Raw genomic sequence first — 80,783 nt, forward strand, 5'->3', positions numbered from 1 at the left:
CCTCCCCGTCCGAGCGCCGCTGGGATGACCCTAGGAAAGCCCTTTCCGAGCTGTCTGGCAGCTACAGAGCAGGCTCCCGGGGTTTCGCCTTCGGAACCGCTCGGCTTCCCCTCCGAACGGCCCCGGAGGCGGTCCGGGAGCCTGCTGACCCTGACGCTAGGAGGCGCGCGCGGCGCAGGCAAGGGCCGGTTGTCCACCCCTGTGGATAACCCTGTGTGCAACCTGTGGGACGCGCCGCCGTGCACTGTGGACGGGCAGGGGAACAGGATGTGAACAACCGGGATCGGCCGGCTCAAGATCTGGCGTCTGACCTGCGGAAACGTCGATTCACAGGATGTGGACGCAAGAAAGTTGTCGGATTCGGGGGGTACATTTCTGAGCCATGGCCGACTCTCCACCGCGCCCGATCCCGCCGTACGTGGATATCCGCCGCAGCAAGCGGCGCAAGCGGACCGTCAGCGCGTACCGGGACGGGGAGCGGGTGGTCGTGCTGATGCCCGACCGGCTGTCCGCCGCCGAGGAGGCGCGCTGGGTCGAGACCATGCTGGCGCGGCTGGACAAGCAGCGCAGCCGATCCCGCGTGTCGGACGAAAAATTGTTGGCCAGAGCACACGAACTCGCGTGTCGTCATCTGCCGGAAGTGCCCGAACCTGCGTCTGTGAGGTGGGTTTCGAACCAAAACAGACGGTGGGGCTCCTGCACTCCGGCGGACCGGTCGATCCGGTTGTCGACCCGGCTGCAGGCGATGCCGGGCTGGGTCGTGGACTACGTCCTGATCCACGAGCTGGCCCACCTGGTCGAGCCGGCCCACAACGCCGCCTTCTGGGCGCTGGTCCACCGCTACCCCAAGGCCGAGCGCGCCGAGGGCTACCTGGAAGGCGTCTCGGCCGCCTCCTCCCTGAACCTCGACGACTTCTGAGCACCACCCTGCGCACCCGGCTCCTCACGGCGTGGTTTCCTGCAGGGTGCTCCCCCTACGGCGGTGTGGTTTCCCGCAGGGGAGGGGTGGGGTTTCCCTCAGGGTGAACTCGGTGGCTTCCTGCATGGTGGCGACCACCCTCCTGCGACCAGGCTTTTGACCTGTAGCCAGCGCCACGCCAGGTGCGCTGAGTGGGGCGCCGGAGGGGGCGCAGAGGGGCAGGGAATGTATGGCCAGGGGACAGATCACGGTGCGGATGGCGCGCTGGAGTGCCACCCATCCGTGGCGGGCGATCGCGATGTGGGTGGTCGTGGTGATCGCCTGTTTCGCCGTCGGCTCGGTGACCGGAACCAAGGAGTCCGACGGCGACGGTGACATCGGCGAGGTGACCCGCGCGGACAACATCGTGAAGTCCGGCAACTTCGCCGACCCGGACGTGGAGAGCGTGCTGATCACCTCGCCGTCCGGGACGCTAGACCAGGCCGAGGCGGCCAAGGCGGCGGGTGTGGTGATCCAGCGGATGCGCGCCCTCGGTGGGGTCGCGGAGGTCGCTCAGCCGATGCCGTCGCCGAACAAGGACGCCCTGATCGTCAGGGTCACCCTGAAGGACGGAACCGATGACAACCGTGTGCAGCCGCTGCTCGACACCACCGCCCAGGTCCAGCAGCAGTATCCGAACCTCCGGATCGAGGAGGTCGGCGGCCTGTCCATCGGCAAGGCTCTGGACGAGACGCTCGGCAAGGACTTCAAGCGTGCGGAGATGTTCAGCCTGCCGGTGACACTGGCAATTCTCTTAGTCGCGTTCGGCGCGCTGATCGCGGCGAGTGTGCCGCTGGTGCTCGCGCTGTCCGCCGTCGCTGCCGCGATCGGTCTCTCCGCGGCTGCGTCCCAACTCGTCCCAGCCGTCGACGCGGTGAACAGCGTCATCCTGCTGATCGGTATGGCGGTCGGCGTCGACTACTCGCTCTTCTACCTACGCCGCGAACGTGAGGAACGTGCCAAGGGCCGAGGTCACGTCGACGCGGTCGAGATCGCCGCAGCCACCTCGGGGCACGCGGTCGTGGTCTCCGGGATGGCAGTCATCATCTCGATGGCCGGGTTGTTCCTGGCCCGTGACGCGGTGTTCTCGTCCTTCGCGGTCGGCTCGATCCTGGTCGTCGCCGTAGCCGTCGTCGGTTCGCTGACCGTGCTCCCCGCCGTCCTGGCGAAGCTCGGTCGCTGGGTGGACCGGCCGCGGATCCCGTTCCTGTGGCGGCTGACTGCGAGCAAGGGGACGCCGAAGTTCTGGCCGGCCGTGCTGAAGCCGGCGCTGAAGCACCCGGTGGCCACGCTACTGGTGTCGGTGACCGCGCTGCTCGCGGTTGCGTCGCCGGCGTTGGGGATGACACTGAAGTTCCCGGGCACCGAGGACCTGCCGCGCGACACCGCGGTAATGAAGGCGTACGACCGGCTGACCGCGGCCTTCCCGAGCACGGGCACCAGCCACGAGGTCGCCGTCCGTGCTCCGGCCAACCAACAGCCGGCCGTGGCGGCCGCGCTGGCCGAGCTGAGCAAGCGCACGCAGAACGACAAGCTCTACGCCCAGGACGGGCTCGAGGAGCCGCGGGTCTCCAAGGACGGCACGGTCACGGTGGTCGAGGTGGCCACGCCGTACGAGGGTGGAAGCCAGGAGGCGCGCGACTCGCTGACCAAGCTGCGCAAGGAGCTGATGCCGGAGACGGTCGGCAAGGTGCCGGGTGTCGAGTACGCCGTCGGCGGCTTCGTGGCCGCGGACGTCGACTACGCGGCGCACACGAAGTCGAAGCTCCCGCTGGTGATCGGGTTCGTGCTGCTGCTGACGATGATCGTGATGATGGTGACGTTCCGGTCGGTGGTGGTCGCGCTGACCGCGATCTTCCTGAACGTGCTGAGCGCGGGCGCGGCGTACGGGGTAGTGACGGCGGTGTTCCAGAACACCTGGGCCGAAGGGATCCTCGACTTCCGCTCGAACGGGGCGGTGGTCTCGTGGCTGCCACTGTTCCTCTTCGTGGTGCTGTTCGGCCTGTCGATGGACTACCACGTGTTCGTCGTCAGCCGGATCCGTGAGGCGGTGCTGCGCGGGGTGCCGACCAGGCAGGCCGTTGCCGAAGGCATCACCAGCTCCGCGGGTGTGGTCACCAGCGCGGCGGCGGTCATGATCGGTGTCTTCGCGGTGTTCGCGACGCTGAGCACGCTGGACATGAAGCAGCTGGGCGTCGGCCTGGCCGTCGCGATCCTGATCGACGCGACGATCATCCGCGCGGTCGTCCTGCCGAGCATCATGACCCTGCTGGGCAACGCGAACTGGTGGGCTCCGAAGTGGCTCCGCGGCCGCGAACCCAAGCACGCCGCCCCGGCGGCTCCGACCGAGGACGAGCGCGAGCTCACCCCAGTCGGCTGACAATTCCGCTACGACGCGAGCGCCCCACCAGACTATGGTGGGGCGCTCGCCTGTCGGACGAGGAGGCAGCGTGACGCAGCGGGCCGAGACGTTGGGGAAGTTGGCGGACCTGGTGCTGTCGGTGGAGCGTCCGCATCCGGTGCGGGTCGCGATCGACGGGTGTTCGGCGGCGGGCAAGACGACCCTTGCCGACGAGTTGGCCGAGGTACTGCGGGATCGCACCGAACGCGAGGTGATCCGCGTGGGGATCGACTACTTCAAGCGTGCGGTCGAGCTGCGGACGTCGTACCCGGTGGACTCGCCGGAGGGGTACTACCTCGAGACCTGGGACAACGAGGCGATCCGCGACCGGCTGCTGACTCCGCTCGGGCCGCGGGGCGATCGCCGGTACACGACCGGCCTGATGGACCCCTCCGCTCAGATCGTGCTCGACCGGCCGGCAGCGGTCGCGGCCGAGGATGCCGTGCTGCTGGTCGACGGAGCATTCCTGCAGCGGCCAGAGCTCGATGCTCATTGGGATCTGCGGATCTACGTGGACGTCACGTTCGACGAAGTGCTTCGTCGCGGCATCGCCCGGGATCAGGCCTGGATGCCGTCGGCCGAGGCGGCTGAGCATCGGTACCGCACCAAGTACATTCCGGGCGAGAAGCTCTACGTTGCGCAGGTGCAACCTCAGGCCCGGGCCGAAATCTTGCTCGACAACCAGGATCCGGCCGAGGTCAGGTTTGTCGGCGGGCTCGGTGGGTTGCGGCTTTGACTCTGCTTTGGCATTGGGGGGAGCAGAAGCGGCGCTGGGCGTTGCGCGAGACGTCGACGAAGACGCGGTCGCACTGAGGCGCCGCGCAGACGCCGAGGCGGCCGCCGAGGTCGCTGCCGATGGCGATCGCGAGACCGGCCGCGCATCCGGCCGCCCAGCCGTTGGCGAGTTCGTCGTTCGGTCCGTGGAAGTGCAGGCTCCAGGGCCGCTCCCGGCCGCGGTCCAACTGCGGGCGCGCGTTGGTGTCGAGCAGCAGCGCGTTGACCTCCGTGGCCGCCTGGTCGAAGTCGTCTGACTGCGCCGCCTCGAAGACAATCCGCATCCGGCCGGCCAGCTCGACGAGTCGCTCCGCGTCGGCCCGAGGTACGTCGGGACGCGGATACCCGATCGCGGTCAGCGCATCCCCGACAGCCTGCGCTGCATCGGTGGGCGCGGCGAAGGGCGAGCCGCCGGAATAGCCGGGCGTCAACCGGTTCACGTACTCCACCGCAGCAGCCAGCACGCTGCGCGTGTGACTATCAAAAGACACTTGACCGGTCACATGCATTCTCCGTACAGTCGATCTCGCGTGACTAACCATACCGCTTTAGATAGTCACGCAGGAGGAGATCGCCCATGAGCATCGCAGCCCAAGTGGTTCGTCCACGGCTGCCGGGAGCGGTGTGGGTGCTCGTGGTGGCCCGGGCCGTGAACCGGATCGGCGCGTTCACGTTGCCGTTCCTCGGAGTGGTGCTGACGGTCGAGTTCGGCGCCTCGCTGAGTGAGACAGGGCTGATTCTGGCGCTGTTCGGAGCGGCGACGATCCCGTCCCGGCTGCTCGGCGGCCAACTGGCCGACCGGCTGGGACGTCGCCGTACGATCGTCCTCGGCCTGACCGGCTGCGCCGTCGCGCAGACCTGGATCGCGGTCTCCCACCAGCTCTGGTCCGCGATCCTCGCCACTCTCCTGCTCGGTCTGGTCTTCGAGATCTACGAACCGCCCAGCCAGGCAACGATCGCCGACGTCACCGATCCTGCTGACCGGCCGGCGGCGTACGGCTTGCTCAGCGCCGCGATGGCGGCCGCCGGAGTGCTCGCCGGTCTCCTCGCCGCGGCTTTGAGTCACTGGGACCTGCGGTGGTTGTTCGTCGCCGACGCCGCCACCTGCGCAGCCTGCGCGATCCTCGTCGCCCGCGCACTGCCGGCCGACGTACGACGAGACAGCGAGCGGGCGACCGTCACGGCGGTGTGGCGCGATCGCCGGTTGCTGCTCCTGCTCGCCGGCGGCACGGTGTTCGCCACCATCTACATGCAACTGGTGATCGGGATCCCGCTCACCCTGCTCGAACAGGGCCTGCCGAAGTCCGGCACCGGCTTCATCCTCGCCGTCTCGGCAGTCACCCTGATCGTTGCCCAACGCCTCCTCCGTGTGCAGCACCTGGACGATTTCCGCGCGCTGACGATCGGCTACGTCCTGGTCGCCATCGGTCTGGTGATCAGCGCGTTCGCGCACAGCCTGTCCGTCTTCCTGGCGGCCACGGTGCTGTGGAGCCTAGGCGAACTGTTCCTCCTGACCCGCTACCTCACGCTGGCCTCCGGGCTCGCGCCGGACCACGCTCGCGGCCGCTACCTCGCCGTCTTTGGGCTCAGCTGGGGTATCGCGACCGCGATCGCGCCGCTCACCGTGACGCGCCTGCTGGAGTCCTTCGGCCCCGAAGGACTCTGGCTGGTCAGCGCGGCGACGGCCGTCGTACTGGCCGTGCTGCAGCCGTGGTTCAGGAAGAGACTGGCTCCAGCCTGACTGTCAGCCCCTTGGCGACCGGGGTGTTGCTGCCCTTGGCCAGGTCGTCGGCGGACATCAGGACGTTGGTCTCCGGGTAGTACGCCGCCACGCATCCCCGCGCGGTCGGGTACGAGACCAGCCGGAACCCGGCGGCCCGTCGCTCGACACCCTCGAACTCGCTGACGATGTCGACGTACGCACCGTCCTTCAAGCCCAGCTCGGCCAGGTCGTCCGGGTTCACGAAGACCACCTCGCGGGTCCCGTGCACGCCGCGGTAGCGATCCTCCAGCCCGTAGATCGTGGTGTTGAACTGGTCGTGGCTGCGCATCGTCTGCAGCAACAGCCGGCCCGGCTCGGTCGGCAGCCAGCTCAGGTCGTTCGCGGTGAACTGCGCCTTCGCGTCGGACGTCCGGAACTCGCGCCGGTCCCGCGCCGCGTGCGCCAGCAGGAACCCGCCCTCGTTCGCCCGCAGCCGGTCCTCGAAGTCCTCGTACCCGTCGGCCACCCGCCCGATCCGCTGGCGGACCAGGCTGTAGTCGTCGGCGAAGTCCGCCCACGGGATCTCGCCGACGGCCGGTACGACGGCCTGCGCGAGCCCGCAGATGATCCCGATCTCCGACTTCATCTCCGGCGCCGGCGGGATCAGGTTGCCGGTGGACAGGTGGACCGCGCCTTGGGAGTCCTCGACCGTCACCGACTGCGGACCGGCAGGCGTGTGGTCGTGGTCGGTCCGTCCGAGCGTCGGCAGGATCAACGCCTCGCGGCCGGTGACGGTGTGCGAGCGGTTCAGCTTGGTCGCGACGTGCACGGTCAGGTCACACTCCCGCAGCCCGCGGTGCACCACCTCGGTGTCCGGCGTCGCGGAGGCGAAGTTCCCGCCCATCGCGACGAACACCCGGACCGTCCCGTCCCGCAGCCGCTTGACCGTGCCGGCTGCGTCCACGCCGTGCTCGCGCGGCGAAGCGAACGTGAACTCCCGGTCGAGCCGGTCCAGGAAGGCATCCGGCATCTTCTCCCAGATCCCCATGCTGCGGTCGCCCTGAACGTTCGAATGCCCGCGCACCGGGCACGGGCCCGCGCCGGGCTTGCCGATGTTGCCCTGCAGGAGCAGCACGTTGACGATCTCGCTGATCGTCGCGACCGCCTCCCGGTGCTGGGTCAGGCCCATCGCCCAGCAGATCACCGTCGCCTTGGACGCGATGAACCGCTGCACCAACTCCTCGATCTCGGTACGGCGAAGTCCCGTGGCCAGCTCGACTGCGGCCCAGTCGAGCTCGGTGTTGTGCTTGGCGTAGAGCTCGAAGCCACTGGTGTGCGAGTCGATGAACGCCTTGTCCAGCACGGTGCCCGGGTTCTCAGCCTCGGCCTCGAGCAGAAGGTGGCCGACGGCAAGGAACAGCGCCTGGTCGCCGCCGATCCGGATCTGCAGGTGCTGGTCGGCCAGGGGGGTGCCCTTGCCGACCCAGCCGCCCGGGCGCTGCGGGTTCTTGAAGTTCATCAGGCCCGGCTCGGGCAGCGGGTTGACCGAGACGATGTCCGCGCCGTTGCGCTTGGCGATCTCCAGGTGGCTGAGCATCCGGGGCGCGTTGGTGCCCGGGTTCTGGCCGACGACCACGATCAGCTCGGCCTGCTCGAGCATCTCCAGCGTCACCGCGCCCTTGCCGCTGCCGATCACCCGGGTCAGCGCCGTACCGGAGGACTCGTGGCACATGTTCGAGCAGTCCGGCAGGTTGTTCGTGCCGTAGGCGCGGACGAAGAGCTGGTAGAGGAACGCGGCCTCGTTGCTGGTCCGGCCCGAGGTGTAGAAGACGGCGTCGTTCGGGTCGTCGAGGCCCTTCAGGTGCCGCGCGACCACCTGGAACGCCTCGTCCCAGCCGACCGGCTCGTAGTGCGTGGCGCCGGCCCGGAGCAGCAGCGGTTCGGTGATCCGGCCGAGCTTCCCGAGCTCGAACTCGGAGATCTGGTTCAGCTGGTCGACCGAGTGGCTCGCGAAGAAGTCCCGTGGCACCCGTTTGCGGGTGGCCTCCCAGGCGACCGCCTTCGCTCCGTTCTCGCAGAACTCGGCAGCGTGCTTGCGCTTGTGGTCCGGGTCCGGCCAGGCGCAGGACGGGCAGTCGAAGCCGCCGTCCTGGTTCATCTTCAGGAAGACCTTGCCGGTCCGGACCGGGCCCATCTCGCGGAAACCGAACTTGAACGACGAAAGCACCGCGGGGACGCCGGCGGCCTTCTTCTTCGGCTGTTCGATATCGACCATGTTTCAACCATAAGGTCCAGCTATCAGCCGCGCCGGTTTCGATAGATGTCGTCAGTGAGCTCAGTCGTCGCGACACCCGCTGCGGCCGGTTGTGGACAGATTCCTCGACAGTGTGTTCCGGCCGTCCTACGGTATCCGGAAAGCGTTTGCCGTAATCGTCACGTGAGTCGCGGCGGCCTCGAGACGTGGGCGATGCGACTGCGCTCCGCGGACGGCGATGCACTCGGTACGGCGCAGCCCGGCACCAACCAGAGCATCCGTTGGGCCGCGGACGGAACGACGCAGATCGTCGACGGCTCGGGGACCGTCACCCCGACGATCAAGGACTGGCAACGCGGCACGCTCCTCACTGCGGACGGCACGCTGACGAACAACGGGACCAAGGGCAATCCGTCCCTGGTCGCCGACATCCTCGGCGACTGGCGCGAGGAGCTGCTGGTCCGTACGGCGGACAGCACCGCGATCCGCATCTACCTGAGCACCGAGCTCACGGACCGCAAGATGTACACGCTGATGCACGACCCGCAGTACCGGGTCGAGGTCGCCCGGCAGAACACGGCGTACAACCAGCCGTCGTACCCGGGCTTCTACCTGGCCTCGGACACCGACTGGTCGAAGGTCCCGCTGGTGCGCTAGCACATATCACATGCGGCACTTATGTGGTCGCATCCCATGGCTGGGGTAGCACCGGATTCCTAAAGTCTCCGGCATGGCTACCCCACGTCGTGCTCTTGTCACCGGAGCTGCGTCCGGCATCGGGGCCGCGTGCGCCCGGCGCCTGGCGGCTGACGGCGTACAGGTCGTCGCAGTGGACTACGACGCTGCCGGACTCGAGGCGCTCGAGGGTGTGCAGACGGTCGTAGCCGACCTGGCCGACCTGGAGCGGCTGCCGGAGCTGCCGGCGGACGTGGACATCCTGGTGAACAACGTGGGTGTCCAGCAGGTCGCACCGATCGAGCAGTTCCCACCGGAGCGGTTCAGCTACATCGTGCGGCTCATGCTCGAGTCGCCGTTCCGCCTGATCCGTCAGTCGCTGCCGCACATGTACGGTGCCGGCTGGGGCCGGGTAGTCAACATCAGCTCGGTGCACGGGCTGAGAGCGAGTCCGTTCAAGGCGGCGTACGTCGCGGCCAAGCACGGGCTGGAAGGGCTCAGCAAGGTGGTCGCCCTGGAGGGGGCGGCCCATGGAGTGACCAGCAACTGCGTGAACCCGGCCTACGTGCGTACGCCGCTGGTCACCGCCCAGCTCGCGGACCAGGCCGCCACGCACGGCCTGACCGAGACCGAGGTGCTGGAGAAGGTCATGCTCGAACCGGTCGCGGTGAAGCGGCTGATCGAGCCGGACGAAGTGGCGGAGCTGGTCGCGATGCTCTGCGGCCCGGCCTCCGCCTCCATCACGGGGAGCTCGTTCGTACTCGACGGCGGCTGGACCGCCCACTAGCTCAGGAGAGCCCGTCATGACAGCAACACAACCGGTCCGAACCCGGACGCCGATCGTGCGGGTGGTCGGCGCGAGTCTCGTCGGCACGACCGTCGAGTGGTACGACTTCTTCCTGTACGGCGTGGCCGCGTCGGTCGTGTTCGGCGACCTGTTCTTCCCCAAGGGCGAGGAGCTCACCGGGACGCTGCTGAGCTTCGCCACCTTCGCGGTCGGGTTCTTCGCCCGCCCGATCGGTGGCGTGGTGTTCGGCCACTTCGGTGACCGGCTGGGCCGTAAGAACCTGCTGGTGCTGTCGCTGCTGATGATGGGTGTCGCGACGTTCGCCATCGGCCTGCTGCCGACGTACGCGCAGGTCGGCGCGCTCGCTCCGATCCTGCTGACCGTGCTGCGGCTCATCCAGGGCTTCGCACTCGGTGGTGAGTGGGGTGGCGCCGTACTGATCGTGTCGGAGCATGGTGATCCGGCACGGCGTGGCTTCTGGGCGTCCTGGCCGCAGGCCGGCGCTCCTGCGGGTCAGCTGCTCGCCAACGGCGTACTGGCCGGGCTGGCTGCGTTCCAGTCGGACGCGGCGTTCGACTCGTGGGGCTGGCGCATCCCGTTCCTGCTGTCCGCCGTACTGGTGCTGGTCGGGCTGTGGGTGCGGCTGCGGATCGAGGAGTCGCCGGTGTTCAAGGAGGCGCGGGCCAAGCAGCAGCCGACCGACAAGCTGCCGCTGCTCGAGGTGATCACCCGCTACCCGCGGGAGATTCTGACCGCGATGGGCGCGCGGATGGCGGAGAACGTCAGCTACTACATCTTCACCATCGTCATCGCGACGTACGCGAAGGAACAGCTCGGTCTGGGCAAGTCGTTCGCGCTGAACGCCGTCCTGATCGGCGCGGCCATCCACTTCTGCGCCATCCCGATGTGGGGCGCGCTGTCGGACCGGATCGGCCGGAAGCCCGTCTACCTGATCGGTGCGGTCGGTGTGGGGGTGTGGGCCTTCATCTTCGTCGCACTCGTGGACACGAAGAACTTCGCCCTGGCCACCCTGGCCGTGACGGTCGGACTGGTGCTGCACGGCGCCATGTACGGGCCGCAGGCATCGTTCTTCACCGAGCTGTTCGGCACCCGGGTCCGGTACTCCGGTGTCTCGGTCGGCTACCAGCTCGCGTCGATCATCGCGGGTGGCCTGGCGCCGTTCATCGCGGTCGCCCTGCTCAAGGCGTACGACTCCGGCTACGCGATCGCCGTGTACGTCGCCGTCTGCGCAGTCATCTCGGTCATCGCGGTGACGTCGTACTCCGAAACCCACAAGCGGGACCTGACCACCGTCTAGGTGGCATCATCGCCCACGTGGAGGAGCTTCTACGGCTGCTGGCCGAGGATGCGCCAGGGAGCGAGCTGGCCCGGGCGGCGGGGGAGGACTCCGTCGCCCGGGACCTCGCGCTGCGGATCCGGGCCGGCATCGACGCCAGCAAGAAGCGCGAGGCCGAGCTGTCCGCCCTGGTCGACGTCGCGCGCGAGCTCGCCTCCACCCGCGACCCGGGCCGGGTCCTCGACACCATCGTCCACCGAGCCCGCACCCTGCTCGGCGCGGACGTGGCCTACCTGACCCTGTACGACGACGCGCGCGGCGACACGTACATGCGCGCAACCGACGGGTCCGTGTCAGCGGCCTTCCAGCAGGTCCGCCTCCCGCTGGGCGCCGGACTCGGCGGTCTGGTCGCTGAGACCTACAAGCCCTACTGGACCGCGGACTACCCCTCCGACCGGCGCTTCCGGCACACCACGCACATCGACGACGCGGTCGGCGAGGAGGGCCTGGTCGCCATCCTCGGTACGCCGCTCATCGTCGACGGAGCGTTCGTCGGCGTGCTGTTCGCGTCCAACCGGACCCGCCGGCCATTCAGCCGCGAGGAGGTGTCGCTGCTCGGATCACTCGCGGCCCTCGCGGCCGTGACGATCGTTCAGGTCCGAGCGGCGGCCGAGACTGCGGCCGCGCTCGACCAGCTGTCCGAAGCGCACGCTGGGACCGAGCACGCGGCCGCTGCACACGACCGGTTCGCCGAGATCGTGCTGTCCGGCGGTGACGTCGACGCGATCGCCGCCGCGCTGGCCGAGCTGCTCGATGTGTGGGTCGTCGTGGTCGATGCGGTCGGCAACGAACTGGCGGTCGCCGGGTTGCCGGACCGGTCCGCCGTACCGTGGCAAGAGTCCGAGTCCGGCCGGTTGACTCGCGTCGGTGACTGCTGGGTGGTGGCCGCGACTGCCAAGCGCGAGCGCCTCGGTGCACTGGTGATCGGCGGTGTCGACGACCTGTCCGGCGCGGACCGGCGGATCGTCGAGCGCGCCGCCGTGGTGACTGCCTTGGTGCTGCTGTTCCGTCGCCAGGCCGCCGAGCAGTCCCAACGTGCCCAGGCCGACCTGTTGGCCGACGTGCTGAGTGGCAGTGCCGACCCCAGGACACTGACCGACCGCCTCCGTTTGCTGGCCCCGAACCGTCGCCACGACCGCCTCGTCGTAGCGGTCTGCCGTGGGGACCACTCCGCCGTACGGGCTCGGCTGTCCGCACCGCTCGAGGACAAGCTGGTCCTATCCGGTCCGTACGGCGGTGACCTGGTGCTCCTGGTCGCTCGGACCGACGCTCCGACCGCTGCACGCGAGCTGGCCGAGGCCGCGAAGCGCACCGGCGTCACGATCGGCGTCGCCGGCCCGGCAGCGTGGGGAGACCCAGTCGTCGAGGCACACCGGCAGGCAGTCCACCTCGTCACCACCATGCAGCGACTCGGCCGCACCGGCGAGTCCGCGACCCCGGACGACCTCGGTGTGGCCGGTCTGATCGGTGCCGCCGAGGTCGACGTACGGGCCCATGTCCAGCACGTGCTCGGCGCAGTGATCGAGTACGACGAGCAGCGCGGGACGGACCTGGTCGGGACGCTCCGGGCGTACTTCGCCGCCGGTCAAAGCCCAACCAGAGCCGCCACCGCACTCCACATCCACCCCAACACCGTCCAGCAACGCCTCGACCGGATCACTGCCCTGCTGGGCGACGGATGGCAACAACCGGACCGTGCCCTGGACCTCCAGGTAGCCCTCCGCCTCCGCACTGCCCTCGGCTGAGGCCTACTTGCCGAACAGGACCTCGGCGATGGTGATCACGCCCGGGCCGATGATGACGATGAACATCGACGGGAACAGGCAGAACACGAGCGGGAAGAGGATCTTGACGGGTACCTTCTGTGCCTTCTCCTCCGCCCGCGCCTTGCGCCGCAACCGCATCTCCTTGGCCTGCTCGCGCAGTACGTCCGCGATGGTGATACCCAGCTCGCCGGCCTGGATGAGCGCGGACACGAAGGCTCGCAGCTCGGGCACGGTCGTGCGGTTGGTCATCGCGCGCAGGGCCTGTGGACGCGTTGTGCCGATCTGGGTCTCCTGCAGGACCCTGGCGAACTCGGCAGCCAGCGGACCGCGGGTGTTGCGGGCGACCTGCGACATCGCCGCGTCGAAGCCGAGCCCGGCCTCGACGCAGACCGTCAGCAGGTCCAGAGCATCCGGCAGCGCCTTCTGGATCTTCTGCTGGCGCTTCTGGCCGGCGTTGTAGAGCAGGACGTCGGGCAGGAAGAACCCCGCGGTTGCCCCGACAGCGGTTGCGACGATGAGCATGCCGACGCTGCGCAGCCCGTAGACGGCGCCGAGGCCGCCGAGGATGAACAAACCAAGGCCTTTCGCGGCCAGGATCCGGTCGGGTGTCCACCCGGAAGGGTTGCCCGCGAGGTCGAGCCGGCGCTGGAGCTTGGCGGCGACCCCCGACGGCGACAGGCGTACTGCGAGGCCCCGGAGCCATCCCGGCAGCGAAGCGAACGGATCGCGCACCGCCTCGCCCTGGGTCGGCGCATGCCGTGTGTAGTGGTTGTCGATCGTGGCGAGTGCGGTGGCGACACCGCCCTCTGCGGGCCGTGCGGCGATGCTGATCACGGCCAGCACGATGGCGAGGCCGAGGGCGGCGAGTCCGCCGATCAGGAAGACGGTTGTGGTCATCTCAGGCCTCCACCTTGACCAGTGCGCGGATCCAGAAGGCGCCGACGACGATCAGTGCGGCCCCGCCGGCCACCATCATCAGACCGACCGGTGTGTTGAACAGCGGACTCATGTACTGCGGCTTCGTCATCGTCATCCAGACGCCGAGCACGATCGGCAGGCAGACGATGATGTAGCCGGACAACCGGCCCTCGGCACTCAGGGCGCGGACGTGGCGCCGGGTCTGTGCGCGTTCGCGCATGGTGTCGACCGTGTTCCGCAGTACCTCGGCCAGGTTGCCGCCGACCTCCCGCTGGATCCGGGTCGCCATCACCACCCAGCGCAGGTCCTCGCACTGCATCCGCCCGGCGACGCGGTTGAGCCCGTCCTCGAGCTCGACCCCGATCCGGGTCTCCGCCAGCGCCCGGGAGAACTCGGCTGCGGCGGGTTGCGTGCCGTCGCGGACGACGGCATCGACGGCCTGCGCCAGCGAGAACCCGGAGCGAAGCGATCCGACGATCAGCTGCAGGACGTCGGGGAGCTGTTCGCTGAACGCGGCGCGGCGGCGTGCGATGCGGACACTGAGAAACACGTGCTGAGCGAGCCAGCCCGCGACGAGCCCGATCGGCACACTCAGCAGTGGGTGCAGGCCGACGAGCATGACCGCGACTGCCAATGCTGCGCTACCGCACAGGGTCAGCACTGCCCACTCGGCCGGCGTACGTTTCACGTCGGCGAGATCGAGCCGGTTGGCGAGTCCTTGCTCGGCTCCGCTGGAACGCAGAGCCTGGCCGACGACTCCGATCGCAGTCTGGGCGGCAGCGCCCTCGGACGCGTCCTGTTGGTGAGCATCCTGCCGCGGCCCGTAGTGACTGACCTGCTGGACCAGGCGCCGCGCGGTGTCGTCGCGTGCGCCCTGCCAACGCAGGAGGATCACGGCGAGCAGCACCACGAGGAAGACGCCGCCGAGCAGGGCCAGGCGCTGCCAGGACCAGACGATCCGTGGAGCTGGCTGAGCAGCGGTGGACGGCGCGGGCGTGGCCTTGGCGGGCGGCGGCGTGACGGCGGCAAAGGTCACTGAGCTCTTCGCGCTGACCGAGCCGATGGTGACCCGCAGCATCACCTGACGACCGGCGAGCTCACTGGGTACGTCGAAGTCGACCTTCGCGCGAGCGGTGAAGTTGCGCGCCACGGCAGCGAAGGCGGCCGTCAGCTCACCGGCGTTCTGAGCCGTGAAGGTGCGCCCACCAGCGGCCGAAGCGATCTGCTGGGCAGCTGACGCGTCACCACTGCCGTATCGGAAGGCGACCACATCAGCGGGGATGCGGTTGGCCCGCAGCTGACCGGTGACCTCGTTCAGCGCCGCCTTGCTGGACGTGTCCACGCCGTCGGACAGTACGACGAGCCGGCGCTGAGCCGACGAGCCGAGCCGGGCGGCATCGAGTGCAGCGATCCCTGCGCGGACCGCGTCGTACAGAGCGGTGTCCCCGACGGCTTGGACTCGCGCCAGTGCGTTCCGAACCGAGTTGCGGCTCGTCGTGGGCGGGACGACCAACCGCGGTTCGTCGGAGAACGTCAGCAAGCCGGCCTGTACGTCGGACGGCAGGCTGGCGAGGTAGCTCAGTGCAGCCTGACGTGCTGCGACTAGTCCGGTGCCGGCCATCGAGCCGCTGGTGTCCAGCACGATCATCACCGCGCGCGGCGGCGCCGTGGCCGCCTTCGTGCTGCTGAGCGGAGTCACGCGCACCGGCAGTGCGGTGCGGTCGGCGTGGACCCGGACTGTGGACGAGTCCAGCCTTCCGGAGACGTTGGCGGTGGTGAGAACGAAGCCGGCCTTCCCGGGACTGACCTGGACGGAGTCGATGCGAGCCGACGGATCGCCGTCCGCGTGTGCGCTGGCCGGCAGCACGGCCGCGAGACCGACGCCCACGACCGCCAGCAAGGAATGCAGTGCTCTGGTCATCGCGCGACCTCTTCCAGGCCGAACAGCCGCGGTGGCAGGTAGATGCCCTGGTCGGCGAGCCGGTCGAGGAACCCCGGGCGCAGGCCGGTGCCGCGCAGCGCGCCCCGGAACCGGCCGTGCTCGTCGACGCCGGCGTGGAAGTCGAACAGGAACAGGTCCTGCAGCGTGACGACCTCGCCTTCCATGCCGTTCACCTCGGTGATGTGGGTGATCCGGCGCGACCCGTCCTTGAGCCGGGCCTGGTGCACGATGAGGTCGATCGCGGACGCCATCTGCTCGCGGATCGCGCGCTGCGGCAGGTCGACGCCCGCCATCAGCACCATCGTCTCCAGCCGGGAGAGCGAGTCCCGCGGGGCGTTGGAGTGCACGGTGGTGATGGAGCCGTCGTGACCGGTGTTCATGGCCTGCAACATGTCCAGCGCGGCGCCGTCGCGGACCTCGCCGATGATGATGCGGTCCGGGCGCATCCGCAGCGAGTTGCGGACCAGGTCGCGGATCGCGATCTCACCGCGGGCCTCCACGTTGGACGGCCGGGACTCCAGGCGCAGGACGTGGTCCTGCCGCAGTTGCAGCTCGGCAGCGTCCTCGATCGTGACGATGCGCTCGTCGTCGGGCAGGAACGACGACAGCACGTTCAGCGTGGTCGTCTTCCCGGAGCCGGTGCCGCCGCCGATCAGGATGTTCAGCCGGCCCCGCACGCAGGCCTCGAGCAGGTCGGCGACCGGACCGGTCAGCGTGCCGAACGAGATCAGGTCGTTGACGGTGAACGGGTCGTTCGAGAACTTCCGGATCGTGAGCAGCGAACCGTCCAGCGCGATCGGCGGTACGACGGCGTTCACCCGGCTGCCGTCGGGCAGTCGGGCGTCCACCATCGGACTGGCCTCGTCCACGCGGCGGCCGATCCGGGCGACGATCTTGTCGATGGTGCGGCGCAGATGGCTCTCGTCCGTGAACGCAGCGTCGACCGGGACCAGCCGCCCGTCGCGCTCGACGTAGATCTGGTCGTGGCCGTTGACCATGATCTCGGAGACCCCGGCATCGCGCAGGTAGGGCTCGAGCGGGCCGTGGCCGAGGATCTCGTCGGCGACCTCCTGCGCCACCCGGGCGCGGTCGGAAACGGTCATCGGGGTGTCGTCGCGTTGCAGCACGGCCTGCAGGGTCTGCGTGACCTTCTGCTCGAGCTCGTGCTGATCGAGGTGGGCGTCGTACAACTTGGGGCCCAGGGTCTCGAGCAGTCCCTGGTGCACGCTGCGCTTCACGCCGGCGAACGGGTCCGCGTTCCGTGCAGCGCGACGCGGCACCTCAGGAGCTGGGGCAGGGACAGGCCGGACTGCGGGGCCCTGCCGCTGGGCCAGCCGTTCGGACAGGTTCATCATCGCCTCCCCGCGCCACGCCGCGCTGCGAAGGCCTTGTGCCGTGCCGGCGCAGTCAGGCTCAGCAGACGCTCGCGAGCGAACCGGGTGATCGCCTGGCTGACCGGATGGGCCGGCGTCGCGATCACGATCGGCGTGCCCTTGTTGATCGAGATCGGGACGTTGCGGCTCGACGGCACCTGCGCGCTGATCGTGCTGCGCACCACGCGCTCGACGTCGCCCGCGGAGAGCCCGACCTTCGCGTCAGAGCGGTTGAACACGATCGACCGGATGTCGCGTGAGTAGGACAGCAGATCGAGCATGTCCAGCGTGATCCGCATGTTCTTCAGCGCCGGTGTGTCCGGCGTGGTCAGCAAGACATGGTGGTCGGAGGCGTCCATCGCGGTCAGCACGTGCTCGCTGAACTGGGCCGGCGTGTCGACCACGACGAAGTCGAACATCCCGCGCAGTACGGCGAGCAGTTCGCCAACCAGCGCGGCCGGGACCTTCTCCGCATCGCCCGGCGTGACCGGCGCCAGCAGCATGTCCAGCCCAGGCCGGTACGGCGTCAGCAGCGAGGCGGCCCCGGTCGTGTCGAGGTGGCCGCCCATCGGCAACGCATCGCTGATCGTGCGCAGCGGCTCGACCTGGACATTGATCGCCACATCGCCGAACGCCAGATCGAGGTCCAGCACACACACCCGCTGGTCGGCGGCGGCCAACGCAGCGGCGATGTTGATCGCGAAGGTCGTCTTGCCGCAACCGCCTTTGGCCGCGAACACGGTGACGACCTTGCCCTGCGGCGTTTGCATCGGTTCGTCGACCGCACGCACATGACCCGACAGCGCCCGGGATCGGTCGCAGGCCGCGAGCAACGCGGCGTCATCTCCGGCGGTGACGACCTCACGGACGCCGGCTCGCAGCGCCTCGGTGAGCAGGTCGACGTCGACGTGCCGCCGTACCAGGATCACGCCCACCGCCGGGCGGTCGATCCGCAGGTGCGCGGTGAACCTGAGCGACTCGTCCTTCTCGGTGTCCGGGCCGACCACGACCAGGTCCTCGGCGGGGTCGTCGATCAGGGCGCGCAGCGCGGTGTCGAGATCGTCGACGGTGCTTGCTGTCGTCTCGCCGGGCCAGGTGGCCAGCTGGCAGAGAATGGTCATCTCGATCGCCTCACTTCTTCTTGGCCGCGGGCGGGAACAGCGGTACGACGTGGTCGTCGGGCGTGACCTTGGCCGACGGGCCGAGCAGCGCCAGGTACGGCAGCGAGGTCTGGGTCAGCAGGATCAGGCGCTCGGCGTCGTCCTGGTTGACGGCGAACGTCACCAGCGTCTGGTCGTTCTGAGCAGCTGCGGAAGATCGCTGCGACACGCTGCTGTTCTTGGAGTCGTCCGGCTGCGTCGACGCCGCCGGACCCATCGCGATCACTCGCACCTTGGGCACCACGACGCGGGTGTTGCCGACGCCCTTGCCGGTCTGCTGCTTGTGCGGGCCGGTGCAGTTCGGCTGCGCGCTGACCTCGCCGGTGGAACCGGTGACCACGGTGCCGAACACCGCGACGTCGGACCCGACCCGGACGTTGCCGGCGACGAGCTCCGGCGTGCAGAGGGTGATGGTGACCGCCACCTTGCCTTCCGGGATCACCAGCCCGCCCGGGGCCTGCGCGGTGGACACCAGCATCGACTTCAGGATCACCTCACCGGGGTTGAGGTCGGTCGAGGTGACCAGCTCCTCCTGCGCGGCGGTGATCTCGGCGACGGCCTCGGTGGACACCGAGGACGCCGGCAGCGTCTCCTTGCGCAGCGACGGCTTCGCGTCACTCACCTTGGTCCCGGACGGAATCGCCTTGTCCGCAACGAGAACGGTGACTGCCTGCTGTCCCGCCACTGCGCGGGCGTCTGCGTTGTTGACGTAGACGAGGACGGCGAGCGTTCCGAGCACGGCCAGCGCCACCGCCATCACGATGGTCAAAACCCGACGTTTCATAGCTTTCTCTCTTCTGCTGGCGGTACTAGCCGGCGAGCTTGATGGCGGTGGCGCCGAAGTACGTGCCGCCGCCGATGGTCGTGGACATCGGCACGAGTGCCTGGGTGAAGTGCCCGAAGATGCAGGACGGTGTGGTCTTCCCGTTCGGGCAGTCGGCCTTCGTGAACGGCGACGGGATCTCGTCCGTGAGCGGGTTCATGTTCGCGTAGCCGGTCAGCACGAACGCGGCGAGCCCGACCAGGTGGTACGTCGCGCCGCTGCCGGATCCCGTCGTCGTGTCGAAGATCGGGATGAAGATCGGCGCGCCACTCGCGAGGTACGACGTCAACGTGTCCTGGCACGCCTTGGAGATGTTCTTGCCCGGGTCGCTCCCGGTGACGTAGCCGCTCTGCGTGAGGTCGACCTCCGCCGTACAGTCGCCATTGTCGGCCAGCCACCCGAACTCACCGGGCCGGCTCAGACCGTCACACGTCGGCGCGTTGGGTGCGTCGCGGACGAAGATCCGCACGTCGGTGCCGAAGGTCGGCGGAGTGCCGCCGGTGGCCTGGGTCCAGGCGCACAGCGACAGCGTCATCGCCAGCGACTTCGAGGCTGCCATCGCGGGTCCCCAGCTCGCGCGGGCACAGGCCAGAACCGTGTCGCCCTGGTAGCCGGCGTTGCCGGTGATTGCCCTTGCGAACACCGGTGGCAGCAGCGACGAGCCGCCGGTGGTTCTGGTGGCGGTGTGGACGTCGACGTAGTTCGTGCCTGCCGCTGGTGCGGTCGGGCAGTCGACGATGGTGCCGGAAGACCCTGGGCAGCCGGACAGACTGTTGTTGACGCTGTCGTTGCCGCAGACGAGTGTCACGGCCGAGGTGCCGTCCTTGGCGTTGAGGTTCGCGTAGGTGGCTGCCGTACCAGGTACGCACGCGGATTCGACGATGCAGCTCTTCGCGACGGCGAGTGAGCCGGCGTCGGCGCCGTTCTGCAGGCCGGCGCGCTCGTGGTAGACCATGCCGACATCGATGACGAGAGCGGCCATGCCGAGCAGTACGCCGCCCCCGAACAGCACGCTGACCACGATGCCGATCGCACCTCGGTCCTCGGCGCCGAGCAGTCGCTTCATCGGCTGGACGAGCCGTTCCATCAGGTCTCGCATGGCATGACTCCGTTCGCGGTCAACGTGAGCTGGCCGCTCAGGCCGTTGCCGCCGACAAGGCTGACGATGTTTCCGAACCCGGGCGTGAACGAGAAGCTGTAGCTGGTCTGCACACTTCCGCTGCTCGTAGGCCCGGCACCGACCGGACAGGCCGATTGGATCGCCACGCCCACTGGGCTCAGCCCGGTGGCGGCGGCTTGCGTGCGGCTCGCCACATTCGGCTGGCCGAGTGCGACGAGCCGGGCGCCCTCACGGGCTGCCTGGGTGAGAGTGATCTGTGCGTTGAGCATCCTGCCGAAGTCGACGATGCCCAGCACCACCAGCAACAGCAGGGGAAGCAGCAGCGCGAACTCGACGACAGTGGCGCCGCGGTCCCCTCGTGTAGGCCTCATGAGTTCTCCCGGTTGGATCAGAAGCTGCCGATGACGGCGGTGTACAGGTCGGCGATGGCCGGGCCGAACATGATCAGCGCGGGTACGACGACGATCGCGATCAGCATCAGCAGCAGGCCGTACTCGACCATGGCCGCGCCGCGGTCGCCGCGGGCAACGTCCTTGCCGAAGTGCACGAGCTGGCGCATCGGAACTCCTCGCTGGGTGGGGTGGTTGCGGCCCGATGATTCGGCCGGGCCGCACCACCCACAGTGGATCGGCAGACCGCTCAGAGGCTGTTGGTGACGTCCGTGAACAGCTGGGCGATGGCCGTGCCCAGCGGGCCCGCGGCGGCGGCCACGATGACGGCGATCAGGGCGACCAGCAGGCCGTACTCGACCATGGACGCGCCGCGGTCGTCGCGACGGAGCTGCTTGGTGTAGGTCTGCACGAAGGTGACCAGGTTCTGACGCATGTGGAACTCCTCCTTGAAATGGCGGGCGTTGAGTCCCACCGTCTGATCGAGCGACTCGGTGCCGCTCGCTACCGGAACAGTGCTGGATCGTTGCCTCGTCGCGGCATCGGGCGATCGGCCAGAACGCGATGGACGATGGGACGACAGCAGGCGACGCGGCTGTCCTCCGATCGGCCGACACCGTCGGCCGGACGGCCGGGCAACGTCGCCGGTCGGCCAGTTCTGCCGGCAGCTGGTTCTGCGGCGGCATGCGCGCGGTTAGCTTCGCCGGTATGAACCTCACCTGGACAGTCGCCGGCGCTGTGCTCGGCTTCGCCGCAGGTATGGGCCTGCGCGCCACCGTCTACCGGCTGTCCGTGGCAGTCGGCGAACGCGCTGCCTGCGCCGGCTGCGGCGTACCCATCAGCGGACGTGCTCGCTGCACAGGCTGTCGTAGCTGGTATGGCGTACCCCTCGTGCTCGAGCTGGTCACGGCCGCCGTGCTCGCGTTGCTGTTATCGCGATTCGCCGGTCTGCCGGATGCGGCCGCGTTCGCGTTCATCGGGGCTGTCGGCGTGGCGTTGGCGGCTGTCGACATCGCCGTACAGCGGCTGCCTGATCGACTGACGCTGCCGCTGTACCCAGGTCTCGTTGCACTCTTCGGACTGGCAGCGCTGATCAACGGTCAGCCGGCTCAGCTGCTCAGTGCACTGCTCGGAGGGTTGGTGCTCGGTGGCGGCTACCTGGTGCTCGGGATGTTGAGCCGCGGCCAGCTCGGCGGCGGCGACATCAAGCTCGCCGGCGGTCTCGGCATCGCGCTCGGCTGGCTGGGGTGGTCCACCCTGCTCACCGGAGCCGCACTGGGCTTCGTGCTGATGGGCGTGGTCAGCGTGGTGCTGCTGGCCGCTCGCCGGGTCACGTTGCAGCACGCTCTGAGCTTCGGTCCGTTCATGCTCGGCGGGGCGCTGGTCGCCGTACTGACGAGTGCTTGAAAGTCCCGCCGACTAGGGTCCAAAGTACCTAGCCGACCCGTGGCACGTTACCTACTGTGACGATGACACGGGGAGGTTGAATGCCGGACGCGAACGGGCTGACCATCGCCCGTGAGCTCCGGGACCGGTACGCCGGGCTCGGCATCGTGCTGCTGACGTCCAACGGCGAGGACGACGTGCTGTTCCGGGCACTCGAGATCGGGGTCTCGGCGTTCGTCCCGAAGACTGCTCCGGCGGCTGAGGCAGTCGCCGCGATGTACGTCAGCCACTCGACGGCCAAGACGTACGTCGCCCGAGTGTACGAGAAGCTCGGCGCGTCCAACCGTGCGCAGGCGCTAATGACCGCCCTCCAGCTCGGCCTGCTCCGGCAGGATCTACCGGCTCCGGCCTGAGGTCCGCGAGGAACTTGGTAACCAAGTGTTCAACTAACCGGGTGGAAAGCACCCGCGCGGATTCCGTAACGGGCTGTAGGTGTCTCCCGATCACAGTTACAGCAGGTGACAAACAGAGCTTCTCCAGCTGGGGGCCGAGGAGAGATTCCATGGGGGACCGACCATGCAGAGCTCGATCAAGGTCGTCGTCATCGACGGCCACACGCTGACGAGATACGGGCTGATCCGGCTCGTCGGCGCCGACGCCGACATCACGATCGTCGGTGAGTGCGCCCTCGCCGCCGAGGCGCCGGTTCTGGTCGAGTCCACACGCCCGGACGTCGTCGTACTCGACGTCGCGCTCCCGGACGCAGACGGGCTCCAGTTGGCCCGTGAGCTCCGCGACCGGCATGCCGAGCTCGGCATCGTCGTACTCACGGCCCAGGCCGAGGACGACGTGCTCTTCCGGGCCCTGGAGACCGGCGTCTCCGCCTTCGTCGGCAAGACCGCCCCGAACACTGAAGTCCTCGGAGCGATCCGGCACGCCGCCGTGGCCGCCGCCTCCTTCACCGCAACCGGCCTAGCCCACGCCCTCGCCCGCCGCGGGAACGTCGCCGCCGCGCCGGGGGTCGTGCTGAGTCCACGCGAGTGCGAGGTCCTCGCGCTGCTGGCCACGGGACTGTCCGTGCCGGCGATCGCGGCCACGATGTTCGTCAGCCTCTCGACGGCGAAGACCTACGTGTCCCGCGTCTACGACAAACTCGGCGCGACGAACCGTGCCAACGCGATCATGACCGCCCTCCGCCTCGGCCTGATCAAACCGGAGCTCACGGCCTCGACCGTTGCCTAGGGCACTCAGCGCCTCCTGCTCGCTGGAGAGTTACTCTCTGCGGGGAAGTATGCACTGCGGAGTGCGTACCGCACCGTGAGGAGAGCCATGCCCCAGCGCCAGGAGTACGACGCCTTCCTGGCCGCCTGCCCGGCCCGGCAACTGCTCGACCGGATCAACGACAAGTGGGTGACCCTCATCATCACCGCCCTGGCCGACGGCCCGCAGCGGTACTCCGACCTGTCCCGCCGGATCGCCGGCGTCAGCCAGAAGATGCTCACCCAGACCCTGCGCTCCCTCGAGCGCGACGGCCTCCTGACCCGCTCGGTGACCCCGTCGATCCCGGTCCGCGTCGACTACGAGCTGACCCCACTCGGCCAGACCCTGCTACCCCTCGCCGCCGCCACCAAAGCCTGGTCCGAGTCCCACCTCCGTGAGGTAGCCGCCGCCCGCACCCAACACGACCTGGACCTCCCAGCATGACCAACCAACGCCCTCAAGACGGCGCGCAGGACGGCGCGCGGGACCGCGCTCAGGATGGCGCGCAGGACCGCGCAGCCGATCGGCGGGTGGTTGTGCTGGTCGTGCCGGCAGCAGGCACCTGGGCGCCGCCTGGCCGCGACCCGGAGGCGTGGCGCCTCGCGCTCGCCGAGGACACCTACGAGGTACTGGCCGCGCTCGACCGCGTCGACGTCGCAGTAGCCGTGCTGGGCGGCGGCGACGCCGCGGTGGCCGAGGTGGCCGCCCTCACCTGGCCGGGCACACCCGTCTACGCCGCGAACACCGTCCTCGACGCAGTAGCCCTCGCCGGCCCGGCCGCAGCAGTGGTCGCCGTCAGCCACGACGTACCCGACCTCCCAGGCCTCCTCATCGGCAAGCTCTTCCGCGCCCTCAGTACCGCCGACATCGCGGTCACCCCCTCCGAGGACGGCACCCTCGCCGCGATCGGAGTCAACATCCCCACCGCCGACTGGGTCACCACCACCGCCCCCACCTTCAACACCCCCCTCGCGGACCTCGAGTCCCGCAAACCCCGCCGCCACGCCGTCGCCATCGGCCCCGGCTGGCACCGTCTGCAATCACCTGCTGACATAGCGCGACTGGATCCCGGCCTCGAAGGCTGGGACGCCACAAGATCCATACTTCGTCACCCGTAACCCGTCACCTTCCTCCTCCCCGCTCGTTCACCAGGCAGCGGGACTTCTGGGGGAAGCCCCCGCCAAGGTGTCGATGCCGTTCAGGGGCGGTACCCGACACCTGGGGGATTCCCACCAGGAGCCGCACCGCGCGCCCCCGGTGGGAGCTGGAGTACGACGGGAATCGCAGTACAAGAGCACGGGGGCAACACCACGTCGGCACGGGGACCGACAAGCACCACGGTGAAGTCGAACACCACAGCACGACGGGGATCGAATAACGAAGTCCGCTCACGGGGACCGCAGTACGGCGGGGACACACGGGGGCCCGCAGTACAAGGGGGATCACGGGGGAATCGCAGTGCCCGGGGGGACGGGGAAACCGCAGGCCAGCGGGGGAAGCAGCAACGTGCGCGTCGGCACGGGGGGCCGACAAGCACGCACGGGGACATGGACACCACAGCACTACTGGGATCGCGGTACGAAGACCGCTCACGGGGAAGCGCAGTAGTCCAGGGGACTCACGGGGCGCAGTACAAGGGGAACACGGGGAGATCGCAGTAAGAGGGGGCGCGGGGAACAGCAGGTCAACGGGGAGCAACAACGTGCGCGTCGGCACGGGGGCCGACAACACGCACGGGGATGTGGGCACCACAGCACGATCACGTGGGAGCCAGGGGAATCGCCGTACGACAGGTGCCTACGGGGGAGCGCCGTACAGCGGGGGATGACGGGGGAATCGAAGTACCAGGGGCCACGGGGGAAGCAGCAACGTGCGCGTTGACGTGGAGATCGACAAGCACACACGGGAAACCATGGGCATCGCCGGATGACGAGCTCCTACGGGAGCGCAGTACGGCGGGCTCATCCGGGGGAAGGCAATACGACGGGGTTCGCGGGGGACTCAGTGGGCGGGGGCCGGGGAACCCAGTACGTCGGGGGACGCGGTACGACAGTGGTCGCGGGGGGAAGTGCAGTGCGACGGGGGTCGGGGGATGCACAGCATCACAGGGTTCACGGGGGACTCAGTGCGCGCGGCACGGGGGATCGCAGTTGGACGCATCACGGGGGAATGCAGCACGTTGGGGGACGCGGTGCGACGTGGGGCATCCGGGGGAGTCAGCGCGACGGGAGTCACCGGGAAGCAGTACGAAGGGGGAACGCAACGCACGGGTGTCACGGGGGACGCAGTGCGTGAGGCAGGAAGCCGCAAAGCACGGGGGCTCGGGAGAACGCAGTACGGGATCTCGAGGGGACGCGCGGAACGAAGGTTGCGGGGCACGGAGATAGCGGTGCCGCGGGGATAGCGGTGCAACGGGGATGCGGGGGAAGGTAAGCGGCGGGTGCTGAGGGGGTGCCTGTCTGGTGGCGTGCGGGTCGGCTTGAACCGGCCGACCCGCAGCTGCGATGCAGACTCGCGGGGTGCACAGGTAGTTGCTGTTAGCTACTAAGCGTGCGTGGTGTGAGGGTGAGGCGGTGGCGGGTCCTGGTGACTAGGTCCTGGACGCTGTGGTCTAGGTCCGGCAGGGCGTCCATCGGGAACCAGGCGAGGTCGTGCGACTCCTCGCTCACCACGTACTCAGTACCAGCGGTTGCCGTAACGAGGAACTGGACGTCCAGGTGGTACGCGCCTGCGCATCCACCAGCCAGAAGTTGGTGGCGGGAAAGCTGTACCGGGCTCGGGTCGATGGACAGACCCGTCAGCCTCGACTCCTCAGTCGCCTCGCGCAGGGCGGCACCGGCGAGCGTCGTGTCGCCAGCCTCGCAGTGCCCGCCGAGCTGCAGCCACTGCCCAACCGTCTTGTGCAACGTCAACAGCACCCGGCTGCCATACGCATCCACGACCAGCGCACTGGACGTCACATGCTCCGGCCGGCAACTCCGCCACATCCCATCCGGCCGCTCCCTCAAATGCCGCAGATAATGCGCCCGCAACTCCCCCTGCTCCTCATCCGGCGCACTCCACCCCTCCAACGTCTCCACCGCATCCCCATGCAACACCCCGCCAGTCTCCCCCATCCCGACACCACTCCCCACCACACCCGCGCCAGACACCGCGCCCCACGGCGAGACCGCACCTGCGCCGCCGCATCACGCCCGAGCCGGGCGCCGGGGCACTGGCCGCGCTGAGATGCCGTGCCTGCGCCGAGACATCGCGGTGGCATCGAGGCCTCGTACCACACTGCGTCGGATCACCAGCCCGCGTCGAGGTAGCGCGCTGGTGCCGGACGCTGGATGCGTCGGGACATCGCGCCGCACCGGCGTCGGCCGCAGGACTGCGCGGGACGCTCGCATCGGGTTGAGATGTCGTACGGCGCCCGAGTCCTGTGGATCGGGCGCCGTCTGAGTGGGGCGACTACTTGGGGGTGTCGGGGTTGTCGTCTTCGTTGGGGAGGAAGTCGGTGATGTCGATGTCGGCTAGTTCGCCGGCGTGTTGGGCGAAGCCGATGGGGTCGTCCAGGTCGGAGGCGCTGGGGAGGAGGTCGGGGTGGGACCAGAGCTCGTCGCGGCCTTCGATTCCGCGGGCGTCGCGTACGGCGGCCCACAGGTTGGCGGCGTCGCGGAGGCGGCGCGGGCGGAGCTGGAGTCCGACCAGGGTCGCGAACGTCTGCTCGGCCGGACCGCCGGCCGCGCGGCGACGGCGCACCGTCTCCGCCAGTTGCACTGCGGCGGGCATCCGGTCCTTGGTCGACTCCCGTACGACGTCGTCCACCCAGCCCTCGACCAGGGCGAGTGCGGTCTCCAGGCGGACCAGGGCCGCCTTCTGCTGCTCGGAGTCCTCCGGCTCGAACAGGCCGCCGGCGAGCGCCTCCTGCATGGCCTCCGGGTTCTGCGGGTCGATGTCGGCCATCGCGCGTTCGATCTTGCCGGTGTCGACCTCGATCCCGGAGGCGTAGTCCGCTACGGCCGCGAGTACGTGCTGGCGCAGCCACGGCACGCCTGCGTACAGCCGCTGGTGAGCGACCTCACGCAGCGCCAGGTACAGCCGGACGTCCTCGTCGGCCAGCCCCAGGCCTTCCGCGAACTTCGCGACGTTGTCCGGCAGCAGAACAGCCTGGCCGGTCGGACCGAGCGGCAGTCCGATGTCAGACGAGCTCACGACCTCGCCGGCGAGCTCGCCGAGCGCCTGACCAACCTGCGCACCGAAGATCGAGCCGCCCAGCTGCCGCAGCATTCCCGCCATCGGCCCGGCCAGCTGCTGAGCCTCGGCCGGCAGCGCGTTGCCCATGGCACCGGCCACGTGCTCGGCGACCGGGTCGACGATCGTCTGCCAGACCGACAGCGTGTTCTCGACCCACTCCGCCCGGCTCCAGGCAGCCGTCGTCGTGGACGCCTCTGGCAGCGTGGTCGCCTCGTCCAGCCAGTGCTCGGCCAGCCGTACGGCGTCGGCCACGCGGTCCGAGTCCGTAGGCGTGATCGAGCGATCCCCGCCTGCCGAGACGGTCTTGCGGGCGATGTCCTTGGCCAGGTCCCAGTTCACCGGCTTCCCGTCGCCGGAGCCGCTGAGCAGCTGCTGGACCTGCGCGAAGATCGCGTTCAGGTCGGGAGCGCCGCCCGCGCCGGCCGCACCGGAGAACTGCTGGAACATGGCCTCGAACGGAGTTCCCTTGAATGGGTTGTCCGGTTCGTCGCTCATCGGAGTGGGCCTTCCTGTGCGGGTGGGGCGTACAACTCCAACGTACTGGTTCCACCCGCCGGTTCCTCCCCCGGCGAACGCATTACTCCTCTACTTCGCCCCTGGCAGACCCCTGACTTTCCCCCGACTCCCCGGCTGACGAGGTCGAGGCATGGCCGGCGTACTGCGTGCAGACCGCGGTGGGGGAGAATTGTGGGAGTTGGGGGCGGATTGTGGTTGGGTGGGGACTCTGGTGGGAGGAGGGACGGATGGGCGGCGCGATCAGGTTGCTGGACGTGCGGGACGGGGTGCTGTCCAGCGATGAGGTGCTGGCTGCTGTCGCGGATCCGACCGCCGGCGGCACTGTTCTCTTCATCGGCACTGTGCGCAACCACGACCAGGAGAAGCCGGTGGACCGGCTGAGCTACGAGGCGCACCCGGACGCGCTGAAGCACCTGCAGACGGTTGCGGAGCGTGTTTGTGAGGACACCGCGGTGACCGCGCTGGCCGCCGTACACCGGACCGGGGATCTGAAGATCGGGGACGCCGCGGTGATCGTCGCTGTGGCCGCCTCGCACCGGGATGCCGCGTTCGCCGCCTGCCGGCGGCTGATCGACGATCTCAAGGCCGAGGTCCCGATTTGGAAACACCAGCACTTCAGCGACGGTACCAGCGAGTGGGTCGGCGCTCACTGACACGTACTCTGGGCGCATGAAGGTGGCCGGATGAGGGTTTTGGCGTGGCTGGCGTTCCCGCTGGTCGCCACGCTCCTGGCGATGTGCTGGGCCGCGTGGCGCGGGCGGAGCCGTGGTCCGCGCCGGTCCGGCGCCGCCTTCGCATCGGTCGAGGACTTCCGTCGGTTCAACGAGACCCTCGCTGCGCCCGGCCCGCGAGCCACTCCGGAGCGTCGTCGCGGCCCGTTCCGCCGTACCTCCAAGGACTCGGGCGGCGGGGCTGTGCAGCGATCCGTCGTGACCGGCTTCGGTGGAGCCGGGACGGTTGGGCCGGCCGGAGCGTTGGACTCATCAGGGACGCTTGCCGTTACCAGGAAGCTCGGTTCGGCCGAGACGTTCGGTTCCACCAAGATCGCAGGGCAGGGTTCGTGACACGTCGTACCGCCACGCTGGTCGCTTCGATCGTCGTGCTCGTCATCTCGCTCGGGCTGGTCACCGCCTTTCCGGTGCCGTTCGTCTCGTTCAGCCCGGGTCCGGTGAAGGACACCCTCGGCGAGTCCAAGGGCAAGCCGGTGATCGAGATCACCGGGCACCAGACGTTCCCGACCTCCGGCCGGCTCGACCTGACCACGGTCTCGGTCACCTCGCCCGAGCGCGAGCTCACCCTGCCGCAGGCGATGCGCAACTGGCTCGACCCGCACCACGACCTGTTCCCGCGCGACATCATCTACCCGCCGGAGCAGAGCGCCGACGAGGTCGAGGAGCAGAACACCGCGGAGATGACCGGCTCGCAGGACAGCGCGATCGCGGCCGCTCTGCAGGCGGCGAGGGTCCCGTTCCACCCGAAGGTCTCCACGGTGGCCAAGGACACCCCGGCGGACGGCAAGCTCAAGCCGGGCGACGTCGTACTCGCGGTCGACGGGAAGACGGTGTCGCAGGTCGCGCAGGTGGGCGAGCTCGTCCGCGAGCACAAGGTCGGCGACGACGTGATCTTCCTGATCCGCCGCGGCACCGCCGAGCAGACCGTGCTGCTGAAGACCGCGGCCACGCCAGGAGAGGCGACCCGCCCGATGGTCGGCATCACGATCGGCATCGACTCGCAGGTGAAGGTGACGGTCAACCTCGGCCAGGACATCGGCGGCCCCAGCGCCGGTACGGCGTTCGCGCTCGCCATCTACGACAAGCTGACCCCGGGCCCGCTGCTCGACGGCAAGCACGTGGCCGGCACCGGGACCATCGACGCCCTCGGCCAGGTCGGGGCGATCGGCGGCATCCAGCAGAAGATCGCCGGCGCCAAGGAGGACGGCGCGACCGTGTTCCTGGTCCCGGGCCCGAACTGCGAGGCCGCGCTGCACGCTGACGTGAAGGACATCCAGCTGGTGAAGATCACCACGCTGAACGAGGCGATCGGCGCCCTCAAGGCGCTGTCCACCGGAAGTGGATCGGTCCCGACATGTACGCCGTGAGCCACCAGAACGTACCGGCCAGCCGAAGGGAAGATCAGGCGGCATGGATTCCGTAGGCACTCTGCCTCCCGACGCGCTGAGCCGCGCGGTGATCGAGATCGAGAAGCACGTGAGCAGCGCGGGCTGGGACCAGCCCGCGCAACTGTTCGCCCTGGTCCCGACCGATGAACTGCTGCGCGCCGAGCCGCAACTGGCCGCCGAGCTCGGCGCCGAGGACGCGTCCCAGCCGCTGACCCCGGTCGCGCAGGGCGAGCTGCCCGGCGGCCTCGAGGACGAACACCTGGCCGATGCGCTGGGCCGCATCGAGTGGCCGGACGGCGTCAGCGGCTGCGCGCTCGCGATCGAGCGGGTCGTGCTGCCGGCCTCGGCCGAAGCCGGCCTGTCCGGCGTCGAGTCCGACGCGGAGCTCGCCCGGATGGCGGGCAGCGACCCACGCCGCCACGAGGTCCGGATGGTCGCCGCGGTGCTGCGCGAAGGCGCCCGCTTCGGGGCCGTTCGGCTACGTTCACATGACGAGGACAGTGCGGTGCTGACCGGCACCGACTTGGTCCCCACGCTGTGCGAAGTACTGTCTTTGACATTCGAACCTTCGGCCGACAGCCGGCCGGGCGAAGGTCCTGGGGTCGACGGCATGAGTGACGACGAGGAGAACCGACCATGAGCGACGGCGTCTATGACATGCCGGAGGAGCCGCGGCGGACGCGGCGAACATCTGGCGGACGGCCCCGGGCACTGCTGCCGACGATCGCGACGCTGATCGTCCTGCTCATCCTGTTCAGCGTCTTCACCGACGTCTGGACACAGCGGCTGTGGTACCGGTCGGTGGACCTGGGCTCGGTCTTCAGCACCGTGCTGGGGACCCGGGTGCTGCTGTTCGTGGTGATCGGCCTGCTGATGGCGGCGGCCGTGGTCGCGAACATCATCATCGCGTACCGCACCCGGCCACGGGTCGCCCTCGCACCGTCGCCGAGCCCCGGGTTCGAGCGGTACGGCGACCTGCTGCAGCAGCGCGGCAAGATCGCCATCGGCGTGATCGCGACGCTGATGCTGGTGTTCGGCGGATCGGCCGCGTCGGGGGAGTGGAAGGTCTTCCTGGCCTGGCGGAACCGGACCCCGTTCGGCGTCACCGACAAGCACTTCAACAAGGACATCGCGTTCTTCGTCTTCGACTACCCGTGGCTGCGCGTGCTGCTCGGCTTCGGCTACTCGATCGTGCTGCTGTCGCTGGTCGCGGCCGTCATCACGCACTACCTGTACGGCGGCTTCCGCCCGTCCGCGAAGGGACAGAAGGCCTCCGGTGCGGCGCAGGTGCAGTTCTCCGTGCTGCTCGGCCTGCTGGTCCTCCTCAAGGCCTTCAGCTACTGGCTGGACCGCTACGGGCTGACGACGTCGGAGAGCCGGTTGTTCACCGGTATCTCCTACACAGGTGACAATGCGGTCTTGCCCAGCAAGGAGATCCTTGCGGTCATTGCTGTGCTGTGCGCGGGCTTGTTCTTTGCCAACGTGGTCCGCCGGACCTGGCTGCTGCCAGGTGTGGGGACCGTAGTGCTGATCCTGTCGGCGATCCTGCTCGGTGCCTTGTGGCCGGCGGCTCTGCAGCAGCTGCGGGTGCGGCCGAGCGAGCCGGTGCGTGAGGCGCCGTACATCACGAAGAACATCCAGGCGACGCGTCAGGCATACGGCCTGGAGGACAGCCAGGTGATCAACTACCAGGCCAACACGACGGCGACCCCGGCCGAGCTCGCGCGTGACGCCGAGGTCCTGCCGGGTATCCGGCTGATCGACCCGAGCGTGGTCGGGCCGACCTTCGAGCAGCTGCAGCAGGTCCGCGGCTTCTACTCGTTCCCGACGGACCTCGACGTCGACCGGTACAAGATCGGCAACGAGGTCAAGGACACCGTGATCGCGGTCCGCGAGGTGCAGATCGACCGGTTGCCGGCCGGTCAGCGCAACTGGAACAACGACCACACCGTCTACACCCACGGATACGGCGTCGTCGCCGCGAACGGCAACCAGCGCGCCGCGGACGGTACGCCGGTCTGGTCGGAGAGGGACCTGCCGCCGAGAGGTGACCTCGGTGACTACGAGCCGCGGATCTACTTCGGCGAGCAGTCCCCGGACTACTCGATCGTCGGCGGCCCGAAGGGCGGGCAAGCGGTCGAGCTCGACACGCCGGAGGGCAAGAACGGTGGCGACCCGACGCTGAACACCTACGCCGGCAAGGGCGGCGTGCCGGTCGGAACGTTCTTCAACCGGTTGCTCTACGCCACGAAGTTCCGGGACGCGAACGTCCTGCTGTCCAGCCGGGTGAACACCGACTCGAAGATCCTCTACGACCGCAATCCGCGCGAGCGCGTCGAGAAGGCCGCGCCGTGGCTGACTCCGGACGGCGACCCGTACCCGGCCATCGTGGACGGTCAGGTCGTCTGGATCGTCGACGGCTACACCACGTCGGCGAACTACCCGTACTCCGAGAAGGTCGCCCTGGACGACAGCACCCGGGACACCACCACCGGCCGCGGCACCATCGCGCAGCAGCCGAGTGAGGAGATCAACTACATCCGCAACTCGGTCAAGGCTGTCGTCAACGCGTACGACGGTTCGGTCGAGCTGTACGCCTGGGACGAGGAAGACCCGATCCTGAAGACCTGGATGAAGGCCTTCCCGGACACGGTCAAACCGCGCTCGGACATCTCGCCTCAGCTGATGGCCCACCTGCGCTACCCGGAGGACATGTTCAAGGTCCAGCGCGACCTGCTGGCCAAGTACCACGTGCAGGACTCGACCACCTGGTACCAGAACAGCGACCTGTGGCGCGTCCCGGCGGACCCGACCGCGGTCTCGTCCGGTGCGGACTCGTCTGCTCAAGTGAAACAGCCTCCGTTCTACCTCTCGCTGCGGATGCCCGATCAGGACGCTCCGAAGTTCTCGCTCACCTCGGTGTACGTGCCGAACGCGGAACGCGAGAACCTGACCGCGTTCATGGCCGTCGACGCCGAGGCGACCTCGCCGGACTACGGCAAGTTCCGGATCCTCCGACTACCTGGGAACGTGCAGATCCCGGGTCCTGGACAGGTGTTCAACAAGTTCCAGACCGATGACGGGATCAGATCGGCGCTGCTCCCGATCAACCAGCCGACCAGCGGCGCCAGAGCACAGTTCGGCAACCTGCTGACACTTCCGCTCGGCGGTGGTCTGCTGTACGTCCAGCCCGTCTACTCGGTCCGGACCAGCGGACCTGGTAGCTATCCGGTGCTCCGGTACGTGCTGGTGTCCTTCGGTGACCGCGTCGCCTACGGCAGCACGCTGCAGGAGGCGCTGAACAAGGTGTTCGACACCAACATCAGCACCGGTGAGCAACCACCGAACCAGAACCCGAACCAGAACCCGCCGACCACGAACCAGACGGTCAAGCAGGCGCTGGCCCAGGCCCAGGCGGCCTACGCGGCGGCCCAGGCAGCCTTGCAGAAGGGCAACCTCGGGGAGTACCAGAAGCAGGTCGAACTGATGAAGGCAGCGCTCGACCGTGCCGTGGCGGCGGGAGCCACACCGACGCCGGGCACACCGGCGCCGAGTGGTGCGCCGACCGCGACACCGTCAGCCACTCCGGCTCCGTCGACTCCGCCGTCGTCGCCGACAGGCTGATTCGAGGCTGCTCATCCGGGGCGGCGACACCGACATGCAGTCGGGGTCACCGCCCCGTGCCGTTGCCTGCAGCATCAGTTGCCTCAGGCACCGGCTGGGATCAGTCCTCCGGGCGGAAGCCCGTCGCCGTGTCGAGCAGATCCTGCTCGGAGAAGCGCCCGCGATCGAGCGACACCTCGGCCGCGACTCCCGGTGCGACGAAGTAGAACACCTCGTCGCCGTCCGCGATCAGGCCGTCGTACGCACCGATCTTGACCGCGCGGAGCTCCCAGGTGTCCGGGTCCTTCCCCTCGTACTCGATCAGGAACGCCTTCAGCGCCTCGAGATCGGTCAGCTTCTCGCCGCGCAGCGTCTTCATCGTCAGGTCGACCTTGTAGGCGCCCTCGGGATCCGGTCCGGTCTCCCAGACCCGGCTGTGGAAGCGGATGTCCTCCCACTCGTACTCGAAGTCGGTCGGCGTGCCGACGCCGGCCGGAAGGTGCTCGATGACGAAGCCGTCCAAGTTGTCAGCCCTCTGCTCGGTCGATGGGGGAGCCACGACGTACCCAGGACGCGGCTCGGCGGCGGCCGGGGCGGTCGTCCAGGCGCCGAGTGCGGCGAGGACGACCGCGCTCCCGATCACGATACGACGGGCCTGCGGTACGACTCGGGAACCAAGGGAAGAACGCGTCATGGCTGTCTCCTGAGCAACGTCGACGCCCTACCCGCTGCAGAGCGTCTTCTTGCCTTGGAAGATGCACCGATCGCAGCCCCACCCGGACGGCGATTTCGAAGCTGTGGAAAAGCTTCGTCAGTAGCCGATCAACCGGTGCAGCCGGTGGAAGGTCTGCTGGAAACCGAGCCGTGGCCACGTCCGTGACGACAACAGGTTCGTCACCCGCCAGTCGGTGACCACCGACGTGTAGCCGGTGTCAGCCGCCCACTGCACCACCGCCTCGCCCAGCGCACGCCCGGCACCGTGACCCCGCGCCTCCGGCAGTACGGCGGCGAAGCCCAGGAACCCCGCGTTGTCCGGCCGGGCAAGTCCGTTGTGCGCACTCGATTTCTCCAGCGAGCACCCGATCGACGAGCCGATCACGCGACCGTCGTACTCGGCGACGAAGGTCGCGTAGTCGTGGTCGTCGATCGACTCCTCCCAATCCGCCAGCGCCTCCTCGAGTGTGGGAATCTCCCCGGAGTTGAACACCGGCGACCGTCCCTGGTGCTGCGGCAGGATCAGGTCCAGCTCAGCCAGTACGGCGATGTCGTCGCGCGTGCCACGCCGTACCGTCAGATCAGGTGGTGCGACCAGCGGTGTGGTCGGCGCCGGCCGGATGGCGTGTGCGTGCTGCGAGCCGAACCCCAGGCGGAACCACGCGTCCACCAGCTCCGCGTCGTCGGGCACCAGCGCATAGTGCGCGATGCGGCCCTCGTCCACCCACTTGGCGGCGGCAACGGCGTACAGGTCGCGGATGTGTTCTGGCTCACGTACAGCGTGGCCGGCGGCCTCGACCCAGACGTTGGGGCCCCAGGACGAGGCCTTCGGCACCCCCAGCACATAGCCGATCAGCTCGCCGCCCTCTGTCAGCGCGGCGCCAGAGGCGCTCTCGCTCTCCCAGAGGGCTGTGACCTCGACCACTGCGAGCTGCTCGTCCTCGTAGTCCGCCGGCAGCAGAGGGTGCCGCTTCCGGTGCTCTTTGTGCCGCTCTGCGAGCAGTCGGGCCGCCGCGGGCAGGTCCGCCTCCTCGAACGGGCGGATGACGTGTCGGGACATACCCGGAAGGTACGCCGTCCCACCCGCAGCTGGCACGGGGTTTGAGTCACCCACCGCCACCCCGGGAGCCGATTTGGTTGCTCAGCCCCGATCCACTAAACTAAAACCACAACGACGCGGGGTGGAGCAGCTCGGTAGCTCGCTGGGCTCATAACCCAGAGGTCGCAGGTTCAAATCCTGCCCCCGCTACGGAAGAAGGCCCGGACCATCAGGTCCGGGCCTTCGTTTGTCCGGGGGACATGTGGTTGGGCTCTCACGTCGGCCTTCTACCGCGTTGCGACGAGCAGGTCTGGGCCCTAGGGGTGCTGATTGCGGCCGGTTGCAGAGCTATACGTACGGGAGCCGTTTCTCGGCCCACACCCAGTCGATTCGCTCCTGTTCGAGCCTGACCCGCAGGCCCAGCCGGTCGGTCACCAGATCGGAGTACAGGGCTGCCTCATCTGTTGTCAGGCGCTCGAGGGCAGCTGCCGTTGGCGAGCTCTCCTGGACCCAACGCCCACGATGGTCCAGCAGCGTCTCCCGATCCATGAGGAAGGATCGTGTCTGCGGCAGCCAGGCTCTCAGCTGACTGAGGATGGCGAACCCGTGCGTGTCAAGATCCCCCCAGTAGTGCACCTCTGTGCCTCGCAGCCACGGTAGCGATCCCGGCCGGTTGACTTCGAATCCCTTTCCCCAGATGGCGACTCCACCAGCGGGCACAGGCACGCTGAGGAACGTGATCTCGTTCTCTACGATGACTGCACGGCGGGCCTCAAGATCGAGTTGGGCCAGCTCCTCGACCCGGACGGTTGCGTCGCTGAACTGCCCAGCCAGTCTGAGTGCGGGATCGGAGCGTACGCGGATCAGTTCTGGCTTTGCTCGCAGGCCGAGGGCGGCGATGAAGCTCGTCGACGATGCCGGGACGCCGAGTAACCGGGAAAGCACAGCTCGATGCTGTTCCACGAACTTCGTGTCGACACCGGGAGCGCTGATCTCGCGAAGGTACTTCCCAGAGTCGCGCTCGTTGCTGAGCCAGCGGTACGCAGCGAGCAGTGCAGGCCAGGCCGGGTCGAGTGCGAGTGCTCGCAACGGCTGGCTGGCGATCCACGATCGGACGGCGGGTTCGGCGGCGGCCAGCGCCAGGATTTCGCGGTATCGACTCACCTCGCGGCCGACGCCGAGCAGTGCCCACACTTGGTCGTACGTCGCCACCTTGGCGCGACTCGGGATGCGGTTACGGCCGAACACCCGGCCACCGACCGGCGCGAACTCGAGCGAGTAGTGCCTGTCATCGCGCCGTCCGGAGTCGAGGGCTGCGATCCACGACTGCACTGCGGCGAGATCGTCGCCGATCTGAGCGGGCCGCGGGCCGCTCAACGGTATCTCGATGACAGGAAATGGATCGCCCGCTGACAGCGCGCGCAGCAGCGTGCCATCGTCCCAGCGGCGCCTGATACGCGCGTGGATATCGGCAACCGTTGTCCATCCCGTCATGCCTGGTGCCCTGCCCTGCGTTCCCGGAACTCCTCGATCGTCAAGGTCTGCAGGCGGGAGTAGCTCCCGCCTGGGTTGTCGACGAACCCGATCGACCGGACATATGGCTCGATCACGTGCACCTTCTGTAGCGGGGTGACGATGAGCAGTTGCAGCCCGAGCTTCGCGAACAGTTCGAGTGCGTACCGGGTCGACGCGTCCGAACCTCGGCCGAAGGCCTCGTCGATGACGGCAAACCGGAAGTCACGCGACTTTGCTGCGCCCCACTCGAGGCCGAACTGATAGGCAAGCGAGGCCGCCAGGATCGTGTAGGCGAGTTTCTCCTTCTGCCCGCCGGACTTGCCGTCGGAGTCACGGTAATGCTCCCACTCGTCGTCGGTGAGCCGCTCGCGCTCGGAGGCGGAGAATGTGAACCAGTTGCGCACATCTGTGACCCTGCGGGTCCAGGCCTTGTCGCTGTCGCTGTGTCCCTCCCGGCCCCTGAACCGCTCGATGATGCGCTGGACGTCGAGAAACCGTTGCTCGGAGTAGTGATCGTCCTCCGGTGCCAAAGTGTCGTCCGTTGCGGCCCGTAGATCGGTGCGGAAGTTCTGGATCTCCTGGTTGACTGTGCGCTCGGTGTCCAGACGGATGTAGCGTCCGGGACTGTAGTCGATCGCGCCGAGTGCCTCGTTGATCCGGTCCACTCGGCTGCGGATCTCCTCCGACTGACGCCGCAGCCAGTTGTTGAACTGCGCCAGCTCCCTGATCGTGTTGGTGTTCAGCTGGCGCTTGAAGTCCTCTTCGAAACGAGGCAGGTCGTCATTGGTGACCCGGTCGTGGAACTCTCGGAACTCGCTGCGCGCCTCGATGCTTGCATCCATCTCGGTCGTTGCCTCCGGCCAACGGCGGCGTACGTCGCTCATGTACTGCAGGATGCTCTGCGTGTAGCCGCCCAGCTCCTTTGCCATGCGGTCGATCGCTGCCTGCAGTTCTGTGGTCAGCGATTCCGCGACAGGCCTGCACGAGGCCGCTGTGCGAGGCATGGCCTTGCCGAGCCGGCTGGTCAGATCCGGGTACGACAGGCGCGCGGTCTCAAGGGTCGTGGCCTGCTGTGCAGCGACGAGTGCTTCGTCCGTCCCACGGTCGGCGGTATCGCGTTCGATGCGGTCCTCAAGCTTGCCGATCTCGCGGGTCAGGCCAGACAGCTCGTCGGCGAGTCGCTCCGCCTGCCCCGCGTTTTCGGCCAGGCGCCGCTCGATCTCTGCCAGCTCCGTCGATCCACTGATCAGCCGGGCACGCTCATCTTCGGCCCTGGCCGCACGACTCTCGGCGTCCTCCCAATCGACGTCGATCCAAGACGTGTACTCCGCCAGCCGTGCCAGTGCGGTCCCGCGCGTCGAAAGTGACTCACGCTCTGTCTGCGCATCGCGTAACTGATCCTCGGCAGCGAGCAGCGAGTCCTGCTGCTCCTTGAGGTGTTCAGTGAGCGCATCGATCTTCCGCTCGTTGACCCAACCGAGCACCCAGGAACGGGGATCATCGACCCTCGACCGATCGTCCTTCTCATGCCGCTCGCCCGCCCGGATCTGCCCCTCGCGGGTCACCGCACGATGCTCGGACCGAAACTCCTGAATCGTCTCGACGCAGCGGTAATCCGCGCGTTTGATGAGCTCGTCAGCCAGGTAATCGCGGAACTCACCGTCCCGCACTTCGATGCAATCGGCCAACAGGAGACCTGAACCTGTGCGGCGAGGCCGCAGCGGTACGCGGCGGGCCGGAACTCGCTCGTAGACAAGTTTGGTTCCAGTCACGCGGCCGTCGTTGCGCCGGTAGGTCAGCCGATGCTCGTTGACCCACCGGGCGACCCTGTCGTAGTGCGCGGGTCGAACAAGAAGCGACAGAGCGAATCCGCGCAGGACTCGTTCGGCGGCTCCCCTCCAGTCACCGAACTCTTCCGCCACATCGAGAAGCTCGCCGGCGAAGGGCACGTCGTCGTCAGACAGGTCGAGGTCGTGACAGAGTTGCCGTCGTACGGCGAGTTGGCTGCTCGGCAGATTGCTCGTGCGGCTCGCCAGGCTCGCAAGTTCGGCGCGGGTTTCCTCGCCGAGACGACGCCGTTCCTGCCTCCGACCGGTCAGCTCAGCCACCTTCTCGTCCAGCCCGGCCTGCGTTGCCGCGACGATGGTCGACTGCTCTCGCACGACTGCCGCCAGGGCGGAGAAACCGATGCTGTCCGACACCGCGGTGAGCCCGGCGTCAGACACGCGCGAATCGAATCTCGAACGGCGTTCCCTTCGATGCGCCGCCTGCGTAGTCGCGTCAGCTGCCAGCCGCTCCAACTCGGCCACCCGATTCCCGCCGGCGCCGGCTCGCGCTGTGATCAAGTCCTCGCGTTCGCGCGCCAGTCCCTCCGTGACCTCACGCCTCACCTTGATCTGGTTCGCGCGCTCGTCGCGTAGCTGTGTGTTGGCCTCGATCTCCGAGCTGAGCAGACCGATCCGCAACTCGGCGAAATACATCCGTGCGGCGTCCCGTTGCAGTTCCAGGTCGCCACGACGTGCGAGGGCCTCGTCGTAGCGATCACTGGTAGCGACCAGGGGGCGCAATGCCTCGAGTTGCTCCCGTGCTCGGGTGACGGTGTCGTGCGCCTTCGTCAGGTCCTCGAAATGGGCGACGATGCCCTTGACCTTCTCTGTTGCGTCCACCGGCTCGAGCATGTGGTTGCGTACGAACTCGTTGAGGTTGCCCACCGACTTCATCGAGACGGTCTGATGGAAAAGCTCCATCGCCTGCTCCGACTTGATGCCGAGCAGCCGCCGCACCCGGCGGCCGTAGTCGGGGAACACCTTGTGAATATCGGCGCCGGACGCGCGCAGCCGCCGGCGCAGATCGTTCAGGTCCGTGCCGAATGCTGTGAAGTCGCTCTCGATCGACAATTCTTTGGGTGATGTGACGAAGAACCGGTCCGGCTGGCCGGCCTTGTCTTTCTGATGGAACACCTGTGCGAGGCTGACCGTCTCGCCGTACCCCTCGTTGACGAAGACACCCAGGAGCACGGAGTACGACGTGTGGTTTCGCAGGCCGATCGCGCGCGACGTCCCGGACGACTCGATACGCTCGGACTTGTAGTGGCCCTCGACGTAACTGCGCAGTGTTCGTTCTTTGGCGTCGGCGCCCGCGGCCTTGTTGTAGGAGATCTTGTTGGCCGGGAGAAGCAATGTTGTCATCGCATCGACGAGCGTGGACTTGCCGCTGCCGATGTCGCCGGTCAGCAGCGCAGTCTCGCTACCAGGGATCAACCGCCAGACGCGCTTGTCGAAAGTGCCCCAGTTGAAGACCTCGAGTCGTTGTAGCCGGTAGCCGGCGTGGCTGCTCGGCTCGAGTTCGACCGAAGAGAACAATCCGTCAGGCATCGTCGCCTCCTCCGGCCGTCCTCGCGTACTCCTGCAGTTTGCCTGCGAAGTCGGACAGGGTCTGCGCATCGACGTACGCCTTCAGGATGCGCCGAACCTCCCAGTGGTCTGGTTGGCCTCGGAGTTGCCGCAGGAAGCCGAGTTCTGCGGCCTTCCTGATGGTCGTGTCCACCTGGTCGATCACTCGGGCTTCATTCGTCGAGTCGGCGAGAAACAGCCTGAGCATCTCGACGGTCTGGTCACGGGTGAGCACGAGCTTGCCTTCGCCGCCCGTCGTTTCGAACTCCACCAGGCGCTTTCGCAGCAGGACAAGCAGCAAGCTGAGGTTGTAAGTGAGGCTTCGGCGGTTCACCAGCCGCGGCAACGCTTCCTCGCCTTCGTCCTCGTCGCGGCTCTTGAGGTAGGCGTAGCCCTCACTGTGGTCCACGACCAGGTCCACCCCGATCGCAGCGAAGTGATCGCGTACCGGGCCTGCATGGCGGTCGAGCGCGGACCAGGTGTCCTCGTCAGTCTCGCGATAGACCACGCCTCGCATCAGGCGGATGATCGCGGTCGCAACCGCATGTTCCTCCGGCGTTCTCATCGTCGGGTCACCGTGACCCGCGGCAGCCGTGCTCGCCGTAAGACGCCACCCTGGTCGTACTCGACAAGTGTCTCGTCGTCCTCGTCCATGGTGACCTCGATGTCGTCGTCCGATAGGGCGAGATAGCCGATGATCTCGGCCGCACCGTGCTCGAGTGGGTAGAGGCCGATGATGTCCTCGAGCAGGGCGGAGCTGCGCTCCGGGACGAGGGATCGGATGTTGTCGGCCAGCCGAACCGGATCGACGAACGATTGCCCGAGCAGTGCAGCCACATCCACGACCTCATCGTCAGCAGGCCCCAGCAGGCTGTCGAGCTGCGCTGTCGGACGGGCGTCGTAAAGGGGCCTCTCGAACGGCAGAGCAACCGCGATTCCCGGTACGTCGACCTGCAGTCCGACATCCGGCGGTTGCTCCCGGCAGGCCAATGCCGCAGCCTCGACCGACCTGACGAGATCGAGCACTCGCCGGTTCTCCAGCCAGATCTGGTCGTCCAAGAACCGTCGCAATTGCTCCGAGATCAGCCGGACCGTTCGTTGGGTGCGTTCGGCCGCCTCCGACCAGTCGTGGTGAATCGTCCGCAGACGAAGGTCGGCGTCGAGTTGGTCGAGCGACTGCACCCGTGCCAGGAGCCCGGCAAGCTCGTCCTGGCGTGACTCGGAGAGCAGGAAGTCGTAGAACGCTTGGAAGGTGCGCCCCTGATCGGATCCGGTGATGTCCGAGCGGCTCCCAATCAGGTCGGCGAGCAGATCGGCCTTGCTTCCGTCCCACGCTGCGATCTGTTCGCGAGCGGCTCGGTCCAGCGCGCGGAAGTTGTCCTCCACTTCCCGGAAGTCCGACAGTAACTCCCGGGCGATGCCGGCGAACTGCTGGTAGCGGTCGAGTAGCGCGGTCCGCTCGAGTGTCGTCACGATGCCGGCCTCGACATCGGCGATCTCCTGGTCGATACCTGCGCGTCGCCGCCGGAGCTCGGTCAGCCGGACGCCCGGATCGGTCTCGGTGCCGTGGACGATCTGACGGAGCAGATCGACGATCGTCTGCAGCCGCGATTCGGTACCGACGAACGGCCTGGTCTGAAGGCCGGTTACCCACGCGTACGCCTTCTCGAACGCTGGTGTGGCATCGTAGTGGACCTCGTCGGAGCCGAGCGGATAGAAGCGACGTAGCCAGCCCGCCTCCGCCGCTGCCCAGTCCTCGAGATAGTCGAGGGCGGGACGGGGATAGCGGGGGTCCTCAGATGCACCTGAGTTGAGCGTGTAGAGAACGTCGTCAAGTGCTGCTTCGAGGGCGGCCGCTGGGGTCGGTCCGTGGTTGTCCTCCACGAAGAACCGGCCGAGGAACGACAGCACGAGCGGTGCGTTCGTTGCCCGCAGGAGTCGCCACGCGGGATGCCGGTCGCGCAACCGCTCGATACCGTCGTACTCCATATGGCGCCCTTTCGGCTCGACCAAGCGTAGATAGGTCCGCCGACACTTTGGGTAGAGCGCGTGCCGTGCGAAGCTCACCCTCCCTGCTGCTGCGTGCTCATTCCGCTTCACCCGGAAACGCTCAGCCTGACGGACAACCCGAGGTGGTCGGAGATGTCGGGGCGGTCGGTGAACATCAGGTCGGCGGACTCGACGTTGACGGCTCCGGTGACCAGGACGAAGTCGATGCACTGCGAGGTCCGGCCCGGCGGGAGGTACTCGGCCCGGAAGGTCGGGGGACACGCGCCGGCGAAGGCGTCCATCAGGAAGGCCTTGGCGATGAAGGAACGGAAGAGGTCGCTGTCGCGTGGCACGTTGAAGTCGCCGCACACGATCGCCGGCCCTGGCAGCGCGTCGACGACATCGGCGAGTACGGCGAGCTGCGCGCGATGCGTGTCGTAGAAGCGGTTGGACTCCGACCAGTCTCCGTCGACGTTCGCGGTCGGATGTGTGTTGACGACGTACCCGACCGGCAGGCGCGTGACCAGAGTGCCCTTGAACCGCGAGGGAAAGCGGACATAGTCCGTGGCTTCGACCGGTCGGCGAGAGAACGTCACCAACCCGCCGGCGGGTCCGACCAGGGAGCGCCGGTAGCTGATCCATCGGTACGACGGCATCCACCGGACCAGCTGCCTCAAGTGGTAGTACGTCAACACCTCCTGGACGTTGACGACGTCCAGGTCCGACCCCTCGAACTCGCGCCCGATCACGCCGTACCGCCCCCGCAGCCGTGATCTCAGCACCGGGATCCCCCGGGTGTTGAAAGTTGCAACCGACAACTTGTCCATACGCCTCCAGTCGTAGCTCGGGTCAGGGTAGATCCCGGCGGAAACCCCGATGTGGGTGCGGTGGGAAATCAGTAGTTTGCGGGGTGTGATGACTTATGAGGTGTTGATCCGAGGTGGGGAGCTCAGTCTGCAGGAGCCGGTGGCGCGCGTCTTGTGTCCGGTGGAGGGGCATGACGGGCCGTGTGAGGTGCCGTGGGGGTTCTCGGTGAGCGGGGAGGACGACCTGGTGCTGGGGATCTACGCGTCGCCGGCGAAGGCGGCTGAGGTGGTCGAGCGAGTGCAGGAAGTCGTCGGTGCAAGCGAGGTCGTGCTGAGCCCGGCGCCGGCGGACCACTTCGAAGAGCTGGCAGAGCAGCACCGGATCGAGCACGGCGGCTGATACTGGGCTCGTGGACGCTATTGCCGAGGCTCGGAGCGCGTACGACGTACGCCGCTGGGCGCGCGCGTACGAGCTGTTCGCCGCGGCCGACGGCCTCAGCGCCGACGACCTGGATCGCTACGCCGTCGCAGCGATGCTGGTGGGCCGGATGGACGACTACCACGCCATCCGTGAGCGCGCCTACGAGCAACTGCTCGCCCAAGGCGACTTGCTAGGGGCGGGTGGCGCAGCGCTCTGGACCGGGATGCAGCGCATGGTCGAGGGCGACGTCGTGGCCGGCGGCGGCTGGCTGGCGCGTGCGGCCCGGTTGATCGAGGAGGACGGCACCGACTCGGTGCCGGCCGCTGTGCTGGGGATGAGCCAGGCCTTCCAGGTCACCGATCTCGACCAAGCGATCGCGATTGTCGGCGAGGCGGTCGCAGCCGGTCGCCGACTCGGCAGCCGCGACCTGGTGGGGCTCGCGCTGCACCAGCAAGGGCTGCTCCTGCTGCAGGCTGGCCGCTCGAGTGAAGGCCTATCCAGGCTGGACGAAGCCATGGTCGAGTTGTCGTCCGGTGAGCTGTCGCCGATGGTGACCGGCATCGTCTACTGCGGTGCGATCACCGGCTGCTGGACGGTGTACGAGCTGGGTCGCGCAGAGCAGTGGACCGCCGCGATGACTCGCTGGTGCGACAGCCAGCCCGAGCTGGGCAACTTCACCGGCGAGTGCAAGGTACGACGCGCCGAGCTCAAGCAACTGCGCGGCGACTGGACCGATGCTCGCGAGGACCTTGCCCGTGTGAACCAGGTCGACCTGTGGGCCGTCGGGGTCGCGGCGTACGTCCGGGGGAACCTCGACCGGCTCCAGGGCCACTTCACGGATGCCGAGGAGTGCTTCACCGAGGCGAGCCGGCTCGGCACCGACCCGCAGCCCGGGCTGGCCCTGCTGCGGCTCCAGCAGGGCAGTGTGCAGGCAGCCGCGGCGATGATCCGCCGCTGTCTGTCCGAGGAGCAGGACGACGCGAAACGCATCGAGGTCCTCTTCGCCGCGACCGAGATCCTCCTCGCGGCCGGGGACGCCAAGGCAGCCGCGACAGCGGTCGAGGGCCTGAGCATCTTCGCTAAAAAGTGCCGTACAGCAGTGGTCGGCGCACTGTGCGACCAGGCCCAGGCGATGATCCAGCTCGCCGGCGACCACCCGGAGGCTGCGCTCACCCCGGCCCGTGCCGCGCTCCGGCGGTGGGTCGAACTGCGAGCGCCGTACCAGGAGGCTCGCACGCGGTTGCTGATCGCGGACGCCTGCCGAGCGCTCGGCGACGGCGAGTCGGCGGACCGGGAGACGGTGACGGCGCGCGCGACGCTGGAGAAGCTCGGCGCGAAGACCGACTTGCAGCGCCAGGACGGTCAGCTGACACAGCGCGAGATCGAGGTACTACGCCTGGTCGCCACCGGAGCCACCAACCGGGCGATCGCGGCACAGCTCGTGCTCAGCGAACGGACCGTCGACCGGCACGTGAGCAACATCTTCATCAAGCTCGGCGTCTCGTCGCGGTCGGCGGCCACTGCCTACGGCTTCGAACACAAACTCGTCTGAGCAGGTACCCATTCGACCCGTTGGGTACTTTCGCCGACGCACCGCCACAGCCCGGATTCCTACCTTCGAAACACCATCGAAGGAGGGACCATGAGGTACGAGACAGTAGTGATCGGAGCAGGGCAGGCCGGGCTGTCGGCGGGCTACCACCTGGCGCAGCGCGGCAAGCCGTTCGTCATCCTGGACGGGGCCGACCGGGTCGGCGGGTCGTGGCTGAACCGCTGGGATTCGCTCGCCTTGTTCACTCCGTCCAACCGCAACAACCTGCCCGGCGAGAAGTTCGGCGGCGGCTTCAGCTTCGCGTCGAAGGACGAGATGGCCGCCTATCTGCAGCGGTACGCCGAGCAGCAGCAGCTGCCGATCCGCCTCGGCACGAGAGTGGACGGCTTGTTCCGCGAGGGCGACGGCTTCCGCGTCACCGCCGGCACCGAGTCGTTCGAGACCGACAACGTGATCCTGGCGACCGGCGTGCACCGGGTGCCGAAGATCCCGGACTTCGCCGGTGAGCTGTCGCCGGACATCGTCCAGCTGCACTCGGCCGACTACCGCAACCCCGGACAGCTGCAGCCGGGCACGGTGCTGATCGTCGGAGCGGGAAACTCCGGCGCCGAGATCGGGGTCGAGGTCGGCAAGACGCACAAGGTGCTGCTGGCCGGCCGGAACGTCGGCTACATCCCGATCGAGGTGCGCGGCTGGCAGGGAAGGGTGGCGTTCCCGCTGATCTGGTGGGTCTGGGAGCACATCCTCACCGAGGACAAGAAGCCCGGCCGCAAGGTGCAGGCCGAGGCGCTCGAGGGGCACGGCGAGTTCCTGATCCGGCAGAAGGAGAAGGACCTCCTTGCCGTCGGCATCGAACGCGTCGCGCGCATCGGCGCGGTCGTCGACGGCCGGCCGCAGACCGAGGACGGCGACCTGCTCGACGTCGCGAACGTCATCTGGGCCACCGGCTTCCTGCCCGACTTCGGCTGGATCGACCTGCCCGGCCTGGACTCGTCCGGACGGCTCGCGAACCAGCGCGGCACGGTGGTCGGACAGCCGGGGCTGTACGTGCTGGGGCAGGAGTTCCAGTACATGTTCAACTCGCACACCGTCGGCGGAGTCGGCAAGGACGCGGCGTACGTCGTCCGGCAGATCGCCGGCCGGAGCGTCTTGACCTCAAGCATGGTTTAACTACCACGATCGGGGTCATGAAGATCGAAGGAGAGATCCCGAGCCAGGCCGACGTCGACGCGATCGTGGCGCTGGTCGACGCCGTACAGGATGCTCAGAGCACCGAGGATGTGGACGGGTTCATCGCGTTGTTCCGCAAGGACGCGCTGTGGGTGACCGGGCACGGCAAGCGGCTGTACGGGCGGGACACCATCGCCGAGTTCACCAGCCGGGTGCTGCCCGGGGCGACGAAGGACTCGTACGCCACCTACGTCCCGGACCACCTGCTGTTCGTCCGGCCGGACATCGCGGTCGTCAACGTCAACCAGACCTACCAGCGCCGCGACGGCTCCACCGGCGAACTGCCGGTGGAGCACGGCAGCCCGGTCTACTTCCTGGCCAAGGACGAGGGCAGGTGGCAGATCGCGGCCGCGCAGAACACGGTGGTCGTGACTACTTGACCGCGAGCTCGCCGAGCTCGGACCACTCGTTCTGGGGGAGCTTGAAGTTGACGATCCGCGGCGTCTCGACCAGGTACTGCGGGAGGTGCTGCTGAGCCGCCTTGAAGTGGTCCGAGGTGACGTGCGCGCTGGCCGCGTCGTCGTCGGCGAACGCCTCGACCAGGACGTACTCGTCGGTGTCGTCGATCGAGCGGGACCAGTCGAACCACAGGCACCCCGGCTCGGACCGGGTCGCCTGGGTGAACTCAGCCGTGATCGAGGGCCAGTCCGAGGCGTGCTCGGGCTGGACACGGAACTTCGCGGTGATGAAGATCATGCGCCCGATGCTAGTGCTTAGCGCAGCGTGAAACCCGTGCCGAGCGGGTCGCGGGGGTCGAGGCTGAAGGTGGCGGTGCCGGTCCGGTACGCCTCACCTTCGACCTCCGTGATCACGCCGCCGTCGGCCTCCGCCACAACCCGGCCGTGGAACGTGCTGCCGACGATCGACTCGTGCCGCAGCACCTGGCCGTCCGCCAGCCGGCCCTCGTCGTACAGGAGGGCCAGGCGGGCCGACGTACCCGAGCCGCATGGCGACCGGTCCACCTCACCGTCGGCGAAGATCGCCACGTTCCGCTGACGCGGTCCGCTGTCCCAGGAGCCGAGGTCGTCGTAGAAGATCGTCCCGTACATCCCGCTCAACCGCGGGTCGGTCGGGTGCACGGCCTGCGAGTCCAGCGCCCATTTGATCTCCCGCCCGACCGCGATCAGGTCGGCGTAGCAGTCGGGTGTGACCGACAGCCCGACTGACGACGCCGCGACGGAGGCGTAGAACGCACCCCCGAAGCTGACGTCGGCCACCGTCTCCCCACGCGAGGTCGACACCGCCCAACCACGAGCGAAGACGTACGACGGAACGTTGCGAAAGGCGACGCTGGACACCACGCCACCAGAGCACGTGACCCGCGCGACCACCCGTCCGGACGGTACGTCGATGACCACATCCGTCACCCCGTCCGGCGAGGCGGCCACCAGGCCCGTCTCCACCGCCCAGGCGCCGAGCGCGATCGTCCCGTGCCCACACGCCGTCGAGTACCCGTCCTTGTGCCAGAACAGCACGCCGAAGTGCGCGGCGGAGTCATCGCCCGGCACCACGAAGCCGCCGTACATGTCCGCATGCCCGCGCGGTTCGTTGACCAGCAACTGCCGGACCCTGTCGACGTCCGCCGAGGTCTGCGCAAACTCTCGCCGGGAGAGCACCGAGGCGCCGGGGACCTCCACCGATGACACGATCCGGAACGGCTCGCCACCGGTGTGGTAGTCGACGACATCCACCGAGAGCATCAGAACCCCAACTGCTGCCGAAGCGACTCGAGCGTGTGCGCCGACTCCAGCGTCAGCTCGGTGTCCGCGGCCGCGACGGCCTGGGCCAGCGCGTCGGTGGTGACGATCGTGGTCAGCACCTCCGCGGTGATCCCGGTGACCGTGTTCGGGACGTGGATCGCCACGGTCACGTCGCCGGCCAGCCGCTCGGCGATGAGCTGCTCGCTGAGCAGGATGATGCCGGCGCCGACCGCCCGGGCCCGGTCGATCACGACCTCGGCGTCGATGACCAGGCGGCCGGGGGCGATCACGATCACCACGTCGTCGGGCCCGATCGCCAGCAGGTCGTCGGCCAGCCGGAACCCGGCGGTCTGGATGCACCGGCTGCGGCGGCCGAACCGGCGCAGCTTCAGCGTGAGGTGCTCCGCCGCGACGTAGTTGGCGCCGAACCCGTACGTCGTGATCTCGCGCGCGTCGAGCAGCAGCCGGACCGCCTCCTGGAAGGCGTCCACCGACATGTGCTGGTTGAGGAACTCGATCCGCTCCAGCGCCTCGGTGATCACCCGGTCCCAGACGTGCTTCGGGTCGCCGCCGGTCGCCTCCATCCGGCTCCGCAGCCGCTCCTCGCGCCGGCTCGGGTGCTGGAACGGTGACGCGACCATGTCCTTCAGCTCGGCCAACCCGGCGTACCCGAGCGACTGCAGGGTGCGCACGACGGTGGCGTTGCTGGTCTTGCTCAGCTGCCCGAGCTCGGCCGCGGACAGGTAGAGCAGCCGCTCCGGCGAGATCTCCGAGAGCGACCGGCAGACCGCCCGGGACGCGGGGGTGAACTCGTCCCAGTGGTCCCGGATCCGGCTCCGGAGTTCGGCGATCGCCGGATTTCTCGTAACCCCTGTTACATCATCGGCCATCTGTGTATCATCCCGTCCCATCGCAGTTGTAACAACTCATCCAAGCACACCCAGTTCTGTAACACATCGTCTAAGGAAGCTGATGCGGATCATCGAAGTGTCCAGTCCCTCCGCTCATGATCGCGGACGGCAGTACGGTCGCGCCGCAGCGGACCTGATCGGTGCGGCGATCGAGTACTACGGCCAGGCGTTCGAGCTGCAGACCGGCCGGACCTGGGCGCAGATCCTCGAGCAGTCCGCCCCCTGGGAGCGCCTGATCAGCAGCGACTTCCCCGACCTGTACGACGAGATCCGCGGCATCGCGGACGGCGCCGGCGTCTCCACCCGGGAGATCGTGGTGCTGAACTGCCGCGGCGAGATCGTGTACGACGCCCCGCTGCCGGCCGAGGTGGACGAGGTCCCCGACGGCTGCACGTCGTACTCGCTGACGGCGACCGACGGGCACGTCTACGTCGGCCAGAACTGGGACTGGCGGCACGCGGTCCGCGACACCGTCGTCATCCTGCGGATCGTCCAGCCGCCGAAACCGACCGTGGTCATGCAGGTCGAGGCCGGCCAGATCGGCAGGCACGGCGCGAACGACCGCGGAATCGCGCTGAACGCCAACGGGCTCGGCGGCCGGTTCGACGACACCGTTGGTGTACCGCAGACCGTCATCCGCCGGCTCGTCCTCGACTCGGCCTCGATCTCCGACGCCCTCAAGGTCCTGGTCAAGACTCGCGCGCACATCGCGAGCAACGCGCTGCTGACCGACCGATCCGGTTACAGCATCGACCTCGAGACCACCCCCGGCGCCCACGGCTGGGAATACCCCACCGACGGGCTGCTGGTGCACGGCAACCACTACCAGGCGTTCGTCCCGCCGCAGCTGGCGGCCGACCACCGCCCGATGTCGCCGGACTCGCTGCTCCGCGTCCCGCGCGCCCAACAGGGTCTGCGCGACGCCCAGACGTCGACCGACGTCCGCAAGGCGATCCGCACCGCCATGTCCGACCACCTGGGTCACCCCGACTCGCTCTGCGCCCACCCGGACGATCGGCTGCACCCGTTGCGCCAGTGGTCGACGTTGCTGTCCAGCTGCGTCGATCTGACCACCGGCGAGTACTACGTGACGCCCGGAACACCCTGCGAGCACGAATACGAGCTCGTCCCCTTCAATCTTTACGACTAGGAGTCCCCATGTCCGCCAAGCCAGTGAGTGCGGTGCTCTGTGCCTCCGCCGTACTCCTCCTCGCAGGGTGTGGTGGTGGCCAGAACGCCGCACAGTCGCCCGTCAAGGACCAGGTCAAGCTCGTCGACAGCACGCCGGCCGCGGCCGGTCAGCTCGACCAGGCGACCTGGTTCATGACCAAGGAACCGCGGTCGCTCGATCTCGACGCGGACGCGGCGAACTCGCAGAGCGACCTGATCATGGCGAACGTCTGCGACCGCCTGCTGCAGCTCCAGCCCGACCTGACGCTCAAGCCCGGGCTGGCGGAGAAGTACGAGTGGAAGGACAAGACCAGCCTGGTCTTCACGATCCGCCAGGGCGTGAAGTTCCACGACGGCAGCCCGATGACCGCCGACGACGTGCTGTGGAGCCTGCAGCGGCACTCGGCCGAAGGCGCCTCGGAGTCCGACGAGTACGTCAACGTGACCGGTGTCGCGAAGACCGGGCCGAACGAGATCACCGTCAAGTTCAAGCAGCCGGACGCCGTCTTCGTCGAGGCGATCGCGGGTGACGCGGGCGTGGTCTGGAGCCGCAAGCTGGTCGAGTCCCAGGGCAAGAGGTTCGGTGGCCCGGACGGCAAGGACGCCTGCACCGGCCCGTTCCAGCTCAGCGAGTGGTCGCCGGGCAAGCAGATCACGCTGACCAAGGCCGCGACGTACTGGAACCCGGAGAAGGCGGCCAAGACGGACAAGATCACCTTCAAGTGGGGCAGTGACGACGTGATCGTCAACTCGCTCGTCACCGGCGCCGCGACCGGCTCGTACCTGGAGAACCTGTCCTCGGCGACTCAGCTCGCCGCCGGCAGCGTCACCACGGTCAGCCAGGGCCCCGACACCCGGGTCTGGAACCTGATGGCCACCGAGAAGGGCGCCCTGAAGGACGTCCGGCTCCGCAAGGCGCTCGCGCTGGCGATCGACCGCGAAGGCGTCTCCAAGGCGGCGCTCTCGGGTCTCGGCCAGCCCTGGAAGGAACCGGTCGGCTCCGGCGCGTGGGGCTACGAGAAGGCCAAGTTCCAGGCGGCGTACGACGCCCTCGGCGGACTGCCCGCCTCGCCGCAGCAGGCCGATCTGGACGCGGCGAAGAAGCTGGTGCAGGACGTCGGCCAGACCCAGCCGATCGTGGTCGCCAGCGACGGCAGCCCGGTCCGCAACGTGATCGCGAACGCCGTCGTCGACGCCGCCCAGAAGATCGGGCTGCAGGCGACGATCACGCAGATCCCGACCCAGGGCTACGACATGACCGACGAGTCGGTGCGCAAGACCGCCGACCTGTTCAGCGACGACTACTTCATCTCCAAGAACGACCCGGTCGGCTTCTACAAGAACGGCGCCACCAACTCCTCGGTGCAGTGGCTGCTGCGCGACCCGGCGTACGACGAGCTGGTCAGCAAGGGCCGCGCCGCGCTCGAGGACGCGGAGCGGGCGACGATCGCGATCGACCTGGCCAAGCGCTGGAACGACGCGATGCCGTGGATCCCGGTGGTGCAGAGCCCGAGCACGGTCGCGCTGTCCAGCAAGGTGACCGGGGTGCCGGCGAGCGGCTGCTACCGCTACTACCCGTGGGCCGCCGACCTGGGGACCAAGGGGGCCTGAGTGGGGGTCGGAATGCCTGCAATGATCGCACTGCGGCGCTTCGGCGCGATGGTGCTCACCCTGGTGATCAGCTCGTTCGTGATCTTCGCCGGCATGTACGCGGCGCCCGGGGACCCGGTGTCGTTCCTGATCGGGAACCCGGAGAACATGACACCGGAGCGGATCGCCGCGGTGCGGGCCGAGTACCACCTCGACGACCCGTTCGTCACCCAGTACCTGACCTGGGCGAAGGACCTGCTGCACGGCGACTTCGGGACCTCGATGGTCTACCAGCAACCGGTCACGACGCTGCTCGGCAGCCGGTTGCCGGTGACGCTGTCCCTGGTCGTGTACGCGTCGGTGCTGTTCATCGTGATCGGCGTGCTGCTCGGGATCTGGTCGGCGCTGCGCCGCGGGACCGCCGTGGACGCGCTGATCACCGGCGTGACGACGTTCGCCACCTCGATCCCGAACTTCGTCGTCGCAGTGGTGCTGATCTCGGTGTTCGCGGTGAAGCTGCGCTGGTTCGCGGTGTCGGGTCCGGGCGAGGGGTTCCTCGGCCGGATCCACCACCTGACCCTGCCCGCGATCGCGCTGTCCCTCGGCGCGGTCGCGGTGGTCAGCCGCGTCACCCGGCAGACGATGGTCGAGCAGCAGAGCCTCGACCACGTCGAGGCCGCCCGCAGCTACGGCCTGGCCCAGCGCAGGACAGTGGTCCGGCACGTACTGCGGAACTCGCTCGGCCCGATCGTCACGATGTGCGGCCTGATCGTGGCCGGCATGCTGGCCGGCACCGTCGTGGTCGAAGGCGTCTTCGGCCTGAACGGCATCGGCAGCCTGCTGGTCGAGGCGATCAACACGCACGACTTCCCGGTGGTGCAGGCGATCCTGCTCTACATGGTGATCGCGTACATGGCGGTCACGGTCATCGTCGACCTGCTCTACCCGTTGCTCGACGCCCGCGTTCTGGCCAGGAGTGCCGCATGACTGCCACCGCCGTACTGACCGATGTGACCGGCGTACGCCGCAAGCACGAGTGGCCGTTCTACCTGAGCGCCGGCGTGCTCGTGGTCGCCGTGCTCGCGGCCGCGTTCGCTCCGTGGGTGGCGCCGTACGACCCGGCGAAGACCGACTTCGGCGCGATCTGGCAGCCGGCCAGTGCCGAGCACTGGCTCGGGACCGACCAGCTCGGCCGGGACCTGCTGTCCCGGATCATCCACGGCGCCCGGCCGAGCCTGCTCGGGGCGATCGCGCTGCTGGCCGTCGCGACCGTGCTCGGCGTGCTGATCGGTGTGACCGCCGCGTGGAAACGTGGGTGGGTCGACACCGCGCTGAGCCGGATCACGGACGTGATGTTCGCGTTCCCGGGCCTGCTGTTCGTCGTGCTGTGCATCGCGGTGTTCGACCGCGGTGAGCTGACCTCGGTGCTCGGTTTGGCGCTCGCCTACGCACCGGCGATCGCCAAGTTCACCCGGTCGATCGCGCTCGAGGAGATCGCCCGGCCGTACGTCGACGCGTACCGGCTGCAGGGGGTCGGCGGGTTCTTCCTGTGCCTGCGCTACCTGCTGCCGAACCTGTTGCCGACGCTGGTCGGGTACCTCGTGGTGCTGTTCGGGGAGGGACTGATGAGTCTCGCGTCGCTGAACTTCCTCGGCTTCGGCTCCCAGCCGCCGAGCTCGGAGTGGGGCCTGATGGTCCAGGAAGGCCGGACCGGAGTCATCCAGGGCATCGTCGGCCCAGCGCTGGTCCCCGGTCTGACGATCGCGATCGTGGTCGTCGCGACCAACGTGGTCGGCGTCCGGCTCTCCGACAAGCTGGCGGTGCGCCGATGAGCCTCCTGCAGATCGATGACCTGAAGGTCGGCGTCCGCACGACCGAGATCCTGCGTGGCATCTCGCTGTCCGTCGACGCCGGCGAAACCGTCGGGCTGGTGGGGGAGTCGGGCTCCGGCAAGTCCACCACGGCCCGGGCGGCGTTGAAGCTCTTCCCGGACCGGGCCGTCACCTCCGGTTCGGTCGTGGTCGGCGACACCGACGTACTGTCGTGCGCACCGGCCGAGGTCCAGCAGGTCCGGGCACATCAGGCCGCGATGATCTTCCAGGCGCCGCGCACCGCTCTGAACCCGGTCCGGCGGATCGGCGACTCGGCGACCGAACGGCTCGTCCAGGTGCACGGCGTGCGCAAGAACGTTGCGCGCGGCAAGATCGTCGAACTGTTCGGCGAGGTCGGACTGCGGGATCCTGAGCGGCTGCTGCGGCTGTACCCGCACCAGTTGTCCGGCGGCATGCTGCAGCGGGTGGTGATCGCGGCCGCGCTGAGCATCGACCCGCGGTTGCTGCTGGCCGACGAGGCGACGAGTGCGCTGGATGTGACCACGCAGGCCGAGGTGCTGGCGCTGCTGAAGCGACTGCGGGCGGAGCGGGATCTCGGGGTGCTGTTCATCACCCACGACCTGCACCTGGCCGGCGCGTACTGCGATCGCGTCTACGTGATGAAGGACGGCCTGATCGTCGATCACCAGCCCGGCGCGACGATCTTCGAGAACCCGTCCAACGACTACACCCGGGCGCTGGCGGACGCCGTACCGAAGCTGCCCGAGCGTGCGGAGGTGCCGTCATGAGCCTGCTCCAGGTGCAGAACCTCGGCAAGACGTACGGCGGGCGTCGCGGAGCGGCCCCGACCGTCGCGGCCAAGGACATCAGCTTCAGCGTCGAGGCCGGTGGATCGCTCGGCGTGGTCGGCGAGTCCGGCTCCGGCAAGACGACGGTCGCACGGATGCTGGTCGGCCTGACCGCGCCGGACTCCGGCAGCGTCACGATCGACGGTGTCGAGATCCATCGGTCCGGACGCGGGCGGGCGGCCCGGTTGCAGCGTGCCCGCGCGATCCAGATGGTCTTCCAGGACCCGTACACCTCACTCGACCGGCGGCTGACCGTCGAAGGCTGCCTTCGCGACGTCCTGCGCCGGCACCGGCAAGACGCGCCCACCGACGAGGTCAACCGGCTGCTCGACCAGGTGGGACTCGACCAACGACTGCTGGCCTCGAGGCCCCATGAGCTCAGTGGTGGCCAGCGGCAACGAGTCGCGATCGCCCGGGCGCTCGCCGTACGCCCGAAGGTCCTCGTCCTCGACGAGGCGGTCTCCGCCCTGGACGTCTCGGTCCAGGCCAAGATCCTTGCCCTGCTCAACGAGATCCGCGCCTCCTCCGGGATCGCGCTGGTCTTCGTCAGCCACGATCTCGCCGTGGTCGGGGAGGTCACCGACCGGATCGTCGTGATGTACCGCGGCGCGGACGTCGAGCAGGACGACACCGGCGCACTGCTGCGCCGGCCCCGGCACCCCTACACCCAGATGCTGCTCTCCTCCGCCCCCGGACCCGGCTGGCAGCCGGAGCGGGTCGGCGAGCTGAGAGCCGCGTTCGCACTCACCGAAGGACGTCCATGACACACACCTCGACCTTCTACCAGCGCGGGGCGACGCCGATCTTCGCGTCCCAGGCCGACCCCCGGCTGCACTACTGCCTGTACGTGCCGCAGCAGCTGGCCGACGACGACCGCGCCCCGCTGGTGGTTGTCCAGCACGGTACGGCGCGATCGGCGGCCAACTACCGCACTCAGCTGAAGGACTTCGCGGACGAGCAGGGCGCGGTCATCCTGACCCCGATCTTCCCGGCCGGGCTGGTCGACCCGACCGATCTGCACAACTTCAAGTTCATCGAGTACCAGGGGATCCGGTTCGACCGGATGCTGCTGGCGATCGTGGACGAGGTCGCGGACCGGTTCCCGGTCGGCGCGGAGAAGTTCTACCTGCACGGGTTCTCCGGCGGCGGGCAGTTCACGCACCGGTTCCTCTACCTGCACCCGGACCGGCTCGCCGCCGCCTCGATCGGCGCGCCGGGGCGGATCACCCAGCTCGACGACACCCTGCCCTGGTGGCTGGGGACGAAGGGCTTCGAGGAGAAGTTCGGCCAGCCGATCGACGTGGACGCGTTGCGCCGGGTGCCGATCCAGCTCGTGGTCGGCTCCGAGGATGTCGAGACCTGGGAGATCATGAACCGCGGCGAGTCCAACTGGATGGACGGCGCCGAGCTGACCGGCACCACCCGGATCGAGCGGCTGCGCACCCTGGAGAAGAACTACCGCTCGCACGGCCTCGACGTCACCTTCGACGTCGTACCCGGCGCTGCCCACTCCGGTCGCAAGATCCTCCCGACGGTGGAACGCTTCTTCACCGAGCAGCTCAAGAACCGGTGAGTCCCAGGTAGGTGAGGACGGCGAGGACGCGGCGGTTGCTGCTGTCGTCGTCGTGGATGCCGAGCTTGCCGAACAGCGAGGTCGTGTGTTTGCTGATGGCGCTCTCGCTGAGGAACAGCCGCCGGCCGATGGCCTGGTTGGACAGGCCCTCGGCCATCAGGGCGAGGACCGCGTTCTCGCGTTCGGTCAGCTTGCCGATCGGCTGGTTCGAGCTGGACATCAGTTTGGTGATGACCGCCGGATCCATCGCGGTCCCGCCCGCGGCGACCCGTTCCAGTGCGTCGACGAACTGGTCGGCCTCGAACACACTCTCCTTGAGCAGGTACCCGACACCGGCAGCGCCGCCGGCGAGGAGCTCACGGGCATAGAGCTGCTCGACGTGCTGCGAGAGGATCAGGACCGGCAGCCCAGGCACGTCGCGGCGCGCGGCCAGCGCAGCCTTCAGGCCCTCGTCGGACTGGGTCGGCGGCATTCGTACGTCGATGACGGAGACGTCCGGTCGCCATTTCAGCAGCGCGGCGAGCGTCTCCGGACCGGTAGCCGCGGTCGCCACGACCTCATGCCCGTACGCCTCGATGAGACGGACCATCCCATCGCGCAGAAGGTAGAGGTCTTCGGCTACAACGATTCGCATGGCACCGTCATCCTCGCACGGGTCGGCCCGCCGGCCGGGCTGGTCAGGTCCAGGGTGCCGTCGAACGCGGCGAGCCGCCGCCGCAACCCGTCCAGTCCACCCGCGGCGTCGACCCTCGCGCCGCCCTGGCCGTCGTCCTCGACCCGGACCACGATCGCGGTCTCGCCGCGCGTGATGGAGATCTGTGCCCGCGACGCGTGCGCGTGCTTGACCGCATTGGTGAGCAGCTCGGCGATACCGAAGTACAGCGCGGACTCGATCGGCGGATCCAGGGTCAGCGGCCCGTCGGCATCGACCGTCGTCTCGAGTGGGCAGTCCATCGCGAGTGCGCGGACTGCGTCGACCAGACCGCGCTCGTTCAGCACCGGCGGGTTGATCCCGCGGACGAGTTCGCGCAGTTCGGACAACGAGGTGGCGGCGCCGACTCGCGCCTCCCGCAACAGCGCCTTGGCCTGGTCGGGGTTCGTCTCCATCAGCTTCTCCGCGGTGGCCAGGGAGAGGCCGAGGGCGACGAGGCGCGCCTGCGCTCCGTCGTGCAGGTCCCGCTCGATCCGCCGGATCTCGGCCGCCTGCGCCACCGTCGTGTCCGCCCGCTGCGCAGTCAACTCGTCGACTCGCTGCGCCAGCGCCATCGACGCCGACGGACGCAGAAACCGTACGGCGACCGGCGCGAACGGACGCCACGCGTACGGCGAAGTCGCGATCGCCACGACCAGTCCGGCAACCCCGAGCGCCGGCATCGATCCCACGAAGCCGAGGACGGCGACCACCACGCCGGCGGGTGGGATGGCAGCGACCAGGCCGGCAGCGAACGGTGCGATAGCCACGAACCGCAGGTCCCGCCAGTTGGCCGGGTCCTTGAACCGCAGCCGCAGCTCCTGGTCCTCACGAGCCTCCTTGCTGGTCCGCGAGTAAGACGTGCCGTTCCACCAGAACCCGGTCGACAGCTGCGTGATCGGTCCGACTTCCAGGTAGCCGCCCGGGAGCGCGGTGCCCGTCCACCTCGCGACGAGGGCACGTGCCATCCGGCAGACCGGGCGGGCGAGGGCCAGCGTGGCGAGGCCGGCGACGACGAACAACGGGATCCAGGACCAGGGATTGCCCGCCCACCAGACGGCCACCGTCCCGGCGATCGCCCACACGACCGGGACCAGCATGGTCACGACCGTGACGGCGCACGCCCGGACGAATCCCACGCTGACTCTCGTTGCCCACGACATCGGAAACCTCTTCTCGCCACGACTGGTGATTTCACTGTGCACCACCCGGCCGGCGAATCCGGCCGAATCGGCCCAGGAGTGGGTCCAGCCCCACCATCCCTACGCCCAACCACACTCCGGACAGACGTCAGCCGCTGTGCCCGGGTGGGCAACAGCGGCTGACGGTGTCTTCGAGCGCCTGAAGAAGAGGGGGGCAGGTCAGGCGGCCTGCAGCTCGCGGGTGCGGTTCTTCTGCGCCCAGACGGCCCGGCGCAGTTTCGACTTGTCCGGATAGCCGGCGGCTCGGCCGATCACGTAGACGTCGTGGCTGCGCATGTTGACCATTCCGGCGACGAACCAGACCGGGCTGCCCTCGGCCAGCATGGTGATGATCAGGTTGGTGGTGGCGGTGTCGGTGGTGGCGGTAGCGGTGGTGTTCATTCTGACCCTCTCCTTTGGTCGCTCTCACTGATACGTCGGACCAGATCCGCCGGATTCGACAACCTCGCCAGAACTTTTTTCGGCTACTTTTGGGCCGGTGACGATCACGCCCAGCGATCCGTACGCCGGCTACTCCGCCCTCCGCTCCAGCGGGCCCGTCCACCGGATCGCCGGACCGGACGGCAGCCCTTCCTGGCTGGTCACCCGGTACGACGACGTCCGCCAAGCGCTCGCGGACCCGAGACTGTCCGTGGACCGGCGGCACGCGCTGCCCGGCAACTACCGCGGCCTCAATCTCCCGCCCGCCCTAGACGCCAACCTCCTGAACATGGACCCGCCCGACCACACCCGGATCCGCGCGCTGGTCACCAAGGCCTTCACCCCGGGCCGCGTCGAAGCGCTCGCCGAACCGATCCGCCGTACGGCGGACGCCCTGCTCGAGCCCGTGGTCCGCCGGGGACAGGCCGACCTGGTCGCCGAGTACGCCGCTCCGCTGCCGATCACCGTGATCTGCGAGCTGCTCGGCGTACCGGAAGGCGTCCGGACCGACTTCCGCGCCTGGACCGACGCCATGCTCGCGCCACCGCGCCCGGAAGACGCGCGGAACGCGATCGGGGCGATGCTGACCTTCTTCGCAGGTCTGATCGCCGGCAAGCGAGCGGTGCCCGGCGACGACCTGATCACCGACCTGATCGCGGCCCGGGACCACGGCGACCGGCTCAGCGACGACGAACTGACGTCACTGGTCTTCCTGATCCTGTTCGCCGGCTACGAGAACGTCGTCCACCTGATCGGCAACGCGACCCTCGCGCTGCTCACGGATCGACCGTTGTGGGAGCGGCTGCAGTCGGATCGCTCGCTGCTGCCCGCAGCGGTCGACGAGCTGATGCGCTACGACGGTCCGGCGCCCCTCGCGATCCGGCGCTTCCCGGTCGAGGACGTGGAGATCGGCGGGGTGGTGATCCCGGCCGGCGAGACCGTCCTCCTCGGTCTCTCCTCGGCCAACCGCGACCCGGACCGTTTCCCCGACCCGGACCACGTCGACCTCGACCGCAGTACTCGCGGCCACCTCGCGCTGGGCCACGGCATCCACCACTGCCTGGGTGCTCCGCTCGCACGGCTCGAAACCACGATCGCGCTCGAAGCGCTGCTCGATCACACCCCGGACCTGAGCCTCGCCGCCGCGCCGGAGGACCTGGTGTGGCGCGACTCGATCCGCACCCGCGGGCTCCGAGCTCTGCCCGTCGCCTGCAGTTGAGGTCCAGTCCGGAATCCCTTGTCCTGCAGGGAAAACAGAGCGCCCCGATCAGTGACCGGGGCGCTTGTCCGTGTGGGTCCCGGGGGGAGTGGGACCACCACACGTTGGGGGGGACTTGAACCGTATCCCGGTCGCGGGGTCATGTTCGAACCAAACCGGCACGTCGCACCGGGCGATTTCGCCGAACGGCCCGAAACCTGCGGTCAACGGCCTACGCGGCGCTTGTACAACCACGTCGCGAGTGTTACCGAGAGCAGGAGCAGACCGGTACACCAGGCCAGCGCGATCCAGCCGTTGTTCCCCATCGGGGTCCCGATCAGGAAGCCGCGCACGGTCTCGATCACCGGCGTGATCGGCTGGTGCTCGCTGATCGGCCGCAGCCACGACGGCATCGTCTCGGGCTGCACGAACGCACTGCTCAGGTAGGGCAGGAACAGCATGAAGAAGCTCAGCGTGCTGGCCGACTCGACCGACTTCGCGATCACGCCGAGACCGGCCGCGAGCCAGGAGAGCGCAAGGACGTACAGCAGCAGAAGCCCGATCGCGGCCAGCCAGTCGCCGAGGCCGGCAACCGGCCGGAAACCCATCGCCAGGGAGGCGAGGATGACGATCGCCGTCGACACGGAGTTACGCGCGATACTCGCAGTCACATGGCCGGTCAGCACGGCGAAACTGCGGATCGGCAGCGATCGCAGCCGGTCGATCATCCCGCTGGTCATGTCGTCGGCGACCGCCATCGCCGTGTTGGACGCGCCGTACCCGGTGGTCAGCAGCAGGATCCCCGGGACCACGTAGTTGATGTACTCCGTGCCGGTGTTGATCGCGCCGCCGAACACGTAGACGAACAGCGCCATCATCAGCATCGGCAGCAGGATCGACACGAACAGCGTGTCCACGTTGCGGCGCATCAGCCGCACCGAGCGGTCGATCATCGTGACCACGTCGGACACCGCGGCCGCGGCTCCTTGATGTGACATCTCAACCCCTCCTCAGGCCGTCAGGGCCAGGAACACGTCGTCCAGCGTCGGCCGGTGCGACGACACTCGCTCCGGCTGCACCCCGTTGTCCCGCAACACGTCCAGCACGTGGTGCAGGTGGGCCGCCGAACCGTCCGACGGCAGACTCACCACCAACTGATCCACCAGCACGCCATCGGTCCCACTCCAGTCGCCGGCGCCGTCCGGCGCCTCGGCCCGGAGCAGCCCGGTTGCCTTCAGCAACTGCACGTCGTCCGCGAAGCGGAGCTCGATCCGCTCGCCGCCGAGCTGCGCCTTGAGTGCGTCGGCGGTGCCGGTGGCGACGATCCGGCCCTTGTCGAGCAGCACGATCCGGTCGGCCAACCGGTCCGCCTCCTCCAGGTACTGCGTGGTCAGCAGGATCGTGGTCCCCTCGCGGACCAGCTCCCCGATCGCGTCCCACATCGTCGACCGACTGGCCGGGTCGAGCCCGGTGGTCGGCTCGTCCAGGAAGATCACCCGCGGCTGCGCGATCAGGCTCATCGCCAGGTCGAGTCGCCGCCGCATCCCACCGGAGTACGTCTTCACCCGCCGGTCCATCGCGTCGGTCAGCCCGAACCGCTCGAGCAGTTCAGCGGTACGGCGTCGCGCGGCCGGCCGACCGAGATGCATCAGCCGGCCGACCATCACCAGGTTCTCCCGGCCGGTCTGGTTCTCGTCGACCGCGGCGTACTGCCCGGTCAGGCTGATCACGCCGCGGACCTGGGCCGGCTCGCGCAGGACGTCGTACCCGGCGATGGTGGCGTGGCCGGCGTCCGGCCTGGTCAGCGTGGTCAGGATCCGCACGGTCGTGGTCTTGCCGGCGCCGTTCGGCCCGAGCAGAGCGAGCACCGCTCCCTCCCGGACCTGCAGGTCGACCCCGGTCAGCACCTCGGTCGCGCCGTACGACTTCCGGAGCCCGGTTGCCTCGACGATCATCGTCCCCTCCTACTGCGTATCGAGTACGCTAAATAGCGTAGCAGGTACGCTATATGCCCGCGCAACCCCTAGACTGAGGCGGTGGAAATGAGTGAGTTGCCGTCCGAAGTGGCCCTGATGTGGCGGTTGCGGGAGGGCAGTCGGCGGGGGCCGAAGCCGTCCCTGACCGTCGAGGACATCACCCGGTCGGCGATCGAGCTCGCCGACGCCGAGGGGCTGGCCGCGGTCTCGATGGCGCGGGTCGCCGAGCGGCTCGGCAACTCGACGATGGCGCTCTATCGGCACGTGAAGAGCAAGGACGAGCTCCTGGTGCTGATGTCGGACGCCGCGCTCGAACGCCCCGAGCCAATGCCGGAAGGGATCGACTGGCGGACCGCTCTGACGTTCTGGGCGGAAGGCGTGATGGTCGCGATCCGCAAGCACCGGTGGTACTCGAAGCTGCCGATCTCCGGCCCGCCCGCCGGGCCGAACAACCTCGCCTGGTTCGACGCCGCGCTCGGCGCGCTCCAGGACACCGGCCTGCCCGAAGAGGCCAAGGTCGGCGTCGTGATGGGCCTGATGACCTACGTGCACGGCGAGATCCGGTTGTCTCTCGACCTGGCCGCCGGGTTCGCCGACAACCCGTCCGCCTTCAGCACGTACGGCGCGGTCCTGGCTCGGGTCGTCGATTCCCGCCAGCTACCAGCACTGGCCCGGGTCCTGGACGCCGGCGTCTTCGACACCGTAGGCGCCTTCGACGAAGAGTCGGACGAGGACTTCGACTTCGGTCTGCAGCTCTACCTGGACGGCGTGGAGCGCTTCATCGAGCGGGTCTGTCAGGGCAGCTGAACGATCGCATCCGCGGAGTGCGCGGTGGCCGCGATCCGGCGGGCGTTCCGCTCGTCGGTGCCGTAGGTGCGGGCGTGGGCTTCTTCGGGGGAGCGGCCGAACGCGCGGTGGCGGGCTTCGAGCCGGTCGTGCCGCAGTTGCTCAGGCACCTCGACGTACCAGCACTGGTCGAGCAGCGTCCGGATGGTTGCCCACGGCATCTCGTCTAGCAGCAGGTAGTTGCCCTCGGTCACGACCAGTGTGACCTCCGGCGCGACGCCGATGCTCGCGGCGATCGAGTCCTCGATTCCACGGTCGAACCGCGGCGCCCAGAGCTGCTCGTCCGGGGACTGCTTCAGTCTGGTGAGCATGGCGACGAATCCGGCCCCGTCGAAGGTGTGCGGCGCGCCCTTCACCTCGGCGAGCCCGAGCTCGTCCAGTACGGACTGCGCCAGGTGATACCCGTCCATCGGCACGAGCGCGACCTTGTGCCCGTCCGCGACCAGCTTCGCCGTCAGCTGCTCGGCGTACGTCGACTTCCCGGCCGCCGGTGCCCCGGTGATCCCAAGGACGGCCCGGCGCCCCTGCGTGGCCAGACCGACAGCGCGCTCATACGCGGCGGCCGGGTCGAGAGTCTGCACCCGACGATCCTAGGCGAGGTAGCCGTCCGGGCGGATCAGGAACTCGTCGCCGTCCTTGGCGTGGTAGTGGGTGACCGCTTCGGGTGATGTGTAGCTTGCTGCTCCGACGTCGACACCGGTGGAGGTGAAGCGGAGCCGGCTTTCGTGTGGGCCTCGGAAGACGTCGAAGAGGCGGAGCTTGTTGCCCTGGGCATCCACCAGAGGCGCGTCGGGAGCGCGGTCGCCGGGGGCGATCGGGCGGGTGTCGGCCGGGTCGCGGTAGGAGACGTCGAGCTGGCGGGTGTTCTCGCCGCGTTCCATCGCGCTCTCGTCACCGTCGACGTGCTTCTGCATCAGCTCCTCGCTGATCCCGAGCACCCGCAGCGCGTTGCGACGCCGTTCGTCCTCGTACGACGCCAGCACCTCTTCCCGTCCGCCGGCCAGCTTCCAGCCGAGGTTGTACGCGTCCTGGACGCCCGTGTTCAGGCCCTGGCCGCCGGTCGGCGGGTGGACGTGGGCGGCGTCGCCGGCGATGAATACGCGTCCGACCCGGAACCTCGCGGCCAGCCGAACGTTCGGTCGCCACACCGTCGACCACGTCAGGTCGCGGAGCTTCGCCACGCCCGGACCGGCGTACTCGTCGACTCGTTGCTGCAGCGTCTCGATCGTCGGGTCGGCCTCGTCGTGGTCCAGCGGTGCGCCGAACTGGAACTGGTCGCCGCCGGCCAGCGGGGTCAGCGCGATCCCGGCCATCGGATTGTCCCGCTTCGCGAACCAGTAGCCGAACTGGTGGTCGAGCCCGTCCGCGGCGACGTCGCCGAGCAGCATCCGGATCGACTCGTCCGTCGTCCCCTCGAACGCGATCCCGAGGTGCTTGCGGACGAAGCTCCGGCCGCCGTCCGCGCCGACCAGGTACTGCGCGTCGACCGTCTCGCCGGTCGACAGTTCGGCTCGCACGCTGTCGTCGTACTGGGTGAACCCGACGATCGCGGTGCCGAGCTCGACGTGGACGCCGTACTCCTGGAGTTTGTCGCGGAGGATCTGCTCGGTGCGGGACTGGCCGAGCATCCACGCGTTCGGGTACGGGGCGTCCGGGGTCGGCTCGAGGATCGGGGCCATCCGGCGCTCGTCGGCCAGTGTCCCGTCGAGGTACACGCGCATCAGCGGTAGCGACCGGCCTTGGCTCAGCACCTCGTCGATGACGCCGAGGTCGTCGAAGACCTCCAGGGTCCGCGGCTGGAGCCCGTCGCCCCGCGAGCCGTTGAAGTACTCCGTCGCCTTGTCGATCAGGCGTACGGCGATCCCGCGCCGGGCCAGGTCGATCGCCAGGGTCAACCCGGTCGGGCCGGCGCCTGCCACCAGAACAGCCATCTCTTGTCTCCTTTGGGTGAACCATGATTCAGTGAATCTAGATTCACTATGAACTTGGCTAGGGTTCGGTGTCAAGGAGGTTCTGGTGACGGACACGGTGAGCCGCCGGGAACGGGCGGCCGGGACCGAGGCGGCGCTGAAGCAGGCGGCCCGGGAGGTGTTCGCCGAGCGCGGGTACCTGAACACGAAGATCACCGACATCACCGCGGCCGCAGGCCGGGCGACGGGATCCTTCTACAACCACTTCGCCGGCAAGGAAGAGCTCCTCGAGGCGCTCCTGAAGGACATGCTGGCTTCGGCTGATGACGCCGTCCTCGACGACTCCGACCACGATCCGGACTTCAGCAAGATCTCGTCGATCCGCTGGCACGTCGCGGCGTTCTGGCGGTTCTACCGCGCTCACCTGCCGGAGATGGTCGCGGTGAAACAGGCCGCGATGGTCGACCCGGAGCTGGGCCGTCGGCTACAGCGGATCATGGCCGACGACGACCAGCACATGATCGAGCACTTCTCCCACCTGCCCAACCCGCCGGCCGATCCGCTGGTCGCGATCTCGGCAATGAACGCGCTGATGGAAGGCTTCGCCTACACCTGGCTGGTCGTGAATCCGTCGGACGGCCGGACGATCTCCGACGATGCCGCCATCGACGCCCTCACCAACCTGCTGCACCACGGATTGACTGGTTAGTCCTCGGGCGGGGGTGGCTCTTCGGCCCCTTCGCGCTCGTCGCGGTCCGCCCACTCGAGCAGTGTGTCGAGGGAGTAGGCGGTGTCGTCGATCGTCTCGTGCAGATCGCCGAGCTCGGCGAACCGGGCCGGCACCGTCTCGATGGTGAACGCCTTCGGGTCCACGTCGTCGATCTCGTCCCACCGGATCGGCGTCGACACGGTCCCTTCCGGGTTCCCGCGGACAGAGTACGCACTCGCGATCGTGTGGTCCCGTGCGTTCTGGTTGTAGTCGACGAAGAGCTTCTTCGGATCGCGATCCTTCCGCCACCACGTCGTCGTCACGTCGTCCGGCGCCCGCCGCTCGACCTCCCGCGCGAACGCCAACGCGGCCCGCCGTACGTCGGAGAACCCATGCTCCGACTTCACCCGCACGTAGATGTGGATCCCAGACCCACCAGATGTCTTCGGATAACCCACGACCTCGAGGTCGTCCAGAACCTCGTGTACGACGTGCGCCACCTGGCGGACCCGGTCGAACGGGCACTCCGGCATCGGGTCGAGGTCGATCCGCCACTCGTCCGGCTTCTCGGTGTCGGCGCGACGGGAGTTCCACGGGTGGAACTCGACCGTCGACATCTGCACCGCCCACGCCACGTGCGCGACCTCGGTGACGCAGAGTTCGTCCGCCGTACGGTTGTAGCGCGGGAACTTCACCCGCACGGTCTCCATCCACGGCGGCGCCCCGTGCGGCAACCGCTTCTGGTGCACCTTCTCGCCGGACACGCCCTCGGGGAACCGGTGCAGCATGCACGGCCGCTCCCGCAGCGCCCGCACGATCCCGTCGCCGACGGACAGGTAGTACTTGACCAGATCCAGCTTCGTCTCCCCGCGCGTCGGGAAGTACACCCGGTCCGGATTGGAGATCCGCACCGTGCGCTCGCCCACCTCCAGCTCGACCGCCGGAGTCTTCGACTTCCCCGCCTTGGACTCAGCCATGTGGCCAACCTAACCGCCGCGGGGGACAACCGGCAGCAACTACGCCAGCCGGGTCAGCCAGCCACGCTCGTCGGGGACTCGGCCGTACTGGAGGTCGAGCAGGGCGGAGCGGATCGACCGGGTGACCGGGCCGACGCCGTGGTCCACCGAGTGGTCGCCGATGGTGAGGTCGCCGTCGGGCCAGGCCAGCCTGCCGATCGGGGTGATCACGGCAGCGGTGCCGGAGGCAAAGACCTCGGTGATCTCGCCGCTGCGGACGCCGTCCTTCCACTCGTCCGCGGACACCTGGCGCTCCTCGACCTTGTGCCCGAGGTCGGCGGCGAGCTCGAGCACCGAGGCCCGGGTGACGCCTTCGAGGATCGAGCCGGACAACTCGGGCGTCACGATGCGGCCGTCGGCGTAGACGAAGAACATGTTCATGCTGCCGATCTCCTCGAGCCACTTGTGCTCGACGGCGTCGACGAAGGCGACCTGCTCGCAGTTGTTGGCGACCGCTTCGGCCAGCCCGGCGAGACTGGCGGCGTAGTTCCCGCCGCACTTGGCGGCGCCGGTGCCGCCCGGCGTCGCACGGATCGTGGAGGTCGTCAGCCAGATCGACACCGGCTTGGGGCCGGTGTCGAAGTACGGGCCGGCCGGCGAGGCGATGACGCCGAACAGCACCTCACGGGCCGGTCGCACGCTCAGCGCCGCCTCGGTGGCGATCATGTAGGGCCGCAGGTACAGACTGGTCTCGCCGCTGTCGGCCGCGGGAACCCACGGCTCGTCGACGGTCACCAGCGCCCGCAGCGCCGAGACGAACTCGTCCTCTGGCACCTGCGGCAGCGCCAGCCGCGCTGCGCTCGTAGTGAACCGAGCGGCGTTGCGGTCCGGCCGGAACGCCCACACCGATCCGTCCGGGTGCCGATAGGCCTTGAGCCCTTCGAAGATCTCCTGCGAGTAGTGCAGTACGGCGGCAGCCGGGCTCACGGTGAGCGGTGCGTACGCGGTCACCTTCTGGTCATGCCAGCCACGGTCGACCGTCCAGTTGGCCACCACCATGTGGTCCGTGAACGCCTGCCCGAACGCCGGCTTTGCCAGCACCGCAGTGCGTGCGTCCGCGCTGGCCGGATCGTGTCGCACCTCAACCGCAAAGTCCCAGGTCTCACTCACCTCCGGCACGTTACCCCTGCCACTGGAGTGCGCTCGACCCAGTGCCCACTCTGCGGCCATCGAGGTACACCTGCCGCCTCAGCACCTCCTGCAGATCCCACGCCGCCGCCAGCCCGGGCTCCTGCTCGCGCACGACGTCCAGCACGCGCTGAGCAGCGTCGTACAAGTAATAGGTGTGCCACTCGTCCGGCAACTCCACCAACACCCGCAGCGCCAGCGCCACACTCGCGGCGACCTCGCCGTCCACAGCAAGACACTCGGCCAGCCCGAGCTCCACTCCGGCACGTTCACCGAGCCACGCTTCCGGGCACTCCTCCAATGCTCGTCCCAGCAGCACACAACCGGCGCCGCCATACCCGAGGCGGGCACAGATCCGCCCCTCGGCCCAACGCACTTGGTACGACGCCCAGTCAGTCGGCCAAGCGTCCGTCGCCCCGGTCGCCGGCACCACGTCCGCAACACTCAGGAGCTCCTGAAGAGCGCGGTGTGCCTCGGCACTGCGACCCAGCTCGGCGAGCACCTGCGCTCGCGCCGCATGCGCCTGCAGGACGCAGCCCGGTGTCTGCCGCCCGAGAGTCAGGGCCTCTTCGGCGAGGTCGAGCAGTTGAGGCAGTGGTCGCCGCTCCGCGAGCCCGCTGACTGCCTCCAGCGCACGCACCGAGCTGCGGACGGATGGCTCGGCAGAGCTGTCCGCAGCGGCTCGGGCTGTCTGCCACCAGCGCCTGGCCGCGTAGGTCTGCCCGAGCCCGGTCAGCGTCAGCGCGATGAGCGCGGTCAGTCGCGCGACCGGCGTCGGCATGCTCGCCGGCAGCGCGCGGAGATCCATGATCAGCTCCGGCAGCAGACATCCAGGCGGAACACCGCGGAAGTCCCCGACCTCGGCAGCCGGATCAACAATGCCGAAGGACAGCACGAGCTCGTGCCAAGCCGCCTGCAGCGGATCCGCTGCCACCAGCGACTCGGCCGGCTGCGGCCGGGCCCGGCCCTGCTCGAACGCAGCGATCAGCCGGCTCCCAGTGCCGAGCTCGCGATCACAGAGCCGTGCCAAGTCGGCAGAGCCGGGGCGCTGTCCGCGCTCCACCTGCGACAGGTAGCTGTGGTCGTAGCCGACCCGGCCGGCCAGTTGGCGCAGACTCAAGCCGACTGCCTGCCTGCACTGCCTCAACTGCGCGCCGAACGCTGCCTCAGCCACAGGACCACCCCCGTTTGCACTTCGAGCTCATGTGGTGCGTGCCAAGACAGTACAAGCCCACGCCGACAAAAAGCTGCCAGAACCCTTGTAGGCAAGGACATGTGGGCTGTGGGCTGTTCACACAGCCCACAGCCCACACCTGTTGTGAACAGCAGCCGCTGGGCAAGAGTGAAGGAGTGAACACGACGCAGCGGCCCCCTCGCCTCTTCCGACTGGTCCGCCACGTCCACGCCTCCGGCATCCGCGCCACAGGCACCCTCGCCGAAGGCGTCCAGTGGTCCGACGGAACCGTGGCCCTGAGATGGCGCGGCCGCTGGCCCAACACCTCCACCTGGGACGGCGGCATCGAAGCCCTCCTGGCCGCCCATGGCAACGGCGGCCGCACCCAGGTCCATTGGTTCCCGAGCACCCCACAGCCGGTGCCCAGCCGGGCCGGGCCTGTCGTCAGTCGTCCGACGCCGAGCGCCGTACAGGTCAGCCCACTCTGGCTGCCGGCCCCTACGCCCGACGGCTGCTGCGCCCGCTGCGGCCAGCCGTGGCCGTGCCCTGGACTGTGTCCGTGAAGGCTGCGTGAGACATCGCTGCTGGGCCTCCGCTAATTCGGTTTAGTGTGAGGTCGGTTGTTGCCGGTGTGGGGAGGAGTTGCGGTGGCGGACGGGGCGGTGGTGGATCCCCTGGACGAACTGGACGCGCAGTTGTCGAGACTGCGACTGGTGGCGGACGAGCTACGCGGAGCCCGGGGCCGGCCGGTGCTGGAGGGGAATCAGGTCGAGCTGATCGAGGACGGGCCGACGCTGCTCAGGGCTTATGAGGAGCTGCAGAAGAGCTCTGTGCGGGAGGTGCGGGTGCTGGATCGGCCGCCGTACGTGACGCCGCCGTCTACGCAGCAGCGGCTGGAGCTGGAGCGGCTGGCGGACGGTGTCGAGTACCGGGCGATCTACGGCACCGAGGTGTTCGAGTCCGAGGACATCATGGGAGTGCTGCCGGAGCTGCAGTCGGCGGGCGAGGTGAGCCGGGTGCTGGCCCAGGTGCCGATGAAGATGGCGGTCGGGGACGACCACACCGCGCTGATCGGGCTGACCAAGCGAGCGCCGGCCGAGTCCAACCTGCTGATCCGGTCGTCCGGGCTGCTGGACGGGTTGATCGCGACGTTCGAGATGCTGTGGGCGCTGGCGATCCCGATGCCGGCCTTGCTCGCCAACGGTGAGGTGCCGGCCCTGCGGTCGCCCGATCGGGACATCCTGCTGCTGCTCGCCGGGGGCGCAACCGACGACATGATCAGCCGGCGGCTGCGCATCAGCCCCCGGACGACCCAGCGCCGGGTCCGCGCGCTGATGGAGTCACTCGGCGCGCAGACCCGGTTCCAGGCGGGCGTCCAAGCCGCCCGCCGCCGCTGGATCTAGTTGATCGTCACCACTGTGCCGGCCCGGTTCGGGAACTCGACGAAGCCGGTGGAGCGCTGACCGGTCGGCAGACCGGACCAGGATGCGGTGACCTGGAAAGGAGTGAAGGCGGTCGGTGCGGCCGTCGGGCTGACCTTGAGGGCGCTGCCCGCAGCGGAGGTCACCACGTTGGTCTGCATCGTGTACTGCGTGGTGTCAGCACCAGGCGGGTTGGACAAGGTGATCGCGAGAACACCCCACACGCCCGGAGCCGGCGCCGCGAGCGTCGCGGATGCCTGGTTGGACCCGTTGCCCACGAACGACAGCAGTTGCTTCTGGCCGTTCACGACCTTGTAGAGCACCAGCCAGATACTGCCGGCCGGGTCGACGGTCTTGATGTTCCACTGCACCGCCTTGGTCTGCGTCGTGACGGTCACCGGGTAGTCAGGCAGGTCGGCGTCCGCAGTCCCGGCCGCCACTGCACCAGGGACGAGTGGAGCGGACACGACGCCGTACGCCCGGATGGGGGAGCCGGCTTTGCCGACGGTGGCCTGGAAGCCGGCCGTGCCGGAGGCTCCGGTGCCGCTGACCTCGGTTGGCGCGAGGACAGAGGTCGGTACGACGGCGATCGGGCTACGGACCGCCTTGCCGGCGCCCTGCCAGGTCAGCCAGCCGCTGGTGGTCTCACCGGACGCTGCCGTGTCGAGGGTGAGCTTGACCGTGAAGGTCTTGGTCTGGCCTGCGGCCGTGAAGTTCAGGATCGACGGGATCACCGTCGCCTTCATGCCAGGCACGGAGACCGTGGCTCGGTAGAGCCCAGGGGTCACCGCGGTCACCCGCCGGGTGATGGTCTGAGTGCCGAGCAGTTGCCCGACCGCAATCGACGGAGCGTTGTAGTCACTCGGATCGACAGCCGGTACGCCGGTGCCGGTCGCAACACCTCTGCCCTCGAGGTAGCTCAGCCAGTCCACATCACCGGAGTCATAGACCAGACCCGGGTCGAGCATCTTCGACGGCTGCACCTCACCAGCACCCCGTGCGAACGGGTCGCTGTCGACGTCGCCAGTAGAAGACAGTACGTCGGTAGCAGTCGTCATCAGCGCGGACTTGACTGCCATCGGCGACCAGTCCGGGTGCTTGGACAGGTACAGCGCGGCCAGACCGGCCACGTGCGGCGCGGCCATCGACGTACCGGAGTAGAAGGCGAAGCTGTGTCCGTCGTTGCTCGGCGGTGCGACAGCGGCAAGCACGTTCACGCCGGGTGCGGCGAGGTCAGGCTTCAGCAGGTCGCCATTGCTCGACGTTGACGGGCCGCGCGACGAGAAGTCGGCCATCTGTGGGTATGGCTCGTCCTGCCCGCTGGTGTTGCCGGGCACTAGCTCTGCGGTGGCGCTGGCACTCGACGCATACGCCTTGACTGTGAGAGCAGACGGGACGTTGAGGTGCACGGTCGGTACAACGTGAGAGTCGCCGAGCGCGTCCTGGTCGAACACGTTGAGCAGAACCATCCCGACGCCGCCGGCACGCAGCACCTCGGCGGACTTGTCCACCCGGGCACCCACACCGCGCTCGCAGACGACGATCTTGCCGCTGGTCTTGGCGGGGTCGAGCGTGCCGGGCAGACAGCCCAGCGCGTCGGCGTCACTGGCCGATGCGGTCTTGACTGCCGGTCCGGTCACCAGCGGGCGGGTTCCTGTCTGCGCTGCGATGCTCGTGCTCACGCCGGCGTACTTCTGCCCGTTGCCCAGCACCACAGTGCCCGCGTACGGCGCCACTGTGCTTGCGCCGACCGTGGTCACCCACGGCGAGGTGTTGTCGAGCGTGGACGCGTACGGACCGGAGTTGCCGCCCGCTGCGGAGACGAAGATGCCTGCCGAAGCCGCGGACAGGAACGCGAGCTGGATCGGGTCGGTGTGCGCGGTCTCGAAGATCGAGCCGACCGAGTAGTTGATCACGTCGACGCCGTCGGCCACGGCCTGGTCGATCGCGGCCAGGATGTCGGAGGTCAGGCCGCCGGAGTTCTTCCCGTCCCTGCCTTCCCAGAGCGCCTTGTAGACGGCGACCTTGGCTGCCGGTGCGACACCGGAGATGGTGCCGAAGTTGATGCCGCTCTCCGCGACGTCGACGCCGGGCTTGCCCGCTGCAGTGGAAGCGGTGTGCGTGCCGTGGCCGTTGCCGTCCCGCGGCGAGGCGTAGTCGGCGCGCTGGTCCGGTGGGACCAGGTTGAGCCAGCCGTCGCCGAAGTACCTCGCGCTGATCAGCTTGGTGTTGCACAAGTCGGCAGTGAAGCTCTCACCGGTCTCGCAGCTTCCGGTGAAGGTGTTGCCGTCGGCCTTCTGCATCACGGTGCTGGTGCCGGAGCGGTACGGCCGGTAGGGGTCTGCTGCGGTCGGGGGATTGGTGCCGAGAGCGGGGCCGGAGAAGGATGCGCTCTCCGGCCAGACGCCGGTGTCCACGACGCCGACGACGACGCCCTTGCCGGCTTCCGTCGTACCGCCGAGGGTCTTCCAGACGCCGTCGTTGCCGGAGAGCTTGAGGAAGTCTGCGGGCTTGCGGTCGTCCAGAGCCTTGTGCAGCTGGTCCGGGACCACGGAGACCACGCCTGCTGTCTTGCTGAGCTCGTTGACCTGCTGGGAGCTCAATGAGGCGGTGAACGCGTTCAGAGCGGTCGAGTAGTCCTGGCTGACCTTCGCACCGACCTTGGCGGCGACCTGTGCGTGCTTGGTGCCGAGGAACGAGCGGTAGCGCTTGGCGTCGGTGCTGTCGACGTCCACCTTGCGGCCCTTGGCCGGCTTGGTCGCCTTCAGCCCGCTGATGCCGCCTTCGTACGTCGCGAGCGGCTTGTCGGCCAGAGTCACGACGTACCGGCCCGGTGCGAAGGTCGGCAGCCCCATCGAGGTGGCCTCTGACGCGGGCGGCGGTGCGGTCGGTGCTGCTGAGCCTGGTGGAGCCACCAGGGCGGTGGTGATCAGCGCGGCGCCCGCGAGCAAAGCGGTGCGCCGGCGCAGGACGGGATGGTTCACGTAGGCCTCCACGGGGACGTCTGGACGACGAGGAGCCTGCCAAGACGTAGCGCCGGCTACACGGTTTTGGCTTCAACTGGCCGCTGGCGAAAACCTGCCAAACAACCGGCGACGGGGTCCCGACAGCGTCGGGAAGCCGACAGCGGTGGCGCATTGACCTGGAAGTTAAGGAGCGTCTCTACTTAATGAACTCCAACCGCCCCGGGAGGTCCGCTCATGCGTTCACGGTGCCTTGCTGTCGTGCTCGGTCTGGTTCTGCTGCTCGTCGGTGGGACACAGACTGCGCAGGCGGCGAACGTCCTGACCAATCCGGGCTTCGAGACCGGGTCACTGAGCGGGTGGACGTGCTCTGGCGGGTCTGTCGTCAGCAGCCCGGTGCGAAGCGGCGGCTATGCGCTCAACGGGGCGGTGTCGAGTTCGGACTACGCACAGTGCAGCCAGACCGTGTCAGTGCAGCCCAGTACGGCGTACACGTTGTCGGGCTGGGTGCGTGGGTCGTACGTCTATCTGGGCGTCACAGGCGGCGCGTCGACCTGGACGCCGGCTGCTTCGAGCTACACGCAGCTGAGCGTTTCGTTCACGACTGGGGCAAGTCAGACGTCGGTGCAGGTGTATGTGCATGGCTGGTACGGGCAACCGGCGTACCAGGCGGATGACATCAGCCTCGATGGTCCTGGTGGCAACCCGTCCGGTCCTGGCGTTCCCGGGTCGCCTTCCGTCACCGGTACGACGAACAGCAGCATCTCGCTGAGTTGGGGCGCTTCCAGTGGCACCGTCACGGGCTACCGGGTGTACGAAGGCTCCAACGTCGTCCAGACCGTCACTGGTACGACGGCGACCGTCAGCGGACTCGGGACGTGCACGAGTCACACCTACTCGGTTGCGGCGTACAACGGCACTGGTGAGTCGGCCAAGTCCGCAGCAGTGACAGGTACGACGGGAGGCTGCACGAGCACGGGGTTGCCCAAGCACGCGCTGATCGGTTACCTGCACGCGAGCTTCGCCAACGGGTCGGGGTACGTGCGGATGGCCGACGTGCCGGCGGAGTGGAACATCATCAACCTGGCCTTCGGTGAGCCGACGTCGGTGACGTCCGGAGACATCCGGTTCAACCGCTGCCCGGTCGCGGAGTGCCCGAACGTGGAGAGCGAGGCGGAGTTCGTCAGCGCGATCCGGGCCAAGCAGGCGGCCGGGAAGAAGGTGCTGATCTCGATCGGCGGCGCCAACGGGCAGGTGCAGCTGACCACGGCTGCGGCCCGGGATGCGTTCGTCAGTTCGGTCAGCGCGATCATCGACCGCTACGGCCTCGACGGGCTGGACATCGACTTCGAAGGACACTCGCTGTACCTGAACGCGGGCGACACCGACTTCCGCAACCCGACCACACCGGTGATCGTCAACCTGATCTCGGCGCTGAAGTCGCTCAAGGCGAAGTACGGCGCGAACTTCGTGCTGACGATGGCGCCGGAGACGTTCTTCGTGCAGGTCGGGTACCAGTTCTACGGCGGTGCGGGCGGCGGCGACAACCGGACCGGGTCCTACCTGCCGGTCATCCATGCGCTGCGCGACGCGCTGACCGTGCTGCACGTCCAGGACTACAACTCCGGTCCTGTGATGGGGCTGGACAACCAGTACCACACCATGGGCGGCGCGGACTTCCACATCGCAATGACCGACATGATCAAGGCCGGTTTCCCGGTCGCGAACACCGGTCAGACGTTCCCAGGACTCCGGCAGGACCAGATCGCCTTCGGACTGCCGGCAGCGGTCAGCGCAGGCAACGGCTACACCGCCCCGGCAGCCGTGCACCAAGCGCTCGACTGCCTGGTCAAGGGCCAGAACTGCGGCGGCTACAGCCTCCGTGGCGGGGCCTCGCCGGCCTTCCGCGGGCTGATGACGTGGTCGATCAACTGGGACCGGTACTACGGCTGGGAGTTCAAGAACAGTCACGCGCCGTACCTCGCCGCGCTGCCCTGAGGTTTCCCGCAGGCCCGGACTGTGGGAAACCTCAGCAAAGGTGTGCGGGAATTACCCTTCCCGCTTGTTGGTCCGGCGCTGGTATGAAGGAGGCATGACAGCGTCAACGACCCGCCCGGTGATCCTCACCGTGGACGACGACCCCGGCGTTTCCCGGTCGATCGCCCGTGACCTCCGCCGTCGGTACGGCGAGGACCACCGCATCGTGCGGGCGGAGAACCCCGGGCAGGCGCTGGACGCCCTGCGCGAGCTCAAGCTCCGGGGCGAGCCGGTGGCGCTGCTGCTGGCCGACTACCGGATGCCGCAGATGTCCGGGATCGAGTTCCTCGAGGCCGCGATGGATCTGTTTCCGCTCGCGCGCCGCGTGCTGCTCACTGCGTACGCCGACACCGACGCGGCCATCCAGGCGATCAACGTGGTCGACCTCGACCACTACCTGCTGAAACCGTGGAACCCGCCGGAGGAGAAGCTCTACCCGGTGGTCGACGCGATGCTCGACCTGTGGAAGTCGACCCCGGAGCCGTCCACCGACGAGACCCGGGTGATCGGCCACCGCTGGTCGGCGCCGTCGTTCGCGGCCCGCGACTTCCTCGCCCGCAACGCCGTGCCGTACCGGTGGTACGGCGTGGACGAGGACGAGAGCAAGCGGCTGCTGGAGGCAGCCGGGGTGGACGGATCGACGCTCCCGGTGATCATCACGCCGGACGGCACGGTCATGGTGGCGCCGAGCGAGTCCGACCTGGCCACCAAGGTGGGGCTGTCGACCGCGCCGGCCTCGGAGTTCTACGACCTCGTCGTCGTCGGTGGCGGTCCGGCGGGTCTCGGCGCGGCCGTGTACGGCGCCAGCGAGGGGCTGCGGACGGTGCTGGTCGAGCAGTTGGCGACCGGCGGCCAGGCGGGTCAGTCGAGCCGGATCGAGAACTACCTGGGCTTTCCCGACGGTGTTTCGGGTGCACAGTTGACCGACCGGGCCCGTCGTCAGGCGGTGCGGTTCGGCGCCGAGCTACTGACGGCACGGCAGGTGGTCGGCCTGGAGACCCTCGGGTCCGCGCGCAAGCTGAGGTTCTCGGACGGCAGCGAGATCTCGTCGCACTCGGTGATCCTGGCGACCGGCGTCTCGTACCGGACGCTGGACGCCCCCGGCGTGGACGACCTGTGCGGCCGGGGCATCTACTACGGCTCCGCGACGACCGAGGGTCCCAGCTGCGCCGGCCAGGAGGTCTACATCATCGGCGGGGCGAACTCCGCCGGCCAGGCCGCGGTGTACTTCTCGAAACACGCCAAACGCGTGCATATGCTGGTGAGAGGACCATCGCTGACGGCGACGATGTCGTCGTACCTGATCAATCAGATCGACGAGATCGACAACATCGAGGTCCACACCTGTACGCAGGTGGTCGACTGCAAGGGCTCCGACCACCTCGAACGGGCAACCCTGCGGAACAGTGTGACCGGTGAGTCGCGCGAAGTGGACACGGAGTGGATGTTCGTGTTCATCGGCGCGGCCCCACGGACGGACTGGCTGCCGGGTGACCTGCTCCGCGACGAGCGCGGTTTCGTGCTCACCGGGCCGGACCTGCACGGCAAGCCGCCGGGCTGGGCGCTGGAGCGGGAGCCGTACCACCTGGAGACGAGCATGCCGGGCGTGTTCGCCGCCGGGGATGTGCGGGCCGAGTCGGTGAAGCGGGTCGCCTCCGCGGTCGGCGACGGAGCGATGGCCGTGACACTGGTGCACCGATACCTGGAGATGCTCTGATGACTGTCGAGACCGAGCCGCGCCGGCTGACCCCGGACGAGTTGCGCACGCTCTTCCTGTTCGAGTCGCTGACCGACGAGCAGTTGCAGTGGCTCTCCGACGCCGGGTACGTCGAGTCGGTGCAGGACGGGATCGTGTTCAGCGAGGGAGACCCGGCCACCTGCTGCTACGTGCTGCTGTCCGGTGAGCTGCGGCTCTGCAAGCTGTCCCACGGTGAAGAGGTCGAGATCAACCGGACCCGCCAGCGCGGGGTCTACGCCGGTGCCTTCAATGCCTTCTTCGGCGCCACCGACCACAAGACCTACACGGCGACGATGCGGGTGACCGAGCCGTCGGAGTTCTACGTGATCGGCGCCGAGACCATGGCGACGATGATGAACACCTGGTTCCCGATGGCGGTGCACCTGATCGAGGGCTTCATCATGGGCATGCGCCGGACCAACGAGACGCTGGGGGAGCGCGAGCGGCTGCTCGCCCTCGGCTCGTTGTCGGCCGGCCTCACGCACGAGCTCAACAACCCGGCCGCGGCGGCGGTCCGGGCCGCGGCGACGCTGCGGCAGCGGGTCGCCGGCATGCGGTCCAAGCTGGCGATGCTTGCCGACGGCACCTTGGATGCGACCAAGCTGCACCAGATCGTCGAGCTGCAGGAGGCGGCGGTCGAGCGGCTGGACAAGACCAAGGACAAGGACATCTCCCCGATGGAGCTGTCCGACGCCGAGGACTCGCTGACCGACTGGCTGGACGACCACGACGTTCAGGCCAGCTGGGATGTCGCGCCGGTGCTGGCCGCGGCGGGTCTCGACGTGCCGTGGATGGAGGAGGTGCTGGCCGCGGTCGGGCCGAAGTACCTCGAGGGTGCCGTGCGGTGGCTGATGTACACGATCGACACCGAGTCGCTGATGAACGAGATCGACGACTCCGTCACCAGGATCTCGACCCTCGTTGGCGCCGCGAAGCAGTACTCGCAGATCGACAGAGCGCCGTACCAGATCGTCGACCTGCGTGAGTTGCTGAAGTCGACGCTGGTGATGATGTCGGGGAAGCTGCAGGGGTACGAGGTGGTGAAGGACTTCGATCCGGAGCTGCCGCCGATCCCGGCGTACGCCGCCGAGCTCAACCAGGTGTGGACCAACATCATCGACAACGCGGTCAGCGCGATGGGCGGGTCGGGCACCCTGACGATCCGGACGAAGAGGGACGGCGCCTACGCGGTCGTCGAGATCGGCGACACCGGCCCGGGCATCCCGCGGGAGATCCGCAACCGCATCTTCGAGCCGTTCTTCACCACCAAGCCGATCGGCGAAGGCACCGGCCTAGGCCTCGACATCTCCTGGCGCATCGTGGTCAAGAAACACCACGGCGACCTCCGCGTCGAGTCCCAGCCCGGCAACACCCGCTTCAAGATCGTCCTCCCCCTGGATCCCGAAAAAGAGCTAGAAACCGACCCCGACCTCCTCACCTAGCCCGGCGGTTCTTCGCTCCTCCAGAATCCGTCCGGCGTCGACGGCGTGTGGCACGTACTCGTCGTACAGCGTGAAGCCCGCCATCACGGTCCACTCGTCCCGCCTCGAGCAAGCGAACCACCTCCACCCGAGCAGCACGACCGGACCGGAGCACGACGTTCACCTGGCGACGAGCCGTCGTACCGCGGAAGACTCAGCGTGCCAGGAACCGTCCACCCACCCGATGCGGTGTCCCGCGTCGTTCGCCAGCACCAGCAGGATCGCTTGACGCATGCGCTCGATCAGCTGCTCCAGCTCATCCCGGCGCAAGCACACCGGAACGCTCCCGCTTACCTGCTCAGCCCCATCCTCTTCCCGGTCGAGGACCCGGACGACACCTGATCGGCACCAGTTGATCGAGCGCGACCTGCGGATGCTCGTCAGGCTTGGCTTTCCTCGGTCGGGGGTTGAGGAGTGTCGTTGCGGTCGGAGTCCGGCTGCGCGCCGTCGTCGTGGCGGATCTCCTGCCCACGTACGTCGACGTCACCACGCTCGAGAGCCTCGTTCACCTCGGTATCAGTGACCTCAGCCGGATCCTCATGCGTCACCGGAGTCAACCCCTCGTAGGGCCCACTGGGACTGGTCATAGCTGTCTCTCCATTCCTGACTGCTGTCCAACTCCCAGTGCCCAGCAACAGACACATCCACTCAGCCCCCGCACCCGCGGACAGCCCCCTGTCACATCTCCCCACCGCGATCCGTCAACCCGACATACACCGAGATCACCAGGAGAACACCATGCACACGACACAACACCCAGCCGCCCCGCAAACCACCGCCGCACCCGCCACCCCAGACGCAGAGGCGGGTGTGGGAGTTGTGCGGATCCACACGTACGCGGTTGATCCCGACAAGCTGGATGAGTTTCTCGAGCGACGAGCGAAGGTGATCGGGGTGATCCGGGACGCGCACCCCGGGCTGACCTCGACGCAGCTTGTCCGGCTCGAGGACGGGACCTACACCGACACATGGCGGTGGGAGTCGTTCCCGGCGATGGCAGCCGCCTTCCCACTGGCCCAGTCACCGGAAGCAGTAGCCGCCTGGTCCCTGGTCTCCGCCCCACCCACCGCCACCAACGCCCAGATCATCGACGAGCGCTGACCGCACAGCATGCAGTTGGTTGGTTAGGGAAGTTCTAGTTGGAGTTCGGTTAGCCAGTGGGATTCGTCTTCGCCGTTGGCTTCGAGGAAGTGGTGGCGCCAGCGGGGGGATTGGAGGAGGTTGTGGTGGTCGTTGGACTCGGCCCAGTGGGCTAGAGCCTGGTAGGCGGTGGCGATTCCGGATATCGGGCCCTCGTGGATGGTTGAGGCCACCTCGACGGCCGGCAGTGAGCGGGTCTCGAGGCCGGGAACCGAGTCAGCGGGTACGGCGTACCCGGCGATGACCTCGACCGTTGGGCCGCCGTCCGTCGAGACGAAACGAGCCACGGGCGTGGTCCGGTCGGCATACACGGCCTCCATCCGCTCGATCACCTGGCCGAACAGATCCCGCAGTACGTGGCCGGTGCTCTGTGGGCTTGCATCGGCTGCGGTCGCGGAGAGGGACGCGATCGTCAGTGCGTCGGCTTGTTTGATTTCGATCGTCGCGTTCATGCGGTTCTCCTGCTCGATCAGTCGGAGTCTCGCTGTCACTCGGTCGAGGACGTGCCGGTCGTGCCGCATCCGGCGTTCGAACTCGGCCTGCCGTAGCCGCAGCATCCCCTTCATCTCCGCGGGGTCCACGCCTTCACCGAGCAGCCGGCCGACCTCGTCGAGGCTGAACCCGAGCCCTTTGAGGGCGACCAGACGATTCAGGGTCGCCAGCTGCGCGACGTCGTACGAGCGTCGGCCGCTGTGCGGATCGACGTACGCAGGCTTGAGTACGCCGATGGCGTCGTAGTGCCGCAGCATGCGCGTCGATACTCCGCCGAGGCGAGCGAATTCTCCGATGTTCACCATGACACCCCCGACTCTCTGCCTTGACACAGTGTCAACTGCAAGGTCAGCGGAGTGCGGTGCCTTGGGTGTGCGAGAGCAGGCTCAGGTCGTCGCGAGTGGGGAGGGACTCCCAGTCGCCGGTCGCGGTGACGCAGAAGGCGCCGGACGTGGTGGCGCGGTCGAGGCGGTGTTCGGGGGAGAGGCTGTCGAGGGTTCCGGAGAGGTAGCCGGAGACGAACGCGTCGCCGGCGCCGATGCTGTCGACGACGGTGACAGGGAGGGCCGCACGGTGGATCGTGCTGTCGGCGGTGTGCGTCCAGGCGCCCTTGCCACCGGCGGTCACGACAACCTCGGTGATGCCGGTGTCCAGCAGGGCGCGAACTGGTTCGGCGGCGTCGGTGAGGATGTCGAGCTCGTCGTCGGACGCGAAAACCGTGTGTACGAAGGGAAGTAGCTCACGCAGCGCAGTCGCCGCGTCGGTGCGTGACCACAGGCGAGCGCGGTAGTTGACGTCCAGCGACACGCGTACGTCGGACTCCGCAGCTGCACGTACGACGGCCAGCGTCGCAGCCCGCGTAGAGTCGGACAGGGCCGGCGTGATGCCGGTGACATGCAGGAGCCGAGGCGTGGACGCTTCCAACGCGGCGACGCACTCCGTAATGGTCAGCGTGGAACCGGCCGAGCCGCGGCGGTGGTAGCTGACCCGGGTGATGTCGTGCGACGGCTGGTCGAACGCGATGAACCCGGTGAAAGACTCGTCCGAGAACCGGAGCCACCGCGTGTCCACACCCTCGGCCCGCAGTGTGCGCTGGATCAGCCGACCGGGCTCGTCGTTGCCCACGGCACCCAGCCAGGCGGCCTGGTGCCCGAGCCGCGACAACCCGATCGCGACGTTGCTCTCCGACCCGGCGATCGACAGGTGCGCATCACCGCCGAGCCGCATCGGACGAGCAGTCCGCAACGAAACCATCGTCTCGCCGATGGTCAGGAGATCAGTCATCGGTCTACTCCAGAGAAAGCGGTCGGCATAGAAAGCGATCGGCGCGGAGGTTGCCCACCGAACCCGGGGGTTGCCCCCTGGGATTTGCCGTGGCAACCCCCGGTTCGCGGGGTTAACCCTTCGGGTTGGGGGTTGTCCGGGCGGGTTGGGGGA

The 80,783-nt window shown here is 68.3% G+C and carries 76 protein-coding genes and 1 tRNA gene; 40 read left to right on the plus strand and 37 right to left on the minus strand.

What is annotated here, in order from left to right:
• Nucleotides 1-382 precede the first annotated feature (382 nt).
• The 3 genes from ACIBGM_RS34120 (at nucleotide 383) to ACIBGM_RS34130 (ending at nucleotide 4,095) form a co-directional block, all read left to right on the plus strand.
• Nucleotides 383-919 carry a YgjP-like metallopeptidase domain-containing protein gene (locus ACIBGM_RS34120; protein WP_360528323.1) on the plus strand — a complete coding sequence of 179 codons (537 nt, stop codon included), beginning with the start codon at nucleotides 383-385 and terminating at the stop codon, nucleotides 917-919.
• Between the two features lie 229 nt (nucleotides 920-1,148).
• A complete protein-coding gene (locus ACIBGM_RS34125) occupies nucleotides 1,149-3,338 on the plus strand; it encodes an MMPL family transporter (protein ID WP_396387868.1) in 2,190 nt (729 codons plus the stop codon).
• 70 nt (nucleotides 3,339-3,408) lie between these two features.
• Nucleotides 3,409-4,095 carry a uridine kinase gene (locus tag ACIBGM_RS34130; RefSeq protein ID WP_360528317.1) on the plus strand — a complete coding sequence of 229 codons (687 nt, stop codon included), beginning with the start codon at nucleotides 3,409-3,411 and terminating at the stop codon, nucleotides 4,093-4,095.
• Here the strand turns inward: ACIBGM_RS34130 and ACIBGM_RS34135 are convergent.
• Nucleotides 4,058-4,597, minus strand: a complete 540-nt coding sequence (locus tag ACIBGM_RS34135) for a CGNR zinc finger domain-containing protein (protein ID WP_360528314.1) — start codon at nucleotides 4,595-4,597, stop codon at nucleotides 4,058-4,060. The two genes, ACIBGM_RS34130 and ACIBGM_RS34135, sit on opposite strands and share 38 nt — an antisense overlap.
• A 113-nt stretch (nucleotides 4,598-4,710) precedes the next feature.
• On the opposite strand from ACIBGM_RS34135, the gene ACIBGM_RS34140 reads away from it, so the two are divergent.
• Nucleotides 4,711-5,874 carry an MFS transporter gene (locus tag ACIBGM_RS34140; RefSeq protein WP_396387869.1) on the plus strand — a complete coding sequence of 388 codons (1,164 nt, stop codon included), beginning with the start codon at nucleotides 4,711-4,713 and terminating at the stop codon, nucleotides 5,872-5,874.
• Here ACIBGM_RS34140 and ACIBGM_RS34145 read toward each other — a convergent pair.
• Entirely contained in the window at nucleotides 5,849-8,110 is a 2,262-nt protein-coding gene (locus ACIBGM_RS34145; RefSeq protein WP_396387870.1) for an FdhF/YdeP family oxidoreductase, read from the minus strand. The genes ACIBGM_RS34140 and ACIBGM_RS34145 overlap by 26 nt on opposite strands.
• A gap of 162 nt (nucleotides 8,111-8,272) precedes the next feature.
• Between ACIBGM_RS34145 and ACIBGM_RS34150 the strand changes: the two genes are divergently transcribed.
• The 4 genes from ACIBGM_RS34150 (at nucleotide 8,273) to ACIBGM_RS34165 (ending at nucleotide 12,653) form a co-directional block, all read left to right on the plus strand.
• Nucleotides 8,273-8,746: a hypothetical protein gene (locus ACIBGM_RS34150; protein WP_360528305.1), complete on the plus strand. Its 474-nt coding sequence runs from the start codon at nucleotides 8,273-8,275 to the stop codon at nucleotides 8,744-8,746.
• A 73-nt stretch (nucleotides 8,747-8,819) separates the two neighbouring features.
• Nucleotides 8,820-9,551, plus strand: a complete 732-nt coding sequence (locus ACIBGM_RS34155; RefSeq protein WP_396387871.1) for a 3-hydroxybutyrate dehydrogenase — start codon at nucleotides 8,820-8,822, stop codon at nucleotides 9,549-9,551.
• Nucleotides 9,552-9,567: 16 nt separating this feature from the next.
• On the plus strand, nucleotides 9,568-10,869 hold the full coding sequence (locus tag ACIBGM_RS34160) for an MFS transporter (RefSeq protein ID WP_360528299.1): 1,302 nt from the start codon (nucleotides 9,568-9,570) through the stop codon (nucleotides 10,867-10,869).
• Between the two features lie 17 nt (nucleotides 10,870-10,886).
• Entirely contained in the window at nucleotides 10,887-12,653 is a 1,767-nt protein-coding gene (locus ACIBGM_RS34165; protein ID WP_396387872.1) for a helix-turn-helix domain-containing protein, read from the plus strand.
• 3 nt (nucleotides 12,654-12,656) lie between these two features.
• On the opposite strand, the gene ACIBGM_RS34170 is transcribed toward ACIBGM_RS34165, so the two are convergent.
• From ACIBGM_RS34170 to ACIBGM_RS34210, 9 genes are all read right to left on the minus strand, one after another.
• Nucleotides 12,657-13,571 carry a type II secretion system F family protein gene (locus ACIBGM_RS34170; protein ID WP_360528293.1) on the minus strand — a complete coding sequence of 305 codons (915 nt, stop codon included), beginning with the start codon at nucleotides 13,569-13,571 and terminating at the stop codon, nucleotides 12,657-12,659.
• A 1-nt stretch (nucleotide 13,572) separates the two neighbouring features.
• On the minus strand, nucleotides 13,573-15,513 hold the full coding sequence (locus ACIBGM_RS34175) for a VWA domain-containing protein (RefSeq protein WP_396387873.1): 1,941 nt from the start codon (nucleotides 15,511-15,513) through the stop codon (nucleotides 13,573-13,575).
• Nucleotides 15,510-16,886, minus strand: a complete 1,377-nt coding sequence (locus ACIBGM_RS34180; protein WP_360528287.1) for a CpaF family protein — start codon at nucleotides 16,884-16,886, stop codon at nucleotides 15,510-15,512. Before ACIBGM_RS34180 ends, ACIBGM_RS34175 begins: the two co-directional genes overlap by 4 nt.
• Complete coding sequence (locus tag ACIBGM_RS34185) at nucleotides 16,886-18,028, minus strand: CpaE family protein (RefSeq protein WP_396387874.1); 1,143 nt, start codon at nucleotides 18,026-18,028, stop codon at nucleotides 16,886-16,888. Before ACIBGM_RS34185 ends, ACIBGM_RS34180 begins: the two co-directional genes overlap by 1 nt.
• A 10-nt stretch (nucleotides 18,029-18,038) precedes the next feature.
• On the minus strand, nucleotides 18,039-18,851 hold the full coding sequence (cpaB, locus tag ACIBGM_RS34190) for a Flp pilus assembly protein CpaB (RefSeq protein ID WP_360528281.1): 813 nt from the start codon (nucleotides 18,849-18,851) through the stop codon (nucleotides 18,039-18,041).
• 25 nt (nucleotides 18,852-18,876) lie between these two features.
• On the minus strand, nucleotides 18,877-19,989 hold the full coding sequence (locus ACIBGM_RS34195; protein WP_396387875.1) for a TadE/TadG family type IV pilus assembly protein: 1,113 nt from the start codon (nucleotides 19,987-19,989) through the stop codon (nucleotides 18,877-18,879).
• Nucleotides 19,977-20,381, minus strand: coding sequence for a TadE family protein (locus ACIBGM_RS34200; RefSeq protein ID WP_360528275.1), 405 nt, complete (start codon nucleotides 20,379-20,381; stop codon nucleotides 19,977-19,979). The genes ACIBGM_RS34195 and ACIBGM_RS34200 overlap by 13 nt, the downstream gene beginning before the upstream one ends.
• Nucleotides 20,382-20,398: 17 nt before the next feature.
• Nucleotides 20,399-20,569: a hypothetical protein gene (locus tag ACIBGM_RS34205; RefSeq protein WP_360528272.1), complete on the minus strand. Its 171-nt coding sequence runs from the start codon at nucleotides 20,567-20,569 to the stop codon at nucleotides 20,399-20,401.
• Between the two features lie 80 nt (nucleotides 20,570-20,649).
• Nucleotides 20,650-20,835 (minus strand): Flp family type IVb pilin, encoded by a 186-nt coding sequence (locus ACIBGM_RS34210; RefSeq protein ID WP_360528269.1) that lies wholly within the window; start codon nucleotides 20,833-20,835, stop codon nucleotides 20,650-20,652.
• 272 nt (nucleotides 20,836-21,107) lie between these two features.
• On the opposite strand from ACIBGM_RS34210, the gene ACIBGM_RS34215 reads away from it, so the two are divergent.
• The 5 genes from ACIBGM_RS34215 to ACIBGM_RS34235 all read left to right on the plus strand — a co-directional run bounded on the left by ACIBGM_RS34215 (nucleotide 21,108) and on the right by ACIBGM_RS34235 (nucleotide 24,163).
• Entirely contained in the window at nucleotides 21,108-21,806 is a 699-nt protein-coding gene (locus tag ACIBGM_RS34215; protein WP_396387876.1) for a prepilin peptidase, read from the plus strand.
• 80 nt (nucleotides 21,807-21,886) lie between these two features.
• Nucleotides 21,887-22,198: a response regulator gene (locus ACIBGM_RS34220; protein WP_396387877.1), complete on the plus strand. Its 312-nt coding sequence runs from the start codon at nucleotides 21,887-21,889 to the stop codon at nucleotides 22,196-22,198.
• 163 nt (nucleotides 22,199-22,361) lie between these two features.
• Nucleotides 22,362-23,027: a response regulator transcription factor gene (locus ACIBGM_RS34225; RefSeq protein ID WP_360528260.1), complete on the plus strand. Its 666-nt coding sequence runs from the start codon at nucleotides 22,362-22,364 to the stop codon at nucleotides 23,025-23,027.
• A gap of 87 nt (nucleotides 23,028-23,114) precedes the next feature.
• Nucleotides 23,115-23,489, plus strand: a complete 375-nt coding sequence (locus ACIBGM_RS34230) for a helix-turn-helix domain-containing protein (protein WP_360528258.1) — start codon at nucleotides 23,115-23,117, stop codon at nucleotides 23,487-23,489.
• On the plus strand, nucleotides 23,486-24,163 hold the full coding sequence (locus ACIBGM_RS34235; protein WP_396387878.1) for a hypothetical protein: 678 nt from the start codon (nucleotides 23,486-23,488) through the stop codon (nucleotides 24,161-24,163). The genes ACIBGM_RS34230 and ACIBGM_RS34235 overlap by 4 nt, the downstream gene beginning before the upstream one ends.
• A gap of 1,419 nt (nucleotides 24,164-25,582) precedes the next feature.
• Here the strand turns inward: ACIBGM_RS34235 and ACIBGM_RS34240 are convergent.
• Nucleotides 25,583-26,161, minus strand: coding sequence for an NUDIX hydrolase (locus ACIBGM_RS34240; protein WP_396387879.1), 579 nt, complete (start codon nucleotides 26,159-26,161; stop codon nucleotides 25,583-25,585).
• 337 nt (nucleotides 26,162-26,498) lie between these two features.
• Entirely contained in the window at nucleotides 26,499-27,779 is a 1,281-nt protein-coding gene (locus tag ACIBGM_RS34245; protein ID WP_360528250.1) for a zinc-dependent metalloprotease, read from the minus strand.
• 248 nt (nucleotides 27,780-28,027) lie between these two features.
• Here ACIBGM_RS34245 and ACIBGM_RS34250 point away from each other — a divergent pair, with 248 nt between their 5' ends.
• Genes ACIBGM_RS34250 through ACIBGM_RS34270 form a run of 5 tightly spaced genes read left to right on the plus strand, consistent with a single transcriptional unit; the run spans nucleotide 28,028 to nucleotide 33,543 of the window.
• Nucleotides 28,028-28,453 (plus strand): molybdenum cofactor biosynthesis protein MoaE, encoded by a 426-nt coding sequence (locus ACIBGM_RS34250; RefSeq protein WP_396387880.1) that lies wholly within the window; start codon nucleotides 28,028-28,030, stop codon nucleotides 28,451-28,453.
• Between the two features lie 30 nt (nucleotides 28,454-28,483).
• A complete protein-coding gene (locus tag ACIBGM_RS34255; RefSeq protein WP_396387881.1) occupies nucleotides 28,484-28,864 on the plus strand; it encodes a hypothetical protein in 381 nt (126 codons plus the stop codon).
• Nucleotides 28,861-29,898, plus strand: coding sequence for a PDZ domain-containing protein (locus ACIBGM_RS34260; protein WP_360528241.1), 1,038 nt, complete (start codon nucleotides 28,861-28,863; stop codon nucleotides 29,896-29,898). The genes ACIBGM_RS34255 and ACIBGM_RS34260 overlap by 4 nt, the downstream gene beginning before the upstream one ends.
• Before the next feature lie 43 nt (nucleotides 29,899-29,941).
• Nucleotides 29,942-30,559: a PPA1309 family protein gene (locus ACIBGM_RS34265; protein WP_360528238.1), complete on the plus strand. Its 618-nt coding sequence runs from the start codon at nucleotides 29,942-29,944 to the stop codon at nucleotides 30,557-30,559.
• Complete coding sequence (locus ACIBGM_RS34270; RefSeq protein ID WP_360528235.1) at nucleotides 30,556-33,543, plus strand: UPF0182 family protein; 2,988 nt, start codon at nucleotides 30,556-30,558, stop codon at nucleotides 33,541-33,543. Before ACIBGM_RS34265 ends, ACIBGM_RS34270 begins: the two co-directional genes overlap by 4 nt.
• A 100-nt stretch (nucleotides 33,544-33,643) precedes the next feature.
• Here the strand turns inward: ACIBGM_RS34270 and ACIBGM_RS34275 are convergent, their stop codons facing one another.
• Both ACIBGM_RS34275 and ACIBGM_RS34280 read right to left on the minus strand, forming a co-directional pair.
• Nucleotides 33,644-34,216: a hypothetical protein gene (locus ACIBGM_RS34275; protein ID WP_396387882.1), complete on the minus strand. Its 573-nt coding sequence runs from the start codon at nucleotides 34,214-34,216 to the stop codon at nucleotides 33,644-33,646.
• 117 nt (nucleotides 34,217-34,333) lie between these two features.
• Nucleotides 34,334-35,296, minus strand: a complete 963-nt coding sequence (locus ACIBGM_RS34280) for a GNAT family N-acetyltransferase (protein WP_360528229.1) — start codon at nucleotides 35,294-35,296, stop codon at nucleotides 34,334-34,336.
• 115 nt (nucleotides 35,297-35,411) lie between these two features.
• Between ACIBGM_RS34280 and ACIBGM_RS34285 the strand changes: the two genes are divergently transcribed.
• Nucleotides 35,412-35,485 (plus strand) — tRNA-Met (locus ACIBGM_RS34285).
• Nucleotides 35,486-35,623: 138 nt separating this feature from the next.
• On the opposite strand, the gene ACIBGM_RS34290 is transcribed toward ACIBGM_RS34285, so the two are convergent.
• The 5 genes from ACIBGM_RS34290 to ACIBGM_RS34310 form a co-directional block, all read right to left on the minus strand.
• Nucleotides 35,624-36,769: a Wadjet anti-phage system protein JetD domain-containing protein gene (locus ACIBGM_RS34290; protein WP_396387883.1), complete on the minus strand. Its 1,146-nt coding sequence runs from the start codon at nucleotides 36,767-36,769 to the stop codon at nucleotides 35,624-35,626.
• Entirely contained in the window at nucleotides 36,766-40,164 is a 3,399-nt protein-coding gene (locus ACIBGM_RS34295) for an SbcC/MukB-like Walker B domain-containing protein (protein WP_360528223.1), read from the minus strand. The genes ACIBGM_RS34290 and ACIBGM_RS34295 overlap by 4 nt, the downstream gene beginning before the upstream one ends.
• A complete protein-coding gene (locus ACIBGM_RS34300; protein WP_360528220.1) occupies nucleotides 40,157-40,747 on the minus strand; it encodes a DUF4194 domain-containing protein in 591 nt (196 codons plus the stop codon). Before ACIBGM_RS34300 ends, ACIBGM_RS34295 begins: the two co-directional genes overlap by 8 nt.
• On the minus strand, nucleotides 40,744-42,171 hold the full coding sequence (locus ACIBGM_RS34305) for a DUF3375 domain-containing protein (RefSeq protein WP_360528217.1): 1,428 nt from the start codon (nucleotides 42,169-42,171) through the stop codon (nucleotides 40,744-40,746). Before ACIBGM_RS34305 ends, ACIBGM_RS34300 begins: the two co-directional genes overlap by 4 nt.
• Nucleotides 42,172-42,278: 107 nt before the next feature.
• Nucleotides 42,279-42,998, minus strand: coding sequence for an endonuclease/exonuclease/phosphatase family protein (locus ACIBGM_RS34310; protein ID WP_396387884.1), 720 nt, complete (start codon nucleotides 42,996-42,998; stop codon nucleotides 42,279-42,281).
• A gap of 88 nt (nucleotides 42,999-43,086) precedes the next feature.
• Here ACIBGM_RS34310 and ACIBGM_RS34315 point away from each other — a divergent pair, with 88 nt between their 5' ends.
• The 4 genes from ACIBGM_RS34315 to ACIBGM_RS34330 all read left to right on the plus strand — a co-directional run bounded on the left by ACIBGM_RS34315 (nucleotide 43,087) and on the right by ACIBGM_RS34330 (nucleotide 46,560).
• Nucleotides 43,087-43,377: a hypothetical protein gene (locus ACIBGM_RS34315; protein WP_396387885.1), complete on the plus strand. Its 291-nt coding sequence runs from the start codon at nucleotides 43,087-43,089 to the stop codon at nucleotides 43,375-43,377.
• Between the two features lie 10 nt (nucleotides 43,378-43,387).
• A complete protein-coding gene (locus ACIBGM_RS34320) occupies nucleotides 43,388-44,950 on the plus strand; it encodes a LuxR C-terminal-related transcriptional regulator (RefSeq protein WP_396387886.1) in 1,563 nt (520 codons plus the stop codon).
• A 90-nt stretch (nucleotides 44,951-45,040) separates the two neighbouring features.
• The gene (locus tag ACIBGM_RS34325) at nucleotides 45,041-46,120 is read left to right on the plus strand and encodes a flavin-containing monooxygenase (protein ID WP_396387887.1); all 1,080 of its coding nucleotides are present in this window, start codon (nucleotides 45,041-45,043) and stop codon (nucleotides 46,118-46,120) included.
• A gap of 17 nt (nucleotides 46,121-46,137) precedes the next feature.
• Nucleotides 46,138-46,560 (plus strand): SgcJ/EcaC family oxidoreductase, encoded by a 423-nt coding sequence (locus ACIBGM_RS34330; protein ID WP_360528202.1) that lies wholly within the window; start codon nucleotides 46,138-46,140, stop codon nucleotides 46,558-46,560.
• Here ACIBGM_RS34330 and ACIBGM_RS34335 read toward each other — a convergent pair.
• The 3 genes from ACIBGM_RS34335 to ACIBGM_RS34345 are packed head-to-tail and all read right to left on the minus strand — an operon-like array spanning nucleotide 46,553 to nucleotide 48,770.
• Nucleotides 46,553-46,876, minus strand: coding sequence for a putative quinol monooxygenase (locus ACIBGM_RS34335; protein ID WP_360528199.1), 324 nt, complete (start codon nucleotides 46,874-46,876; stop codon nucleotides 46,553-46,555). The two genes, ACIBGM_RS34330 and ACIBGM_RS34335, sit on opposite strands and share 8 nt — an antisense overlap.
• Before the next feature lie 17 nt (nucleotides 46,877-46,893).
• Nucleotides 46,894-47,880 carry a proline racemase family protein gene (locus ACIBGM_RS34340; RefSeq protein WP_396387888.1) on the minus strand — a complete coding sequence of 329 codons (987 nt, stop codon included), beginning with the start codon at nucleotides 47,878-47,880 and terminating at the stop codon, nucleotides 46,894-46,896.
• Complete coding sequence (locus tag ACIBGM_RS34345) at nucleotides 47,880-48,770, minus strand: MurR/RpiR family transcriptional regulator (RefSeq protein ID WP_360528193.1); 891 nt, start codon at nucleotides 48,768-48,770, stop codon at nucleotides 47,880-47,882. The genes ACIBGM_RS34340 and ACIBGM_RS34345 overlap by 1 nt, the downstream gene beginning before the upstream one ends.
• Nucleotides 48,771-48,852: 82 nt before the next feature.
• On the opposite strand from ACIBGM_RS34345, the gene ACIBGM_RS34350 reads away from it, so the two are divergent.
• Genes ACIBGM_RS34350 through ACIBGM_RS34380 form a run of 7 tightly spaced genes read left to right on the plus strand, consistent with a single transcriptional unit; the run spans nucleotide 48,853 to nucleotide 55,804 of the window.
• Nucleotides 48,853-49,941: a C45 family autoproteolytic acyltransferase/hydolase gene (locus ACIBGM_RS34350; protein WP_396387889.1), complete on the plus strand. Its 1,089-nt coding sequence runs from the start codon at nucleotides 48,853-48,855 to the stop codon at nucleotides 49,939-49,941.
• Between the two features lie 8 nt (nucleotides 49,942-49,949).
• Entirely contained in the window at nucleotides 49,950-51,572 is a 1,623-nt protein-coding gene (locus ACIBGM_RS34355) for an ABC transporter substrate-binding protein (RefSeq protein ID WP_360528186.1), read from the plus strand.
• A 21-nt stretch (nucleotides 51,573-51,593) separates the two neighbouring features.
• Nucleotides 51,594-52,538 (plus strand): ABC transporter permease, encoded by a 945-nt coding sequence (locus ACIBGM_RS34360; RefSeq protein ID WP_396387890.1) that lies wholly within the window; start codon nucleotides 51,594-51,596, stop codon nucleotides 52,536-52,538.
• Nucleotides 52,535-53,383 (plus strand): ABC transporter permease, encoded by an 849-nt coding sequence (locus ACIBGM_RS34365; protein WP_360528180.1) that lies wholly within the window; start codon nucleotides 52,535-52,537, stop codon nucleotides 53,381-53,383. The genes ACIBGM_RS34360 and ACIBGM_RS34365 overlap by 4 nt, the downstream gene beginning before the upstream one ends.
• A complete protein-coding gene (locus ACIBGM_RS34370) occupies nucleotides 53,380-54,171 on the plus strand; it encodes an ABC transporter ATP-binding protein (RefSeq protein WP_396387891.1) in 792 nt (263 codons plus the stop codon). The genes ACIBGM_RS34365 and ACIBGM_RS34370 overlap by 4 nt, the downstream gene beginning before the upstream one ends.
• Nucleotides 54,168-54,995, plus strand: a complete 828-nt coding sequence (locus ACIBGM_RS34375) for an ABC transporter ATP-binding protein (protein WP_396387892.1) — start codon at nucleotides 54,168-54,170, stop codon at nucleotides 54,993-54,995. The genes ACIBGM_RS34370 and ACIBGM_RS34375 overlap by 4 nt, the downstream gene beginning before the upstream one ends.
• Nucleotides 54,992-55,804, plus strand: coding sequence for an alpha/beta hydrolase (locus ACIBGM_RS34380; protein WP_396387893.1), 813 nt, complete (start codon nucleotides 54,992-54,994; stop codon nucleotides 55,802-55,804). Before ACIBGM_RS34375 ends, ACIBGM_RS34380 begins: the two co-directional genes overlap by 4 nt.
• Here ACIBGM_RS34380 and ACIBGM_RS34385 read toward each other — a convergent pair.
• The 3 genes from ACIBGM_RS34385 to ACIBGM_RS34395 form a co-directional block, all read right to left on the minus strand.
• Nucleotides 55,791-56,438 (minus strand): LuxR C-terminal-related transcriptional regulator, encoded by a 648-nt coding sequence (locus ACIBGM_RS34385; protein ID WP_396387894.1) that lies wholly within the window; start codon nucleotides 56,436-56,438, stop codon nucleotides 55,791-55,793. The two genes, ACIBGM_RS34380 and ACIBGM_RS34385, sit on opposite strands and share 14 nt — an antisense overlap.
• Entirely contained in the window at nucleotides 56,423-57,634 is a 1,212-nt protein-coding gene (locus ACIBGM_RS34390) for a sensor histidine kinase (RefSeq protein ID WP_396387895.1), read from the minus strand. The genes ACIBGM_RS34385 and ACIBGM_RS34390 overlap by 16 nt, the downstream gene beginning before the upstream one ends.
• 222 nt (nucleotides 57,635-57,856) lie before the next feature.
• The gene (locus ACIBGM_RS34395; protein ID WP_396387896.1) at nucleotides 57,857-58,078 is read right to left on the minus strand and encodes a hypothetical protein; all 222 of its coding nucleotides are present in this window, start codon (nucleotides 58,076-58,078) and stop codon (nucleotides 57,857-57,859) included.
• Nucleotides 58,079-58,175: 97 nt separating this feature from the next.
• On the opposite strand from ACIBGM_RS34395, the gene ACIBGM_RS34400 reads away from it, so the two are divergent.
• Nucleotides 58,176-59,336 (plus strand): cytochrome P450, encoded by a 1,161-nt coding sequence (locus ACIBGM_RS34400; RefSeq protein ID WP_360528159.1) that lies wholly within the window; start codon nucleotides 58,176-58,178, stop codon nucleotides 59,334-59,336.
• A 203-nt stretch (nucleotides 59,337-59,539) separates the two neighbouring features.
• Here ACIBGM_RS34400 and ACIBGM_RS34405 read toward each other — a convergent pair whose 3' ends face one another.
• Both ACIBGM_RS34405 and ACIBGM_RS34410 read right to left on the minus strand, forming a co-directional pair.
• Entirely contained in the window at nucleotides 59,540-60,313 is a 774-nt protein-coding gene (locus ACIBGM_RS34405) for an ABC transporter permease (RefSeq protein ID WP_396387897.1), read from the minus strand.
• 12 nt (nucleotides 60,314-60,325) lie between these two features.
• Nucleotides 60,326-61,270, minus strand: coding sequence for an ATP-binding cassette domain-containing protein (locus ACIBGM_RS34410; RefSeq protein ID WP_396387898.1), 945 nt, complete (start codon nucleotides 61,268-61,270; stop codon nucleotides 60,326-60,328).
• 87 nt (nucleotides 61,271-61,357) lie between these two features.
• Between ACIBGM_RS34410 and ACIBGM_RS34415 the strand changes: the two genes are divergently transcribed.
• Nucleotides 61,358-62,098, plus strand: coding sequence for a TetR/AcrR family transcriptional regulator (locus tag ACIBGM_RS34415; protein ID WP_396387899.1), 741 nt, complete (start codon nucleotides 61,358-61,360; stop codon nucleotides 62,096-62,098).
• Here the strand turns inward: ACIBGM_RS34415 and ACIBGM_RS34420 are convergent.
• Complete coding sequence (locus ACIBGM_RS34420) at nucleotides 62,086-62,718, minus strand: nucleoside/nucleotide kinase family protein (protein WP_396387900.1); 633 nt, start codon at nucleotides 62,716-62,718, stop codon at nucleotides 62,086-62,088. The genes ACIBGM_RS34415 and ACIBGM_RS34420 overlap by 13 nt on opposite strands.
• 9 nt (nucleotides 62,719-62,727) lie before the next feature.
• Nucleotides 62,728-64,068: an FAD-dependent monooxygenase gene (locus tag ACIBGM_RS34425; protein ID WP_396387901.1), complete on the minus strand. Its 1,341-nt coding sequence runs from the start codon at nucleotides 64,066-64,068 to the stop codon at nucleotides 62,728-62,730.
• Nucleotides 64,069-64,153: 85 nt separating this feature from the next.
• On the opposite strand from ACIBGM_RS34425, the gene ACIBGM_RS34430 reads away from it, so the two are divergent.
• Nucleotides 64,154-64,756: a TetR/AcrR family transcriptional regulator gene (locus tag ACIBGM_RS34430; protein ID WP_396387902.1), complete on the plus strand. Its 603-nt coding sequence runs from the start codon at nucleotides 64,154-64,156 to the stop codon at nucleotides 64,754-64,756.
• Here the strand turns inward: ACIBGM_RS34430 and ligD are convergent.
• Genes ligD through ACIBGM_RS34445 form a run of 3 tightly spaced genes read right to left on the minus strand, consistent with a single transcriptional unit; the run spans nucleotide 64,753 to nucleotide 68,074 of the window.
• A complete protein-coding gene (gene ligD, locus ACIBGM_RS34435; RefSeq protein WP_396387903.1) occupies nucleotides 64,753-65,733 on the minus strand; it encodes a non-homologous end-joining DNA ligase in 981 nt (326 codons plus the stop codon). The genes ACIBGM_RS34430 and ligD overlap by 4 nt on opposite strands.
• A 39-nt stretch (nucleotides 65,734-65,772) precedes the next feature.
• Nucleotides 65,773-66,882 (minus strand): branched-chain amino acid aminotransferase, encoded by a 1,110-nt coding sequence (locus tag ACIBGM_RS34440; protein ID WP_396387904.1) that lies wholly within the window; start codon nucleotides 66,880-66,882, stop codon nucleotides 65,773-65,775.
• A 10-nt stretch (nucleotides 66,883-66,892) separates the two neighbouring features.
• Nucleotides 66,893-68,074 carry a helix-turn-helix domain-containing protein gene (locus tag ACIBGM_RS34445; RefSeq protein ID WP_396387905.1) on the minus strand — a complete coding sequence of 394 codons (1,182 nt, stop codon included), beginning with the start codon at nucleotides 68,072-68,074 and terminating at the stop codon, nucleotides 66,893-66,895.
• 176 nt (nucleotides 68,075-68,250) lie between these two features.
• Here ACIBGM_RS34445 and ACIBGM_RS34450 point away from each other — a divergent pair, with 176 nt between their 5' ends.
• Both ACIBGM_RS34450 and ACIBGM_RS34455 read left to right on the plus strand, forming a co-directional pair.
• Entirely contained in the window at nucleotides 68,251-68,637 is a 387-nt protein-coding gene (locus ACIBGM_RS34450; RefSeq protein WP_396387906.1) for a hypothetical protein, read from the plus strand.
• 84 nt (nucleotides 68,638-68,721) lie between these two features.
• Nucleotides 68,722-69,477 carry a hypothetical protein gene (locus tag ACIBGM_RS34455; RefSeq protein WP_396387908.1) on the plus strand — a complete coding sequence of 252 codons (756 nt, stop codon included), beginning with the start codon at nucleotides 68,722-68,724 and terminating at the stop codon, nucleotides 69,475-69,477.
• On the opposite strand, the gene ACIBGM_RS34460 is transcribed toward ACIBGM_RS34455, so the two are convergent.
• On the minus strand, nucleotides 69,474-72,479 hold the full coding sequence (locus tag ACIBGM_RS34460; protein ID WP_396387909.1) for a S8 family serine peptidase: 3,006 nt from the start codon (nucleotides 72,477-72,479) through the stop codon (nucleotides 69,474-69,476). The two genes, ACIBGM_RS34455 and ACIBGM_RS34460, sit on opposite strands and share 4 nt — an antisense overlap.
• Before the next feature lie 216 nt (nucleotides 72,480-72,695).
• Between ACIBGM_RS34460 and ACIBGM_RS34465 the strand changes: the two genes are divergently transcribed.
• The 4 genes from ACIBGM_RS34465 to ACIBGM_RS34480 all read left to right on the plus strand — a co-directional run bounded on the left by ACIBGM_RS34465 (nucleotide 72,696) and on the right by ACIBGM_RS34480 (nucleotide 78,056).
• Nucleotides 72,696-74,456 (plus strand): chitinase, encoded by a 1,761-nt coding sequence (locus ACIBGM_RS34465; RefSeq protein ID WP_396387910.1) that lies wholly within the window; start codon nucleotides 72,696-72,698, stop codon nucleotides 74,454-74,456.
• Between the two features lie 94 nt (nucleotides 74,457-74,550).
• The gene (locus ACIBGM_RS34470) at nucleotides 74,551-76,212 is read left to right on the plus strand and encodes an FAD-dependent oxidoreductase (protein ID WP_360528124.1); all 1,662 of its coding nucleotides are present in this window, start codon (nucleotides 74,551-74,553) and stop codon (nucleotides 76,210-76,212) included.
• The gene (locus ACIBGM_RS34475) at nucleotides 76,212-77,675 is read left to right on the plus strand and encodes an ATP-binding protein (RefSeq protein WP_360528121.1); all 1,464 of its coding nucleotides are present in this window, start codon (nucleotides 76,212-76,214) and stop codon (nucleotides 77,673-77,675) included. Before ACIBGM_RS34470 ends, ACIBGM_RS34475 begins: the two co-directional genes overlap by 1 nt.
• Before the next feature lie 198 nt (nucleotides 77,676-77,873).
• Nucleotides 77,874-78,056, plus strand: a complete 183-nt coding sequence (locus ACIBGM_RS34480) for a hypothetical protein (protein WP_360528118.1) — start codon at nucleotides 77,874-77,876, stop codon at nucleotides 78,054-78,056.
• Between the two features lie 38 nt (nucleotides 78,057-78,094).
• Here ACIBGM_RS34480 and ACIBGM_RS34485 read toward each other — a convergent pair whose 3' ends face one another.
• Complete coding sequence (locus ACIBGM_RS34485) at nucleotides 78,095-78,301, minus strand: hypothetical protein (RefSeq protein ID WP_360528115.1); 207 nt, start codon at nucleotides 78,299-78,301, stop codon at nucleotides 78,095-78,097.
• Between the two features lie 151 nt (nucleotides 78,302-78,452).
• Between ACIBGM_RS34485 and ACIBGM_RS34490 the strand changes: the two genes are divergently transcribed.
• A complete protein-coding gene (locus ACIBGM_RS34490; RefSeq protein WP_396387911.1) occupies nucleotides 78,453-78,815 on the plus strand; it encodes an antibiotic biosynthesis monooxygenase in 363 nt (120 codons plus the stop codon).
• 23 nt (nucleotides 78,816-78,838) lie between these two features.
• Here ACIBGM_RS34490 and ACIBGM_RS34495 read toward each other — a convergent pair whose 3' ends face one another.
• Together ACIBGM_RS34495 and ACIBGM_RS34500 are read right to left on the minus strand one after the other, a co-directional pair.
• Nucleotides 78,839-79,648: a MerR family transcriptional regulator gene (locus tag ACIBGM_RS34495; protein ID WP_360528109.1), complete on the minus strand. Its 810-nt coding sequence runs from the start codon at nucleotides 79,646-79,648 to the stop codon at nucleotides 78,839-78,841.
• A 46-nt stretch (nucleotides 79,649-79,694) separates the two neighbouring features.
• Nucleotides 79,695-80,630 (minus strand): sugar kinase, encoded by a 936-nt coding sequence (locus tag ACIBGM_RS34500; protein WP_396387912.1) that lies wholly within the window; start codon nucleotides 80,628-80,630, stop codon nucleotides 79,695-79,697.
• Nucleotides 80,631-80,783 lie beyond the last annotated feature (153 nt).

It is taken from the genome of Kribbella sp. NPDC050470 (genome assembly GCF_044458365.1).
Classification (GTDB): Bacteria; Actinomycetota; Actinomycetes; order Propionibacteriales; family Kribbellaceae; genus Kribbella.

What these genes read in the sequence shown, in the direction of transcription:
- ACIBGM_RS34220 (WP_396387877.1), top strand. Translation starts at nt 21,887, where the DNA reads ATGCCGGACGCGAACGGGCTGACCATCGCCCGTGAGCTCCGGGACCGG.
- ACIBGM_RS34245 (WP_360528250.1), bottom strand. Translation starts at nt 27,779, where the DNA reads ATGAGCGACGAACCGGACAACCCATTCAAGGGAACTCCGTTCGAGGCC.
- ACIBGM_RS34375 (WP_396387892.1), top strand. Translation starts at nt 54,168, where the DNA reads ATGAGCCTGCTCCAGGTGCAGAACCTCGGCAAGACGTACGGCGGGCGT.
- ACIBGM_RS34280 (WP_360528229.1), bottom strand. Translation starts at nt 35,296, where the DNA reads ATGTCCCGACACGTCATCCGCCCGTTCGAGGAGGCGGACCTGCCCGCG.
- ACIBGM_RS34315 (WP_396387885.1), top strand. Translation starts at nt 43,087, where the DNA reads ATGACTTATGAGGTGTTGATCCGAGGTGGGGAGCTCAGTCTGCAGGAG.
- ACIBGM_RS34240 (WP_396387879.1), bottom strand. Translation starts at nt 26,161, where the DNA reads ATGGGGGAGACTGGCGGGGTGTTGCATGGGGATGCGGTGGAGACGTTG.
- ACIBGM_RS34490 (WP_396387911.1), top strand. Translation starts at nt 78,453, where the DNA reads ATGCACACGACACAACACCCAGCCGCCCCGCAAACCACCGCCGCACCC.
- ACIBGM_RS34160 (WP_360528299.1), top strand. Translation starts at nt 9,568, where the DNA reads ATGACAGCAACACAACCGGTCCGAACCCGGACGCCGATCGTGCGGGTG.
- ACIBGM_RS34210 (WP_360528269.1), bottom strand. Translation starts at nt 20,835, where the DNA reads ATGCGTCAGAACCTGGTCACCTTCGTGCAGACCTACACCAAGCAGCTC.
- ACIBGM_RS34205 (WP_360528272.1), bottom strand. Translation starts at nt 20,569, where the DNA reads ATGCGCCAGCTCGTGCACTTCGGCAAGGACGTTGCCCGCGGCGACCGC.
- ACIBGM_RS34225 (WP_360528260.1), top strand. Translation starts at nt 22,362, where the DNA reads ATGCAGAGCTCGATCAAGGTCGTCGTCATCGACGGCCACACGCTGACG.
- ACIBGM_RS34295 (WP_360528223.1), bottom strand. Translation starts at nt 40,164, where the DNA reads ATGCCTGACGGATTGTTCTCTTCGGTCGAACTCGAGCCGAGCAGCCAC.
- ACIBGM_RS34330 (WP_360528202.1), top strand. Translation starts at nt 46,138, where the DNA reads ATGAAGATCGAAGGAGAGATCCCGAGCCAGGCCGACGTCGACGCGATC.
- ACIBGM_RS34475 (WP_360528121.1), top strand. Translation starts at nt 76,212, where the DNA reads ATGACTGTCGAGACCGAGCCGCGCCGGCTGACCCCGGACGAGTTGCGC.
- ACIBGM_RS34270 (WP_360528235.1), top strand. Translation starts at nt 30,556, where the DNA reads ATGAGCGACGGCGTCTATGACATGCCGGAGGAGCCGCGGCGGACGCGG.
- ACIBGM_RS34170 (WP_360528293.1), bottom strand. Translation starts at nt 13,571, where the DNA reads ATGACCACAACCGTCTTCCTGATCGGCGGACTCGCCGCCCTCGGCCTC.
- ACIBGM_RS34365 (WP_360528180.1), top strand. Translation starts at nt 52,535, where the DNA reads ATGACTGCCACCGCCGTACTGACCGATGTGACCGGCGTACGCCGCAAG.
- ACIBGM_RS34175 (WP_396387873.1), bottom strand. Translation starts at nt 15,513, where the DNA reads ATGACCAGAGCACTGCATTCCTTGCTGGCGGTCGTGGGCGTCGGTCTC.
- ACIBGM_RS34360 (WP_396387890.1), top strand. Translation starts at nt 51,594, where the DNA reads ATGATCGCACTGCGGCGCTTCGGCGCGATGGTGCTCACCCTGGTGATC.
- ACIBGM_RS34405 (WP_396387897.1), bottom strand. Translation starts at nt 60,313, where the DNA reads ATGTCACATCAAGGAGCCGCGGCCGCGGTGTCCGACGTGGTCACGATG.
- ACIBGM_RS34120 (WP_360528323.1), top strand. Translation starts at nt 383, where the DNA reads ATGGCCGACTCTCCACCGCGCCCGATCCCGCCGTACGTGGATATCCGC.
- ACIBGM_RS34250 (WP_396387880.1), top strand. Translation starts at nt 28,028, where the DNA reads ATGGGCGGCGCGATCAGGTTGCTGGACGTGCGGGACGGGGTGCTGTCC.
- ACIBGM_RS34290 (WP_396387883.1), bottom strand. Translation starts at nt 36,769, where the DNA reads ATGACGGGATGGACAACGGTTGCCGATATCCACGCGCGTATCAGGCGC.
- ACIBGM_RS34410 (WP_396387898.1), bottom strand. Translation starts at nt 61,270, where the DNA reads ATGATCGTCGAGGCAACCGGGCTCCGGAAGTCGTACGGCGCGACCGAG.
- ACIBGM_RS34255 (WP_396387881.1), top strand. Translation starts at nt 28,484, where the DNA reads ATGAGGGTTTTGGCGTGGCTGGCGTTCCCGCTGGTCGCCACGCTCCTG.
- ACIBGM_RS34470 (WP_360528124.1), top strand. Translation starts at nt 74,551, where the DNA reads ATGACAGCGTCAACGACCCGCCCGGTGATCCTCACCGTGGACGACGAC.
- ACIBGM_RS34215 (WP_396387876.1), top strand. Translation starts at nt 21,108, where the DNA reads ATGAACCTCACCTGGACAGTCGCCGGCGCTGTGCTCGGCTTCGCCGCA.
- ACIBGM_RS34415 (WP_396387899.1), top strand. Translation starts at nt 61,358, where the DNA reads ATGAGTGAGTTGCCGTCCGAAGTGGCCCTGATGTGGCGGTTGCGGGAG.
- ACIBGM_RS34500 (WP_396387912.1), bottom strand. Translation starts at nt 80,630, where the DNA reads ATGACTGATCTCCTGACCATCGGCGAGACGATGGTTTCGTTGCGGACT.
- ACIBGM_RS34465 (WP_396387910.1), top strand. Translation starts at nt 72,696, where the DNA reads ATGCGTTCACGGTGCCTTGCTGTCGTGCTCGGTCTGGTTCTGCTGCTC.
- ACIBGM_RS34395 (WP_396387896.1), bottom strand. Translation starts at nt 58,078, where the DNA reads ATGAACACCACCGCTACCGCCACCACCGACACCGCCACCACCAACCTG.
- ACIBGM_RS34195 (WP_396387875.1), bottom strand. Translation starts at nt 19,989, where the DNA reads ATGCGAGACCTGATGGAACGGCTCGTCCAGCCGATGAAGCGACTGCTC.
- ACIBGM_RS34145 (WP_396387870.1), bottom strand. Translation starts at nt 8,110, where the DNA reads ATGGTCGATATCGAACAGCCGAAGAAGAAGGCCGCCGGCGTCCCCGCG.
- ligD (WP_396387903.1), bottom strand. Translation starts at nt 65,733, where the DNA reads ATGGCTGAGTCCAAGGCGGGGAAGTCGAAGACTCCGGCGGTCGAGCTG.
- ACIBGM_RS34350 (WP_396387889.1), top strand. Translation starts at nt 48,853, where the DNA reads ATGCGGATCATCGAAGTGTCCAGTCCCTCCGCTCATGATCGCGGACGG.
- ACIBGM_RS34155 (WP_396387871.1), top strand. Translation starts at nt 8,820, where the DNA reads ATGGCTACCCCACGTCGTGCTCTTGTCACCGGAGCTGCGTCCGGCATC.
- ACIBGM_RS34305 (WP_360528217.1), bottom strand. Translation starts at nt 42,171, where the DNA reads ATGGAGTACGACGGTATCGAGCGGTTGCGCGACCGGCATCCCGCGTGG.
- ACIBGM_RS34325 (WP_396387887.1), top strand. Translation starts at nt 45,041, where the DNA reads ATGAGGTACGAGACAGTAGTGATCGGAGCAGGGCAGGCCGGGCTGTCG.
- ACIBGM_RS34125 (WP_396387868.1), top strand. Translation starts at nt 1,149, where the DNA reads ATGGCCAGGGGACAGATCACGGTGCGGATGGCGCGCTGGAGTGCCACC.
- cpaB (WP_360528281.1), bottom strand. Translation starts at nt 18,851, where the DNA reads ATGAAACGTCGGGTTTTGACCATCGTGATGGCGGTGGCGCTGGCCGTG.
- ACIBGM_RS34180 (WP_360528287.1), bottom strand. Translation starts at nt 16,886, where the DNA reads ATGAACCTGTCCGAACGGCTGGCCCAGCGGCAGGGCCCCGCAGTCCGG.
- ACIBGM_RS34200 (WP_360528275.1), bottom strand. Translation starts at nt 20,381, where the DNA reads ATGAGGCCTACACGAGGGGACCGCGGCGCCACTGTCGTCGAGTTCGCG.
- ACIBGM_RS34370 (WP_396387891.1), top strand. Translation starts at nt 53,380, where the DNA reads ATGAGCCTCCTGCAGATCGATGACCTGAAGGTCGGCGTCCGCACGACC.
- ACIBGM_RS34340 (WP_396387888.1), bottom strand. Translation starts at nt 47,880, where the DNA reads ATGCTCTCGGTGGATGTCGTCGACTACCACACCGGTGGCGAGCCGTTC.
- ACIBGM_RS34385 (WP_396387894.1), bottom strand. Translation starts at nt 56,438, where the DNA reads ATGCGAATCGTTGTAGCCGAAGACCTCTACCTTCTGCGCGATGGGATG.
- ACIBGM_RS34345 (WP_360528193.1), bottom strand. Translation starts at nt 48,770, where the DNA reads ATGGCCGATGATGTAACAGGGGTTACGAGAAATCCGGCGATCGCCGAA.
- ACIBGM_RS34275 (WP_396387882.1), bottom strand. Translation starts at nt 34,216, where the DNA reads ATGACGCGTTCTTCCCTTGGTTCCCGAGTCGTACCGCAGGCCCGTCGT.
- ACIBGM_RS34425 (WP_396387901.1), bottom strand. Translation starts at nt 64,068, where the DNA reads ATGGCTGTTCTGGTGGCAGGCGCCGGCCCGACCGGGTTGACCCTGGCG.
- ACIBGM_RS34185 (WP_396387874.1), bottom strand. Translation starts at nt 18,028, where the DNA reads ATGACCATTCTCTGCCAGCTGGCCACCTGGCCCGGCGAGACGACAGCA.
- ACIBGM_RS34140 (WP_396387869.1), top strand. Translation starts at nt 4,711, where the DNA reads ATGAGCATCGCAGCCCAAGTGGTTCGTCCACGGCTGCCGGGAGCGGTG.
- ACIBGM_RS34300 (WP_360528220.1), bottom strand. Translation starts at nt 40,747, where the DNA reads ATGAGAACGCCGGAGGAACATGCGGTTGCGACCGCGATCATCCGCCTG.
- ACIBGM_RS34355 (WP_360528186.1), top strand. Translation starts at nt 49,950, where the DNA reads ATGTCCGCCAAGCCAGTGAGTGCGGTGCTCTGTGCCTCCGCCGTACTC.
- ACIBGM_RS34235 (WP_396387878.1), top strand. Translation starts at nt 23,486, where the DNA reads ATGACCAACCAACGCCCTCAAGACGGCGCGCAGGACGGCGCGCGGGAC.
- ACIBGM_RS34485 (WP_360528115.1), bottom strand. Translation starts at nt 78,301, where the DNA reads ATGACCAGTCCCAGTGGGCCCTACGAGGGGTTGACTCCGGTGACGCAT.
- ACIBGM_RS34335 (WP_360528199.1), bottom strand. Translation starts at nt 46,876, where the DNA reads ATGATCTTCATCACCGCGAAGTTCCGTGTCCAGCCCGAGCACGCCTCG.
- ACIBGM_RS34310 (WP_396387884.1), bottom strand. Translation starts at nt 42,998, where the DNA reads ATGGACAAGTTGTCGGTTGCAACTTTCAACACCCGGGGGATCCCGGTG.
- ACIBGM_RS34265 (WP_360528238.1), top strand. Translation starts at nt 29,942, where the DNA reads ATGGATTCCGTAGGCACTCTGCCTCCCGACGCGCTGAGCCGCGCGGTG.
- ACIBGM_RS34380 (WP_396387893.1), top strand. Translation starts at nt 54,992, where the DNA reads ATGACACACACCTCGACCTTCTACCAGCGCGGGGCGACGCCGATCTTC.
- ACIBGM_RS34230 (WP_360528258.1), top strand. Translation starts at nt 23,115, where the DNA reads ATGCCCCAGCGCCAGGAGTACGACGCCTTCCTGGCCGCCTGCCCGGCC.